This is a genomic window from Pseudomonas sp. IT-232MI5, from assembly GCF_949767845.1.
Lineage (GTDB): Bacteria > Pseudomonadota > Gammaproteobacteria > Pseudomonadales > Pseudomonadaceae > Aquipseudomonas.
Map to the genome: position 1 here is coordinate 57,524 of NZ_CATKQE010000033.1, position 115,343 is coordinate 172,866.

General features: G+C 55.4%; 99 protein-coding genes and 6 pseudogenes (2 of these 105 running past the window's edge). 45 read left to right on the forward strand and 60 right to left on the reverse strand.

Annotated features, from left to right (window positions below; all coding sequences use genetic code 11):
- The 6 genes from ACM6JQ_RS16265 to ACM6JQ_RS16290 all read left to right on the forward strand — a co-directional run.
- Positions 1-9, forward strand: the 3' end of a protein-coding gene (locus ACM6JQ_RS16265) for a helix-turn-helix domain-containing protein (protein WP_414894197.1). The gene continues 891 nt to the left of window position 1, outside the view; the window shows 9 of its 900 coding nt (coding positions 892-900); its start codon lies off the left edge, out of view; it ends in the stop codon at positions 7-9.
- Between the two features lie 90 nt (positions 10-99).
- Entirely contained in the window at positions 100-609 is a 510-nt protein-coding gene (locus tag ACM6JQ_RS16270) for a sigma-70 family RNA polymerase sigma factor (RefSeq protein WP_038361341.1), read from the forward strand.
- Positions 609-1,556 carry a FecR domain-containing protein gene (locus tag ACM6JQ_RS16275; RefSeq protein WP_414894198.1) on the forward strand — a complete coding sequence of 316 codons (948 nt, stop codon included), beginning with the start codon at positions 609-611 and terminating at the stop codon, positions 1,554-1,556. The genes ACM6JQ_RS16270 and ACM6JQ_RS16275 overlap by 1 nt, the downstream gene beginning before the upstream one ends.
- Positions 1,557-1,623: 67 nt before the next feature.
- Positions 1,624-4,026, forward strand: coding sequence for a TonB-dependent receptor (locus tag ACM6JQ_RS16280; RefSeq protein ID WP_414894199.1), 2,403 nt, complete (start codon positions 1,624-1,626; stop codon positions 4,024-4,026).
- Positions 4,027-4,129: 103 nt separating this feature from the next.
- Positions 4,130-4,378: a CsbD family protein gene (locus ACM6JQ_RS16285; protein WP_414894200.1), complete on the forward strand. Its 249-nt coding sequence runs from the start codon at positions 4,130-4,132 to the stop codon at positions 4,376-4,378.
- A gap of 187 nt (positions 4,379-4,565) precedes the next feature.
- Positions 4,566-5,501 carry a LysR family transcriptional regulator gene (locus ACM6JQ_RS16290; RefSeq protein WP_007910232.1) on the forward strand — a complete coding sequence of 312 codons (936 nt, stop codon included), beginning with the start codon at positions 4,566-4,568 and terminating at the stop codon, positions 5,499-5,501.
- Here ACM6JQ_RS16290 and ACM6JQ_RS16295 read toward each other — a convergent pair.
- From ACM6JQ_RS16295 to ACM6JQ_RS16310, 4 genes and pseudogenes are all read right to left on the reverse strand, one after another.
- The gene (locus ACM6JQ_RS16295; RefSeq protein WP_007910234.1) at positions 5,486-5,932 is read right to left on the reverse strand and encodes a GlcG/HbpS family heme-binding protein; all 447 of its coding nucleotides are present in this window, start codon (positions 5,930-5,932) and stop codon (positions 5,486-5,488) included. The genes ACM6JQ_RS16290 and ACM6JQ_RS16295 overlap by 16 nt on opposite strands.
- Before the next feature lie 11 nt (positions 5,933-5,943).
- Positions 5,944-7,293 (reverse strand): amidohydrolase family protein, encoded by a 1,350-nt coding sequence (locus ACM6JQ_RS16300; protein ID WP_414894201.1) that lies wholly within the window; start codon positions 7,291-7,293, stop codon positions 5,944-5,946.
- A gap of 189 nt (positions 7,294-7,482) precedes the next feature.
- Complete coding sequence (locus ACM6JQ_RS16305; RefSeq protein ID WP_414894202.1) at positions 7,483-8,640, reverse strand: alpha/beta hydrolase family protein; 1,158 nt, start codon at positions 8,638-8,640, stop codon at positions 7,483-7,485.
- A gap of 59 nt (positions 8,641-8,699) precedes the next feature.
- Positions 8,700-9,554: pseudogene (locus ACM6JQ_RS16310) on the reverse strand (LysR substrate-binding domain-containing protein); the annotation flags it as partial.
- On the opposite strand from ACM6JQ_RS16310, the gene ACM6JQ_RS16315 reads away from it, so the two are divergent.
- Positions 9,498-9,944 carry a MarR family winged helix-turn-helix transcriptional regulator gene (locus tag ACM6JQ_RS16315; RefSeq protein WP_414894443.1) on the forward strand — a complete coding sequence of 149 codons (447 nt, stop codon included), beginning with the start codon at positions 9,498-9,500 and terminating at the stop codon, positions 9,942-9,944. The pseudogene ACM6JQ_RS16310 and the gene ACM6JQ_RS16315 overlap by 57 nt on opposite strands.
- A gap of 182 nt (positions 9,945-10,126) precedes the next feature.
- Here ACM6JQ_RS16315 and ACM6JQ_RS16320 read toward each other — a convergent pair whose 3' ends face one another.
- The gene (locus tag ACM6JQ_RS16320; protein WP_414894203.1) at positions 10,127-10,519 is read right to left on the reverse strand and encodes a MerR family transcriptional regulator; all 393 of its coding nucleotides are present in this window, start codon (positions 10,517-10,519) and stop codon (positions 10,127-10,129) included.
- A gap of 74 nt (positions 10,520-10,593) precedes the next feature.
- On the opposite strand from ACM6JQ_RS16320, the gene ACM6JQ_RS16325 reads away from it, so the two are divergent.
- The 10 genes and pseudogenes from ACM6JQ_RS16325 to ACM6JQ_RS16370 all read left to right on the forward strand — a co-directional run bounded on the left by ACM6JQ_RS16325 (position 10,594) and on the right by ACM6JQ_RS16370 (position 19,123).
- Positions 10,594-11,673 carry an SDR family oxidoreductase gene (locus ACM6JQ_RS16325; RefSeq protein WP_414894204.1) on the forward strand — a complete coding sequence of 360 codons (1,080 nt, stop codon included), beginning with the start codon at positions 10,594-10,596 and terminating at the stop codon, positions 11,671-11,673.
- 128 nt (positions 11,674-11,801) lie between these two features.
- Complete coding sequence (locus ACM6JQ_RS16330) at positions 11,802-12,701, forward strand: DMT family transporter (protein ID WP_414894205.1); 900 nt, start codon at positions 11,802-11,804, stop codon at positions 12,699-12,701.
- Between the two features lie 179 nt (positions 12,702-12,880).
- On the forward strand, positions 12,881-13,366 hold the full coding sequence (locus tag ACM6JQ_RS16335; RefSeq protein ID WP_095048959.1) for an AAA family ATPase: 486 nt from the start codon (positions 12,881-12,883) through the stop codon (positions 13,364-13,366).
- Between the two features lie 82 nt (positions 13,367-13,448).
- Positions 13,449-14,165: an SDR family oxidoreductase gene (locus ACM6JQ_RS16340; protein ID WP_095049093.1), complete on the forward strand. Its 717-nt coding sequence runs from the start codon at positions 13,449-13,451 to the stop codon at positions 14,163-14,165.
- A 170-nt stretch (positions 14,166-14,335) separates the two neighbouring features.
- A pseudogene (locus ACM6JQ_RS16345) lies at positions 14,336-14,461 on the forward strand (helix-turn-helix domain-containing protein); the annotation flags it as partial.
- A 13-nt stretch (positions 14,462-14,474) separates the two neighbouring features.
- The gene (locus ACM6JQ_RS16350; protein ID WP_414894206.1) at positions 14,475-14,861 is read left to right on the forward strand and encodes a putative quinol monooxygenase; all 387 of its coding nucleotides are present in this window, start codon (positions 14,475-14,477) and stop codon (positions 14,859-14,861) included.
- Positions 14,862-14,988: 127 nt separating this feature from the next.
- Complete coding sequence (locus ACM6JQ_RS16355) at positions 14,989-15,522, forward strand: cupin domain-containing protein (protein ID WP_414894207.1); 534 nt, start codon at positions 14,989-14,991, stop codon at positions 15,520-15,522.
- Between the two features lie 313 nt (positions 15,523-15,835).
- Complete coding sequence (locus ACM6JQ_RS16360) at positions 15,836-17,104, forward strand: site-specific integrase (RefSeq protein WP_414894208.1); 1,269 nt, start codon at positions 15,836-15,838, stop codon at positions 17,102-17,104.
- Between the two features lie 198 nt (positions 17,105-17,302).
- Entirely contained in the window at positions 17,303-18,601 is a 1,299-nt protein-coding gene (locus ACM6JQ_RS16365; protein WP_414894444.1) for a tyrosine-type recombinase/integrase, read from the forward strand.
- A gap of 126 nt (positions 18,602-18,727) precedes the next feature.
- Positions 18,728-19,123, forward strand: coding sequence for an aldo/keto reductase (locus ACM6JQ_RS16370; protein ID WP_414894209.1), 396 nt, complete (start codon positions 18,728-18,730; stop codon positions 19,121-19,123).
- Between the two features lie 150 nt (positions 19,124-19,273).
- Here the strand turns inward: ACM6JQ_RS16370 and ACM6JQ_RS16375 are convergent, their stop codons facing one another.
- From ACM6JQ_RS16375 to ACM6JQ_RS16390, 4 genes are all read right to left on the reverse strand, one after another.
- The gene (locus ACM6JQ_RS16375) at positions 19,274-19,825 is read right to left on the reverse strand and encodes an exonuclease domain-containing protein (protein WP_414894210.1); all 552 of its coding nucleotides are present in this window, start codon (positions 19,823-19,825) and stop codon (positions 19,274-19,276) included.
- A gap of 96 nt (positions 19,826-19,921) precedes the next feature.
- Positions 19,922-20,818: an AAA family ATPase gene (locus ACM6JQ_RS16380; protein ID WP_150710427.1), complete on the reverse strand. Its 897-nt coding sequence runs from the start codon at positions 20,816-20,818 to the stop codon at positions 19,922-19,924.
- A complete protein-coding gene (locus ACM6JQ_RS16385; protein WP_150710428.1) occupies positions 20,815-21,312 on the reverse strand; it encodes a hypothetical protein in 498 nt (165 codons plus the stop codon). Before ACM6JQ_RS16385 ends, ACM6JQ_RS16380 begins: the two co-directional genes overlap by 4 nt.
- Entirely contained in the window at positions 21,309-22,256 is a 948-nt protein-coding gene (locus ACM6JQ_RS16390) for a CBASS oligonucleotide cyclase (RefSeq protein ID WP_414894211.1), read from the reverse strand. Before ACM6JQ_RS16390 ends, ACM6JQ_RS16385 begins: the two co-directional genes overlap by 4 nt.
- Positions 22,257-22,493: 237 nt before the next feature.
- On the opposite strand from ACM6JQ_RS16390, the gene ACM6JQ_RS16395 reads away from it, so the two are divergent.
- From ACM6JQ_RS16395 to ACM6JQ_RS16415, 5 genes are all read left to right on the forward strand, one after another.
- On the forward strand, positions 22,494-23,402 hold the full coding sequence (locus tag ACM6JQ_RS16395) for a WYL domain-containing protein (protein WP_414894212.1): 909 nt from the start codon (positions 22,494-22,496) through the stop codon (positions 23,400-23,402).
- A gap of 52 nt (positions 23,403-23,454) precedes the next feature.
- The gene (locus ACM6JQ_RS16400; protein ID WP_414894213.1) at positions 23,455-24,978 is read left to right on the forward strand and encodes a purine phosphorylase; all 1,524 of its coding nucleotides are present in this window, start codon (positions 23,455-23,457) and stop codon (positions 24,976-24,978) included.
- Between the two features lie 140 nt (positions 24,979-25,118).
- Complete coding sequence (locus ACM6JQ_RS16405) at positions 25,119-26,894, forward strand: SIR2 family protein (protein ID WP_414894214.1); 1,776 nt, start codon at positions 25,119-25,121, stop codon at positions 26,892-26,894.
- 978 nt (positions 26,895-27,872) lie between these two features.
- On the forward strand, positions 27,873-28,841 hold the full coding sequence (locus ACM6JQ_RS16410) for a toll/interleukin-1 receptor domain-containing protein (RefSeq protein ID WP_414894215.1): 969 nt from the start codon (positions 27,873-27,875) through the stop codon (positions 28,839-28,841).
- Between the two features lie 99 nt (positions 28,842-28,940).
- Positions 28,941-29,318, forward strand: coding sequence for a hypothetical protein (locus ACM6JQ_RS16415; RefSeq protein ID WP_414894216.1), 378 nt, complete (start codon positions 28,941-28,943; stop codon positions 29,316-29,318).
- Between the two features lie 436 nt (positions 29,319-29,754).
- Here ACM6JQ_RS16415 and ACM6JQ_RS16420 read toward each other — a convergent pair whose 3' ends face one another.
- Positions 29,755-29,910 carry a hypothetical protein gene (locus tag ACM6JQ_RS16420; RefSeq protein WP_414894217.1) on the reverse strand — a complete coding sequence of 52 codons (156 nt, stop codon included), beginning with the start codon at positions 29,908-29,910 and terminating at the stop codon, positions 29,755-29,757.
- Positions 29,911-29,924: 14 nt separating this feature from the next.
- Positions 29,925-30,407 carry a toll/interleukin-1 receptor domain-containing protein gene (locus ACM6JQ_RS16425; RefSeq protein ID WP_414894218.1) on the reverse strand — a complete coding sequence of 161 codons (483 nt, stop codon included), beginning with the start codon at positions 30,405-30,407 and terminating at the stop codon, positions 29,925-29,927.
- 626 nt (positions 30,408-31,033) lie between these two features.
- On the opposite strand from ACM6JQ_RS16425, the pseudogene ACM6JQ_RS16430 reads away from it, so the two are divergent.
- The 3 genes and pseudogenes from ACM6JQ_RS16430 to ACM6JQ_RS16440 all read left to right on the forward strand — a co-directional run.
- Positions 31,034-31,326: pseudogene (locus ACM6JQ_RS16430) on the forward strand (integrase); the annotation flags it as partial.
- A gap of 494 nt (positions 31,327-31,820) precedes the next feature.
- Entirely contained in the window at positions 31,821-32,270 is a 450-nt protein-coding gene (locus tag ACM6JQ_RS16435; RefSeq protein ID WP_414894219.1) for a hypothetical protein, read from the forward strand.
- 243 nt (positions 32,271-32,513) lie between these two features.
- Positions 32,514-32,846, forward strand: coding sequence for a hypothetical protein (locus tag ACM6JQ_RS16440; RefSeq protein WP_414894220.1), 333 nt, complete (start codon positions 32,514-32,516; stop codon positions 32,844-32,846).
- Between the two features lie 481 nt (positions 32,847-33,327).
- On the opposite strand, the gene ACM6JQ_RS16445 is transcribed toward ACM6JQ_RS16440, so the two are convergent.
- Positions 33,328-34,335 carry a DNA-binding protein gene (locus ACM6JQ_RS16445; protein ID WP_414894221.1) on the reverse strand — a complete coding sequence of 336 codons (1,008 nt, stop codon included), beginning with the start codon at positions 34,333-34,335 and terminating at the stop codon, positions 33,328-33,330.
- Positions 34,336-34,515: 180 nt separating this feature from the next.
- Here ACM6JQ_RS16445 and ACM6JQ_RS16450 point away from each other — a divergent pair, with 180 nt between their 5' ends.
- Positions 34,516-35,508, forward strand: a complete 993-nt coding sequence (locus tag ACM6JQ_RS16450; RefSeq protein WP_414894222.1) for a site-specific integrase — start codon at positions 34,516-34,518, stop codon at positions 35,506-35,508.
- 363 nt (positions 35,509-35,871) lie between these two features.
- Here the strand turns inward: ACM6JQ_RS16450 and ACM6JQ_RS16455 are convergent, their stop codons facing one another.
- Positions 35,872-36,237: a histone-like nucleoid-structuring protein, MvaT/MvaU family gene (locus ACM6JQ_RS16455; protein WP_414894223.1), complete on the reverse strand. Its 366-nt coding sequence runs from the start codon at positions 36,235-36,237 to the stop codon at positions 35,872-35,874.
- Positions 36,238-36,727: 490 nt separating this feature from the next.
- The gene (locus ACM6JQ_RS16460) at positions 36,728-37,441 is read right to left on the reverse strand and encodes a winged helix-turn-helix domain-containing protein (protein WP_401205116.1); all 714 of its coding nucleotides are present in this window, start codon (positions 37,439-37,441) and stop codon (positions 36,728-36,730) included.
- Positions 37,442-37,816: 375 nt separating this feature from the next.
- Between ACM6JQ_RS16460 and ACM6JQ_RS16465 the strand changes: the two genes are divergently transcribed.
- The 5 genes from ACM6JQ_RS16465 to ACM6JQ_RS16485 all read left to right on the forward strand — a co-directional run bounded on the left by ACM6JQ_RS16465 (position 37,817) and on the right by ACM6JQ_RS16485 (position 42,164).
- Positions 37,817-38,650: a phytanoyl-CoA dioxygenase family protein gene (locus tag ACM6JQ_RS16465; RefSeq protein ID WP_414894224.1), complete on the forward strand. Its 834-nt coding sequence runs from the start codon at positions 37,817-37,819 to the stop codon at positions 38,648-38,650.
- A 13-nt stretch (positions 38,651-38,663) separates the two neighbouring features.
- Complete coding sequence (locus ACM6JQ_RS16470; RefSeq protein ID WP_401205122.1) at positions 38,664-39,080, forward strand: RidA family protein; 417 nt, start codon at positions 38,664-38,666, stop codon at positions 39,078-39,080.
- Between the two features lie 88 nt (positions 39,081-39,168).
- A complete protein-coding gene (locus tag ACM6JQ_RS16475) occupies positions 39,169-39,831 on the forward strand; it encodes a TetR/AcrR family transcriptional regulator (RefSeq protein ID WP_414894225.1) in 663 nt (220 codons plus the stop codon).
- A gap of 192 nt (positions 39,832-40,023) precedes the next feature.
- On the forward strand, positions 40,024-41,508 hold the full coding sequence (locus ACM6JQ_RS16480) for a flavin monoamine oxidase family protein (RefSeq protein WP_414894226.1): 1,485 nt from the start codon (positions 40,024-40,026) through the stop codon (positions 41,506-41,508).
- The gene (locus tag ACM6JQ_RS16485) at positions 41,508-42,164 is read left to right on the forward strand and encodes a c-type cytochrome (RefSeq protein WP_414894227.1); all 657 of its coding nucleotides are present in this window, start codon (positions 41,508-41,510) and stop codon (positions 42,162-42,164) included. Before ACM6JQ_RS16480 ends, ACM6JQ_RS16485 begins: the two co-directional genes overlap by 1 nt.
- A gap of 88 nt (positions 42,165-42,252) precedes the next feature.
- On the opposite strand, the gene ACM6JQ_RS16490 is transcribed toward ACM6JQ_RS16485, so the two are convergent.
- From ACM6JQ_RS16490 to ACM6JQ_RS16545, 12 genes are all read right to left on the reverse strand, one after another.
- Positions 42,253-42,915, reverse strand: coding sequence for a hypothetical protein (locus ACM6JQ_RS16490; RefSeq protein ID WP_414894228.1), 663 nt, complete (start codon positions 42,913-42,915; stop codon positions 42,253-42,255).
- A 39-nt stretch (positions 42,916-42,954) separates the two neighbouring features.
- A complete protein-coding gene (locus tag ACM6JQ_RS16495) occupies positions 42,955-43,611 on the reverse strand; it encodes a c-type cytochrome (RefSeq protein WP_414894229.1) in 657 nt (218 codons plus the stop codon).
- A 9-nt stretch (positions 43,612-43,620) separates the two neighbouring features.
- Positions 43,621-45,093: a flavin monoamine oxidase family protein gene (locus tag ACM6JQ_RS16500; RefSeq protein WP_414894230.1), complete on the reverse strand. Its 1,473-nt coding sequence runs from the start codon at positions 45,091-45,093 to the stop codon at positions 43,621-43,623.
- 191 nt (positions 45,094-45,284) lie between these two features.
- The gene (locus tag ACM6JQ_RS16505) at positions 45,285-46,652 is read right to left on the reverse strand and encodes an NAD(P)/FAD-dependent oxidoreductase (RefSeq protein WP_414894231.1); all 1,368 of its coding nucleotides are present in this window, start codon (positions 46,650-46,652) and stop codon (positions 45,285-45,287) included.
- Between the two features lie 11 nt (positions 46,653-46,663).
- Positions 46,664-47,902 carry a thiolase family protein gene (locus tag ACM6JQ_RS16510; protein ID WP_414894232.1) on the reverse strand — a complete coding sequence of 413 codons (1,239 nt, stop codon included), beginning with the start codon at positions 47,900-47,902 and terminating at the stop codon, positions 46,664-46,666.
- A gap of 13 nt (positions 47,903-47,915) precedes the next feature.
- Positions 47,916-49,475, reverse strand: a complete 1,560-nt coding sequence (locus ACM6JQ_RS16515; RefSeq protein ID WP_414894233.1) for an AMP-binding protein — start codon at positions 49,473-49,475, stop codon at positions 47,916-47,918.
- A 10-nt stretch (positions 49,476-49,485) separates the two neighbouring features.
- The gene (locus tag ACM6JQ_RS16520; protein WP_122607415.1) at positions 49,486-50,619 is read right to left on the reverse strand and encodes a saccharopine dehydrogenase family protein; all 1,134 of its coding nucleotides are present in this window, start codon (positions 50,617-50,619) and stop codon (positions 49,486-49,488) included.
- A gap of 54 nt (positions 50,620-50,673) precedes the next feature.
- Positions 50,674-51,957 (reverse strand): acyl-CoA dehydrogenase family protein, encoded by a 1,284-nt coding sequence (locus tag ACM6JQ_RS16525; protein WP_122843987.1) that lies wholly within the window; start codon positions 51,955-51,957, stop codon positions 50,674-50,676.
- Positions 51,958-52,200: 243 nt separating this feature from the next.
- Positions 52,201-53,145, reverse strand: coding sequence for a WD40/YVTN/BNR-like repeat-containing protein (locus tag ACM6JQ_RS16530; protein ID WP_414894234.1), 945 nt, complete (start codon positions 53,143-53,145; stop codon positions 52,201-52,203).
- Between the two features lie 10 nt (positions 53,146-53,155).
- The gene (locus tag ACM6JQ_RS16535) at positions 53,156-55,558 is read right to left on the reverse strand and encodes an efflux RND transporter permease subunit (RefSeq protein ID WP_414894235.1); all 2,403 of its coding nucleotides are present in this window, start codon (positions 55,556-55,558) and stop codon (positions 53,156-53,158) included.
- A gap of 8 nt (positions 55,559-55,566) precedes the next feature.
- Positions 55,567-57,210 carry a DUF1302 domain-containing protein gene (locus ACM6JQ_RS16540; RefSeq protein ID WP_414894236.1) on the reverse strand — a complete coding sequence of 548 codons (1,644 nt, stop codon included), beginning with the start codon at positions 57,208-57,210 and terminating at the stop codon, positions 55,567-55,569.
- 21 nt (positions 57,211-57,231) lie between these two features.
- Positions 57,232-58,656, reverse strand: coding sequence for a DUF1329 domain-containing protein (locus ACM6JQ_RS16545; RefSeq protein ID WP_122609292.1), 1,425 nt, complete (start codon positions 58,654-58,656; stop codon positions 57,232-57,234).
- Between the two features lie 405 nt (positions 58,657-59,061).
- Between ACM6JQ_RS16545 and ACM6JQ_RS16550 the strand changes: the two genes are divergently transcribed.
- Positions 59,062-59,643, forward strand: a complete 582-nt coding sequence (locus ACM6JQ_RS16550; RefSeq protein ID WP_205993942.1) for a TetR/AcrR family transcriptional regulator — start codon at positions 59,062-59,064, stop codon at positions 59,641-59,643.
- Between the two features lie 8 nt (positions 59,644-59,651).
- On the opposite strand, the gene ACM6JQ_RS16555 is transcribed toward ACM6JQ_RS16550, so the two are convergent.
- From ACM6JQ_RS16555 to ACM6JQ_RS16565, 3 genes are read right to left on the reverse strand one after another with little or no spacing between them, the layout of a single operon-like run.
- Positions 59,652-60,434 (reverse strand): SDR family NAD(P)-dependent oxidoreductase, encoded by a 783-nt coding sequence (locus ACM6JQ_RS16555; protein WP_414894237.1) that lies wholly within the window; start codon positions 60,432-60,434, stop codon positions 59,652-59,654.
- A complete protein-coding gene (locus tag ACM6JQ_RS16560) occupies positions 60,434-61,081 on the reverse strand; it encodes a 3-hydroxyacyl-CoA dehydrogenase family protein (RefSeq protein WP_414894238.1) in 648 nt (215 codons plus the stop codon). Before ACM6JQ_RS16560 ends, ACM6JQ_RS16555 begins: the two co-directional genes overlap by 1 nt.
- An 8-nt stretch (positions 61,082-61,089) precedes the next feature.
- A complete protein-coding gene (locus ACM6JQ_RS16565) occupies positions 61,090-61,272 on the reverse strand; it encodes a hypothetical protein (protein ID WP_401206412.1) in 183 nt (60 codons plus the stop codon).
- 267 nt (positions 61,273-61,539) lie between these two features.
- Between ACM6JQ_RS16565 and ACM6JQ_RS16570 the strand changes: the two genes are divergently transcribed.
- A complete protein-coding gene (locus ACM6JQ_RS16570; RefSeq protein WP_122609297.1) occupies positions 61,540-62,106 on the forward strand; it encodes a TetR/AcrR family transcriptional regulator in 567 nt (188 codons plus the stop codon).
- Positions 62,107-62,202: 96 nt separating this feature from the next.
- On the opposite strand, the gene ACM6JQ_RS16575 is transcribed toward ACM6JQ_RS16570, so the two are convergent.
- The 3 genes from ACM6JQ_RS16575 to ACM6JQ_RS16585 are packed head-to-tail and all read right to left on the reverse strand — an operon-like array spanning position 62,203 to position 67,932.
- The gene (locus tag ACM6JQ_RS16575; RefSeq protein WP_150370578.1) at positions 62,203-63,612 is read right to left on the reverse strand and encodes an efflux transporter outer membrane subunit; all 1,410 of its coding nucleotides are present in this window, start codon (positions 63,610-63,612) and stop codon (positions 62,203-62,205) included.
- A gap of 3 nt (positions 63,613-63,615) precedes the next feature.
- Positions 63,616-66,747: an efflux RND transporter permease subunit gene (locus ACM6JQ_RS16580; protein WP_122609299.1), complete on the reverse strand. Its 3,132-nt coding sequence runs from the start codon at positions 66,745-66,747 to the stop codon at positions 63,616-63,618.
- A gap of 27 nt (positions 66,748-66,774) precedes the next feature.
- Positions 66,775-67,932, reverse strand: coding sequence for a MexC family multidrug efflux RND transporter periplasmic adaptor subunit (locus tag ACM6JQ_RS16585; protein ID WP_414894239.1), 1,158 nt, complete (start codon positions 67,930-67,932; stop codon positions 66,775-66,777).
- A gap of 117 nt (positions 67,933-68,049) precedes the next feature.
- Here ACM6JQ_RS16585 and ACM6JQ_RS16590 point away from each other — a divergent pair, with 117 nt between their 5' ends.
- From ACM6JQ_RS16590 to ACM6JQ_RS16600, 3 genes are all read left to right on the forward strand, one after another.
- Entirely contained in the window at positions 68,050-68,646 is a 597-nt protein-coding gene (locus ACM6JQ_RS16590) for a TetR/AcrR family transcriptional regulator (protein WP_401206218.1), read from the forward strand.
- Positions 68,647-68,963: 317 nt separating this feature from the next.
- A complete protein-coding gene (locus ACM6JQ_RS16595; protein ID WP_414894240.1) occupies positions 68,964-69,962 on the forward strand; it encodes an AraC family transcriptional regulator in 999 nt (332 codons plus the stop codon).
- Positions 69,963-69,968: 6 nt separating this feature from the next.
- Positions 69,969-71,021, forward strand: coding sequence for an AraC family transcriptional regulator ligand-binding domain-containing protein (locus tag ACM6JQ_RS16600; RefSeq protein ID WP_414894241.1), 1,053 nt, complete (start codon positions 69,969-69,971; stop codon positions 71,019-71,021).
- Positions 71,022-71,269: 248 nt separating this feature from the next.
- Here the strand turns inward: ACM6JQ_RS16600 and ACM6JQ_RS16605 are convergent, their stop codons facing one another.
- On the reverse strand, positions 71,270-72,529 hold the full coding sequence (locus ACM6JQ_RS16605; protein WP_314534084.1) for a hypothetical protein: 1,260 nt from the start codon (positions 72,527-72,529) through the stop codon (positions 71,270-71,272).
- Positions 72,530-72,865: 336 nt separating this feature from the next.
- Here ACM6JQ_RS16605 and ACM6JQ_RS16610 point away from each other — a divergent pair, with 336 nt between their 5' ends.
- A complete protein-coding gene (locus tag ACM6JQ_RS16610; RefSeq protein WP_368969343.1) occupies positions 72,866-74,251 on the forward strand; it encodes an IS4 family transposase in 1,386 nt (461 codons plus the stop codon).
- Positions 74,252-74,401: 150 nt separating this feature from the next.
- Here the strand turns inward: ACM6JQ_RS16610 and dsr1 are convergent, their stop codons facing one another.
- Both dsr1 and ACM6JQ_RS16620 read right to left on the reverse strand, forming a co-directional pair.
- Positions 74,402-78,220, reverse strand: a complete 3,819-nt coding sequence (gene dsr1, locus ACM6JQ_RS16615; RefSeq protein ID WP_414894242.1) for an anti-phage defense-associated sirtuin Dsr1 — start codon at positions 78,218-78,220, stop codon at positions 74,402-74,404.
- A gap of 540 nt (positions 78,221-78,760) precedes the next feature.
- Positions 78,761-78,877: pseudogene (locus ACM6JQ_RS16620) on the reverse strand (IS5/IS1182 family transposase); the annotation flags it as partial.
- Between the two features lie 202 nt (positions 78,878-79,079).
- On the opposite strand from ACM6JQ_RS16620, the gene ACM6JQ_RS16625 reads away from it, so the two are divergent.
- The gene (locus ACM6JQ_RS16625) at positions 79,080-80,549 is read left to right on the forward strand and encodes a hypothetical protein (RefSeq protein WP_314534080.1); all 1,470 of its coding nucleotides are present in this window, start codon (positions 79,080-79,082) and stop codon (positions 80,547-80,549) included.
- Between the two features lie 654 nt (positions 80,550-81,203).
- Here the strand turns inward: ACM6JQ_RS16625 and ACM6JQ_RS16630 are convergent.
- From ACM6JQ_RS16630 to ACM6JQ_RS16675, 10 genes are all read right to left on the reverse strand, one after another.
- On the reverse strand, positions 81,204-82,010 hold the full coding sequence (locus tag ACM6JQ_RS16630; protein WP_414894243.1) for a hypothetical protein: 807 nt from the start codon (positions 82,008-82,010) through the stop codon (positions 81,204-81,206).
- Positions 82,011-82,101: 91 nt separating this feature from the next.
- Positions 82,102-82,635: a fimbrial protein gene (locus ACM6JQ_RS16635; protein ID WP_257354862.1), complete on the reverse strand. Its 534-nt coding sequence runs from the start codon at positions 82,633-82,635 to the stop codon at positions 82,102-82,104.
- 8 nt (positions 82,636-82,643) lie between these two features.
- On the reverse strand, positions 82,644-83,138 hold the full coding sequence (locus tag ACM6JQ_RS16640) for a fimbrial protein (protein WP_414894244.1): 495 nt from the start codon (positions 83,136-83,138) through the stop codon (positions 82,644-82,646).
- The gene (locus ACM6JQ_RS16645; RefSeq protein WP_414894245.1) at positions 83,135-83,638 is read right to left on the reverse strand and encodes a fimbrial protein; all 504 of its coding nucleotides are present in this window, start codon (positions 83,636-83,638) and stop codon (positions 83,135-83,137) included. Before ACM6JQ_RS16645 ends, ACM6JQ_RS16640 begins: the two co-directional genes overlap by 4 nt.
- The gene (locus ACM6JQ_RS16650) at positions 83,631-84,209 is read right to left on the reverse strand and encodes a fimbrial protein (protein ID WP_414894246.1); all 579 of its coding nucleotides are present in this window, start codon (positions 84,207-84,209) and stop codon (positions 83,631-83,633) included. Before ACM6JQ_RS16650 ends, ACM6JQ_RS16645 begins: the two co-directional genes overlap by 8 nt.
- A gap of 35 nt (positions 84,210-84,244) precedes the next feature.
- Positions 84,245-85,000 (reverse strand): fimbria/pilus periplasmic chaperone, encoded by a 756-nt coding sequence (locus ACM6JQ_RS16655; RefSeq protein WP_306674107.1) that lies wholly within the window; start codon positions 84,998-85,000, stop codon positions 84,245-84,247.
- Between the two features lie 21 nt (positions 85,001-85,021).
- Entirely contained in the window at positions 85,022-87,508 is a 2,487-nt protein-coding gene (locus ACM6JQ_RS16660; protein ID WP_257354857.1) for an outer membrane usher protein, read from the reverse strand.
- A 45-nt stretch (positions 87,509-87,553) separates the two neighbouring features.
- On the reverse strand, positions 87,554-88,108 hold the full coding sequence (locus ACM6JQ_RS16665; RefSeq protein WP_257354855.1) for a fimbrial protein: 555 nt from the start codon (positions 88,106-88,108) through the stop codon (positions 87,554-87,556).
- A 71-nt stretch (positions 88,109-88,179) separates the two neighbouring features.
- A complete protein-coding gene (locus ACM6JQ_RS16670) occupies positions 88,180-88,734 on the reverse strand; it encodes a fimbrial protein (protein ID WP_257354854.1) in 555 nt (184 codons plus the stop codon).
- A gap of 169 nt (positions 88,735-88,903) precedes the next feature.
- Complete coding sequence (locus ACM6JQ_RS16675) at positions 88,904-89,530, reverse strand: response regulator transcription factor (protein WP_257354852.1); 627 nt, start codon at positions 89,528-89,530, stop codon at positions 88,904-88,906.
- Positions 89,531-89,732: 202 nt separating this feature from the next.
- Between ACM6JQ_RS16675 and ACM6JQ_RS16680 the strand changes: the two genes are divergently transcribed.
- Both ACM6JQ_RS16680 and ACM6JQ_RS16685 read left to right on the forward strand, forming a co-directional pair.
- Positions 89,733-90,959 carry an EAL domain-containing protein gene (locus tag ACM6JQ_RS16680; RefSeq protein ID WP_414894445.1) on the forward strand — a complete coding sequence of 409 codons (1,227 nt, stop codon included), beginning with the start codon at positions 89,733-89,735 and terminating at the stop codon, positions 90,957-90,959.
- Positions 90,960-91,062: 103 nt separating this feature from the next.
- A complete protein-coding gene (locus ACM6JQ_RS16685; protein WP_414894247.1) occupies positions 91,063-94,686 on the forward strand; it encodes a transporter substrate-binding domain-containing protein in 3,624 nt (1,207 codons plus the stop codon).
- A gap of 108 nt (positions 94,687-94,794) precedes the next feature.
- Here ACM6JQ_RS16685 and ACM6JQ_RS16690 read toward each other — a convergent pair whose 3' ends face one another.
- The 3 genes from ACM6JQ_RS16690 to ACM6JQ_RS16700 all read right to left on the reverse strand — a co-directional run bounded on the left by ACM6JQ_RS16690 (position 94,795) and on the right by ACM6JQ_RS16700 (position 96,430).
- Positions 94,795-95,397: a terminase small subunit gene (locus ACM6JQ_RS16690; RefSeq protein WP_414894248.1), complete on the reverse strand. Its 603-nt coding sequence runs from the start codon at positions 95,395-95,397 to the stop codon at positions 94,795-94,797.
- 129 nt (positions 95,398-95,526) lie between these two features.
- Positions 95,527-95,832 (reverse strand): hypothetical protein, encoded by a 306-nt coding sequence (locus ACM6JQ_RS16695; protein ID WP_414894249.1) that lies wholly within the window; start codon positions 95,830-95,832, stop codon positions 95,527-95,529.
- A 295-nt stretch (positions 95,833-96,127) separates the two neighbouring features.
- The gene (locus ACM6JQ_RS16700) at positions 96,128-96,430 is read right to left on the reverse strand and encodes a phage holin family protein (protein ID WP_414894250.1); all 303 of its coding nucleotides are present in this window, start codon (positions 96,428-96,430) and stop codon (positions 96,128-96,130) included.
- On the opposite strand from ACM6JQ_RS16700, the gene ACM6JQ_RS16705 reads away from it, so the two are divergent.
- The gene (locus ACM6JQ_RS16705; protein WP_414894457.1) at positions 96,360-96,707 is read left to right on the forward strand and encodes a hypothetical protein; all 348 of its coding nucleotides are present in this window, start codon (positions 96,360-96,362) and stop codon (positions 96,705-96,707) included. The two genes, ACM6JQ_RS16700 and ACM6JQ_RS16705, sit on opposite strands and share 71 nt — an antisense overlap.
- Positions 96,708-96,967: 260 nt before the next feature.
- On the opposite strand, the pseudogene ACM6JQ_RS16710 reads toward ACM6JQ_RS16705, so the two are convergent.
- The 4 genes and pseudogenes from ACM6JQ_RS16710 to ACM6JQ_RS16725 all read right to left on the reverse strand — a co-directional run.
- A pseudogene (locus ACM6JQ_RS16710) lies at positions 96,968-97,282 on the reverse strand (hypothetical protein); the annotation flags it as partial.
- Between the two features lie 21 nt (positions 97,283-97,303).
- Complete coding sequence (locus tag ACM6JQ_RS16715; protein WP_414894251.1) at positions 97,304-97,546, reverse strand: hypothetical protein; 243 nt, start codon at positions 97,544-97,546, stop codon at positions 97,304-97,306.
- Between the two features lie 1,133 nt (positions 97,547-98,679).
- The gene (locus tag ACM6JQ_RS16720; RefSeq protein WP_256214295.1) at positions 98,680-98,808 is read right to left on the reverse strand and encodes a hypothetical protein; all 129 of its coding nucleotides are present in this window, start codon (positions 98,806-98,808) and stop codon (positions 98,680-98,682) included.
- A 104-nt stretch (positions 98,809-98,912) separates the two neighbouring features.
- The gene (locus ACM6JQ_RS16725) at positions 98,913-99,605 is read right to left on the reverse strand and encodes an ImmA/IrrE family metallo-endopeptidase (RefSeq protein WP_414894252.1); all 693 of its coding nucleotides are present in this window, start codon (positions 99,603-99,605) and stop codon (positions 98,913-98,915) included.
- A gap of 442 nt (positions 99,606-100,047) precedes the next feature.
- Between ACM6JQ_RS16725 and ACM6JQ_RS16730 the strand changes: the two genes are divergently transcribed.
- Positions 100,048-102,342: an AAA family ATPase gene (locus tag ACM6JQ_RS16730; RefSeq protein ID WP_414894253.1), complete on the forward strand. Its 2,295-nt coding sequence runs from the start codon at positions 100,048-100,050 to the stop codon at positions 102,340-102,342.
- A complete protein-coding gene (locus ACM6JQ_RS16735; protein WP_414894254.1) occupies positions 102,339-104,183 on the forward strand; it encodes a UvrD-helicase domain-containing protein in 1,845 nt (614 codons plus the stop codon). The genes ACM6JQ_RS16730 and ACM6JQ_RS16735 overlap by 4 nt, the downstream gene beginning before the upstream one ends.
- A 178-nt stretch (positions 104,184-104,361) precedes the next feature.
- On the opposite strand, the gene ACM6JQ_RS16740 is transcribed toward ACM6JQ_RS16735, so the two are convergent.
- The 4 genes and pseudogenes from ACM6JQ_RS16740 to ACM6JQ_RS16755 all read right to left on the reverse strand — a co-directional run bounded on the left by ACM6JQ_RS16740 (position 104,362) and on the right by ACM6JQ_RS16755 (position 108,196).
- A complete protein-coding gene (locus ACM6JQ_RS16740; RefSeq protein ID WP_414894255.1) occupies positions 104,362-104,580 on the reverse strand; it encodes a hypothetical protein in 219 nt (72 codons plus the stop codon).
- 95 nt (positions 104,581-104,675) lie between these two features.
- Positions 104,676-105,547, reverse strand: a pseudogene (locus ACM6JQ_RS16745) (DNA-binding protein).
- 455 nt (positions 105,548-106,002) lie between these two features.
- A complete protein-coding gene (locus tag ACM6JQ_RS16750; RefSeq protein ID WP_414894256.1) occupies positions 106,003-107,196 on the reverse strand; it encodes an ATP-binding protein in 1,194 nt (397 codons plus the stop codon).
- A gap of 280 nt (positions 107,197-107,476) precedes the next feature.
- On the reverse strand, positions 107,477-108,196 hold the full coding sequence (locus ACM6JQ_RS16755; protein WP_414894257.1) for a hypothetical protein: 720 nt from the start codon (positions 108,194-108,196) through the stop codon (positions 107,477-107,479).
- A gap of 272 nt (positions 108,197-108,468) precedes the next feature.
- Between ACM6JQ_RS16755 and ACM6JQ_RS16760 the strand changes: the two genes are divergently transcribed.
- On the forward strand, positions 108,469-108,753 hold the full coding sequence (locus ACM6JQ_RS16760) for a helix-turn-helix domain-containing protein (protein WP_414894446.1): 285 nt from the start codon (positions 108,469-108,471) through the stop codon (positions 108,751-108,753).
- 686 nt (positions 108,754-109,439) lie between these two features.
- Complete coding sequence (locus ACM6JQ_RS16765) at positions 109,440-109,640, forward strand: AbrB/MazE/SpoVT family DNA-binding domain-containing protein (protein ID WP_414894447.1); 201 nt, start codon at positions 109,440-109,442, stop codon at positions 109,638-109,640.
- Between the two features lie 449 nt (positions 109,641-110,089).
- Here ACM6JQ_RS16765 and ACM6JQ_RS16770 read toward each other — a convergent pair whose 3' ends face one another.
- The 4 genes from ACM6JQ_RS16770 to ACM6JQ_RS16785 all read right to left on the reverse strand — a co-directional run.
- Positions 110,090-111,166: a hypothetical protein gene (locus ACM6JQ_RS16770; RefSeq protein ID WP_414894258.1), complete on the reverse strand. Its 1,077-nt coding sequence runs from the start codon at positions 111,164-111,166 to the stop codon at positions 110,090-110,092.
- On the reverse strand, positions 111,166-112,026 hold the full coding sequence (locus ACM6JQ_RS16775) for a TniB family NTP-binding protein (RefSeq protein WP_414894259.1): 861 nt from the start codon (positions 112,024-112,026) through the stop codon (positions 111,166-111,168). The genes ACM6JQ_RS16770 and ACM6JQ_RS16775 overlap by 1 nt, the downstream gene beginning before the upstream one ends.
- A gap of 4 nt (positions 112,027-112,030) precedes the next feature.
- Positions 112,031-113,839: a transposase gene (locus ACM6JQ_RS16780; RefSeq protein WP_414894260.1), complete on the reverse strand. Its 1,809-nt coding sequence runs from the start codon at positions 113,837-113,839 to the stop codon at positions 112,031-112,033.
- An 895-nt stretch (positions 113,840-114,734) separates the two neighbouring features.
- Positions 114,735-115,343 carry the 3' portion of an SDR family NAD(P)-dependent oxidoreductase gene (locus ACM6JQ_RS16785; protein ID WP_102899789.1) on the reverse strand. Its footprint extends 135 nt past the window's final position, so 609 of the gene's 744 nt are visible here — the last part of the coding sequence; the start codon falls outside the window, past its right edge; it ends in the stop codon at positions 114,735-114,737.

The following is a 115,343-nucleotide window of genomic DNA, read 5'->3' on the forward strand; positions in this document are numbered from 1 at the left end:
CGCTCATGAAAGCCGTCTTGGATAAAAAGGCTTTGTCTCGGCGCGCAAGTTAAATAGAATCACTCTCATTTGAAACTGACTTCGCGCAGGACTCTTGAGATGACTGAAGCAGCGACGCCATCGCCGCAGCACCTGCACGAACTGTATCGCGACCATCGAGGCTGGCTGGAAACCTGGCTGCGGCGGCGCATGGGCAACGCGTGGGATGCGGCGGACCTGAGTCAGGACACCTTCCTGCGTGTACTCTGCAGTGCGCAACCGATCGCCGACATGCGCGAGCCGCGCGCGTATTTGCTGACGGTGGGCAAACGCCTGCTGAGCAATTTCTACACTCGCCGCAGTCTGGAAAAGGCCTATCTCGAAGCCCTCGCGCAGTTGCCCGAAGAATGCGTGCCGTCGCCCGAGCAGCGTTGGCTGCTGCTGGAAACCTTGCAAGCGCTGGACGAGTTACTCGATGGTTTGCCGCGAGCGGTGCGTCGGGCCTTTCTCCTGAGTCAGCTCGAAGGCCTCGGTTACCGTGAAATCGCCGAACGTTTGCAGGTTTCTGAACGCAGTATAAAACGTTACATGGCAATGGCTTACGAGCATTGTTTGATGTTGGATCTATGATGCGCGTCGCACCCAACACCGAAGCGCGTGAAGTGGCGCGAGCCGCCGCACAGTGGTTGGCATTGCTCGAATCCGGCGAGGCCAGTGAAGCCGATCACGTGCGACTGAAGCACTGGCGCGACAGCGATAGCCGCCATGAAAACGCCTGGCAGAAGATTCAATTGCTGCGCCAGCGCTTTTCCAGTCTGCCGACAGAATTGGCCATGGCCACACTCGATCGCCCGGATCTGGCGCGGCGTGCAGCATTGAAAAGGGCGCTGGGGCTGGCGGCTTTGGTGCCTGCGGCGTGGCTGATCAGTCGCCAGTTGCCGCTCGACGTCTGGCGCGCGGATTTGCAGACTTCCACCGGAGAGCACACGCGAACACGGCTAGCCGACGGCAGCACCTTGCAGCTGAACACCGCCAGCGCGGTGAACGTCGTTCTGGCCAGCCGTCAGTTGACGTTGGTGCGCGGCGAAATGGCGCTCAACGTTCCGGGTAGCACGGCATTGACGGTCAACGCGCCGTACGGTCGGATCATTGTCAGCCGCAGCGAAGTCTGCGTGCGCCTCAACGAACGTGATTGCACCGTGTCGGTGGTCAGTGGTTCGGTGCAATTGCAGCCGTTGCACGGGCCGGCGCTGCAGTTGAACGTCGGGCAACTGGTCAATTTGCAGACCTCCGGCGCCGGACCGGTCACGTTGTTCGACGCCAAAATGCCGGGTTGGCGTGACGGTGTGTTGATGGCGCAAAACCAGCCGTTGGGGGATTTCCTGCGCGAGTTGAGCCGATATCGCTCGGGGCTTCTGCGCTGGGAGCCAGCACTTGAAAGTCTGCGTGTCACCGGCAGTTTCCGTCTCGACGACACCGATAAAGTGCTGGCGCTGCTGGCGGCGAGCCTGCCATTGGAGGTCCATTCGCGCACGCGTTTCTGGGTAACGCTGGCGCCGCGAAAAAATATCGTCTGAAGCCTGTCCCTTTTTTTCGCCTCACCGGTCATTGCAGGTAAGTGAACAAAATCGAGAGCTTCTTCCAATGCCCGCAGTATTCCCAAGTCGTTTGCGTCCGTTGTTGCAGTTGAGCCTCCTGCTGAGCCTGAGTGCCAGCCCTGTGTTGATCCAGTCCAGTTGGGCCGAAGACTCCGCTCGGCGCAGTTATCAGGTGCCGGCCGGCAGCCTCAGTGCCGCGTTGACAAGATTTGCCGGTTTGGCCGGGGTCAATCTGTCGGTCGATCCGGCGTTGGTCAGCGGGCGCAACAGCAATGGTTTGTCCGGCGAATTTGGCGTGGAGGAGGGGTTCGCTCGTTTGTTACTGGGTTCCGGTCTGCAACTGCAACCGCTGGGCGAGCAGGCCTACACACTGATTCCAGCCGCCGAGGGCAGCAGCCTGCAACTGGCGCCGACGTCGATTCTCGGTGCCACTGGTTCCAGCGATGCCGATGTGTTTGCCGGCGGCCAGGTCGCGCGACGTGGCTCGCAGGGTTTGCTGGGGTCGAAAGACTTCATGGAAACCCCGTTCAGCATGACCACCTACACCAGCGAAGCCGTGAAAAACCAGCAGGCACGCACGCTGGGCGATCTGATCGCCAGCGACCCTTCGGTGCGTGCAACCAACCCGGCCGGTGGCCGCTACGAGCAGTTCACCATCCGTGGTTTCAGCCTGTTCAACAGCGACGTGGCGTACAACGGGCTCTATGGCGTGCTGCCGACGTACACCATTGACATGGAAATGGCCGATCGCGTCGACATCCTCAAAGGCCCGAGCCAACTCATTAACGGCATCTCGCCACGGGGTAGCGTGGGCGGAGGCATCAATGTGGTGCCTAAGCGTGCCACCGACAAACCGATCACTTCGCTGACGGCCAATTACGCGTCGAACAATCAGGTCGGCGGCGCAGTGGATGTCGGCCGGCGGTTTGGCGAGGACAATCAGTTCGGCCTGCGTTTCAACGGCGTCAAACAGTCCGGTGATACCGAGTGGGATCATCAAAGTGTCGACCGTGACATGGCCGTGCTCGGCCTGGATTTTCGCGGTGAGCGCTTGCGACTGTCGACCGATATCGGCCATACCGAGCGCGATACCGACGCGCCGCAGGAGCGCGTGCAGGTCGCGGCGAATGCCAAGGTTCCGAGCGCGAATAGCGTGCATCGCAATTACGCGCAACCGTGGACTCAGGCGAAAACCGAGGACACCTTCGGCACGCTCAACGCCGAGTTCGACGTCAATGATTCGGTGATGCTGTACGGCGGCGTCGGCGCGCGCAAAAGTAATCATGACTTCTTGCGCCACGCCGTTTCCGTCACCAACGATGCCGGTGATTTCAGCGTACTGCCGCGCGACTTCACCCGCGACGAAAACGTGCGCACGGCCACCGCCGGCGTGCGCAACTGGTTCCATACCGGGCCGGTGAGCCATGAGGTCAACCTCGCGGCCAGCTACTTCTACATGGATTTCGAGAACGGCGGCGCGCGTTACGCGGCAGGGCGCAGCAACCTGTATGACCCGGTGGAAACCGCCAAACCCGGTACGCCGACACGTAATGACGCCAAGGTCTACACGGAAAACCGCTTCAGCGGCGTAGCGCTGTCCGACACCCTGGGCTTTTTCGACGATCGATTGCTGCTGACCCTCGGCGCTCGCTGGCAGCGGGTGAAAGTTGATGACTGGAGCGATGACGTCAAAGGCGACACCGCTTACGACGAGGAAAAAGTTTCGCCATCGGGCGGTATTCTGTTCAAGGCGACCGACAAACTGTCGTTGTACGCCAATTACATGGAAGGCTTGAGTCAGGGCAAGATCGCGCCTTCGACATCAGTGAACGAGGATGAGATCTTCCCGCCATTTATCAGCCGTCAGGTTGAAGTCGGTGCCAAGTACGACGCCGGCGCATACGCGTTGACCGCTGCGGTGTTTCGCATCAAGCAACCGGCCTACGAAACCAACGCCACCACGCGAGTCTTCGGGCCCAATGGCAAGCGCGAGAACAATGGCGTGGAGCTGAGCGTGTTCGGCGAACCGCTCAAAGGCTTCCGTTTGCTCGGCGGGGTGATGTACATCGACAGCGAGTTGACCAAGACCACCAATGGCACCTTCGATGGCAACCGGGCGCCGGCGACGCCGAAATACAACGTCAATCTGGGCGCAGAGTGGGACGTGCCGACGGTGCAGGGGCTGACGCTGACAACGCGGGGCATCTATTCGAGTTCGCAGTATCTGGATCAGTCTAACGAGAAGGAAATCGATTCCTGGGAGCGCTTCGATGTCGGCACGCGGTACGCGTTTAAAGTCGATGAGAAAACCATCACCCTGCGCGCCAACGTCGAGAACGTGCTGGATAAGCGTTATTGGAGTTCGGCAGGGGCGTCCGATGACAGTGAGCCGGGTTTGACGTTGTCGACGCCGAGGACTTATCTGCTGTCGGCCACGGTGGATTTCTGACTGAATGGGTTCATCATCTTTGAACTAATCATCAGGCGCGCGCCCCTAAAGTCTTGCTGATAGCCAGACGGCATTTCCCACTCATGCACGCAGGGTTTCAATCATGAAGAGCGAACAGGTAGAAGGTGTAGCAGAAAAGCTGGCCGGCAAGGCGCAAAGCGCAGTCGGCAGACTGATGGGTGACTCGGCAATGGAGGTTGAAGGTGCAGGTCGTCAGGCGGCTGGCCAACTAACCAAAACCTACGGCGATACACTCGACAGCGTCTCGACCTTCGTCAAAGAGAAACCCGTCGCCGCACTTGCCATTGGCGCGGCCGTCCTGCTCCTGGTCAATCGACTGCTGCGCCGCTGAGCCAGGGTGTAGGGAGTTCCCAACCTGAGTCACTTTGCGCTGGTGCCAAGTATCGTTGTTGACGATACCTGGCAGCGACGCATGCGATTGGTGCATTGATAAGCCGCTGGTTAAGGTCAGGATGTGTTGTGGACCATGCCCGTCATCTCGGGAAAAAATCTGACCCACGCCCTCCAGCGGAACCGACATGCGATATCGACGCCTCGACCTTAATCTATTGGTTGCGCTCGACGCTTTACTGAGCGAATGCAGTGTCAGCAGGGCGGCCGAGCGTCTGTGTTTGGGGCAGTCAGCGGCCAGTTCGGCATTGGGCCGCTTGCGTGAACATTTCAACGACCCGTTACTGGTACAAGTCGGGCGCCGCCTGGAACCCACTGCGCTGGGTCTGGAGTTGCTGCCAAAGGTACGTGCTGCGCTGGCACTGACCCGGGAGATCGTCGACGCGCCGCTGAATTTTGACCCGGCGAACTGCGACCGACACATCACTCTGGTAGCCTCCGATTACGTCGCCGATGTGCTGCTCCCTGCGGTCAGCCATGCATTGGCGCGTATCGCTCCGGGTATTCGCTTGAGCCTGCGCGACATGCCTGTCCCGCGCGACGGTGATGTCGTCAGCGAAGCGCTCGATTATCGGCGCAGTGATTGCGTAATCGTGCCGCAGCGACGGTTGAACCCGGCCTATCCCCATGTGCCGCTCATGACGGACCAGCTCTGTTGTATCGTCTGCGCCCAGCAGCCAGAGTTTACCGAGCAACTGAGCATGGCCGACTATCGCGCCGCAGCGCATGTGGTGCGCGAGTTTGCCGACGGGCACAACCTGGCGATGGATGCCATGCACCTGCATGAACTCGGCATTGAGCGACAAGTGGCCGTGACCGTTGAAAGCTTTGTGCTGATGCCGCAATTCATTGTCGGTACCGCACGCATTGCCACGGTGTTTCGACGACAGGCGCAACGCTTCGCTCAGCGTTATCCGTTGCGCGTCCACCCGGCGCCGTTGGCTTTTCCCGAGGCCGTTCAAGTCTTGCAATGGCATCCCTATCAAGAGCATGACCCGGCAATGCAATGGTTTCGCGGCCTGCTGCTGGAACAGGCCGCGTTACTCGATCAACCCTCTGCCTGATCGCCGCTGTCGGCGACCAATCCGGCCTTGGCGATGGCCAGCAATGCGCAGCGCTCGTCGTTGTCCGAGGTATCGCCGCTGATGCCGATGGCCCCGAGCACCATGCCCTCGGCATTTCGAATCAGCACGCCGCCCGCTACGGGAATCACCTCGCCGCCGGTCAAACTATTGATCGCGTCGAAAAACGCCGGCATGGCTTGCGCGCGCCGCGCCAGCTCACGTCCGCCAAAACCCATGCCCAGGCAGCCACGCGCCTTGCCGGTGGCGATTTGCGTGCGCAGGAAAGTGGCGTGTTCGTCGCGCAAAATCGCCAAGGGATGGGCGGCGGCATCCAGTACTGCGACGCCCAAGGGCTTGATCCCGGTTTCCCGAGCGATGCGGATGGCATCGCTCGCCATGTTCGTGGCGGTCAGCAAGTCGAGTCGTTGCATGATCTCAGTCCTCATACAGCCCACTTGCCCAGTTGGGCCACGCGGTCGCGGGTGTAAAGATCGGTCCATTTCAGCGAGTTGAAATCGGACACTTGCTTGGGGTTGTAGGGGCTGCGATCCATGCGTACCGGTTGGCCGGCCTTGTACACCGCTTTGAGGCGCGAACGATCTTGGAGGATGCGAATGTCGTCCAGCGGTGAACCGTCGAGCAGCAGAAAATCCGCCTGCTTGCCCACTTGCAGCGAGCCGAGTGTTTCCCCGCGCGGCATACAGCGCGCACCAACAGCGGTCGCGGCGTATAACGCTTCGGCCGGTGTGAATCCAAGCCGAGTCACCAGCAACTCCAGCTCACGAGCATGCCACTCTCCGTAAGGCGTCACCGCGAAGCCGCTGTCACTGCCGCAGGCAAAGGGTACGCCAGCCGCTTTGGCCCGTTTGAGTACCGCCGAACCGACCTCCAATGTGCGAGCACAATAACCGGCATAACCTGTGCTGATCGCCGGGTCATGGGGCTGACAGAAATCCACGGTGTTCTGCGGGAATGTCATGGTCGGGGCAAGGATGCTGCCGGCCTCAAGCAACGCTTCGATGCACGCGTCGTCCATGTAAAAGGCATGGAAAACCAGATCAACCCCCGCGCGCGCCGCGTACATCACGGCTTCGCGACCGTAGGCATGCGTGGCGACTTTGCAGCCCAGACGATGCGCTTCCTCAACCATTTCGAAGGTTTCGTCAGCGGTAAAGGCCGCAATGATTTCGCCGTTGGGACGGCGGTGCGTGCCGTCCATGGCGATCTTGATCAGGTCGACGCCGTCCTTGGCCTGCTTGCGGATCTCCGCGAGGGCGTCGCTACGGCTGGTGACCAACTGCGCGGTGAAGTATTCCGGGGCGCCGACCCGACTCGGGAACCAGTCATTCAGACTCTGGCGGTTGGTGATGACGCGGCTGCTGGCCGCGATCCTCGGGCCTTCGAACAAACCAGCGGTCACCGCATTGCGCACGGCGATGCTGAGCTGGCCGCTGTCGCCGGGGCAGACCATGCTGGTGACGCCGGCAGCCAGCACGTGTTGCGCGAAGAACATCCCGCGCAACGCGCGAAATTCGTCGCTGGTCCATAGATCAATGTCTTCTTCGCTTTGCGCGTTGCCGAAGGCCAGATGCGTGTGCACATCCACCAGCCCCGGCATGACGAAATCATCCCCCGCATCCACCTGTGTATCGCCTGGCTGGGGAGCGGGTGCCAACGCGGTAGCGCCGACGTAACTGAGCAGGCCGTTTTCGACGATCAATGTCTGTTGTCGGCGGGTCTCCAGTCCAGTGCCGTCGAACAGGGTCTGGCATTTCAGGTGCAGGGCAGTCATGGCGTCTTCACTGTGTGATTGTTATGCAAAGAGAGGCTAGAGAGCAGGCGAGGGGACGACCAGCAGATTGCATCGATGGCTGCGTATTGACGGCATCAATAGCTGCGCCAGCGCTTGAATCCGTTAATGCAAAACGCCGGAAAATCGAAAGATTAACCGGCGTTTTTCATGGCGTGTTTTTTCAGTGGATCAAGCGGTGTGGCCACCCAGTGTTTCGGCAACCCAGTCGGCAATGTACTGCCCGGCGTTGATGCTGTTGTCGAAGCTCGAATGCTGCACGCCGCCTTCACGCTCGGTGAAGATTTTCAGTTCACACTTAGGACTGTTGACCAGTTGTTCGTAGGTGCGATGCGCCCACTTCAACGGAATCTGCGAATCCTGTTCACCATGGGTCACGAGGAACGGCACCTTGATCCGGTCGAGCACGCCATCGAGGTGGACGTCTTCGGCGATGGTCATGAACTCTTCGACGTCCTTGGCGCCCCACACCCAGCAGACATGCGCCCAGTAGTGCGGTACCGGGAAGCTGCCTTCTTTTTCCAGTCGACGCTTTTGCACATCACGCCAGTCGTGGTTGGCGCCCCACACGACGCCGCAGGCGAAGCGCGGTTCGAATGCAACCGCACGCGGGCAGTAATAGCCGCCCAACGAGACACCTTCGAGTCCAATGCGTGCAGCATCAACGTCGCTTCGGGTTTCCAGCCAATCCACCACGCGACTGGCCCAGTGTTCACTGTCGAATCGTGCGGTCAGGCCATGCAGACGCAGCGCTTCGCCGGTGCCGGGCTGGTCGATGATCAGCGAAGAGATGCCGCGTTTCGCCAGCCAGGCTGGCAGGCCCACGCGGTATTTCATTTCCTTGGTCGAGTCCAGACCGTTGACTTGCACCAGTATCGGCGCAGGCCCCTCGACGCCTTCGGCGCGCACGAGCAAACCGGAAAGATGTTTGCCCTCGTAAGGGATTTCCACCCGCTCACAGTTTTCACGCGACAGTTCGACGCCGCGCTTGAAGGTTTGCAGGAAGCGTTGATACAGCTCGGTACGCCCCGGAGCACCGTGGGCTTGCAGACGCTCGCAGGTCAAATAATAAGTGGCGGCGCGATTGTATTTTTCGCCAGCCGAGAGCATCCGGCCATTGCCTTCGTCTTCCTCGGCCAGACCGCAAAGCTTGTCAGCCATTTTCGCCCAGGTTTCGCGAAAGGCGCGGGTGCCGGCCGCGTCTGGCTGTTTCGCAGCCTCTTGCAGCGGGGCGCACATCTCTTCGATTTCATCCATGCGGGCGCCCATTTCAATGGCCAGGTCGACAGAGAGATTCCAAACGTAGTTGGTCGGGAAATAGCGAAACATGATTATTGTTGTCCTTATGGTTGCCTTGGCATTCCCAAGGCACGTTAAGGATCACCCGACTAATTGGCCAATCGTGACGGCGGATACGAGGTATCGCGAGATACGATGGGCACGTGTTGCAGATGCTGGATGGATTCGCTGATGCGTTCGCGCAGCCAGCGGTGCATCGGGTCGCCGTCAACGCTGCGGTGCCACAACATGTACTCGCGCATGACCGGAATTTTCACCGGCGGCGGCAGGATGCGCAGCGGCAGATAGTGCGCGTAGAGGTTCGCCAGACGTTGGTGCATCGTGGCGATGCGCTGCGTGCCGACAATCAGTTGCGGCAGGGTATTGAAGTCGCTGGTGATCACTTCAATGCGCCGATTGAAGCCGTATTGATTCATGAACCATTCTTCGATGCTCATGTGCCGGGTACGGCCAAATCCCACCGAGACATGGCCCATCTCCATGTATTGCTCAAGGGTCAGGGTGTCGCCGACTTGCGTATTGCCTTGCCAGACCACGCACACGTGATCTTCTTCGAACAGCAGGCGTGAAGGGTGGCCTTCGATGATGTAGCGCTCGGGAACAATCATCAGATCGACCTCACCACGTACCAGCAACTCGCCGGAATTGTCGCTGGGGCCAAGCATTTCGAAGGTGATGTTGGGCGCTTGCTGATGAATGGTCTGGATCACTTGGGCGAACAGCACGCTGATCAGATAGTCCGAGGTCACCAAGCGAAAATGACGTTTGCTGGTGGCCGGGTCGAACACCGGTTTGGCGGTGATCGAGGACTGGATCGTCAGCAGGACTTCACGCACCGGTTTGGCCAGTTCCGTGGCATAGGGCGTGGGCTGCATCTTGCGTCCCACCTGCACCAGCAACTCATCCTCAAAGTAGGTGCGCAAACGCGCGAGCACGCCACCGGTGCCTCCCAGTGCTATCGCAAACACTTCGGCATCGGCGTGGTTGAATGGCGGATGCTTTCAATGCTGGCCGTTGAATCCGACATCACCGCCAATCGAATCTGTCAGGCGATCGGTCTCGACAAAAGCGCTGTCAGTCGTTCGTTGCAAACGCTGGAAGCAGCGGGGCGGATCACCAGTCAGCTGGATCCCAAGGATGCACGACGTTACACCGTGCGATTGACGGCCAGCGGCAAAGAACTGCATGACCGTGTACTCAAAGTTGCATTGGAGCGAGAGTCGCGCCTGCTCAGCGGACTGACCCCAGCTGAGGTCGACACGTTGGTTGACTTGCTTGGGCGCCTGCATCTGCAAGTGCCCAATGTGAACAGTTACGACCCGAGTGAGGAGTGAGTCTCGGCAGACTGCAGCGTGGAATTGGCGTTGAAAGCTGCTGCGCGGTGCGAGTTGCCGGACTGCTGATATCTGCTGTGCATGGGGGTACACGTCTAGCCGAACGCCTGAATTCCGCCCATCGTGACTGAAAGAAACCGGCCAGGAATGATCACCATGATGCGCCGGGAAAACGTGCTGGTTCAATGATTGGAAGAGTTGCTCAGTTGCTGAAGCTCAAGTTGCCTGGCGGCACTGGCTTCCAGGGTTGCACGCTCTTCATCCAGATACCGATAAATGCTTTGGAGGTTGCCGATTTTCTGTTTGATGTCTGCCATCTTCTTTTCAATCAGCTTCGCACCTTCAGCACAATCGATCAGCTTGTTCCGCTGCGCATCCAGAATCTCGCCTATTTCCCCTAGAGAAAACCCCATGCTTTGCGCGCGCTGGATAAAGTCCAGATCCTGCAGAGTTTGTTCGTTGTAAACGCGATAGTTGTTGGTTTGCCGCAGCGGTGAGATCAGGCCGATTTGCTCGTAGTAACGCAACGTATGGCGGCTGGCGCCACTGCGCGCTTCGAGTTCGCCGATTTTCATGAAAACACCGCTTGACTGTAGAGTGGGGTCGATACTTTACGCTTGATTTCTCACCTTCAACAAGGAACAGGGAAATGAGCGTGGAGTGCTTTGTCACAGGAGGGACTGGTTTCATCGGTCAACATTTAGTGGCGAACCTGAGTGCGAAAGGTCACACCATTCGGGTGTTGATGCGTCGCCCGGAGCGACTGGCTGCCTTGCGCGAGCAAGTCGATCATTTGGGCGGGTGCGCAACCCGGGTATTCGCCGTATCTGGCGATCTGGAACAAGACAACCTCGGGCTGAGTGTTGCTGACCGAGAAGTGCTGAGGCGCGCCAGCGTCATGTTCCATTTGGGCGCGCACTTCGCATGGGGGCTTTCAGTGGAACACTCTCGTGCGGTGAACGTAGAAGGGGCAAAGCGCGTGGCGCTGTTGGCGGCTGAGCAAAAAAGCCGTTTAGTGATGATCGGCGGCTACATGCTGAAAAATCATGAACATCTACAACGCATTGGCATTGACCCTTGCTATCCGCAACGGACGAATTGGCCTGCCGTCTACCGGCGTGTCGGTGGTTACGAAGGAAGCAAGCTGGAGGCGCATTTTGCGACCCTGGAGGTCATGGCAGCCAAGGGTGGGGAGTTTACTGTTGTCCACCCTGCGACGGTCTGTGGCCACAGCCGCACAGGGCATATCCTTGACGGTCAGCCGCTGGTGGAGTTGATACGCAACCTTGTGCAGGGCAAGTTGGCTGCGGTGCCTGGCACCGCCAGGCACTGGCTGCCACTGGTCACCGTGGATTACCTGGTTGAACTGGTGGCAGTTTGTGCGTTTGATCGTGCCATGGTGGGTCAGGAACTGCTGGCGCTTGATGACCAGACGCCAAACCTGCGAGAACTCCTGAAACAGGTTGCACAACCTTTGGGATTAAAGTCTCCCAAGCATCACATTTCACTTCGATTGCTGAAGCTGCTACTGAGTATTCCCCCCGTCGCGTGGTTCTTGAATACAAAACCCGAAGCTTTGGACTTTATCCAGACCACTCGCTTTAATACGGCGGCGGTTGAGCAATTTGCCAACAGGCATGGAATAGCCAAACCGGATATACGTCAGTCTCTGCAGCACACTGCCATGTTCGTCAACTCGTATTGCATCGCCAAAGGCCAGGCCCTCTGACCGTTGGCGACATGACGGCGAATAGCACTCTATCGGTATTAGTCGGCTGTTCGTGTCCTCAAACTTTGCGCCGTCGATACAGGGCGGCTTTCTATCGAACCACCATTCAGCGACAGGGATCGTCATCCATGCAATCGACTTTCAGGAAAGGCGTCATATTTGCACTCTCCGCTGCGGCACTGAACGCAACGATCGGGGTACTCAGCAAAATACTCATGAGTAATGGTTTCACCTCTACCAGTGTTGCTGTCATCAAGACCGTACTGGGTTGCGTGCTTCTCTCGATTCTGTTGTTTTTCCTCAAGCGCCCGGCGACATCGACCAAATGGACGCAGGCGGCTGTCTGCGCGTTTCTTGGCATCTTTGTGCTGTTCCATTTCGAAACGTCCGCCTATCGACACTACGCTGCGGCAGGTGTGGTGGTGGTGCTGATGGCCAGCGCCTCAATTTCCTCGATCATTCTGGGGCGCATTTTCCTCAAGGACGCGATCACCGCGAACGCTACTGTTGGCGCCACACTGGCTATCGCCGGAATCTCGGTAATCTTCGGCGGCGACCTGCAGCAGGGCTTTACACTGCAAGGTGCTGCGCTCGCCGCCGTGGCCGGTTCCGGCTATGGAGCCTTTTCGGTGGCCATGAAGCGTATGGGGGTGTCGGGAGGACTGCACTTCACCCGCCAATTGCTGTTCTTTGGCAGCCTGTACTTGCTGATGCCGGCTGCCGCCGATGGTTTTGTAATAGGCGAGTTGTCGCCGACGGCGATCGCCGCGCTGCTGGCGTTGGCCACGCTGCCGACAATCCTGGGCTTCTTCTGCACGACCAAGGCCATCGAGTATCTCAAGCCATCCCAAGTACAAGCGCTGGAATTGACCGAGCCACTGTTTGCCGCGCTGCTGGCGTTTGTGGCGCTCAATGAAGTACCGCGCGAAAGCCTCTACGCGGGAGCGGTGCTGATCATAGTCGGCCTGTGTTTCTCCAATGAACTCATACGCTTGGGCAGCAAAGCTTCCGTCCCTTCGACCGAGTGAGGCTATTTCGGATCCTTATTACGTGCGGTCCAAGAAGAATACGATGAAGAGAAAAGCAAGAAAGGCTGAAGTTCTGGCTGGAAAAACCGGGCCCAGTCCAAAGCTGACAGTGGAGGGTATGCGGTTGCTTCGATGCTTTTCAATGAAGATCATCAGAACTCGACAAGGAGACGTCCCCCATGACCAAACCAATGCTTCATTTGATGTCAGGCAAGATTGCATCCGGTAAATCGACGTTGGCCAAGGCCTTGGCGTCTGAACGGTCGGCTATTTTGATGAGTGAGGATTATTGGCTCTCAAGGCTTTACCCTGATCAGATCCAATCAGTGGCCGATTACGTGAGGCTTGCGCGTCAGATTCGGGCACTGGTGGGCCCGCTTGTCATCGATGTGCTGAAGGCTGGCGTGACTGTGGTTCTGGATTTCCCGGCCAACACGCCAGAGGATCGGCTGTGGTTACGCGGTCTGGCTGACGCTGCCGAAATTCCCCACTGTTTCCACTACATCGAAGTGGATGATGAGACCTGTCGGGGCAGGCTACATCGGCGCAATGGCCGCGCCGAGCATGAGTTTACAGCAAGCGACGCTGAGTTTGATTTGATAACGAGCTACTTTCGTGCTCCAGATACGAATGAGGGGATACGGATTGAAATTCACCGTTACTGAAGGGCGGTCATATTGCTTGGAGTGAGTTATCTGGAACGTCTACTTCTGGCGGCGCAGGTGATCGTTGATGAGAGGGGTAACCATGAACAACAGCCGAACTGCACTGGTCACTGGTGCAACCAAAGGAATCGGTTTCGCACTCAGTACTCAGTTGAATCAGGCAGGCTGGAATGTGGTCGGCATCGCCAGGCATCCGGTTGATGATTTTCCCGGGAAGCTGTTGCTCTGTGATTTAAGCGATGCTCAGCAAACGAGGAAAATGCTTGAGAAACTCCTGGAACGGACCTCTATTGATGCCGTCGTCAATAACGCAGGTGTTGCGTCTGCGCAAAGCCTGGAAACGCTTGAACTCGAAACACTCCAAAACGTTTTTGACCTGAATGTCAGAGCCTCGGTACAAATCACCCAGGCTTGCCTGCCGTCTCTGAAGCGATCGTCTGCGGGGCGCATCGTGAATGTGTGCAGCCGTGCCATTTTTGGCGCCCGTGACAGAACCGCTTACGCTGCCGCAAAAAGCGCATTGGTGGGTGTCACTCGTACGTGGGCTCTTGAGTTGGCGCCCATTGGCATTACGGTCAATGCAGTCGCACCGGGCCCTATAGACACCGAGCTTTTCCGAAAAAACCGTCCCGTGGGAAGTGAGGGTGAGCGTCAGATACTCTCCACCATTCCGATGCAAAGACTGGGCACGCCATCAGAAGTGGCCTCGCTGATTACCTTCCTGCTGAGCGAGGGAGCATCCTTCGTTACCGGCCAGGTGATCAGCGTCGATGGGGGAGGGAGTCTCGGTGGCAAATAGCGATACGAAGAAGATTTCCGGCCTTCGTTCCCGATCATGGAATTTAACTGATGAGTCGGATGCGACAGTTTAATGAGGGAAACTCATCAAAATACGCTTACGTGATCCGTAGAATCATCTGACGTGGTCGCTCGTCCGGCTTCCATCCCGGTTTCAAGTTGTGAGGCCTCATGAATGTAAGCCGCGCCAACGTCGCAGACTTTGTCTACTTTCTCGCCATTACCCGCCATCAAAGCTTTAATCGCGCAGGCAAAGAGGTGGGCATCAGCGCCTCCGCCTTGAGCCACACAATGAAGAGGGGGAAACCTGATGGGTAAACGTTTATTAGGAGTGGTGGCATTGGCTGGATTACTGGCAGGACAAGCGCTGGCCGCCGAGGAAAATGGCTTGGTGGTGCGCATCGCGCAACTCGAAATCGATCCTGCACAGGTTGCGGCCTATCAAGCCGCAGTCAAGGAAGAGATCACAGAGTCGACTCGAACAGAGCCGGGCGTCATATCAATCTACGCCGTCGCCGAAGTCGACCGCCCGAACTGGTTTCATTTCTTCGAAATCTACGCCAGCGATTCGGCATACCGAAGCCATATCGAATCGCCGCACTTCAAAAAGTACGCAGCCACAACCAAGTCGATGATTGTGTCGAAGCGCTTGATTGAAACCGCGCCAATCGAGCTAAGCCCCCGGCCTGGCCCGTAATTCAAAAGCAGTGGCGCGAGCGTGGCCCTATATTTACTAGAAAGCTTGCAGTTCATGTTTAACTACACTAAATGGTCGTTTAGTCGAGTTAACGTAAATTAGCAGCATATTCGGCGGAAAAGAGCCCATGATCAAGCGCGAAGCCAAAGCTGGAGACATCATTAGAACATTGGATCTGCAGCCTCACCTCGAAGGTGGCTATTTCCGAAGAACCTATCAGGCCGATCATCGCGACCCACTCGAAACCACCAGCGGCCAACGGTATCTGATGACCTCGATTTACTATCTGCTGGATCAGCAATCACCGGTGGGCCAGTTTCATTTCAATCGATCCGACATCCTGCATTATTTTCACCTGGGCGACGCCATTGAGTACAGCCTGATTCATGCTGATGGCTCGTTGCAAACATTGGTGATGGGCACCGACATTCAGGCAGGACAGCTTTTGCAATTAAACGTACCGGGTGGACTATGGAAGGCTTCGCGGTTGCTCGAAGGCGAAAACGGATTCAAGAAATCGCTGTGGATCGGATTCAGGGCGATTCTGAAGGTTGAAATCCACTGTGCAACCGGGCTGATCTCGAAACATCTTGTTACGTGTAATGTATATTATGTTAAATCAATGTCAATTGATTCATACAACGACAGTTGTCACCAGTAAAATGTGTGACTGTTAGCTAAAAATGATAAATCCCTGCTTAAAAATGATACTGACTTTTCAACAGGTTAGACTTTTCGTAGTAGGTGTTTATCTATGATTGATACTAATTGCGGATAGTTTATCCCGACGCTCTTCCAACGTTATGACGCTAATAGAGGATAATGTCCTCTGCGTTTTCACGAGTCACTTAACGAAATTCAGATTTTTCTTTAAGATGTCGTCGACATATGCTTATTATCAAGCTTAGCTTTGCATCGTGTGGAGTCTAGTACTACGGAAATTTCACGACCAACGTTGAAGCGAGTCATTGCCAATGAACCAAAAAAAAATGCAACCTCACCCACTTTTTGCGGATGCAGAATCTGTCGCTATTCCCATAGATATTTACTTTGGAGCGTATTCGGTCGTATCTCAGTATCTTGCTAAATTCAGCGCTCATCTCAATGTACTTAATGATTTTGAATGGGCGCGCGCTTTTCTGGCTGTCCATAGCGGAACTCCAACTACGTATGGTAACTATCGAGCATTTGTTGAGCGGTTGTTGCTTTGGAGCTGGATTTATTGCGGCAAATCAGCCATTACTCTCACAACTAAAGAATTTGGAGAGTTTATCTCGTTTAATGAAAACCCTCCTGAAACCTGGATTGGAGATGCAGCACGGCGTCGGTTTTTTTTTAAGAAAGGAGAATGGGGGTTTAATGAAGCGTGGCGCCCAATCGATTCTCGAAAAACAAAAGCTAAGCGAAGAGTTGCGCAAGAGTTGCAAGAGAAGTTTATACCTGAACCGCGCGGGATATCTGCAAGTAATGCTGGTCAACTTTTAAAAATTTGCTGCTCATTTTATAGGTTTTTAATTCTTAAAGATATAGTCATTGGTAATCCTGCGATGGCGGCAAGAGATAAGCTGGTGCCGGCTAGGAAGGTCTCAATCGGAACGGGCAGAGAGCTGACATCGGAGCAATGGGGGTATGTTATCGATGTCGCGGAAAAAATGGCCAACAACGACAGCAGATACGAACGTGACCTGTTCATAATAGTGACTATTTATTCCATGTATTTGAGGGGCGCTGAGCTTTCTGGTAATGACTATTGGACGCCCACAATGGGGGCGTTTACCATACTTCAAGGCACTTGGTGGTTTGAAATCGTCGGTAGAAATAATGAGATTTCAAGAGTGTCTGTTAGGCCAGACTTCATGCCGTACCTTGTGCGATACCGTCAAAGCCGGAGCTTGCCGCCACTTCCTTCTCATGGAGAGACGACCCCTTTATTGACGACTCTTACGGGGCGCCCCGGCCTTACAGATCGCCAGATTAGAGGTATCATTCAAAGAGTATTTGATAATGCTCACGCTCAGATGAAGAGTGATGGATTTGATGAGCGAAATCGCATAGCATTACTTTCAGCCTCTGCTACGTGGCTTAGAAACACTAGTGCAGCCAGCGATGCGCCTAAAAGAAATCCTGTGCAGCTGAGAAAGGACTTACGCCAAAGAGATCTTTTAGTAACGATTGATCGCTTCTATAGCGGAGATACTGAAGATACATCAAATCGTGGTCATGGATCTAAAATCAGATCGTAGCGGGCCAATTCATGCGAAAGTTAATTGATTATCACAAAGTCGATAGCAATACTGCAGGTGTCACTATTCTCTTTTGTAGACAACACTGCGGAATGGACATATGCAATATCCGATAACGCGCAGACCCGGTTGTTGCAGATTGCTAGGGCGTTGCTTAACATCACATCAAGCCGTTTCACTCTCTACCCTGGTTATCACATGCCTGCGTCTCCGATTCCTTTGTTTGACACCTACAATCGTTTTAGAGACCTGAATTTCAGTCGTGTGTCTGATGAGCAGCCTGTTGTCACTCAGTACCTTTTCTCCTTTCCGTCAGAGATGAAGGCTCAAGAGGGTTACTTGGCGGTTCGCGGATTCCTAAAGTCCTATTCAAACAACGAAGCCACGTTCAATTCATACCGTACCCATGTTGAGCGTCTTCTGCTTTGGTCTCTCCTGGTAGCCAAGAAACCAATTCTCGAGCTCAGACGCCACGATTGTGAGAGTTTCCTGGAATTTTGCTTACAACCTAGCCCTGAGTGGATCGGTCCTATCGTTAAATCGAGATTTTCCCGGGTTGGTGGTCGTAAGGCCGCTGAAACTGACACCTACGTTATCAACGACAAATGGCGGCCTTTTAACGTCAAGATCGATAAGCAGATTCGCAAGGTAGCTGCGGAGAACAGTAAAGATGTAGAAGACACAGCGTATAAAATGTCTGCTGGGTCGATGGGCCAGGTGTTTGCCGTTTGTGGCAGTTTTTTTCAGTACACCATCGACGAAGGTCTTACCTCAGAAGCCAATCCAATTCGGTCAGTCAAACAAAAATCCAACTATAAACAGCGCAACACGGTGATGAGTTCCGGAAAGGCGCTGACTCCGCTACAGTGGAATTATGTTATTGAAACCGCAGAAGTCATGGCCGCAGAGGATCCTAGGCACGAGCGAACGTTATTTATTGTGGCCACCCTCTTCTCTCTCTATCTCCGAATTTCTGATCTCGTCGGTCGGGACAATTGGAAACCTACAATGGGTTCGTTCGAATTCGACGGTGAGAATTGGTGGTTCAACGTCGTGGGTAAGGGTAATAAGTCCGCGAAAGTTAGCGTACGTGACGAATACATCGAAGACTACTTGAAGCGATATCGGACCACCCTCTCCCTTCCGCCGCTGCCGTCTTACAAGGAAAGTACACCACTGGTCACAACGGTCAGAGGTCGGGCTGGCCTGTCAGATCGTTACATTCGTGCCCTCATTCAAATGGTGTTTGATAAATCACTTCAGCGCATGAAGGATGAGGGTCAAACTGACTTAGAAATGGATAAACTTCGTTCTGCGTCCCTGCATTGGCTTCGCCACACTGCGGCTACATTTGACGCGCCGTTCCGCGATATCAAAGATCTTCAAGCAGACTTGCGCCACGAGAGTATGTCAACAACGCAGAACACGTATTACAACGCGCTGGATCAGAATCGTGCCAAATCGGTCAAGGGCCTCGGAATCAAAGACAGGGGTTAGGATTCAGGGATAGTACAAATTACGTTTCTAGGTCTCTCTCCATCTGCAGCTGAGTTTCTTGGATATAGGCCTCCTGCAGCCGTTGACGCTTTTTGAGACGTTTGTTCCCTTCTGGCGTCAAGACCCATGAGCAACCGCTGCGATGGCCAAGCCCCGGGCCAATGGACACCTTGCGGAGTACCAGCCTACCTGCGCCGGTGCGTTGAACTTAGCCTGCGCCGACGTGGCGTCGATGCCATCGACATTTACCACCTGCACCGAATTGACCCAAACGTCCCGCTCGACGATCAGGTCGGAGAGCTGGAGCAAATGCGCACGGAGGCTAAAATCAAAGCGCTTGGACTGTCCAAGGCGACCATCGCGCAAGCGGTGGAAGTATCGAAAATTGCTCCAATAGCTGCCATCCAGAATTCTTTCAGTTTGATCAATACCGACTCGGATGACGTTGTGCGATGGTGCGAGAGCAACCACGTTGCCTTCGTGCCCTATGCCCCTTGGGAACTGGTCGATGCTTGGCAGTAGAAGGCTCCAGGCAACCAGCGAGCCCGGCTCTAGCGCAGGACGCCCTCCGGTGGCGACTGGATTACTCGCCCGCAATGTTCCCCCTCCCAGGGACATCAAACGCCTCGGTCCTGCTGGAGAACATGAGGGCCGCGGACGCAGACTAGACGACTAGTCACTCATCAACTGGGCTTGGATCAGCCTGAAAAGTTCGGCCTGGTAAACCGCGTCATGGAGAGCGTCATGGTCACCTTTCTTGCGAGGGTTGACGATTTTGGCGATTTCACTGGAGCGGGTCTGCTCCCAGGTGCTGCGCGCGGCGCCGAAGTACATCGATTTGATATCCAGAGCCGCGATACCGAAAGGGTTTTCCCCCAGGAAGTAATGGAAGTAATGGTTCACAAATGCCCAGTCGAACGAGGCGTTGAAGCCGACAAATACGGCCCGCGTGCCCTCAGGTGCCACCTGTTCAACCCAAGCCTTGAATTGCTGCATGGCTTCGCGGGGATCTAGCCCTTCTGAATGAAGCTTCTCCAAAGACAACCCTGTAACCTCCAGCGCCTCCGGGACATATCGGTCACTGGTAGGTTTGAGGTAACAGGAGAACGTCTGGGTGTCATCAGATGCAAGGCACGCCCCGATCGACAGCATGCTGTATTCCCCGGGGATAGGCCCTGACGCCTCGACATCCACGGAAATGAAAACTTCTGGTGTTGCAGTCATTAGCTACTCCTCGGCAATCAGTCATCGAGTCAGCCCGTTCGCAACTCGATTGCGGTGCGCGGCCGAGGTACATCAGCCGCGCAGGTGCAACAGCACTTACTTGTCTTCCATAACAGGCGAAGGACGCAGTGACTCAATGGAGTCCTTCAAATCCTTGAACGTCAGCGCGCGATCCGGATAAGCCAGTGCGAGCGCTGCCGGATAGAGACGGGTGCGAAGGTCAGAGTACGTCCATGCCGGCCGCTCGCTACGCTCTCCGGTCAGCGCAGCCAGCTCTTGGAACTGCTTGTCCGTCAAGCGCAACCCCTGCAGATCCATCTCGAACAGGGCTTTGCGCTCATCAGCGTCGGGCCTGCGGAACTCTTCGACGATCGCTGCACGGCGCTGGAGCGCGGCGTCGACCACCGACAGTCGATTGGTACAGAGGAACACGACCACTCGCCCCTTGTACTTACGCATCTCGTCCACGCCTTGGATAAGCGTGTTCACCGCAACCTTGTCTTCATGATGGCTCTGGCTTTGAGAGCGGGATGCAGCGATGGAGTCACCCTCATCAATCAGCAGAATCGCTCGCCGGTTTTTACCGGCCGCGTCCGCGACCTCCGCCCAAACTTGAGTCAGCAACGTGCCCATTTCACCCACACGCCCGCTACCGCGGACACGGTTGCTCAGTTTGAGCAGCATCGAATCTTCCGCCCCGGATTCGCGCACGATGCGATTGGCGATGCACTCGGCCATGGCCGTTTTGCCCGTACCAACGTCACCGTGGAAGATGACCAGTGGGTACTGATCTGCAACCAGGCTGCAGATCGGCAAAACACTTTGGTGGTAATCCTTGCTCCAAGCCCCTAGTTGGCCGACATCGAGTAACAGCCGGAGCTGGTTATAAACCCGGTCGTATCGCTTGGCGAATCCCAGAAGGCCTGCCTCACGCGCAGACAGTTCACCATCGGGCAGCATCGTTTCGGTATCAAAAACACTCACCTTGCTCATTGGCCAAAATCCTTGCGCTGCACGCCATAACCGTTGCTGGAATATTCGCGGCCTGGCTTAGAGGCCAGCGAGGCATGGCTGATGTCAGCCGTGGAGGGTGACCAGGTGCGCTTGAATTTTGGGGTCAGCTTCTCCTCAGCTGCAGAGTCGTAATGGCGGGTGTAGGACAACACAATACGCAGCCTTCCTTCTGGGCACCTTGGCCACAGGCTGTCACCAGGCCGCTCATTGCTCAACGTTCCCGACTCCGCGTCGATGGTGAAGCATGTTGCCTTCAACTCCTTTTTGTCGCTGGAGAGAATGGTAACGTCCACCGATTTCAAGTAGCCGCCTTTGGCCAGCAAGTCGATATCGTGAGCCCACTCCTTCGCGCGCTCCTCAGTGACGGCGCCAGTGCTGGATGCGATCATCATCAAATCCATCTTCACCCGCCGCATCACGGTCTCGATGTCTGCTACCGAGTAAGTTTCTGTCCGAGTAGCTGTCTGACTCATGCCGCATCCTCCACACTGAAGTTTTTGCCGAAAAGCTCTTTCCATACGTCAAAGTCATCGTCTACAGATGCCAGGTAGGCGGTTTCCCACGACGACTTAGCGAGCGCGACGATTTCCTGACGTTCCGCCTCGGTGATACGGCTGGCAACATTGTTGGCGTTGCACACCGGATCTAGGATGACGACCGCGTCATCGAAAGCAGGGATTACCCCAACGTTTTCGGGGAACTTGATCACCTCCTTCAGCTCGGACTGAGCGATGTAAAGGAGGAAAGCGCGGAACCTTTCTTCCAGCGACCCCTCCTTCCCGTTGACCTCCAGCACGTGAGCCATGATGAGCTCGATGGCGAACGATTTGAGGGTGCACTCCGTGTAGTTGCGCCACCGTTTGGCCAGGCGCACTAAGGTGCGGAAATCGGCGTCCTCGTTCTTACGATCAGCGACGAACTTGATCTGGCAGTAGGCGCATGTCTCAACCTTCGAGCCATCCACACGATCAAACTGCCAGCCGTAACCTTCTTTGTTCGGATTGGCGATTACCGGGACGATGTCTACATCAAGCCCCGTGCCCTTGAAGGTCACCGTCGCTGCCTTACGCTGGATGACAAAATCGTCAACCGCCTTGTTTGGGTACATCTCGATCAGCGCGGCGTGGATCAAGTCGCTCAGGCTTTTGTAGGTCTCCTGGCTAACGCTTTTACCCGAGATGTAGAAGACCACATCCACATCGACGGGGTTGTCGCTGCTTTTGCGCAAGATGGTGTGCTTAGCGAAGGAGCCAGCCTTGACCACCCGTTCGATGGTGATCTTGTGCTGTTCGCGAATCTTGCTCCGCAGCGCTTTGATCAGCCTGTCGACCTGGGCGTTGTAGATCTCCCGTTTATCCTTGGGCAAGCGCAGCACGTTACTGTCGTAGCGTCGAATCTCAGCGTTATTCAATGGCATGACACTTAGCCTCGATGATTTGAGCCAGCCACCACCTACCGCACGCCTCCCCATGAGCCGGCCAGCCAGGTGACAGCAGGTGCCAGGGCACCTATTTAACGGCGGCGCATGCGTGGAATTGGAGCCGGAGCCTCTAGGTTTCCGGAAGACCGATTGCCATCTACAGGTTGCTCGCGTAGCCTAACTATACGACTACTTTTTAGATGTAGTCTAGTTTTTATACGTACAGAGGCAACCATGATGACTGATGAACCCAATTCGCCGGGCAACAGCCCAGCTTCACCCGCACGCCCAGGCGCGCGCTGGGGTCAAGAGCGTCGTTTAGAATTTATTGATTACCGACTCAGGTGGGACGGGCAGATCAACCGAAGCGATCTGACTGATTTTTTTGGAATTTCCGTACCGCAGGCATCTATCGATCTCTCCGAGTACGCGCGCTTGGCGTCGCATAATCTTGAGTACGACAACCGCACTCGTGTTTACCGATCCACCGCAGCCTTCTCACCGGTTTTCGCCTCAAGTGCATTGGATCGCTACCTGGACGACCTGCTCAGAATCGCGATCCAGCCTGACATCCCATACGGAAGCTTTCTGGGTTGGCACGCGCCTGTAGCGACAGTGCCCCGCCTTGGACGACGACTGGATGCAGATACTGTGGGTCTGGTGCTGAGAGCGATTCGTCAGCACCATGCCCTTTTCGTGACGTATAGCTCGCTATCGACTCCGGAACCGACTGATAGGAAGTTGACGCCTCATGCGCTTGTTCAGGATGGCGCGCGTTGGCATTTCCGAGCGTTCTGCCACACCAAGCATGAGTTTCGAGATTTCTCGCTGTCCCGAGTGATCACTGCCCGCGACGCTGGCCCTGATGAGGATCGAGCTGCTGGGGATACTCAGTGGCACACCATCGTTGATCTCGTTATCGGCGCCAATCCTCGCTTAAAGCCGCATCAGAAAAGGGTCATCGAGTGGGACTATGCCATGGAAAACGGCGAGATCACCTTACAGTGCCGGCAAGCTCTGACGTTCTACTTGCTTTACCAGTTGAACCTACAAGAGGAGAAGCCTGAGAACTCTCCCCTGCGGCAGCAGCTGACCCTTAAAAACCGCAAAAAAATAGAGCATCTGCTACCGCCGCTGAGCTGACTCAACGAGCAAGATGCCTGCCCCAACACTTATCAGCACTAGGAGCCTCTGGATGGCCAGCTTAGAAAAACAGTGCTTCCTGATCGCAGGGAGCATTTCGAAATCAACGGATCGAGCACAGGTCGGACGGGCGCATCAGCTGGTTCGCCGCCTGACGAAAGCAGCGCTGGCTGAAAAGGCTTCACTGGTTGTCTATCTCAGCGGCGAGCCGAAGAATGAGCACGGCGACTCCATGGTGTTCGATTGGACGATTGCCCGTGAAGTGGAGCAGTTGAGCACCCAGTTGGACGTTAAGGGCAGGCTGCACATCGTCACATCCCAGCGCTCCTTGTACAGCAAGATGGATGACGAAGGTCGTGAGTTGGTCAGCCGCCTGGTTGGCCAAGACATCGCCCAGATCGAATACGTAGATGACGACGTCGTCACGGGTGGAAATATTCGCGACGCGCAGCTGGATCTGGCGACAGCCATGATTGCCATCAGTGGAGGCAAAGGCGTTCTCGACCGTGCCCAACGCGCGCTCAAGCTTAAGCTTCCAGTTTTTCCTTTTGACATTGATGTCGGGGCATTCTGCGATGATGGCCCGGGTGCCCCCCTGCTCCACCGGCAGTTCACCCAAAATCCAGCCGCCTACCTGCCTCATACCGGGGAGAGCGTTCGTCGCAAGATGCTTGGGCTATCAGCTCAACATACCCTGGGTGACCTCCAGCCACTGGCCGACAAAACCATTCAGCTCTACGTTGATGAATTTGCGGCGAAGGACGCGGCAGCGTCCCCGGATGTCCTGGTGCTGACCGCGTTGCCTGTCGAACTGGCCGCAGCTAAGCATGCCCTTGGCATCGATGAAGACGATTACGGTTTTCAGAGCGAGCACGGCATCCATGTCTGGCGAGTCAAGGTTGAAGGCCGGAACGGCCCTCTCACCTGTGTTGTAGCGTCGTTCAACGGTGCCGGGAATACCCAGGCATCAGCAGTGACATCAATGCTCATTTCCGAATTCCGACCCCATGCGGTGTTCATGATGGGCATCGCTGCCGGGATGCGATCGAAATTGAAGCTCGGCGATGTGATCTTGTCCGAGCGCGTAGTTGCTTATGAAGGTGCTGCCGCGCTTTCGGGCGGTGTCATGGTTGCGAGGCCAGACATGTCCAAGCCCGAGTTCAGAACCCAACAAGACATGGGGGCTTACCTTGCCAGCGGTTCCCGCTTAGCACGCCTAGCACGACACGCTGAGTCCGTGGGACTGGTGTTCCCGCTTTCATCAGCCGCCGGCGAAGTGTCAACGGCCCTGAACCCAACACTCACCACGATTGCGGCAGGCGAAAAGCTCGTACGCGATGAGCAGCTCTTCAAGAAAATGCAGGAGCTGCATGGCAAGGTGTGTGTCGCTGAGATGGAGGCCCACGGTGTATTTGAAGCCTGCTCTAGACATGAAATCCCCGCTCTTGTGATTCGAGGGATCAGTGACCATGGTGACCACATCAAGGACGATGCATTTCATGATGTGGCATCGATGGCCGCGGCAGTCGTGACTGCTGACTACATCGCTCATGGGCTTATCTTGCACCGCAAATAGGTCGATTTGCGATTGGCTGGAGATGCAGCAAGTCGTCACCAGCCACCTCGCTGCCACCGACCGACACGGACCTGACTACTCTTAGATAAGCCGATGTTCGCGCAGAAACCTCACCTCCCCGCTGAAATTTAGGAATGTGCATGACCGCTGCTATCAGTGATTCAACAGCCCAAATCGCGTTTTCAATGTTTGAGAACAAAGGCGTCTACGCAGTGCTTCTTGGCTCGGGCGTATCACGCTCGGCGGGCATACCGACCGGCTGGGAAATCACCATGGAGCTGGTGAAACGATGGGGCATAGCGTCTGGTGCCGGCGAACAGGCAGATTGGCTCGCGTGGTACGTAGGTCAAACAGGAGAGCAGCCCAATTACTCCACGTTGCTCGAACGCCTGGCGACAACCCAGACTGAACGGCGAGCGATCATTCAAGGCTTTCTGGAACCTAACGAAAACGAGTTAGAGGATGGCCTTAAACTGCCTACCCCCGCACATCGAGCGATCGCTGCGATGGTCAAAGCGGGTCATGTGCGCGTTATCATCACGACGAACTTCGACCGACTCATGGAAAATGCGTTGCGCGATGTCGGCGTTGAGCCAACTGTCGTTGGCTCAGAAGACACCCTCGCAGGAGCGGAGCCACTCACTCATGCGTCCTGCTACATCCTGAAGATCCATGGTGATTACAAGGATGCCAGGATCCTCAATACCGATGGGGAGCTGGGCAAGTACCCGCCAGCGTTCAATACGTTGCTTGACCGCATCATCGATGAGTTTGGGCTGATCGTCGCGGGCTGGTCAGGTGAGTGGGATCATGCGCTGAGGGCGGCGTTTTTGAGGGCACCCTCCCGTCGCTACCCTACCTACTGGCTTTCGCGAGGAAAATTGAGCGAGCGTGGCCAAGAGCTCATCACTCAGCGGCGCGCCAACGTCGTGACGGGCCTGGATGCCGATACCTTCTTCGATGGGCTGAACCTCAAACTGGAAACCATCCAGCAATCCCGCCTGCAGAACCCAGCCGGCATCGAGCTGACTCTCGCTATGGCCAAACGCTTTATGGCCAGACCCGAACACAGGATTCAGCTCGATGATTTAGTGACCAGCCAGGCTTATCAAGCGATCAGCCATCTGGCTCCTCTCTTCGCAGAACGACCTCAGGGCAGCACGCCCAAGGATTTTACCGACCTAGTTGAGATCTACGAAGCGGCCATCGAGCCACTAGCACGCCTTTGTGCAGTGTTAGGACGATGGGGTGCAGGTGCTGAGCATATGATCGTTTTGGATGCGATCAAGGGCCTGCACGCTGCGTCTCAGGTCGAGCAGTCAGGGTGGGTAGCTGGACTTGCATTGAAGAGTTACCCGATAGCACTTGTTACTTATGCATATGGCATGGGACTTGTGCGGGCCAATCGCCTGAGCGAGCTAAACGAGCTGTTTAACACGACACTTATCAACCGGCGCGAAATGCCTTTCCCTGTGGGGCTTGATCTATCACCGTTCTACGTTGAGGGAGCCAATGGCCTGTTTGAATTATGGAAGAGCTTCGAAGACCAAAGTGGAGCTCTTACCCCCTTTTGCAACCGACTCCATGACCGTCTTACACCTCGGTGGGCGCCTGACTTCGCAGGTCTGCAGGATCACGGGCTGCTTTACGAACGGTTTGAGTTTTTCAGTTTCCTGTTCTTCTGCGAGCAACGCGGAGTCAGTGAAGAATCGCTCGCGGATGCGGTGAAAAACCACGGTTTCAAGAAAATCGCATTAGGCCGGGTTTCCTGGCATTCAGAGACCATCAACCGCTTCGCTCACGAATATGCGACCGAAGAGTACAGGGCCCCGTTGCTGGCAGCAGGGTTCGCACTTGGGTCGCAAAGCTACCTGGCGCAAATGCTTGAAGGACTGAAGCGGCTGTCCAGGTACTGACGCCTCACGCATTCCAATTAATGCAAATACGATTCAAATGGGGTGCATGCGTTTGCTGGTGAAAACCCAGGACAAGTTTGGATTCTGGCAGCGGACATAGAGGGAGGTGATTTATGCGTTCTTCATCGGGTCACTGCTACTCCTGACCACCACCTCACCAGAAGCGGTGAGCGTTTTGGTGACCGCGCTACTGACCGCACCCGAGCTCATGGCCAGCACAGATGCCTGGCGCGCGGTCATCACGTGGGTTAACCCAACGACAGACTGAGAAGCTCTGATGACCAAAAACCTCTGTCCCTGCAAGCCCGAGTTTTCGGCCAATGGCTACTGTTTGGCCTGCGACGGAACCAAAATCAAAAATGCTAACAGAGAGAAAACGCTGAATAGCAATCTGCTCCGGCGCATTCCTAGCTGGGAGGAATACCTGAGCTTTGATGGCGCCCATTGCCACCGGCTATGGGCGAAGCTTGATGATCATTGGCGATGCCCGTGCTGCGAACGGACACGATACCAATTGCTACGTTGGACGATGCTTTATCCGAACAAACCGCATAGGCGAGAAGGCTGGGCTGTAGGTCTCCATATTCACCATGACCATGGAACCGACCCTTACGTACGAAAACCGCTTCCTGGAGAACCTCATCGGATCGCCACATTTGCTCCCGTCATCATCTGCGAGCAATGCAACAGTGCTGACGGCACGGTTAAGAGACGCCTATGCCTTCCACCGTCCTTTACATTTGCGCCACTTGAGATCCGTCAGTTTGTGTGGCCAACGCCTCACGGCAAGCACATCATTCATTACGAGCGAGCCCGAATGATCTACCACCATGCCACGACTCGAGCATCGTTGTTTTTTGGCTGACAGGTTGAACTGAAGGGCATCCAATCAGCAGTCAAGCCAAGCCCACGTCTGTACTTCGCAGCCAAGCTGCCCATAAGATCGACATCGCACCTATCCGAGTAGGAGTGACCCTTTTGCCGAACGTGTTCTTTTCTTATTGCCATGCTGACGAGGCGCTGCGCGACCAGTTGGAAAAGCAGCTTTCGATGCTCAAGCGCCAAGGCGTCATAGAGACTTGGCACGACCGCAGGATCGGAGCAGGCCAAGAGATCGATGCTGCCATTGATGATCACATCAACAGCGACGAAATTATCCTGTTGCTGGTAAGCCCCGATTTCATCGCTTCCGACTATTGCTACAACATCGAGATGGCTCGCGCGATGGAGCGCCATGCCGCTAAAGAAGCGACTGTCATTCCTGTCATTCTTCGCCCATGCGATTGGCATCATGCCCCCTTCGGCAAGCTGCTTGGCATGCCCCAAGATGGTAAGCCAGTGACCCTTTGGCCTGATCGGGACGAAGCATTCTTGCAGGTTGCGAAGGAGGTTCGGAAGGCTGCCGAGCGACGCAGCCGTGGCCAACCGAACACTGCTCCGCGAGCTGAATGCAACGATTTCAATGGAGGTTCAGCGCCCTCCCTTATCGCCCCGGCTGGCCCTAGGTCGAGTAACCTTCGAATGGCTAAGAGCTTCACCCAGCTGGACAAAGACCGCTTCTTGCTCGACAGCTTCGAGTACATCGCCCGCTATTTCGAGAACTCGTTGCTGGAGCTCCAAGCGCGCAACTCAGGGTATGAAGGGGTGTTCCGTCGGATAGATGCAAATCGCTTTTCTGCGATTATCTATAAGGACGGCCACGACGTTGCAAAAGCGGCAGTGTTCACCAGCGGCCAGATGGGCGCCGGTATCTACTACAGCCATGGAGACTCGTTTGGCGGCGGCTCGTACAACGAGGCGCTCACCGTAAATACGGACGACCAGTCCATGTACCTGAAAACCTTCGGCATGGCGTTCCACACTCGCCAAGACCAGAGGCTTTCTCAAGAAGGCGGTGCCGAGACGCTTTGGGGCCTTCTCATCGCACCGCTACAACGCAATCGGTAAATCATTGCTGGGTGCGAATTAGCTAGAACCTAGGGGGGGCCTGGCCTTGACGCTGCCCCTTACTACAAAGAAGTAAGACTCACATAGAAGGTTCAGACCATGGAAGTAGTCCTGCTTGCCCACATCACATTTAACCGAATAGGCTCGGCCAGTGGTGGCGGAGGCTTTCAAAGCCAACGCCAGGTCAAGTTTTCCGCTGAGCTACCAGACACCGACCAATCGGCCTTAAGGGAGTTGGTGATCGAGATCGCCGAGGCACATGGTGAAGCGGTGGGAGCCTTGAGAGAATTGAGGTACGAGCGAAGCTACGGAGGGGAATTGGTACTCAACATCCAAGGCCCGAGCACCTCATACAGCACCGCTTATGCCCAATGTCGCATCATCCATGCGCTGAAAGCCAAAGGGCAGTACTTCGAGCTTCAGGCGGTAGAAGACAGAGACGTCACACCATATGTCTCATCTCGGCAGGCTAAGTAGTTCGCATAAAGGGCACAGCTGCGGCGCTAGTAGAGTATCGGCGTAACTCCCCCAGCGTGATGAGGATGCGCTCAAACCATTGGGCTGTGATCTCCTGCACCACCTGCGCTTGCAGGTCAGTTTCTTCGCCGTATTCCGCGTACGCTTGTATTGGGCCAAGCGACGGCCATTTGATAAACCTCTACCTGACCGCGTCCGCCTGCATACATGACCAGCCCACCAGCAAGGTATTCGACATCTAGCTTCGGTGTTATTGAGGTACCCCTAACCAACGCGCGCACGGTGGCGCTGCTCTCGATCCAATACTCGCTGGATCGCGGCTCGATGACCAGCAGAATGCGCGACGGCGTACCGTTGATGAACTGGAGCTCCTGACTGTCAGCATGAGTTGATTCTGATAGAGAACGCTCGAGAAAAGCACACATCAGCGACTAATTCAGGCCTTCACTGCTGCGACGACGATGAGCTCCAGACGAATGTCTGCCTCATCAAATGTCACTTGAGATGTCGCTCGAGCTGGGGTTTCACCGGGCGTGAACCACTGACTCCAGACCTCGTTCATGCGCTCAAAATCGGCCACCATGTCTTTCATTCATATCTGGGCGCTTACGGGGCGACCAACTCGGCAAGCTTGGCCGCGATATCTGCAAACGTATCTTCAGCAGTGCTCAGGCCGCTTCTCGAACCGAGTAGAGGACTGACTTCGCGCAGCGATTCGTATGTGGTGTCGTGAATGATGGGAACCAGCAGATCCCTTGCGAGGAGCGCGGAAAGCTCTTTGTCAGCGATGCCTTCAGCTGCTAGGCGACGCAACAAAGCAGGTGTCACCAGCACAATTCCTACTCGAGACTTCGCCAATCCCTTATCAATTTCACGCAGTAAGGAAGAGCCTAGAAGGACATCTTTCTCGCTGAACCAAACGGAAACACCGATCGACTCGAGTGCATCATGCAGCTCCTTCGCGGATCCTTTCCGGTCGTCCCAGGCGTGACAAAGAAAGACGTCACGTAGGTCAGGTACTGTCGCACGCCTCTCGACATTTTCGCGTACCGGTGTGAGCGTTCTTACCTCGGCGGAGGTGTAGGCCACAGAGGATTCGGGCTTCGACCAGCGCGGCTTTGCGCTGCTGGATGAACCGCCGCTACTGCGACCACCCTCGCCATGAGACGGGGGCGAATAGGATGGTGCGTAGGACGAGGATGAATACGATCGCGATCCGTAACCGCTATATCCGCTGCCACATGCGGGACACGCTGCTCTTGCGCTTGCCGAACGATGACCATGTACCGGTGCTGTACATCTAGACATGTCGTAAACCTTCCGTTTGTAGCTGCTCGCCCAAGAGATGATTAAGCAGCGGCTGTACGAGCCATCAGCTTTTGAAAACACCGCAGCCCATCCTTATTGGCTCGAAATCAACCTGCACTTCAGATCGTGATTCCAATATGCTGGCACGAACAATAGCCCATAGCGCGAATTCCGCTACCAGGCGTAGCGTGAATGTTTGCTAGTGGCTTCCGATACAAATGCCTCCCTAGTCTAGAGCTATCTATCATAGCGGGTAGCTCTAGACCCAGGTTTCAGGTCTTTGACGTTCAATGGCTCCGCCATCGATGCCGTTGTTCAATCGACGAACGTCGCCTATGGGTCGATTAGCGACTACTACGCATTGCGACTGATCCACCCTTGCCTTCCCTCAACCTGAAGGACAAGCCATGAACACTATTGCTTTACGTCGCCATCAGCCTTGGAACAAGGGAAAGCTTGTAGGCAGAAAGCCCCGCTCTGAGTCGGAGATATCTGGGCCATTCGGATCAGGCTTCAGCTTGCTGATAAGACACGGGATCTGGCTCTCTTCAACTTGGCCATCGACAGCAAACTGCGTGCCTATGACTTAACCAAGCTGCGAGTACGAGACATTGCGCATGGGGAGCATGTTTCGTCACGGGCCATGGTGATGCGGCAGAAAACTCAGCATCCAGTGCAGTTTGAAATCACTTATCAAACAGGACACTCCGTTGCTGTCACAGAAGCCAAATTCAGTGACAGCTACCTGTAATCGCCCTAATCGTCACTGCCTCACATTAGAGGCCCATCTGCCGCTCGACCAGGTGAATGCATCTGGCTAAAAATCCAAAGCAGCACCTCTGGATGGAGCAATCCGGCGACAAATATTGAGTACCAGGTGTTCTTACCTCGATACAGATCGTCGAGTAACGCGAGCTCGTCCTCGAGAGTCAGCTTAAGCGCCTGTGCGCTCTGTGGATTGCGCTTAAGTGCCCGTACTATGAGACTTGGCTTGCGACAGAATTCAATCCAACGGTCTCGAAGGAAATTCACAATGGACGTTCGCTGCACTATAGAGCGTACGTGGAAATCGATGGCTGCATAATCGGGATGGGTGCTATCTACGCATAACTGCAGCCCTACGTCCGGTATCGCCCCCAGCTTCTCAAACTTGGCCGCGATCAGTCGTTCAGCCAAACAGTCGTCGAAATATGGGTGCAAGATACGCTCGCCGGGATTGGGCCCCTTCAACAGCTCTTTGCGCTTGCTGTTACATTTGCACGCTGGCACGAGATTAAGCGAGAAAACCGCGAACGCAGGGTAGTTTCCTTTCCGCAACAAATGATCGAGCGTTCCTCGGTGAGACGAACCGCACATAGGACACGCAAGATGCTCGGTTTTCTACCCGAGGACGAGCATGGTTCGAGATGTGCAAAGCCGGAAATTAAGCACGTCTCTACAGTGATGCACGGTATGAATGACACCAACAACGAACTCAAGCATCTCATCGCCCCTTTGGCTTTTTTTGTTCAATGCCCTATCGATGACATTACCAACCACGAAGAATTGCCGTTGGCAGTGGCAGTACCTAGATACTTTAATCATAAGCCAGCGATCTGGACGCAGGTACGCTCACGAGGCATGAACTCGTGCCTGTTGATGTGACGTTATTTACGTACGTGAACCAGGATTAGCGGCCCTGCCGTTCACCTCTTTTATCTACCCGCAGCGATAGATTTTTAAAAACAATTCGAGCATTGCTCTCCCTCTCCAGCGACTTCTCACTACGTTCACACAATTCGCCTTTACCCAATTGGATCTGAGGAGGCGGGACTAACGACTGAGTAAACTTGCCATGCTGATAGAATTGCACTCGCTGCTCATAACCTTCCCCTCTTGAGAATTGGCATGAATTCAGATTTAACTGAAGAAGAAATGCGCCGGGCGCTGTTCGGTGGTAGCGAGCATGCTCCGCAATGCTGTGAATCCCCAGCGCAGAAGCCCGTCTCGGATATCGTGATCATGCAACCAGCAAAAGTGGCTGAGAAAAAGAAAGTCGCGAAAACATTTACACCCAGGCTGAGAGTCACGCTTCGAGTGGGCAATGAATTTGAAGGCGAGACGCACGAGATGGTCCATGAGGCCGATACGCTAAGTACCCTCCTAGCCGAGCAAGAAGCTACTAGGGCGGCCAAGAAAAAATTCCGATTTGTGAAAGTGGTTTCGATCAAGTCGATGTAAGAGAGTTTTCACGAGGCTTGCGGGCTGGGCGTGGAACGCCTTTCATTTGGTGGCCGACCCGAACGATCTCTCTAGGATGGGGGATCCAGGCCTGACGTCACTGGCGGAAATCGCCCCAGTACGGCCTGTCGCCGTCGCAATTTATGCCCAATTGCCATCGCTGATATGTGATGGTCGCTTACAGTTACAGCGCTGTGCAAGCGAACGCGGAATGTGTACTTAGTATGCAACTCAAAACGATACCTAGAAATTCACAGCGGCGTTTCTTTACCCTTATACGCATCAAGACTCCCCCTGCTCATTTTGGGCGCCACCTTCTTCGCTTGAAACTTGAGTCGCCCGGCGCGCTTCAGTGGCCCCGAACAATCGTCCGAAAAAACCATCTGACTTAGGCGCTCATGCGCATATTTGAGGTCAAGAGTGTTGCAAGCGAACCGCGGCACACCGCGTCAAATGTGATCAATTTAACTCTCCTCTGGCCTTATCTCGTGGAGCTTTCATTGTCAGTGTGCGGATGACCCGCGGCTTGTCGTAGCTGAGTGAGCTCCGCTGAATAGTGCAACGACAACCTCGTGGCTTCGACCAATTGCGCACTTGCCCGTGAAAGGCCCTCCTCTAACCGCTTGGATTCCGCGCGCGACATACCGAGCTGTTCCTGAAGCGCTTCTTTCGCACCGTCAGCCTTGGCGACTGCTGTCTTCATGGTGGCAATCTCACCGCTCAAACGAAGCGCCGCGTTTTCATGCGTCGCCGCCGCCTTGGCCTGCTGTCGCGCCTCACTTAATAAGCGTTCGTTATCTCTGTTGAGTCGAGTCAGTTCATCTTGCTTGAGCATCAACGTTTGCTGCAGCTGTCGCAGCTCAACCTGAACTTGCTGCACCTGCCCTTCGTGTCGCTGTTGCTCCTGCTCCCGTTGTTCCTTGACCGCGTTACGGTAATGTTCCAGCGCATCGCGTGAATGCAGGTGCTTTTCCTCCAGGGAGCGGATCTGCTCGTCCTTTTCTTGAACACGGAGTTCCAAGTCACTGCAGTTTTGGCTAAGGCGTGCATTGCGGGTGAGTTCGGCCTGCAGGCTTGCCTGACAAATCTGTAACTCATCCGCTTGAAGCCCAAACGCCCCTTTCTGACTATCAAATTCCCGCTGCAAAGAGGCGAGTTCGGCACTCAAGCCGTCGAGTTTTTGCTCCAGCTCGATGCGCTGCTCGTCAAGACGCGCCTGGGCATGCGCAAGAGCTTCGCCGCCCTCCTTTGTCATTCGCTCTAAGAGGCCGGCCACAAGCTCGGTCAGTTCATCGCTCAATCGCTCTCTAGAGGCCCGCGGCCTCGGATCAAAATCTTCGATTTCCTTCAAATATCGGTGAATAGTCGTCTTTGAGCCGGTATTGCCCAGTTCGATGCGCACGGCGTCGATGCTCGGATTCTCTCCCCGAGCCAGCAGCGCTTCCCGGGCTTTTTGGACAATCGCCTTGTTAATTCCGCCGCGCGCCATTTTTTGCTCCTACGATTTCGTACTGGTTTACATACCACGTATATACATAACACTTTACAGCTAGAAAAAGAACAACACGAAAGGATTTCTTTGGTAAAATAATCGAGCGTTATCGCATCATAGGGCCGTTTTTGCCGCCTCCGATGCTGGATCAGGTACGTTTGAAGTGGATGGGTTGATATGGGCAAGGCAGATCAATACCTGCAGGCTGGCACCCGGGACAACACCCGGCGCAGCTACCGTGCGGCGGTGGAGCATTTCGAAGTAACTTGGGGCGGGTTTTTGCCGGCGACCGGGGATGGCATCGTGCGTTACCTCGCCGAGTACGCGGACAAGCACACCATCAGCACGCTGAAGCAGCGCCTGGCCGCCCTCGCCCAATGGCACATTACCCAAGGCTTCCCCGACCCCACCAAAACACCCACCGTGCGGCAAATGATCAAGGGCATCCGTGCGTTGCATCCTGCCCAGGAGAAACAAGCGACTCCCCTGCTCCTGCAGCACCTTGAACAAGCTCTTCAGTGGTTGGAGCAGGACGCGGAGCAAGCCGCCGCTCGCCAGGACCTGGCAGCCCTGCTACGCAGCCGGCGTGACATGGCCTTAGTGCTGATCGGGTTCTGGCGCGGTTTTCGCGGGGATGAGTTGTCGCGGCTGCAGGTTGAAAACACCCATGCGCAAGTCGGAGTCGGCATCACTTTCTACCTACCGCGCAGCAAGGGCGATCGCCAGCACCGCGGCACGACGTTCCGTACCCCCGCCTTGAAGAAGCTTTGTCCAGTGCAAGCGTATGTGAACTGGATCACCGTCGCCGGCATTGCGCACGGCCCAGTCTTTAGAAAGCTCGATCGCTGGGGGCATCTGGCTGAAGACGGCTTGAATGCCAACAGCCTAATTCCACTGTTGCGGCGAATATTTAATCGCGCGGGTGTGTATGGCGATCTGTACACCAGTCACTCGCTGCGTCGCGGCTTCGCCACTTGGGCCGCGGCCAATGGCTGGGATATCAAAGCGCTGATGACTTACGTCGGTTGGAAGGACATGAAGTCAGCCATGCGCTACATCGACCCGGCAGATTCCTTTGGGGAGTTGGCGATAGGTCAGCGACTTCCCTCGTCAGCTATTCCCCAGGCGCAAGCGTTGAAGGCCAATGAAAATCGTTTAGGGTCTGATTAGGTATCGTAACTAAATTTATTTCGTGAGAACGTGCCGAATAAAAAACTGACCTGCGTGGTGTCAGTAGCCAACTCAAATAAACATCTATTTAGTTGAGTTAGATTTTAAATTGACGTTAATTGCACTCGGCGATCATATTAAAGGCAACGCCCTGCTCCGCAAATCTTCGAGTCGTAAAACACGTTTTCCATAGTCTAACGCGGCAGATCCCTGAGTATGTTCTACTGCCCTTGTTTTCCTTACGAAACGCTTGGATAGGGCCCATGCGGTCGGTACTGCATTTAGATCTACAAAATACTCTCTCGAGTTGCTAAAAATCGATACCAAAAAGGGCCGTACGGGCCCTTTTGTTTCCAAAAAAAATCACTTGGTCAGCCAAGACTCAACGATCGCAGAGCCATGCTCTGCTTTCCAATCCTTAAGCGTTTTGTGATTACCGCCCTTAGTTTCAACGAATTCTCCAGTGTGCGGATTTTTATATACCTTCAACTGGCGAGGCTTGCGACTACCGGTTTTGGATTCAGCCGTTGGTGCACGACGACCGGCTTGCGGATCAAGCAGGTTGACCACGTCCTTTAAGCTGTAATCGTATTTTTCGAGCAAATCGCGCAGCTTGGTTTCGAACTCAATTTCTTTCTTGAGACCCGCGTCACCTTTTAAGGCTTCGAGCGCTTGCAACTGTTCGGCGAGGTGTTTTTCAAGCTGGCGAAATTCTGCTAGTTTGGACATGACAGGTCTCGAGCAGATAGGTTACTAAGAGTGTATTGCAGATCTATGATTTGCGCGCGCTTTATGATTTAGCGACTACCGAAATATCCCCCCTTGACCACCTCCATCAGGACCCATCCAGGCACATCCACAAGTGGGATACGCGAGCCATAAAGCGCGGTTCCCTGCACTATGAGTTCGACCACCCACTGCCGGCGTTCAATCCGTTCGCGATAATGAACAGTTTTTGGTAAGCCTGGCCTGCTGCATTTTATTTATCCCGTTCTTCTATGCCATGTGGCAATTTGCTGATCGTGCACAAGAAAGTCGCTGAATCATGAACACTCGTTTTGTTACTTGTTGACTGGTACGTGATAGCCGGCGCCGTCGTTGACCGATAGACATCGACGATCTGTTTTCCCTGTGTCTGATGCCAGCCATAAACCGAATACAGCGACGCCGGAATCCAGACAAAAAACAGCAAAATCAGCACGTCCTTTTTCATACTTATCTATGCTTCCCAAGCAAACGGATTAAAAAGGTAACCCCTGCCCCAAATCGTCTTGATGAGCTCTGGATTTCGAGGGTTGTCATTGAGCTTTCCGCGCAATTTACTGATGTGAACATCGACGCTGCGGTTGATCCCGTCGAAAGGAATGCCGCGGATACGGTTGAGGATTTCGTCACGAGAAAAAAGTGTGCCCGCCGCACTGGCCAACAAGGACAGCAGTTCGAACTCCATAGTTGTCAGATCGATCCTTTGATCGGCTAGGCTCACTACCCGGCCGCTGCGATCGATCGACAACTGACCGAATTCAAGGATGTCCAACGCTGTCGGTTGCTGCGTGGGGATATGGCGTCGCAGCAGAGCGCGTAATCGAGCCAGGAATACCAATGGTTTGACAGGTTTGATTACATAGTCGTCGGCACCGGATTCCAGGCCGAGAACTTGATCCCTGTCATCTCCCTTGGCAGTCAAAATGATGATGGGGATATCGGAAACATCACGAATCCGACGGCACAGGTGCAGTCCGTTCTGATCCGGCAGCAGAAGCTCAAGTACGACGATTTGTGGCTTGAGTTCAACGACGGCCGCCAATGCCTCGTCGCCCCGGCGGACAACCTGCACTGCAAAACCATGCCGGGCTAGGAATTTAGTGATGAGTTTCGCCAGCCTCTGATCGTCCTCTACTAGCAGTGTTTTAACGAAACCTGGGTTTTCCATAGAAGCTCAGCATTAAGACCTTGAGTAAGTGTGTGCCGCCTCAGACCCACGGCACGGTTGAACGACCCATCATCAGCAAGGTGATCACCGGGTGCCTTGCCGAAGGGCGTCTGCATAGGCATTCAATAATAATAACACACGTTATGTTAACAATCTCGAACTGTCGCACTCCCAACGTTGCTGGGGCCGAGTGAGCAAATACGGGCTGAAACCCTCGCATATCTGATTCTGACGGCGCCGTTGCTGGTGTGTGATCGTCTTCCAAAACCAGCAACCGCAATCGGTACGCAATATTAAAATAACGGTCGTTGTGTTTAATCTGGTCGCCTGCTAGCATCGAAATCGCCAAGTGGCATTTTCGAGGAGAAAGCTCTCATGCAACTCTCTATGCGGAAGGCGTTCCTGGAAGACGGGGCCGTCCTGATCAAAGGTTTTCTGAACAAAGATCAATTGGCCGAGTGCCGGGCGGCCTATGACTGGGCTGTCGAGAATCACGGCCCTCATGCGACTCGCATGTTCGACGGAACGGAGCAACAGTCGCACGTCGACAATGCCAACCCCGTCGCCAAGGCCCGTCTCGAAGAACTGGTGACCTCCCTGCCCTTTGGCCAGCTGTTTGCGCAGCTCTGGGGCTCGGAGAACGTGTGGTACTTCGCCGAAGAGGTGTTTCTCAAAGCTGGTGGGCGTGGATCTCGCACGCTTTGGCATCAGGACACGTCTTATCTGCCGTGGGCCGGAAACCACTGGGCCAATGCTTGGATCAGTTTTGAATCAGTGCCGAAGAAAAACGCTTTGGAAATCGTTCGAGGTTCGCACAAAGGACCACGCTACGACGGCACCACGTTTCGAGATCCGAATGATCCGACTCAGCCGCTGCATGGCGGCGATGCATTGCCACGCCTGCCGGACATTGAGGCTTTGCGGCAAAACGATTCCGAGGCATTCGAGATCATTTCGTGGGCCACCGAGCCTGGCGACATCCTCCTGCTGCATCCGGGTTCGCTGCATGGCGGCGCTCCGGTGGATGACGCCTTCCCGGACCGTCACACCTTCGTTTTCCGTTTCTTTGGCGACGACGCCACCTTCCATCCCTTGCCAGAATACAGCGCCGGCGGTTATCCGCAGCAAGGCGTGCTTTTCACTGAAGAGCTGTCGACGCTGAAAGCGGGAGACGCCTTCCGCCACCCAACCTTCCGCCAATTGATATAAGAGGAGCACCGCGATGAGCACTCAAGAACTGCAGCGTCAATCCTTCAACCCTGGCCACACCCAGGCGATCTACGACAACTTCCACTTTTCCCAGGCAACACGCGTCGGCAACATGATCTGGGTGTCCGGCCAGGTCGGTATCGACGAGACCATGGTTCCCGCCGAGGGCATCCAGGCGCAATCCCATCTGGCGTTTCAGTCTTTGCGTACCATCCTCGAAGCTGCGGGCGCGAGTCTGGCCGATGTGGTCGAGCTGATGACGTTTCATACCGATCTGCAGGCCGAAGTGCACGCCTTTGGACAGGTAAAGGACGAATATTTCCCTGAACGTTATCCAGCCTGGACCGCTGTCGGCATTTCCCAGCTGGCAATGCCGGACTTGCGCGTGGAAGTCCGGGCCGTCGCGGTGATTGGCAGCGGTCGACTCTGAACGATTGCATGATCGCGACGTGCCAAGCCAAAATGGCGTTCGCAGCCACTGTCGGCTCAACGCTCAACCAATGGAATCACTTTCTCTCATGCATGATGCTCAAGCGCCTTCCACGGATAGTCAGCACTCCATTGACAGTGATTCCGCGCCCGCTCCACGTCGCGGTCGTCCCGTAGGTAATCGTCTGGAAAAACGCGGTGAACTGTTGACCGCAGCCATCGAAGTCATTGCTCAGGAAGGTTATGCCGGAACGTCTCTGCGCAAGGTTGCCAGTCATGCCGGCTGCACCACCGGCGCCGTGACCTATTACTTTGCCAATAAAGAAGAAATGATCACGGCGGCGGCGCAGAGTCTGTTCGACGAGTTTGACCATTTGCTGGATGCCGATCAGGAGAAAGTCGACGTCAGGGCGATGATCGAGCAATGGTTGAACCTGACTCAAGCCAACGACTCGGCGCGTTGGCTGGCCTTGTTTCAGATGCTTGCCCACGCCCGACACGAACCGGTATTTGCCGACGTTATCCAGAAACGTTATTCGCGCTTCCGCGAGGATCTCGCAAGCATTCTGCGTAAGGGACAAACCCAAGGCATCATTCGCAATGACATTGCTGCCGATCTGCTTGCCGATCAGCTCAGTGCGCTGAGTGACGGCTGGATGATGATGTTGCCAATCGAGCCTGAGCGATTTGAAGCCAAACGCAGCAAGGCCTTGATGGATGCGGTCATCACACTGATTAGCCCCGCTCGCTAAACCCTGCCCTGCCCTGCCCTTCGGCATCAACAAGTTTCGCTTCATTTGCGCAGCGAACCCTGCTTTGTCGCGCCCGCATTTCACTCAAAACCCACGGTTAATCGACATCGCGCCGATTTCACTTTGCTGAATCCCTGTTCCGTCATATATTCGCATAACATCTGTGATTATAATTAAAAGACGGAGGTGAAGATGAATGCGCATCTCGATGAGCTGTCGACGCAATCACGACAGCGACGATTGTTATTGCAAGCGATCGGAGGCGCAGCCCTCGCCGGAGGACTCGGTGTCACCGGTCGTGCGATGGCGCAAACCGAAGCTGTAGATACCTCGATACTGGATGTGGTGATCATTGGCGCCGGGCTTTCCGGGCTCACCTCCGCCAGGGACCTCCAGGCCGCTGGCTGCGAGTCGTTTGCCGTGCTTGAAGCACGCGACCGCGTCGGTGGTCGCACGCTTAACCATGATCTGGGCAATGGCGTGATTTCCGAGGCCGGTGGCCAATGGATCGGCCCGGGGCAAACGTCGATCGCCGACCTGGCCAGACAGCTCGATGTCGCCACCTTCCCCACCTACTACAAGGGCAAGGCGGTGTATCTGATCGACGAGGTCAACATCCAGGAAGATCTCAGCGACGGGCCGAATTCCAATACAGAAGTCGTCGCAAAACTGAACAAGCTCGCCGAAGGCGTCCCCAGCAAAGCGCCGTGGAAAGCCAAGGACGCGGCTGAGCTGGACAAACTGTCGATTGGCCAGTGGCTGGCCGGACAAGGCATCAGCAAAGTCGACAAGATCGGCTTCAACATGTCCGTGAGCCTCACCTTCGGTACCACGCCGGCCGGCATGGGACTCCTGCATTACTTGGCGATGATGAACTCGTCGGACTGCCGCCTTGAAAAGCTCGAAGGGGTCCAGGGCGGTGCGCAGGAATCTCGCCTGGCTGGCGGCTCGCAAATTCTCAGTTTGAAGATGGCTCAGGCGCTGGGAGATAAAGTCCGGTTGGCGTGCCCGGTGCGCAAGATTGTCGGTTGGGATCGTGATGTCGTCGAGTTGCACACCGATCAGGGCATCATCCGCACGCGGCAGGTAATTGCTGCGCTGAGTCCGGCGCTGTGCAATCAGATCGTCTTTGATCCGCCCCTGCCATCCGGGCGTGCCGAGCTGCAGCGGCATTGGCCGGCCCATGCACCGATGCGCAAGACCGTGCACGTCTATGAGCGCCCGTTCTGGCGCGACCAAGACCTCAACGGGCAGATTGTGCCAGTGGACGGTCCGCTGATCTGGGCCTTTGACAACTCCCCGGCGGACGGCAGCCTGGGTGTGCTCAGCGGCTTCGTCAGGACCGGCCAATTACCCCATGACCCGAAAACGGCGCAGGACACCCTGTCGGCGATTTACGCCAGCGCCATGGGCGAACAAGCCCTGCACCCGATTCAGTTTCATGATCTGGACTGGGGCAAGATCGACCCGTGGAGTTTGAGTTGTATTTCCCCCATGCCCCCCGGTTTCTGGACGCAATGGGGCGAGTACCTGACGCCGGCGGTCGGTCGCCTGATCTGGTCCGGTACCGAGACTGCGGAGATCTGGGCCGGGGCAATGGACGGTGCGGTCCGCGCTGGACACCGCGCGGCAATGGAAGCGCTGCAGGCATTGCTTCAACCACGGAGGAACGCCTGATGAAGCGGACTATGGTGTTTGGAGCCATCACCGTGAGCGCAGCGTTGGCCGGATCAATAGCGATTTACGGGCCGGAACTGTGGGCGGGCTATCGTTTCATGCAGGCCGTGGATCAGCGCGACGCTACATACCAGGCCAATGGCGGAGCGTGGCCACAGTTGCAGGACACCTGCGCACTTTGCCATGGCGCCAACGGTCAACCCCGCGACGCTCAATACGCAGCGCTTGCAGGGCAGCCCGCGGCATACATCGAAAACCAGTTGCGCGCGTTTTCCGAAGGGCGTCGCCACAATGCCCAGATGCAGCCGCTGGCGGCCAATCTGACCGACGAGCAGATCAAGCGCCTGGCCAGTTATTTTGCCGAACAGCAACCAGGCGTGACTGAAGTCCCGGCGAAGGATGATGCACTGGACCAGCGCGGTCAGCGTGTGGTCGCCGCCAATGGTTGTGCAGCCTGCCACGGCGAAAAACTCTCTGGCGGCCCCTTGGCTCCGCCTATCGCCGGACAAGGGCAGCTTTATCTGAGCGATCAACTGAGCGCTTTCAAACGTGGCCAACGCAACGATCCGACGCAGGCCATGAATGCCATGGCGGGCACCCTGTCCGATGAGGACATCAAGGCCGTGGCGCATTATCTGGCCAAGCTGAACCCTTGATCCTGCCCGGGCAAGGATGCCCACCGCCCTACTCCGCATCACGCAAAAAAGCCGCCAGAACGGCGGCTTCGAGCACTTCAACTCCCCCTCAGCGCGTTTGCAGAACTGTCATTGCGCCCTTCGCGCGCTCCAGCGCGCAATACGCGTAATACAGGTGCACCAGCAGATAAGCCCAGGTCGTCAGTGCAAGCACGTAGAAGTTGAGCAGCACATTGCTGTCGTCGCCGGGGATCTTGTAGAAGTCGTAGATGCAGGCAATGGTCAGTGAGGCGAGCATGCCAAACATCACACCGATCGCATGCAATGACTCTCCGGCATTTGCCAGGCGTACCGCGAAATATACCAGGTAGACCGAAAACATCACCCACATCAGCACGTAGAAATACGGCAGGAGCGTGACCAGGACCTTGGTAGAGATCAACGCGAGCGTGCCCAACAGAGCGCCGGCAAACATCATGAGCTCCTTGCTCACGGAGGGCTTGTACGCATGCGTTACCGCCATCAGCCCGAGCACGGTAATCAGTGGAATCCCGAAGGCTCTGGAGAACGCGTCGCAGAAGTATGAAATCAGGTACGCATGCTCCGATTCTGTCAGGAAGAAGATCAAGAAGTTTGTCGCGGAAAAGGCAACCACAAACCACTCCAGAGCCAGTAGCAGGTTTCTCTTCTTCAGAAACCTGATGCCAAAGGTCAGACCATTGGCAAGCAGCAAGAAACAGGCAAGGCACAGCACAATATTTCTCGGTTCCATAACGATAGCCTCGGTACAGCTGACAGAAAATTTGATGGGTTAGCGGGATTGAGGAACCAGTGCAGCCAGGTAAGCCGCAATCGCCTGGCGCTCCTGCGCTGACAGCGCCGCTGCCATGGCTTGCATCGCGCCAGTGGGCTCAATGCGCTCGCCGCTGGCAAAAGCGTTGAGCTGGGCCAAAAGGTAGTCCTGGCCTTGTGCAGCCAGGCGCGGGAAGGCGTCGTGGCCCATCAGCTCGGCACCATGACAGGCGGTGCAACCTCGGGTTTTCACCAGTTGTTTGCCCTGATCCTTCAGCCCCTCGTCAGGGCTGACAGCCGCATGAGCAACGACCGATTGCCGGGCGTAAAACTTCGCCAGCAGATCAACTTCATCCGGGCTGAGGGTCATCGCCAGCGGCCCCATGTTGGGCGCAAGCCGTTGCCCGCTCGCGAAGTTGCGCAACTGGGCAGACAGATACGCGGCGGGTTGCCCGGCCAGGCTCGGATACGTCGGGTTCAGCGAGTTACCGTGGCTGCCATGGCAACCGGTGCAGGCATCGGTCAGGTGTGGCCAGTTTCCGCGGTCGGCCTGATAGGCCTCCGTGGAGGTCGTGATGTAAGTCTGCAGCCGATACAGGTCGAGCAGATCACGGCCGAAAACCGCCACCAGCACCGTAATGACCGCGATGACGCCAAGCGCTATGATTTTTTTCATTGCCGCCTCCTATGCCCGACGTAACGCGTTGAGCACCTGCAAGGCGCTGTGGCGTCCGGCGCGCACGGCGCCGTCCATGTAACCTGCCCAGATGTCAGCGGTTTCGGTGCCCGACCAGAACAGGTTGCCGCACGGCGGACGCAGTGCCTCGCCATGTGTCGACCAGAAACCAGGGGGAATCGGCGACACGCATGTGATGGTCCACGGGTCGAAATGCGCCCAGTCGTGATCGTGGTAGGAAACCGGCTCAAGCGCTGCATCCCCCAGGGCGCGTGCATAGATTTCGGTCTGCACACGCTTCGCGGCTTCGGGGTCGGTGGGGGCTGCGGCATTCAGAATGAATGCGTTGATCACGCCGATTTCGCCGTTTGGCGGTGAGTTGTCGTAAGCCCAGATGACTGGCCCGCCGACCTGAATGATGTGACCGTTCAAACCCTTGTCGCGCCAGAAAGGCCGCGGGTAAACCATTGCGGTCTTGCGTGCCGGCGAGTGCGCTGGCCAGGCCCGTTGCAGGGCGGCGCGAGCTTCGGGCAGCGGTGGATCGAATTGCAGGCGTTGGCACAGCGCGGGATGAATCGCCATGATCACCCGGCGCGCGCGGATCTCGCCCTGATCCGTTTGCAGTCTGACGATGTCGCGGTTCCAGTCAGCAATTTTGCGCACCGGGCACGACAAGCGAACCTTGTCGCCCAGCAATTGCGCCATTTTGCTGCTGAGAACCTGTGAACCGCCGACGATCCGCGTGCCTTGCGCGCTGTCCTTGATCGAGTCGAGCCGCATGTATTCGCTGCCGGCCGAATTGATCATCGACAGAAAGTGCAAGAAGCCCATCTTCGCCGGCGTGACACCGCAGGTCAGGAGGAAGCTGGCATTCCACCCTGCGCGGTCTTCCGGCTTGATGTTTTGCTGAGCGAGCCAGTCGCCCGCCGAGAGCTTGTCCAGTTCGGCCACCCTGGGGGATTTCCATGGCGCACCGCACGGCACATCACGCGACAGCTCGCTGAGTTTTGCCGAGACTCTTTCGTCGGTACCGAAGGTGCCTTTCAAATCTACGGCGACACGTCCATCGCCCCCGAGGATCACGGTTTCCCCGTCATAGAAACTGGGAAAGGTGCCGACCTCAAGCTCACGGGCCAGATCCGCTACGGCGGTTTGTCCGGGGCCGATCCACTGACCGCCGGCTTCGGAGATATAGCCGGAACCCAAGTCATGATTGAGGGTGCGGCCGCCGACACGATCACGCGCTTCAAGCACCAGCAGCGACTCACAACCTGCCAGATGCAGATCACGGGCGGCGGTCAAACCAGCCAGGCCGGCACCGATGATCACCACATCAAACACATCGTCCGGACTGTCTTTTTGCAGCGCATCGGCGGCATTGGCCAGGCCAAGGTTCAAACCGATCGATCCCACGGCGGCGGTGGCACCGGCCAGTTTGAGCAATTGTCTTCGCTTCAGATCGGGAGGGGCGTCAGTGCTCATGTTCGATGCCTCACATCACGTTATTGTTGGATTGAACGCCCGTGGCCGAGCGTGGGTGTGGCAGTAAAAAAGTGGCGACGAAAACGCAAACATTCGTTTGTCTTTCTGCAGGCGAATGCCTGCCGGCCCCAGGACTTCAAGGTCAGCGTCACCACGGAAAATCAGCGTGTTGGTTCTATAAGCCTCAACCGTCAGGCATGAGGGCGCGCAACTTTGCGGTTGGTGTATTCGTCCAGCAGATGTGCTCCCCCCAGCGCCACATTCATGGCGCACCACTGCAGCGGTTCGGGCAGGGTTTTCGGGGTTTTATGCCGCAGCGCGCCGAGCAGCGGATGCTCGATACCGCCGATTCTTTCCGCCAGCAGATGGCCGATCAGTGACTGCGAGGCGACGCCGTGTCCGGAGCAACCCGCGGTGTAGAGAATGTTGTGGTGCGACCCGGTTTCGCCCACCACCGGCAACGCGTCGTAGGCCATGCTGACGTAACCACTCCAGCACGCTTGAATGCCGACACCGCGCAACGTCGGGAAACGCACGCCCAGGTTGTCTTGCAACGCTCGGTAGGTCACCTCATCAGGAATGTTCGGGGTTTTCGAGCCGTAGGCATAACCCAGCCGTTTGGTGGTCATCAGCAGCGTATTGCGTGCGGTCAGGCGATGGCTTTCCATCACCAGGTGCGGCGTGGTCAACCCTTCCCGCCCTGCCCAGCCCAGCGATGCCAACTGCTGTGGTGTCAATGGCTCGGTTTCGACCGCCGACACCCGAAACGGTACGACTTTGTCGCGCAGAAGTCCGAGCTGCGGCGTATAGGCATTGGTGGCCAGCACTACTATTGGCGCGCTCGCCCGCCCGCGTGGCGTCCGGCAGGTGATCGTCGGCCCGTCGGAGAACGACTCAAGCGTGGTGTTTTCATACAGCCTTACCCCCGCCTGGAGTGCAGAGCGGCGCAGGCCCATCACGTATTTGCCAGGGTCCAGGGTACCGCCGTGGCGTTGCAGGCAGCCAAACAGAAAGGCCGGTGGAATCCCCCGCGCGCGCATTTGTGCCTGATCCAGAAACTCGGTTAGCGAACCCAATTCGTGGCCCACGGCCATACTTTTGCGCAGCCTTTTCTCCTGCGACGGATGGATGCCCGCCCTGATGATGCCCGAGGCGTTGTAGTCGCAGTCGATCCCCAGTTCGCGCAATCGACCTTCGACGTAGGCGACAGCTTCGTCATAGAACCTGACGATGTTTTGCGCTTTTTCCTTGCCGACACGTTTCAAGAACAGCTCGAACTCAATGCCGATGCTGCCACCCAGATAGCCGGCGTTCCGCCCGCTGGCGCCGAAACCGGCAAACGCCTGCTCTAGCACCACAACCTTGGCCCCCAACGCCGTCAGTTCCAGGGCGGTGGACAGCCCGGCGAAACCGGCACCGATCACGATGACGTCCGCGCTGACATCGCCCTCGAGCTCGGGTTGCAGATCCGCCGGGGTTTCGACCCAGCCACCCAGCCGACGAAAATGCCCGCCGGCGAAGTGGCTTTCCAGCTCTCGTGATTGGTAGGTCATGGACATGTGATGTGCTCCTATCGACTCAGGATGTGAATAGCGACGGCGGCTTCCTCGACACCTTGCAGACCGCCACCGTTTTCCTGGATGGCATGCCGCGCACCGGGTACCTGGCGTGCACCGGCCTCCCCGCGCAACTGCGTGGTCAGCTCGTACAACTGGCCGATCCCCGTCGCACCCAGCGGGTGGCCCTTGGATTCCAGGCCACCAGAGGGATTGATCGGCAGGCGGCCACCCAAGGTGAAATCGCCGCGTTCGGCACACACCCCACCCTCCCCCAGCGGCGCAAGCCCGAGGTTTTCCGCCTGGATGATTTCGCCCATGGCCGAGGCGTCGTGCACTTCGGCCACGTGCATGTCCTGCGGGCCGAGGCCGGCGATTTCGTAGGCTTCACGCGCTGCCAATAGGCTGACGTGCTTGTGCGGCTCGTCGAGCCCGCGCAGGCTGAAGCTGCGGATCACGCTGGCGGCGATCCGCACACAACGTTTCGGGTCGGCACCGATGCGTTTCAATCCCGCCTCGGTACAGAGAATCGCGGCGGCCGCGCCGTCGGATAACGGCGCACACATCGGCAGCGTGATCGGATAGGTGATCGGCGGCGCGGCGAGCACTTCTTCGATGGTGAAGGTCTTGCGAAATTGGGAATACGGGTTGTGCACCGAGTGTTGATGGTTCTTGGCGCATACCGCCGCAATCTGTCGTTGAGTGGTGCCGTAGGTCTTCATGTGCCAGCGACACATCGCGGCATAGATGGCCATGAACTTGCTGTACGGACGATCGGACTCCGAGCCCGGCGGCACCACGATGCCCTCGCCCATTTTCACCAGAGTCGCGTAGTTTTCCTCGGCGGTGGAAACATCCCAACCGGTTTCGAACAATGCCAGTGCCCGCGACTTGTCCGGCACGTTCATTTTTTCGGCCCCCAACGCCAACACCACGTCGGTAGCCCCTGAGCGCAAGCTCTGCACTGCCAAATGAACCGCTGTACTACCCGAGGCGCAGGCGTTTTCAACGTTGTAGATTGGTACACCTTCGATGCCTATCTTGCTGCAAATTACCTGCCCCGGAATCGACAGTTGTCCTTGAAGATGACCATTGGTGATGCCTGCATAGAATACAGCGCGAATATCGGCGCGCAGGGCGCCGGAATCCGCGAGTGCACCTTGCAAGGCCTCCAGTGCCAGATCCTGAAGGCTTCGGTTCAGGTGACGACCAAACTCAGTCATGGCAATGCCGGCGATGTAAATAGGTTCCATCAGATCATTCCCCTCAGATACGTCGCTCAACGTTTTGCCAGTAATGGGCGCGCAGATCTTTCTTCAGCACCTTGCCGACCGGGCTGCGCGGCAATGCATCAATGAAATCCACGGTTTTCGGCGACTTGACCGAGCCGAGCCGGCTCTTGCACAGCTCGATCAACTCCTCGGCGGTGACGGTATGCCCGACGCTCAACTCGACCACGGCTTTCACGCCCTCGCCCCATTGCTCATCCGGCACACCGATGACCGCGCAGTCCTGCACCGCCGGATGACTCCACAGCACTTGCTCGACTTCACTGGGATAAACGTTGAATCCGCCGGAGATGATCATGTCTTTCTTGCGGTCGGTAATGTGCAGGTAGCCGTGCGCATCAACGTGGCCGATGTCGCCGGTGTGCAGCCAGCCATCGATGATGGTTTCTGCGGTTTTCTGCGGGTCCTTGTAATACCCCTTCATCACCAGATCGCCGCGTACACAGATTTCGCCGGTTTGCCCCTGACCGAGGATGTCCCCGGCGTCGCTGAGGATTTCCACGCGCACCAGCGGATTGGGCCGGCCCACCGAAGAAAGGCGTTCGTCCGATGCCAGACGTCCACCGTGCAAATGCTCGGCGGGCGGCAGGTTGGAGATCGAGGCCGGGGCTTCAGTCTGGCCGTAACCGCCGGCCATCACCGGGCCGAAGGTCTCGATGGCTTGCTTGAGTTTGTCCACCGACATCGGCGCCGCGCCGTACAGGAAATACTTCAGCGAGCTGAAATCGACCTTCTGCGTCAGATCCGGCACATCCAGCAGTCGATAGATCACGGTCGGCGGCAAAAAGGTTTCGGTGACCTTATACTTCGGGATCATTGCCAGCATCAGCGCCGGATCCGGTTTGGTAATGATCACCACGGTGCCGCCCCGCGAGGTGCACGGCAGCGACAGCGTGCCAGCGGTGTGGGTCATCGGCGCCGCCGCCAGGTTGACTGGCGGATGGTCATCCCCGTAAGGGAAATTGATCATGAAGTGCGCGCAGAACGTCTGGATGCTGCGATGAGTGTTCATCACCCCCTTCGGCAGCCCGGTGGTGCCGCCGGTTGGCGAGAGTGCCACCACATCGTCGAGTTGATACTCGACCTCCGGTGCCGTGACCGGCTGATCATCAATCCAGGACTTGAGCGACGGCGCCCCCGGCAGGTGCTCGTCGATGCAGATCCACAAACGGATTTTCGGCAGGCTCGGACGCAATGCGTCGATGATCGGCGCGAACTCTCGCTGAAAAAACATCACCTCGCAGTCGAAGGCATCGAGCACGTGACGGTTCTCTTCGGCGCTGTTGCGTGCGCCGACGGGAATCCAGCACAGATTGGCGCGCCAGAGTCCCAGGGTGCAGGTCCAGGCCACCGCGTCGTTGGCGGACCAGACCGCACCTTTCGTGCCGCTGGGTAAACCGGCCGCCAACAATGCGTTGGCGATCCGGCAGGACAGATGGCGGACTTCGGTGAAGGTGAACACCCGATCGTCCTGGATGTACGCCGCGCCGTGCGGATTGATCCGCCAGCCACGGTCGAAGAAATCGATAATCGCCATGTCGGTCACTTCACAGTTGAGTAACGGTTGCGCGGGCCAGGCCACGCTGTTCAAGGAAGCCCAGCAGGTAGCGATGACCGAAGGCTTTCGAGGACGAGGCGAAACCGGTCCTGGCGGTGTCGTTATTCAACAGCTTGACCACGGCTGCGGCGTGCAAGGCGCCGGTGGCGATGTACGGCGTGATGCCATGCACGGTGGCACGCACCGCTGTCAGTTGACCGCGGCCGATCGCGAAGTCGACGGTGCGTTGCAGGGTGCTGCGCTCACGCGGTGGCATGCTCGGGGTGGTCGATTGCACGAGGCTCTGAATCACCGCGTCCTGCTGTTCTTTGGGCAGGTGCTTGTATTCGGCTTCCCACTTCTCGCCCAGGCCGTGGACCATTTTCATCACCGGGTTGTCGTAGAAGCCGACGCAGGACATGCAGCTTCGCACCCGGCCATCATCTTCGAAGAACACCGGCAGCGAGGTGCCGCCCCAAGGCAGGCAGAACACCGCTTCCAGTAGATCGGGGCAGACCACGTTGAAGCTGGCGTTCGGTGCATAAGGCACCAGTTCCTTCTCCCACAGGTAGGCACCGGGGTAACGCACGCCTTCGAAAATGGTCGCCGTAGAACCGACAGTCACCCCGGCAGCACCGGTGCGCGGGCCACGGGTCAGGGTCGCGGTTTCCAGCGAATCGACACCCGGCGTTTCCAGGGCCAGTTCGGCGGCGATTTCGGCGTAGGTGTACATGTACGCCAACGATGGCGACAGCAGCAGCCCGGCCTGGCGATACAGCTCACCGAACTGATCGCGCAAGGCCCGGATGTGCGCCTGCTCACCGGCCGGATCCAGATAATGGCAGCCAGCTTTCAAGGCCGCTTCCACGGCAGTCAGGCCAAAATTGATGAACGGGCCGACTGTGTTGCACACCACGCGCGCACCTTTGAACACCGAGACCAGCGCGTCGACCTCGTGGGCGCATTCAATGATTTCGTAAGTGGCCGACTCCAGTCCGACGACGCGTTGCGCCATCATTTCCTGAGCCCGCGCGGCGTTGCGTGCAACGGCGGTGAACGGGATGTGCTGGTCGATCAACCAGTCCATGATCAGCATACCGGTGTAACCACTGGCGCCGTAGACAACGACAGGATATTTGGCCATCGGGATTTACCTCATTTGTTGTTTTTGGATGAGTGATGTCGGTGGAATGCAGAATCAGTTGTTGGCCCAACCTTCGGCGTACAGCTGCTGGGCAAGCAGCCCCAGGCGCATGGTCAGGACGCGGTTTTCGCCGTCCTCGATCAATGACGACTGGGTGTCACGCAAGAGTTTTTCGATCGGGTATTCACGGGTAGTGCCATTGCCGCCGAACAGACGGAAAGCTTCCTGCACAACAGCCATTGCCTCTTCGGTCACCGTGACCTTGGCGGAGGCGGTAGCGTACGGATGGGTTTGCGGTGAAAGGCGCGCGAAACTCAGCGAACGGCGGGCGACCGCGCGGGCCGTTTCGACCCGACGCAACATGTCGCCCAGACGCAGGCGGGTCATCTGGTGGTCGATCAACGGATGCCCGCCCTGACGCCGTTCATGGCAGTACTGCAGAGCCATTTCGAAGGCGGCACGTGCGACGCCGGTGAACACCTGCCCCATGTGGGTGCCGGCGAACGACCAGGAAGAACTGACGGCGCCGTAGTAGTTGTCGCGCTCGGCGATAGCAAAGCGCCGGGGCACTCGTACGCTGTCGAAGTAGATTTCGCCTTGAGGCAAGGAGCGCTGGCCGATCTTGTCCAGCGGCTTGCCCTTGGACACGCCCTTGAGATCGAGCGGAATAATCAGCGCAATCCCGTGCGGCCGGCCGTTCTCATCGTAAAAACCGTCACCGTAATCGGCACAGATCAAACCCAGTGCCACTTGGGCGATGACGCCGTTGGAGACCCACGCCGAGCTTTGGCCGTTGAGGATGACTTCATCGCCAACCACTTTGGCGGTCAAGTTGCCGATATTGCCGGGCTTGCCCGCTGGCCAGTCTCGCGCCATGTCGAAGATCTGGTTGTCGCTGCCACGGTCGGGTTGGGTGGCCATCCAGCAGCCGATCCGGCCCTGGCAGAGTTCGACCAACTCGGCATTGCCGGCGGCAACGGCCATTTGCAGCGGGAAACCGGCGCAGCCCAAAGAGATCGCCAGCCCGGCATCACCCCAGCCGAGTTCTTCACCGATCAGCGATTCGATCCGCACCGCCATGTCCGGCGGCAGCTGCGCCAACAGCGCCGGGTCGAGTCCGAGTTTGGCGAATTCGGCAAACAGCGAGTAGTAAGGCGAGCCGGGGGCAACCACCTCTTCGGCGGTCATGCGATCCAGCTCGCGACCCAATGGTCGCAACACTTCTTTGGCGAAGCGGTGCACGGAGGCCTGAATCGCAGCCTCCTCTTCTGTCAGCGGGGTTTCGAAACCGGTGAGTCCGGCGGCTGGCAGGGTGAGTGTCGACTTGAGCGAGATCATCAAAGTACCTCCATCGAGAGTGGCAACCGCTGCGCTTGCAACGTGCTGCGTCTTGTTATTTGTCATCGACTCTAACAAGCAAAATTATTTAACGCAACATGCGTTATGTTTATTATTTCGAGCTTGCAAAGACTTCTTCAGGCACGGGAAAACCGGCCGGAAATCAGCAGTTTGTTTGAGAAAAATCGCGCTGAACTGCCGGGAAACCGGCATGGCGCCCGCCTCCCGACATCCACCCGGGTATCAGCGCCGAGAAACGACGCCTCTACGGGAAAACACGATCGGCGAGCCATCCCCGTTCAGCCGTGTCGCCGTGAGCGAAACCCCGTCGCCGCTGGGTTGCTCATGGAAACTTTGGCCACCGTCGTCACTGTGCACGAGCAAGCCGTCGAGCCCTACCGCAATGACTGTCTGCCCGGAAACATCGATGGCGGTGACCGAGCTTTTGCTCTGCAGCGGTACGCGCTGCCAGCGTGCGCCGTCGGCGGAGCCGTGCAGCAACGTGCCGCGTTGCCCGCCCACCAGCAGCGAGCCGTCGCCCAGCACCGCCCCCGTCCACAAAGTGCCGCTGTAACCGGTATCCATGTAGCGCCAGTGCTTGCCCTGATCGTCCGAGTGCAATAACTGGCCGCGTTCGGCGGTGGCGTACAAGCGCCCTTCTTGATCGGCAAACAGCCCCATCAGGTTCAGATCGGCGTGCTTCGATCCTGGCGGAGCTTCAAGTTGCTGCTCGGTCCAGGTCTTGCCGCCGTCATCGGTGGTCAGTACCAGCGACCACAGCCCCACCGCCACCCCTTGCTGCGGATTGAAAAAGTGCACGGCAAACAGCGGCCGATCTTCCGCACTGGACAGGCGTTGCACCTGCCAGGTATCGCCGCCGTCAGTAGTGGCCAGAATCGCCCCCCAGTGACCCACGGCCCAACCCTGACGGGCGTCGACGAAGGACACCCCGGTCAGAGGCGTGGACAACGGCACGGACGCAGCCTGACGGAAACGCCCGCCGTGATCGTCCGACAGCAGCACCACACCGTGATCGCCGACGGCAACGGTTCGCTCCCCGGCGCGGGCAACGCTCAACAGCGTCGCGGCTGTGGCGCTGGCCGTCACGGTCGCCGGAACCGCCGGCAAGGATGACGCCTGCAACAGCGTCGGCAACATCAGAACCAGTAAAGGCATCAGGTTTCGCATGGCTATGTCCTCAATGCACCAGTGAGCCGATCAGACGCACTGGGCGCCGCCGCGGAAATGTCCGCTCCAGCCATACGGCGAAGGCTGGGAGAACGGTCATGGCCATGATCATGTTGACCAGAAACATGAAAGCCAGCAGCTTGCCCATGTCTGCCTGGAACTTCAGATCGGAAAACGCCCAGGTGGCGACGCCCACCGCCAGGGTGATGGCGGTAAAAATCGTGGCGACGCCGACCTCCAGCAACGCGTGCTCGACAGCTTTGGTGATCGGCTGGCCGAGGGCCTGATGCAACTGCAAACGGTTGTAGATGTAGAACGCGTAATCCACGCCGATGCCGACGGCGAGCACCATGACCGGCAAGGTGGCGATGGTCAGGCCGATCTGCAGTTCTTTCATGAACCAGTAGCCGATGAAGGTGCCCAGGGTCAGCGGCAGGCAGCAGACCAGCACGGCGCGCCAGTCGCGATAAACGACAAACACCAGCAGCGCGATTGCGCCGTAGACGTAAAGCATCATCGGCAGCTCGCTGCGTTCCACCTCTTCGTTGATCGCCGCAATCACGCCGGCATTACCGGACGCCAGACGTACGCTCACTCCGGGCTGAGTGAACTGGCTGCGGAACGCCTTGGCCGCGGCGATCACCCGGTGAATTGTGGTCGCCTTGTGATCGGCGAGAAACAGATGCACCGCGGTCATACTGCAATCGGGCCGCATCATGCCGGGCACGCGAGCCACCTCGGCGGCCATCGACGAGTAGTTGGTCGGGTCGATGGGCACCGCGTTCATTTTCGGATTGCCCTCGTTATAACCCTCGTTGAACTGGCGTAGGCTGTTGGAAAACGAGGTCACCGAGACCACACCAGGCACCCCTTGCATGGCCCAGACGAAGCGGTCCTGATACTGGCCGAGCGCAACGTTTTCGCAGTCGTTTGCCCCGCCCTCGACCTTGACCTCGAACACCACACTGAGCCAGTCCAGACCGATGTCGTAATGGCTGGCGATCGACAGCGCATCCCTATTGAATCGCGCATCCTCGCGCAGTTCCGGGGCGCCGGCCTGCAAAGAACCGACGACTCGATCATGGCTTTGCCAGGCGGCCGTGACAAAGATCAGCACCGCCATGCCCAGCACCCAGCGCACGTTGTGCCATTCGCTCAAACGCGCAAGACCGTGCAACCAACGAGCGCGGCGCTGGCGAGAAACTTCCTCGGCGGCAGCGTAACCATCCTGCACGCGGAGCATCGAGGCCACCACCGGCAGCATCGCCAGATTGGTGACGATCTTAAACGCGACTCCTAGTGACGCCGTGATTGCCAGTTCCCGCACCATGGGGATCGGGATCAACAGCAACGTCACGAACGATACAAATGCGGTGACCAACGCCAGCGTGCCGGGAATCAGCAACCCACTGAAACTGGCCCGCGCTGCGCCCTCCACCGATTTGCCGCAGGCGATCTCGCGAATGATGAAGTTGATCTGCTGCACGCCATGGGACACGCCGATGGCAAACACCAGAAACGGCACCAGCACCGCCAGCGGATCCAGGCCGTAACCGAGCAGACGCAAGGCGCCGAACTGCCAGATCAGCGACACCAACGAGCACCCCACCGCCAGCAAGGTGAAGCGCAGCGAATGGCAGTACCAGTACACCGCAGCCGCCGTCAGCAACAAGGCCAGCAGACAGAACTCGAGAACCGCTGACGCACCCACAGCAATGTCCCCGATCTGCTTGGCGAAGCCGATGATCTGGATCTCGAAATCCGTGTCCTCGAACTGACGGCGAATCTGCTGCTCCAGCACCTGGTTGTACGCCACATAATCCAGGCGCTGGCCGTTGGCATCGAATTCGTTGAGATCGACCGTGATCATCGCGCTGCTCTGGTCGCGAGCCACCAACGTCCCGATAAAACCGCCCTGCGCTGTCGAGTTGGCGATCATGGCAATGCTCGCCTCATCGAGACTTTCCGGGGTTACCGTCCCCGGTACCAGCGGGTCCGCACGAAAGCCCTCCTCGGTGATTTCATTGACGAACGCGTTGGGCGTCCACAACGAACGCACGCTGCTGCGCGACACGTTGGGCAGAAATATCAGCGCCTGGGTGACGTCATAAAGACGCTTGAGCCCTGCCTGGCTCCAGATCGTCCCTTGGCGCGCCTTGACCACCACCGTCAACCGGTTCGCGCCGAGCAAGTCATTGCGATAGGTCTCAAAGGTTTCGATGTATTCGTGGCCGATGGGTAACTGCTTTTCAAACCCGGCTTCCATGCGCAACTGCACCGCAAACCAGGCCATGCCCAGGGTGAACAGCGCCAGACCCGCCAACGTCAGCAGGCGGTGCGAGAACAGCCATTGTTCGATGCGCGGCAGGACGCCGCGCACAGGGTTTTGCTTGAGGTTCAGGGAACTGTTCACGGCGCGCCTCACAGGGTTCGGGAAACCACAAGGCCGACGTAATCGCGATCACGCAGCAGTTGATCGTAAGGGGTCTTGCCACCCATGAATTTTGCGTAGTTGGCCGAGATCTGCCAGCTCGCCGGGTTGCGCACGAAATTGAGGTAAAGGTTCATGCTGCTTGCATCTTCGGTGAAGGTGGCCGACAGGTTCGGGGTGCGTCCGTTGATCGAGCGCGAATAGAACACGCCCGGCGTGACCTGCCAGCCGGGAATCAGCGTGTTGTCGTAGGTCAGGCTCAAATCGAGGCTGATGCCGGAGGAGGTTTTGTTGCCCTTGGCGCTTGGCGCAATGGCCGGATCCAGTTGCCAGGTATTGAGGCCGGCGGCGATCGGCTCCCCGGCGTAGTCGTTATGCAGGCCGGAGTATTTCACGACCACCAGTTCGCTCAACAAGGTGCCGGTGCTGGCACCGGTGAGTTCAAGCAAGGTCGGAGAGTTGGACGGCGTCATGCTGTAGATGCCGGTCAGGTGCCATTGCAATTTCTTTGCGTCTTTCCAGCATTTGCCACCGTTAGCGGCACAAGCGTCGATGACCGGGTTGAGTGGTACCGCATCCTTGGGACGGTAGGACAACTCGGTGCCCAGTGCCCAGTCGCCGACCGGCATGTTGGCGCTGATGCCGTACATCATTCGGTCTTCCGGATATTCCCAGGTCGGCGACACGGCGAAGGTTTGCGGATCCACCTGCACGCTCAGTGACGGCAGTTTGTCGTGATAACGCATCACGTACAGACCCAGGTTGAGATCGGTGTTGTCAGGCTGCCAGCGCAGCGACACGCCCCATTGGCCGCCGTTGCGCGCCTCTTTTTCATCGTACCCGTAGGCACCCCTGCCCTCGCCCAGCGCATGGGTCGTGGACCAATAGCTGCCCACTGGCGGCAATTCGCTTTTGTTCCAGTTGAACTGCCAGTACGCCTCGATATTCACCCCGGCGCCAAGCCCCGACGCGAGGCTGAGCATCGGCGCCGGCAGCAAGGCTTCCTTGAGCTGGGTACCGGGGCGCGACAAGGCCATGACATCGTAGGCGTTGGTGTTGTTGATGCCGCCGGCCGCGAACAGACTCTCGCCCCAGTTGATCACCTGATTACCCAGGCGAGCGCGGACCCGCTGGTCACCGACATCAAAGCTCTTGCTCACCCACAGATCCAGCAGCCGCGCCTTGAACTCCAGATCGTCGCGGGCGCTGCTGGTCAAGCCGTCGCTGCCGACGCCTGCAGGGCGGTCGGCCGACAACGCGCCGCTGGTGTCGGTCGCGGCAAAGTCGCGGATCCAGCTGCCGCGCGCCATGAACGTGTAGTCCTCGGGAAATTTCAGCACCAGCTCATGGGTGCCTTTTATGTAATTGGTGAACAGGTCGCCCCGGTCGTAATTCAAGTCGCCCTGATCACCAATCCCGGCGCTGGGCGCCAGACAGCCACTGGGTGGATTGTGCCCGCCGGGGCTGCTGGTAATGAGGTTGCAGCCACGGGATTCAGTGCGCAGTCCCATGCCCACAGCGAGGGTGGAATCGAATGAGCCGCGAATGTTTTCGGTTTCAAAGGTGAACGCCATGGCAAATGGGGTTGCACACGCGATGACAAGACCTGAGGTTCTACTGATTATTTTTTTCATGTCTGTTCCCGAAAGCCGCTGTCAGCGTTCGCTGGTGGCGCGCAGGTTGTCTGAGGTGTAGAAGTCACGTTTCAGGCGCGGATTGCTCGCCCCGTCGGTCAGCCAGCGATGGTCATTCTTGCCGGTGCCGATGGAGGTCATGTCGTACAGGTAGCGACCGTCAACCAGGTTGTATTGCGCCTGGGCTTCCATGTCGCAGGTGCCGGTCTCGTACACCGGGATTGTGTAGCCCTCGCGGACTTTCCAGATTTGCCCCTGCTTGTCGTAGTCCACCGCCATCAGCGCGTTCCAGCTGTCTTCGTCGATGTAGAACAGACGCTTCGGCGCCTGATGACGCATGCCTTGGCGAACAGTGGCCTCGACCACCCACACGCGGTGCAGCTCATAGCGACGCGACTCGGGAGCGATGAAGTCGCGCTTGGCCACGTCCTCAATCTTCGCCGAGTTGTCGTAGGCCCCGAACGAGTTGTAGGGCACGAGCATTTCCTGCTTGCCCAGCAGCTTCCAGTCGAAGCGGTCCATGGGGCCGAAGAACACATTGGATTCATCGATGGTGTATTGATTGTCCAGACCGATTTGCGGCGCGTCGTAGGAATACGCCGGCATGCGCCGCACGCGGCGCTGGCCCGGGAAGTAATAGAACGTGGTGGCTTGCTCGCCAGCCTTGGTCGTGACCACTCCGGCTTGTCCGGCCAGTGCGGCGGGGTCGGTGTAGCTGAAGTAGGTGGCGACTTCCAGACGATCGAATGACGAGAACAGCGCGCTGCCCTTCACGCCCCATGGCGTGTACATGAACCAGTCGGTGGAGGTTCGCAGCCAGTCCTCACTGCCCTTGCGTGGCGAAATGCCGGACACGGTCTTCGACATATCGAAACCCACGCCGCGATAGCGCATTTTCATGTTCCACATGACCTCGGCGCCCGAGGCTGGAAATGGAAACGGAATGCCCGGCACGTAGGCTTCCTGCAACGCTAGGCCGTCGCCGTCGAGCTTGGCGAAACCGACGTTCTTCTTGGTGTTGTCCGCGACGAAATCCGGCACGCCGCAGCTACGTCGCGTCGGGTACACGTCCATGCGGTAGCCCGGAATCTTCTTGAACATTTCCACCTGCCCAGGTGAAAGCTTGCTTGCGTACTTCGCGACGTTGCCCGAGTCGATACTGAACAGTGGTTTGTCATCCTTGAATTTCCATTGCTGGCCGCGCACCTGGCCGTGGCTCCAACTGCCACCTTGGGGACCGGGCGCCGTCCAGGCGGGAATCACCCCATCGGCGCTGGCCGCGGCCTCGCCTCCCAGCGGGGTCAGTTTGCTGCCGAGCAATGCAGGATCCTTGTCTGCCGCCTGTGCCGTACAGAAAAACGCCGAGGCGGCTACGGCTGCGACCAGGTGCCGGATTACGACGCCGGTAGAAAAATTATTATGGGGGCGCTCAATCACTGTGTTCATGGGAGGGATCCTCGTGGGCCTTGGTCAGCAACGGGGCCGTCTTGACGGTGGCAACCCGTTGCCTGCGCTAACCTAATCAACTGACTTGATCAGTTGACCAAGTCGTGTGATCAAAGCAAGCCCGGTGCCAAGATTCGCGGGGCCGGAATTAGTCTTTTCTTATCAATCGATTGCGCGCTCTTCGGAGCGACGGTGCGGGGAAACTGCCGGAGAATGTTCCCGTTTGTTTCGTCGGAACGCACCAATACGGGAAATAACGAAACAGTTGTTACCATTATTGGTGCAACCGTTTCACGTACCGTTTTCATTCATGACGTCGTGCGATTTGTTGATGTAGGATCCGCAAGCGTCGACATCGCCCTCTTCGTTTTCGGGGGCGCCAGGAATAAGGGAGATTGCTGAAGCATGGCCAGAATGGGCGCTGAATTACGCCGGCAGGATTTCGTCGAAGCAACGATCAGAGTGATCGCCGAGCACGGCGTAGCCAATGCCACGACCCGCCGTATCGCGGCGCAGGCCGGCTGTCCGTTGGCCTCGTTGCACTATGTGTTCCATACCAAGAACGACCTGTTTTATGCCGTCTACGAATCGCTGTTCAGCCTGCCCCCGCAAGCGCTGGAACGGGTACCGGCCGGCACCACTGCTGCGGCAACGGCTGCCGAAGTTCTGCGCCAGTTAATCACTTGGTTCATCGATCATCCGGATGCGGCCAGGGCGCAGACCGAGTTGTTCTTCTGGGCAATGCGCAATGACCCGCAAATGGCCAGCAAGATTTACTCGGTGGCGATTGAAGCCACCGAGCAGGCGCTGCAGCGGGCCATGGGAACTGAATTGGACGAAGCTTTTTTAAAGGCGACCAGTCGCTTGCTGATCCAACTGGTAGACGGGCTGACCATTGCCTGGTCGGCCCACGGTGATCTGGATCGATTGCGAACCGAAACCGAGACCGCTTGCACGGCACTGGCCTTGCTGGTGGCCAGTCACTGAGTCGATCCTCACACGCTGCTGACCAGATGGCCGCCATCCACCGCCAATACGCTGCCGGTCATGAAGGCCCCGGCATCGCTGGCCAACAGCAAAAACGGTCCGGCCAGTTCATGCAACTGGCCCAGGCGTCGCATCGGGATCAGGTCGCGGATGTAGTTGTTGCCCTTCTCGCCTTCAAAAAAAGCCTGGTTCATCTCGGTCTTGAAGTAGCCCGGCGCAATGGCATTGACCCGGATGTTGTACCGCGCCAGTTCCAGCGCCAGGGATTTGGTCAGTTGGACAACCCCGGCTTTCGCGGCGCTGTAATGGCTGTAACCGGTGCCGACGCGTAATCCGAGAATCGACGCCACGTTGACGATGCTGCCGCTGCGCCCGGCCTTGGCCAGCCGTTGAGCGGCAACCTGGGCCACACGCCAGACGCCGTCCAGATTGGTCGACAGCATTGCGCGCCACTGTTCTTCGCTGATCTCCAGCGGGCGCTGACCGTTACCGATTCCGGCGTTGTTGAGCACCACGTCGACCACGCCGAAATGCGCTTGGGCCGTATCGAACGCGGCTTCGACACTGCTGCGATCGGTCACGTCGAGTTCAACCGACAGCGCCTGCCCGCAATCCCACTCAATGTCCTTGGCCACTTGCGCAAGCTTTTCCACGCGCCGCGCAGTCAGCACCACCCGGGCGCCGGCATGCGCAGCGACCCGCGCCAGATGCGCACCAATGCCGCTGGAGGCGCCGGTGATCAATACCGTTTGGCCGGCGAGGGAAAAGTTCTGGGCGAAATCGTGAGTCATCAGTGCACCTCGATAAAATTGGACTCGGCAGCGTTGCCGCACAAAACCGGCCGTTTTCCGATACGCCAAACGATCTCCACGACCGCCGTTACCGCATCCGCCGCCGTGGCGTGGCAAGGCACAATTTCCACTTGGCGCATGTCGGAGGCCGGGCTGAAGAAACGCAGCCCGACCACAGCCTGTGGCCGCGAAACCGTATTCGCCAGCGCTTCGATATCCAGCGACGACGTATGGGTCGCGAAAATGGCGCCCGCTTTGCAGATCTGATCCAGCGCGAGGAACACCTGGTGTTTGCTCTCCAGCTTTTCGCACGTCGCCTCGATGATCAGGTCGGCATCCGAAAGATCTGCGTAGTCGATCGTGGTGAATAACAGCTCCATCCGCGGCTGTACTTGTGCGGCGACGAGTTGCCCGCGCTGGACGTGGAGCTGATAATTTTCGTGGATGCGTCGAAGGCCACGGTTCAGCGTGCGCCTGTCCACATCCTTCAGCGCCACGGCAATGCCGACATCGGCAAAGCACATCGCGATGCCGCCACCCAGCGTGCCAGCACCGATCACCGCAACCTTATTGATCTTGCACGGCGCACGGTTCAGAGCGGACAGCGCAAGGCCGTCTTCGAAACGGTAATAGACCTGGTCAGACATGGCGTATCTCAAAACTTGCGGAATACGTCGCCGATGCTGGCAACCGGCAAACCAGGCTGCGCGCGCGCCGGCAGCGTGGAACTCACCGCGCTGAACGCGCCGTACGAGCTGGTCGAGTAGAAGCTATAAATCGAGTAAATGGCGAGTGAGACGAGAGTCACGGTCATGCAGGAAAAAACAATTGGGCGCATCACTAACCTCCATCATTTGACTGGGGCCAAATGCAGTGTCTTTTGTTATTGAAGGTTTTGATTCTGGGTAGCGCGCGCCGCAAAAGCTTGGCAGATCGCGTCAGGTTTTTTGCAGTTCATGACAGTCGAACGCTCTGTAATTCGACCTGCGCGATGAATAAAAAATGTCTCAGATGAACTCATTTGCTCTATTTCGGTGGTTTTCGTTGCAGTAATGAGCTTTTCCTGCACAATTCAGCGTATTGAAATTCGATTCGAGACTGACTGATGTCCCTGACTCCTCAAGATGAACGACTCATCAAGGCGCTGGCCTTGGCCATCGTTGATCGCCCCCGGGCGACGCTCAAGGAACTGGCTGAAGCGGCTGGCGTCAGCAAGGCTACCCTGCATCGCTTTTGCGGCACCCGTGACAATCTGGTTCAGATGATGGAAAGCCATGGTGAGACGGTGCTGAACCAGATCACCACCACCACTGACCTGTTGCACGGCGAGCCGGTGCAGGCGTTGCGCAGTCTGATCAACGAGCATCTGGCGCATCGGGAAATGCTGGTTTTCCTACTCTTTCAGTACCGCCCCGACACGTTTGCGGTAAATGGTGAGGGCGACCGCTGGCAGACTTATGCCGATGCACTCGATGCCTTCTTCCTGCGTGGCCAGCAATTGGGCGCGTTCCGCATCGATGTCACCGCAGCGGTGTTCACCGAACTGTTCCTGACCATGATCTTCGGCATGGTCGATGCCGAGCGCCGTGGACGCGCGGCCAGTGCCAACTCGGCCAACGTGCTGGAGCAGATGTTTCTGCACGGCGCCGCCACCGCCACGCCCGCCCCCTGATCCTCATTTTTTCCCGCAAAAAAAGCCCCGTGACCTATCGGTTCACGGGGCAAAAAAAGGTTGGATGCGCCAACCCAAAGGAGCTCCGGTAGGGCGTTATCTGACGGTTGTCGGCGTGGACCATCCTCCGCCCAGCGAACGGAACAGATCGACCAAAGCGATCTGCCGTTGCGTGCTGATCTCAATAAACGCTGTCTCGTTGACGAAGCTGGTGCGCTGCGCATCGAGATAACGCAGGTGGCTGTCGATACCGCCTTCATATCGAGCCCTGGCCAGACTCAGGGTTTCAGTGCTGGTGTTGGCCAGTGCTCGGCGCGCGGCCTCCTCCCGGCGCAAGGTGTCGGTGGCAGCCAATGCATCGGCGACCTCGCGGAACGCCGTCTGAATCGTGCCTTCATAGGCCGCCACAGCTGAATCCTTGCGGGCTTCGGCCAGACTCAGCCCGGCACTGTTGCGACCGGCATCAAACAACGGCAGCGAAAGGTTCGGCACGAAACTCCAGGAGCGCGAGCCACCGTCGAACAGACCGGACATTTGCGCGCTGGAAGTACCAAAGCTGCCGGTCAGGCTGATACGCGGAAAGAACGCTGCCCGTGCCGCGCCGATATCGGCATTGCGCGCTTGCAGTCGATGCTCGGCCGCAAGAATGTCCGGCCGGCGCTCGATCAGCGTCGACGTGGTATCCGGGGCGATGTCCTGAACCAGCATCGGCTGCGTCGTCAGGCGCTCGGGAATCACTTTTCCTGCGTCCTTTGTCCCCAGCAGCAAAACCAGCGCGTTGAACGCCTGCTGCTTCTCGCGCAGATTGCGTTCCTGCTCGGCCCGCGCCTGCTCCACCAGCCCAAGCGCTTCCTGATAATCCAGCGCAGTCGCCGTACCGCTGGAGCGGCGCTGGCTGATCAGCGCGAACGAGTATTCGCGGCTGCTCAGGGTTTGTTGAGTCAAATCCAGACGACGCTGGGCGCCGTCATGAACCAGATAGGCCTGACTGACTTCGGCGATCAGCGCGATCTGCGCGGCGCGGGCGGCTTCTTCGGTGGCCAGATATTCCTGCAGCGCAGAGTCGCTGAGGCTTTTTACCCGGCCAAACAGATCCAGCTCGTATTCGGGCAGCGACAGGCCGACCTGATACTGGCTGGCCACCCCTGCCCGGCCGTCGCTGGCCAGGTCCGAGGGCAAGCGCTGGCGATTGCCGGACGCGCTTGCATTCAGCCCGGGAACCCGATCGGCCCGCTGAATGCGGTACTGCGCCCGAGCCTGCTCGATGTCCAGAAGGGTCTGGCGCAATGAGCGATTGTTATCCAGCGCAACCTCCACCAGACGGCGCAGGTCGGGATCGACGATGAACGCCTGCCACGCTAATTGGTTGATCGGAACGCCTTGTTTCAGCGACTCGCCCGCCCAGTTGTCCGCGACCGGTGCAACGGGCCGATCATAGGTCGGCGCCAACGAGCAACCGGCCAGCAGCATGGCGATCACCAGCGCAGAAAATCCTGAAATACGCATGTGTCACTCCTGAGTCAAAGCGGGTTGTTCAATGGGCGCTGGTTTACTGCGCAACATCGACAGCACCCAGACAAAACAGATCGGTACAAACAACACCCCCAGCAGCGTCGCGCTGAGCATGCCGCCGATCACCCCGGTACCGATCGCCCGCTGACTCGCGGCCCCTGCCCCGGTCGCCAGTGCCAGCGGCACCACGCCGAGAATGAACGCCATGGACGTCATCACGATTGGTCGAAAGCGCAGCCGTGCGGCCTCGATCGCGGCGTCGCGCAGGCTGTAACCTTTCTCCCAAAGCTCCTTGGCGAACTCGACGATCAGAATCGCGTTTTTCGCTGCCAGACCGATGATGGTGATCAAGCCAACCTTGAAGTACACGTCGTTGGGCATGCCGGCGACCATCACCGCAAGTACCGCACCGATGGCGCCGATCGGCACAATCAGCATCACGGTCAGCGGAATCGCCCAGCTCTCGTACAGCGCCACTAACAGCAGAAACACCACCAGAATGGCCAGCGCGAAGAGTTGCGTGGCCTGACCGCTGGAGACCTTCTCCTGATAGGACAGACCGGTCCACTCGTAGCTGAAGCCGGCCGGCAATTGCGCGGCGATACGCTCCATTTCCGCCATTGCTTCACCGGTGCTATAGCCCGGCCCCGCATCACCGACGATGCGCACCGACGGATAACCGTTGTAGCGCACTACCTGCACCGGACCTTCCTCCCAATGCGTGGTGACGAAGGCACTGAACGGCACCAGATCGCCTGCGGTGTTGTGTACATACAGCTTGAGCACGCTTTCCGGAGTCATCCGGTCGCCCTGCTCGGCCTGCACCACCACGCGCTGCTGGCGGCCAGCGTTGGTGAAGTCGTTGATCACCTCCGAACCGAACGCGGCAGACAACGCACTGCTGATCGATTCAAAACTCACCCCCAGGGTGCGCGCCTTGTCACGGTCGATCACCACGCGCAATTGCGGCGACTCGGCCAGCCCTTCCATCATCGCGTAGAGAATTTTCGGGTTGCCGTTGGCCTGGCCAAGCACCTGATCACGGGCAGCGAGCAATGCTTCACGGCCCAGACCGGCACGATCCTGCAGGCGCAAGGCGAAACCGCCGGAGTTGCCCAGCCCGTCAATCGGCGGCGGTGGCACGGCCATCACCGCACCGTCGTTGGCCACGGCAAATTGCTCGTTCAGCGCATTGACTTCTGCCATGGCCGATTGATCTTCGCCACGCTCCGACCAGTCCTTGAACACCGGGAACGCCAGCGCTGCGTTATCGCCCATCCCGGAGAAGCTGAAGCCGGACACCAGAAACGTCGACTGAACCCCGTCGCGGGTAGCCAAGTAGCGCTCCAGTTGTTCGCCGGTCGCTTCGGTACGGGTGCGGGTCGCACCCGGCGGCAGCTGGACGTCGACGATCATGTAGCCCTGATCCTCCACCGGCACGAACGATTCCGGCAGGCGCAGGTAGAAGAAACCGAGCATTGCGATAATGCCCAGGTACACCAACATCATCCGGCCGGCACGCGCCACCAGTCCGTTGTTCAGCACCGAGTAACGTTCGGTGAGATTGGCAAAACCACGGTTGAAGGCGCCGAAGAAGCCGCGCTTTTCATGGTGCCCTTGTGGAATCGGCTTGAGCAGCGTGGCGCATAGCGCCGGTGTGAACGTCAGTGCGAGGAAACCGGAGAACAGAATCGACACCGCCAGTGATACCGAGAACTGCTGGTAGATCACACCGACCGAGCCGGACATGAATGCCAGCGGCATGAACACCGCCGACAGCACCAGGGTGATACCGATGATCGCGCCCGATACCTGCCCCATGGCTTTCACCGTGGCGTCGACCGGCGACAAGCCCTCTTCGGCCATGATCCGCTCGACGTTCTCCACCACGACGATTGCATCGTCCACCAGAATGCCGATGGCGAGCACCATGCCGAACATGGTCATCATGTTCACCGAGAAGCCCAGCACGTACATCATCAGCAGCGTGCCGAGCAGACACACCGGCACCACAATCGACGGAATCAGGGTGTAGCGGATGTTCTGTAGGAACAGGAACATCACCAGAAATACCAGAACCATCGCTTCGATCAGGGTATGAATCACCTTCTCGATCGCGACATCGACGAAACGCGAGGTGTCGTAAGGAACGGAATATTCCACGTCATCCGGGAAGTAGGCCGACAGTTCGGCCAGGCGCTGCTTGACCGCGGTTGCGGTCTGGATCGCGTTGGCGCCGGGCGATAACTGGATCGCCGCTGCCACGGCGGGTCTGCCATTCAGACGCGAGTTGAAGTTGTAACTTTCCTGACCGATTTCCACGCGGGCGACGTCGCCCAGTTTGACTGTGGAACCGTCTTCGTTGGCACGCAGGACAATGCGTGAGAATTCTTCCGGATTGTCCAGCGTACCTTTCACCGCCAGGGTGGCGGTCAGTTCCTGCTGGCTGCTGGTCGGCGTACTGCCGAAGCTGCCGGCCGGTACTTGCACGTTCTGGCCACGGATGGCCGCGCTGACATCGTCGATAGACAGCCCGTAGCCCACCAGTTTCTGCGGGTCGAGCCAGACGCGCATCGCCGCTTCGGAGGAGAAGAACTGCAGCTTGCCGACACCCGGAACCCGGCGCAGCTCGTTGTTGATATTGCGCGCGGCGTAGTCGCCGAGTGCGGTGGTGTCGCTGTGCTGGGTGCCTTCCTTATAGTTCAGCGCATAGATCAGCAGGAACCCGGCACTGGTCTGCTCCACCTCCAGACCCTGGGTGAGCACGGCTTGCGGCATCCGCGCTTCGGCTTTTTTCAGACGGTTTTGCACGTCAACCTGAGCGAGCTGTGGGTCGGTACCCGGCTGGAACGTCACTGCGATCTCGGCGATACCGTTGGAGTTGTTGGTCGACTCGAAATACAGCAGGTTCTTCGCACCGTTGAGCGACTCTTCGATCACGCTAGTGACCGAGTCCACCAGCACCTTCGCAGAGGCACCGGGATAGGTCGCCGTCACCTTGATTTGCGGCGGCGCGACGTTGGGGTACTGCGCCACCGGCAGCATCGGAATGACCAGCAGACCGGCCAGAGAGATGAACAACGCCACCACCCAGGCGAAGTTCGGGCGTTTGATGAAAAACTGAGACATCGGAATATCCTCGCGGCGACGGCGCCCTTACTGTTTCGACTCAGGCGCCTGCGCCTGGGCTTGGGGCTGACCCGGCACGACCTTGGCGCCTGCCTGCAGGCCACTCAGGCCGCTGACAATCACCTGATCGCCAGCCTTCAGGCCTTCACTGATCTGCCAGCGCGAACCCTGCATGGAACCGGTCACCACATTGCGCGCTTCGGCGCGGCCGTCGGTGCCGACCAGCATGACCTGCGCGCCGCCATCGCTGCCGCGCTGCACCGAGCGCTGCGGCACGAGAATGGCCTGGTTGTCGGTGCCTTGAGGTGTGCGCACGCGCACGAACATGCCCGGCAGCAACACACCGTCGCTGTTGGCGAACTTGCCACGCAACGAGACTTGGCCGGTGCCGCGGTCAACGGCGACATCGGTAAACACCAGTGCTCCCTGACGCTCGTAAGCAGTGCCGTCGACACGAATCGACAACGCCTTGTTGTCGTCGGCGGAGAGTTTTCCGCCTTTGAGCGATTCGCGCAGACGCAGCGCGTCAGCGGCCGATTGGGTGAAGTCGACATACACCGGATCCAGCTGCTGAATCCGCGCCATCAACGTTGCGTCACCCTGACCGACCAAGGCACCCTCGGTGACCAGGGCGCGGCCGACACGCCCGGAAATCGGCGCTGTTACCGAGGCATAACCCAGGTTCAACCGGGCGCTTTGCAGATCGGCCTGGGCCGAACGCGTGGCCGCCTGTGCACTGCGCAACTCAGCCATGGCGCTGTCGTAGTCCTGCTGGCTGACCGCCTCGATCTTCACCAGCGGTTCATAACGCTTGACCCGTGCCTGAGCCTCGAGTGCAACGGATTGCGCACGGGCCAGTTCACTCTCGGCGCGAGCCAGGGCTGCTTTCAGTGGTGCCGGGTCGATCTGGAACAGCAGGTCGCCGGCTTTGACATCAGCGCCCTCTTCAAAACGCTTCTGCATCACGATACCCGGCACCCGAGCACGCACTTCCGCAACGCGCATCGGTTCCACCCGGCCCGGCAGCTCCGACGTCAATGCCAGAGGTTCGGTCTTCACTGCCAACACTTCTACCGGACGCGCCACTTCGGCCACATCCGCCTGTTCATTCGCCGGCCCACACCCGGCCAGCGTGATGGCGATTGCCAACGACCCCGCCATTCTTACTGCACGCAAATTGCCCATAACTCACCCGAGGCTTGATTGAATTTGGTGCGAATGCTACTTTCAAAACCCTAATGAGTCAATATTGTCTCATATGAGAAATGTGTGAATCGCGCGACGATCGCTTGAGGCTTGGTGATGAACCTGATTTCCCATGAAGAACATCTGCTCAAATCGTTGACCGTGGCGGTCGTCAACCGGCCGCGGGCAACCATGAAGGAGCTGGCGCAACTGGCAGGCGTGAGCAAGGCCACCCTGCACCGCTATTGCGGAACACGGGAAAACCTGGTGCAAAGACTGGAAGAACACGCCGAAGCAACGCTCAATCTGATTATCCGCCGCGCCAGTTTGCAGCACTTGCAGCCGCTGGACGCGTTACGTCGATTGATCCGCGAGCACCTCGCCCACCGCGAGCTGCTGGCCTTTCTGATGGCGCATTACCGCCCCGACTTTCTCGATTTCGAACGGGGCGACACACGCTGGCAGTTTTACCTAGAGGCGCTGGACGGTTTTTTCCTGAGGGGGCAGCAACAAGGGTTGTTTCGCATCGACATCACCGCCGCGATTTTCACCGAGCTGTTCATCACGCTGGTGTATGGCCTGGTGGATGCCGAACAGCGCGGGCGTGCCGCCAACGCCGATTCGGCACGGATCCTTGAGCAAATGTTCCTGCATGGCGCGCTGGCCGGTGGTGAATTGCGCGAGCACGCCTGCGTTCCGGAAAAAATGCTCTAACGCTCAAAAATGTGTGAAGGCATCGCTGATGCTGGCGACCGGAGGGTGACTGGAATGATGGACAACTGTGTGGCCTGCGGGCCGGGACTGAAAATACAGCGCACCCGAAACCAGTGCGATCGCAAGCAAAGCAAACAGGAACCGACGCATCGAACACCTCCACCGTCCAGCCGCGGGCCGAACGCAGTTTTATTGTTATTGGTGCTTCGAGTCTGGTCCTTGGAGCGAGGTGAAAGCTTGGCAGATCACGCCAGTGATTTTGCAAATCGTGCCAGTTCTTTTCCGGCCAGCGGTCGGTCATTCTGAGGGTTGAGCGGATGTCTACGGTTCGGGGTATAGCGCTGCTGGGGTTTAAGGCATTTTGTGCCAGTCAGGGCATCGACCCGACTTCGGCGCTGGCCGCGGTGGAGCTGCCTGAAGACCTTCTGGATGCTCGACTCTCCGGCGCGCAGTTCAATGCTTTGATCGAATTGTGCGCACAGCGTTCGAACAACCCGCTATTCGGCGTGCAGTTCGGCTTGCGCCAAGGTACGCAGAGTCTCGGCACCCTGCTCTTTGCCATGCGCAGCTCAGCCACTGTCGGCGAGGCGCTGAACTTGCTGACACGTTATTTTCATATCCATAGCGACGGCGCGCTCGTGCAGCTTGAGCGGCAGGCCGGCAGCGCCCTGCTGCTTTACGACGTGACGGATGGCACCTTGATCTCGGTACGTCAGACCGTGGAACTGGCGATGAGCATTGCCAGTTGCCTGTTGCGCGAACTGCTCGGACACGCCTGGCAACCGAAAGCGCTGCTGTTGCGCCACAGTGCTTCGACCAACCGCCTGGCCTATCGCGCGTTACTCGGCGTGGCGCCGCGTTTCGACAGCCCGGTCAACGCCTGGGTGTTTGATGAGTCATTACTGGCGCTACCGCTGGGCGCGACCGACGCCCGATACCAACAATTGGCCCTGCAACATATCGACGAACTGGCCCGCGTGACGCTGGAGGAGGTGCCGTCTTACCTGCAAAAAAGGCTGCGCAATGAACTGACCCACGGCCCGGTCACGCTGCGTGACATGGCCGAGTACATGATGATCAGTCCACGCACCCTGCAGCGCTATCTTCGAGCGCAGGGCACGGGATTTCAGGAGCTGCTGGACCAGACGCGCCGGGCGATGGCCGCACGCTACCTCTGCGATTCGTCGCTCAATCTGACGCAAGTGGCCGGTCTGTTGGGTTACGCCGACCTGAGCGCGTTTTCCCGGGCATTCGCGCGCTGGAACGGGGTCAGCCCGCAGCAGTGGAAACAACGCATGCAACACTTACCTCGGTAAATCGACATGACTTGCAACCCGTTCATTCGCGCCATCAGCCTGACAGGCTTCGATCCGTTCGCCCGGCGTCAAGGACTGGAGCCGAACCGGATGCTACGCCAGGCGTGTCTGCCTGTCGCGTCACTGCAGCGCCCGGAAGATATCCTGTCCTTTCGCAATTACTGTCGCTTGTTGGCTCAATGTCGGCAGCGCTCGAACAACGCATTGTTCGGTCTGGAGTTCGGCCTCCATCAGGGAGTCGACGTCTTCGGTGACATGTTTTTCCTGATTCACAACACCCGTACCGTCGGCGACGCGCTGCTCGAACTGCGCGCCAATTTCGCCCTGTACAACGGCGCTGCGCATCTCTATCTGGAGATTGCAGACGGTATCGCATTGCTGGGTTATCGAGCCGATGAGCAGGAGATCGACGGCCTGGCTCAGGCCGAAGAACTGGCGTGCGGGATCGGTTTACGCCTGATGCAAAACCTGGCCGGCGAACAATGGCAACCCGAGGCAATCATGCTCCGCCATGCCCCGCTGGCGGATGAAGGCCTCTATCGGCAGGCACTAAGCATCACGCCGACGTTTTCAGCCGCCCACACGGGATTGCTCTTCAACGCCAGTGCGCTGGCGCAGCCGCTAGATTGCGCCAGTGAAGCCTTGCATCAGCTCATCGCTGAACATTTGGCAGGGATTGAACGCCTGTCGACCGACGCGATGCCGGGCTACGTCAGGCAATTGCTGCGCAATCTTTTGCCCAGCGGACGTGCGACGATCGACAGAGTGGCCGATTGCATGTCCGTCAACCCAAGATCCTTGCAGCGCCACCTAGCTGAGGAAAATACTTCATTTCAGCAGTTGCTGGACGAGACGCGCCAGCAATTGGTGCGCAAATACCTGCAGGTCCCAACGATTAGTCTGCCGCAAGTAGCGCACCTACTTGGCTACGCCGACGTCAGTACATTTTCGCGGGCTTTTCATCGATGGTTTGGTGTCTCGGTGCTGGAGTGGTGTAGACAGTCCGGAGTGAACAGGCAGCCCTTGTTGCTTCGGAATCGAGTGAAAGAGCGACCTTGAGCGTATTTGCACTGAACTGTTTTGTATTGGATGTCAGCACTTACAGCAAACGGGATGTAGTTAAGGGGAGTAACGGCAAAAAACGGACGCTCGTGACAGGAAGTCATTGCACGAGCTGTCGCTGACAACGTACCGCATCCGGCCAGCAGTCACCCCTTCTCTTGGGGGCCGCTATCGGCCAAAAGGAGACAGTCAGTTCAGCAATTATTTTTCGCTCCAAATGCCTTTCCTATAGATAGCTGGCCTCATTACTGGGCAGGGTCATCAGCACTGGTTTTTGAGTTCGAATCATTTGTACTATTGAAAACCTCAGATCTTTTGGCGATCTGGCCCGTACTAAAGAATAACTCTGGTGAGTTTGTAATCTCAGTTACCAGTTGTTGAGGATCTAGATCACTAAAAATCATTCCCCCGTCGATGACTATTGCTTCAAAACTTCCCCTTCCAAAAATTTCTGCAAGGGCGTCAAAATCTGCAATCTTTGATTCAAGCAGAATATATAGCTCGCCCTCCAACTCCTTGATGACAGCCAACTGCCGATCCAACCCCCTCTGGGCGGACTCCAGCGTCCAGTTAGGAACATCATATCCTTCTTTAAAAGATTTAACCTTATCGCGAAAAAAATCGGCACCTCTCTGATGCCTCTCCATTCTTTCATCAAAAATTTTTCGAATTGAGTCTCGAACCCGTTCCAATGCTCGTTTGTGACGGCCAATATTAGACAAAGAATAATTTCCGCTAAGCAGAACTTGACAAGCCCTACCTGCAACATACCTTTCGAAGGCAGAAAAAATACTATGCTGCATGAGCGTACGCATTGCTTGCGTCGGATTAGCAAGTTTTCTATGATCATACCAATGTACGCCCGAGTACTCATCGCAGCTCTCGAAATCCATTGCTTCCGCTTTGTGCTGAGTTTCTAAGTCATCCAGAAATACACTTAGAATTTCAAAACAGTCATCAGTATTGGTAGTCACACGGCGGAGGTTCTCTGCATTGAGTATTTCATCTCCTTCGCTCAGACTATCGAAGCAGTCAGCGATCACTTCGGAGATTCGTTCAAGCTTGGCTTTGTCACCAGATATCTGCCGATTTCTTATGGTGACACAAATATCTGTAATGTAATTCAGGCGAGCATGAAAAGAATTTAAAGCTCCTAAGGTAAGAAACATAGGCATGAAGCTATTAGCTAGCTGACCGTCGACCTTTTCTAAGGCCGCCATGGAGGTGATTTTACCACCCTCAACAACACTGGTTGTTTGAAGCCCAGCTAATGGCCCTTTTTGAATAGTCATCAATTCACCGGACGCTCCTGGTCTGAAAACGACCCGATAAAAATCTCCTTCGCCAGATGTAGGAAATTGAGATTGGAGGTGTTGGCTTACGAGTTGAGTCCAGGGCGAATGCAAGGAATGAGTTGGTCTTTTCACCAGCTTTGGCAATAATGGGTACTTGTCAAACTGAACCTTAATTGCTAATTGCAAATCTTTATTGCGACTTCGATTCATAAATATCAACTCTTAGTTAACTTAGGCACGCTTAATTTCGTGCATGCTAATTGGAGAATCCGGCTTGCAGTTCGATCACTCGATCATTCTTGGCGCAAATAGGTGAATCTATTTTCAGTGAATAGCAGCGTTGGGGCAAGACCAAAAAATGCGAAAAATGTACGAAAAGTGGGGACTGATTTATTTTCGGAAAATAAATGGAAAAGAAATCAGTCCCGAATGGCACTTACTTAACAGCTAACCACCTGATCTGAAAGCAAAAAATGAAGAAGGGCTGGTCTTGGTCTACGGTGATAGTTGCGAACACACCCCGACAAACCAAGGACACAGCCCCAAATGGATCGTAGACGTGAAATTCTTCAGCATCAACAGCAACGTTTTCATCGACACGCTTCGGACTGCGATGCCTATGCGTTTTTCAATCTCCTCACGTCTCCCGATCTCTTACAACGCGTCGAGTCTGAACTGCCAGAACATCGGGAACGCCTGTTTCCGCCAATTGAAACGTTGTCTATGTTTCTGGCTCAAGCAATGAGCGCCGACCGCTCCTGCCAGAATGCTGTGAACGACCTGTCGATTAAACGGTCATGTGGCGGCATGAAACCCAATAGCACTCGCACGGGCGCCTACTGCAAAGCCAGAAAACGCCTGCCTGTGGAAATGGTTTCCACGCTGGTCAGGCAAACCGGTGCTTCGATAAGTGATAACGCACCCTCGTCGTGGCGCTGGATGGGACGACCTGTGCGGCTGGTGGATGGCACGACGGTCAGCATGCCCGACACAGCGGCCAATCAGGGCGCCTATCCGCAATCTCGCGGCCAGAAAATCGGTCTTGGTTTTCCGTTGTGTCGAGTGGTGGGCATCGTCTGCCTCTCCAGCGGCGCCGTTTTAGATGCTGCCCTTGGGCGTTTCCGAGGCAAGGGCGGCGATGAACAGACACTGCTCAGATCAATGCTAGACACGTTGAAAACAGGTGACATTTTGTTGGGCGATGCTTACTACGCTACCTATTTCCTGCTGTGCGAGTTGCAACGAAGAGGTGTCGATGGCGTGTTCGAACAATATGGCGCTCGACGGCGCAGCACGGACTTTCGCTTGGGTCAAAGTCTCGGTTCGGAAGATCATCTGATCGAGTTAAAAAAGCCCGAAAGAAGGCCGCCCTGGATGAGTCAGACACATTACGAACAGGCGCCTGAAAGGCTGACAGTGCGAGAGCTGAAGGCTGGCGGAAAGACGTTGGTGACCACGTTGCATTGCCCAAAGCAGACACCTAAAACAGCCCTCAAATCGCTGTACAAGGGGCGATGGCATGTCGAGTTAGATTTGCGAAATCTCAAAGCTACGCTGGGACTTGGAAAGTTAAGCTGCAAAACTCCAGGCATGGCAGTCAAGGAGTTATGGGTCTATCTGTTGGCACACAATCTGATCCGAATGCTCATGGCACAATCGGCTCTATTAGCGGACTGTTTACCTCGCGAACTGAGCTTCAAGCACAGCCTTCAGCTATGGCTGGCGCTGAGACAATATGGCAGCCCCGAAGACGAGGATGGCCTGTCAAACTTATTGACGCTGATCGCTCAAAGGCGCGTTGGAAACCGACCTGGTCGTATCGAGCCGCGAGCCATAAAACGAAGACCTCAAGCCTACCCCTTACTGACCAAATCACGTCGGTCAGCAAGGGCAGAGGTCAGAAAAAACGGGCACCCAAAACATGTTAAGTAAGTGCCATTCAAATCAGTCCCCTTTATCTGTATTGTATTCAAACCCTCGAACGAGCGCGTTTACCGCCCCCTCTGCAACGGCATGATCAATTTCTCCGCATTCCTCTTTCTTGTACAAAATCAATTAAGCGCTGCACCAGAGTTTTCCGCACTAGGGCTCGCCACGCCGATGCATGTATTCCATCAAGCGACGGTAATCAGGACGTTCCGTAAGGTTTGCCTGCCTCTCTGCAATCGCTTCCAGGCAAGGACGAAGATCAGAAGACGGCCACTCCTGTTCGTTCACTACCGCTACCAGCAGGCGTAACGCTGATTCAGGGAAAACTGCGCACAGACCTGACTCGCGAAGCTGGTGAATTGCGTAGTGCATATACTCGATGGGCACTAGCCAGTCGAAAACGGCATTCAGAACGTCAGGAAATTTTGTTCCGGCGGCAATGGACATCCGGACCAGTGATTCGGCGATTTCGGGTGTAACTAGATCTCTGGATTTTGGCCAGATATGTTGCCAGAAGGGCAGGATCCGATTCTGCCAATACTCTTCCCGCTGCTCACCGGCGCCCTCCATCGCTTGTGATAGGGCTTGAGCAGCCTCTTGCAAGGCTTTCAATGGAAACGTAGCAAAGGCCTCACGGAACTCATCCGCGCTATACCCCTCGAGTGGACCTAATGCCGCATAAGTGAAAATTGCAACGAACTGCTCATCGTGCTCACCTAGGTCCTCATAATGGCTAGCAGTGTCGAGAAAGTCAGATTTGAAGGCTAAAAGAAGTGGACGGTACAGGCGCGGTGACCACAAGAATCCCTCCCAAACCCTTCTAGCTTCGACAGGGTCGATAGTCCAGCTGAAATGAGGAAGCAGATTAGCCCTAGTCCAAGCCTCATCAACCCGGAAAAGTGCAATGAGTCTGGAAGCAAGTAAAACTCTGCCATGACGGTATCGTTCCACTTTAGAGTCGCAGATCTCGGTGAAAAGCTGCCCCATCCAATCTGGCAGACGATCACCGTCACTAAGTTCTGATCCTTCCCAAATATTTAACAGCGATTGGGTTACGTGCCCAATGGGGTGATTGATTGCTTCAGTAACTGGCTGATTGATCGGTTCGCCATTGCTGGTCATCCCCGTATCCGCATCTAGCGGCAGATGCATCACCCTACGGATGAGCCTCAAGAACAATGGAATATCTTGAAGATTTGATTTAGATACTTCATCAAGCCAGCGAGTTACATAATGAATTACTTGCGCAAGCACCTCATCTGGCATCGCATTGATCCACGGAACAACATAACGCCATGATTTTTGAGCGATACCTGATTCGCTCCAAACTTGGAAAGCCTCCTGCCAGCGCCTCACGAGCCATTGCCCTTCTCGTGCTAGATCACCCAAGGCACACAGGCTGTTGAGAAGGTGCTTTCTGCACACATCTCTCCAAGTGTCTTCATCGAAATACTCATCATCTGTCGGGGGATTTCGAAGCCATTGGACCAATGCTTCACGCTTGTAAGGTGCAACCCTGATGACACGCTCTTGTTGATAATCAGGGTCCCCGGTCCCACTCATCCAATGAGAAAATTCGTCGCTCTCGTTTTCTGCCAACCGGAGATGCGGGTAAGCTGCGGATAACTCATCAAGCCTCCGCTGAGCCGGATCACCCAAACCAAGCCCACCGGACTGAAGCTTTGCTAAGGCCCTCCAAACGGCACGGTCTACATATTCCTGGTAGCGCTCATCCGTGATTTCTGCCTTAAAATTTACTCTCGGAGGCCCGAGCAAAATCTCCGCCTCCAGCCTTTCTTGAGCAGCTAGTGGCAGCCCTCGCCCTTTCAACACAAGTAGGCGGAAAACCTCGCGCTTAGTGGAGGTAGACCACAACCATCGGCCATTCTCTACGAGTAGCCACTCAGCCCACTCATCCGCAGAAATAGCACCATCCTGACTGGCTGCAAAGAACGCCAAACGTTTGAAGGTTGGATACGGAATCTCAAACCACCTGCGCGCGATCTTTGCCGCAGCTTCAGGATTTTCTTCGAAATTAGCCAGCCACGAATCACGCAGCAGCTCAACGAGTACGACCCATTCTCTGAAACCACGATTCTGCCAGTGAGGGCTAACCGACGGCAGATCCCAGAATGAACGATCCTCAGAGAAATTGGCGCTTCCCAATTCTTGTAAAAGATCCAAAGCATCACAAAGCAACGCCTGGAAATCCTCAATTAGCAATGGCAAAGCCGACGCCCACGCCGAATGAGACGGCTCGGAGAGAGTGGATCGCACATGGTCGGAGACTAATACCAACTCCCAATTCACCAGATTGCGCAGGTCTTTGGACGAGACATCCAGATCGTCTGAAAATCGAAATGGTTTGGATATTGACACCACTGGAGAAAGCAGTGTTCTTAGTTGGAGTCGAAGACTGGCAGTCAGACCATCTCGCTTTAACCGCTCCGCCCAACTATAGAGGTTCAGCCCTCTCCAGGGCGACTTGATCCGTTCGGCCAGGAATAGCCCCCAGAGCTTGCGCATGTGAGGCCCTGGTATCGCCTTTGATGAGCTTTTGCGAAGCGCATCCAGCTCGGCAGTTTTCCCTTCATTCTGAAGCTTGGCAGTAAGCCCAAGCTGATCCTGGATTAAAAATGCAAGCCGCTCGTGGATGCATCCACCCCGCGCAGAAAGCCAAAGTAGAAGGTCTGGATCATCAAGGTGCCTCATAAGCCATCGAGCTATCTGGAACATCACATTATCCCAGTTGCCCGCACGCCCGCTGACAAGCGTCATCGGCGCTGCCAAATGATAAGGGGAAGGCCTTTGAACCAGACTGAAGCTGAGTTTAGGATCAGGTTCCGAGTGAGCAGGAATACCGAAGCGTGCGAGATCTGAGTGGCAGTAGCGGGGATCGCTGAAGGCATCAAGCAGCCACTCCAAGGAAGGGGCAGGGTTGAAATCTGCAAACTGGCGTGCAGGTAGCCCTGACTTGTCAGAAAGCGCCCAAAGCATACGCCCCACGAAATCATCTTGCCGGGTACTGGCCGAAGGCTTGGAGAGAGCGTGGGTGGTCACGATCCGCTCCTTGCCAGTTGTTCCGTCACTGTATGTCTCTGCCCAAGCTTGCAGTGTCTGGTGCAGCCCCCTATGCGAGTTCAGCCCAGACTGAGTGTGGTACAGGATGGGAGAGACTCCCTTTGCCTTCCATTCAGCGGTCTTTTGGCTTTCCTCTCCTGGCGCGCATGATCCAAATGCCCATGCCTGTGGAGTAATTTCTCCCAGCATTCTGTCAGCAGCTAGTGCGTCCATCATGTATCGCAGAACCGGATCGCTGACACTGTACCCGACGAAACATACGACGTAGTTGCGGAACAATTCGCTTACGAAACGGGCTGCCCAACGCTCTGTCAGGTATGCAAGGCCGAAGTCACCACTTGTAATGACCAGTCGGTTGAGTTCATAAAGGGTTGGTTTATCCGGCAGCAGGCCGTGCAGGTAAACCACTCCATCCCAGCGACTATTTTTAGGCAGCGGAAGCATCGGGGCGGCGTAAGTATTGAATCGCTGTTTTGTGCGTCGCCCTGCCGCATCGAACACCCGGTCGAAATTCGTCGTAACGAGCCGTACTGCGCCGCTCCGGCTCTTTCCCAGACTCAGCAATGCGGCGTGCGTGTCAGTCGCACCTTTGCGTCGAAGATTGGGCTTGAGAGCCCTCGCTAAAGCCTCTCTAACAGCGCCGCGCCCGTTCGGCAAGCGACGCTCCAGTAGGTCAAGCGTGGCATCGTACTGATAGCTATCAAAAGCTTTCTGTTCTGCGCTATCAAGTGTGGTCGACGCCTCCTGGTAGATGAGCTTCACCAAGCCTTTGAAATCCAGGAGCCCAGCTGGATAGGAAATGCCGGCCCCGCAAAAGAAGATGACCCGACCCTCCTCATGGGCTTGGAGCAGTTCATCTGGAATATCTGGACCGTTCGTTACAAATTGCATCCCTGCACCGCCTCGCAATTGATGGCAACAAGCCATCTTTTTGCTCGTTATGTAGCACGGGTGAAGCTTTTACGCCATCAATACTACCGGAAGCGGTCCGTCGCCAAGGACTGCTTTTGGCCGATTCTGTTGAAACAGTCGGCTTCGAATTCCACGGTAGAAAAGTACGCGCTTGAGATTGAAATCTGAGTTTTGGGCAGAAGATTTAGGAGTCGGATTTCACGTAACCGCGTGCAAAAGAGGTGTTTTCATCCATCAATATTCGCGCGTTTTGGGCAAGCCGACTTTTTCAACAGAATCGGCCGGTTCCGGTCTTTCGCGACCGGCTACAATCGACCGAGGCTGTGTAAAAACGTTTTTGAGCACGGCAGGTACTCAAAACTGGACTGAAAAATTCGCTTCTACGCGAAATCCACATCTGCTGACGTGCCGATAAATTTCAGATTTAACGTGGACGCGCACATTTCAATTTTGGCGAAGCGTTTTTACACACTCTGGACCCAAAGCGGCCCTTCGGTAGCAACTGTTTTCAGCCACTCACTAGGCCCTGTAAGGAAATGGATGTCGCAGACATCGTATGGAGCAAGCCAGCGAGACCATTGCGGCATAACCTTTCGCGAGCTTGTCGAAGCGCGCCACGATTCGGCGGATCTCCTTCGGGTGTGAGCAAATTGACTATGCGTAATGCATATTAGAGATTGTATGGAAAGTCGCCGAATAGCGATAAAGTATGGCAAAAATAGGTGATGAAGCGGAGTTCACTATTTGTAAATAACCGCCGAACCTGTTTAATCACAGCATGATCACCGTACGGACACTTTTCTTAAAAAGTCTAACACCAGGAGCATGAGACAGAGCAATGAAGCACATCGATATTCATTACCACGAGCCCGCCCTCGAAAATAATTACATCCTGATACTCACATCCAACGACAAGGAAAAGGATGCGCTTAACAACATTCTAAAGCACAAGGCAGAGCTGAGGCTTCAGATACCCAACCGAGGCTGCACCATCGGTACATTGGATAGAAGGCTAATAGTGCATTTGAGCGGCGCGAGTGGCGCATCGAAAGAGGGCTCTATCGCCAACGCCGCAGTCCGATTCATCGACGCTTACTCGAAGCCGAGCCTGATCATTCTGACCGGCATCTGTTGGGGTGCCCCCAATTTCACATCCATTGGTCAGACACTGGTATGCACCCATGTCTTGTCACTGAATGATATGGAAGTCACGCCTACTGGCACTCGTTACAGAAAGAGATCCTTCAATAGCAATACGGTGTTGGACGAAGATCAACTCGCCAGCGTGCCTTGTACCACCGCGACCATGGCGAGCCTGGAAACTCTGTACAAAAGCGATGCGGCCCGCGACGACTTGCTCGCACAGTACCCGGAGGTGAAAGCCGGAGAAATGGAGGCCTTCGGTTTTGTGCAAAGCGTCGGCCAAGTGCCGTGGGTCGTTGTCAAGACTGTGTCGGATTACGGCGGCGACAGCTTCTCGGATATCGGGCAGAAAGAAATTGCTACTACGACAGCCCAGCGTCTGCCTATCATTATCGATTCGTTGTGCCAATCGAATGGCTACAGCTTTGAAACTGTGTCTCCCGCTTACCTTCATCTGTTCGACGCGATGATTGGCGACACCATTTCTCTACACGAACGAGATGTGAAAAAACTAGGCCTAAATGACATTCTCAACAACGAGTATGGCCCTCTACTGCTACGTAAACTGCACAACTACTGTTCTGAAATCGAATATGACAGTGAATTCCCTTATTTGATATGTGACGTTCTTCTCGAACTTGCCCAAAATGCCTTCAAGCACAATGGTTCTAAGACGCTGAGCATCTGCCTGAATGCCACATCGATTACGGTGGTGACCGACAACGACGTGTTCGATATGAACCAGCTAACTACAGGACGCGGAGGGGCGGAGGCCTGGAAAGATTTCTCCGGACGTTACATGGAAAATGGTGAAATCTCCTATCGGGCCAAGAAAAATCAACACAGATTCTCGCTCCACCGAGTCGATAAGAACCTTCGAAAAGCCAAGGAAAACTGTGCTGTGACCATCAGACGCGACACGATTGGCAGCGGATTCCGCGCGCCCAATGGCATTCTGGTATTTGAAACCACCTGCTCATCCATCTTCATCAGTACCGACGGTATCTTCATGCGCTCACGTGCATTTTCGATCATCGAAGACATCAAAAAACACCTTTCACAAGGTCTGGTTATCTACCTGTGCTGCCGTAATTCGGATGAAGCCCAGCGCTACAAAAGCGCAATTGAAGATAACACGGGGCAACTGAGAGTATTTACCGCCTAGATGATGGCAGTGGTTATTTCGCCAAACCCGGGGTTGGCACAACCATGCCGTGGTAGCCAAGAGTCTGCTTTTGGCCGATTGCTGCCAGTGGCGAACATAACTTCTGGCCGGTAGCTCCCTCCTCCAAACGGCAGCTATCGGTTCATTGCATCGATAATCGTACTGAATAGCGACTCGCCCCCCCGCCTGAGTCCGCACAGACCGCTTCACGCCACTCAATCAGACCAATACCCCTTAGCCAACGGCATATCGCGGCCTACTCCGCCTCCGATACGCCCTAAATTTGCCCTAAAGCAATTGCCCCTTGGAAACCGACCAATATGCACGGCCCGAGCTCGGCGAACAACCGTGAACGCCCTTGCCGATCACAGTTCGTGCTCCTGGCGCCGCGCCGTAGCCGCCGCAAAGGCTTTATACATGCCTTCAATGCTGGCGGCGTTCAGCACTTTGTCCGTCTCAAGGCGCAGGACAAAACCCTCAGCGCGGTCACTGGCACGAAACAGATCGTCCGCCGTGTGCGCTTGGGTAATTTGTTAGATTGATGTCCACAACCCCCTCTTGCCCAAGCGAATTATCAGAGCTGTACTTCCTTAATTTTAAATTTATGCATATAAGAGAACGACAAAACACCATACGCAGCCAAACAAATATCCTTCAATTTGGCGATACTGTTATCACTGTCGACCCTGAGAACTTCCCCGAAACCACAGTACCTCTAGCCCTTAAGGTCGATGTAACATTGATTGCAGCGCTACCATTGCTTGAAGTCACAACACCAATACCATTAGTGGCATCCTTTTGGTTGATTTTGATTTCGGAATACAGACTATTGTCGTTCCTCAACCGCACGCCGTAAGAATTAGTCCGGGTTGCTTTTACAGTTACACTTGCTGAACCCGAGCAAGAAAGATTAAGCCTGGTAGACGCTTGCGCCCCTTCTAAAACGTTGTCAGACAAAGTTCCGTGATCGATGCTGGTTTTTCCGTAAAGGTCGCATTTTACCGGCGGTGCTTTCAATGGCGCGCATGCTGTAAAAGGTTCAGTTATCGAACCGGTCGCAATTTGTAACTTTATACATACCGGATTATAACTATAACCGTCGACGAGCACCGAGGTACGCCAAGGTATATTGAATACACCTTGAGCATTAAGCCTGAGGAGTATATCCCCCATCGTTACAGTATCACCTGTTTGAAACGGGATTCTCCATGCTCCCATATTCGCGGTTGACTGAGGCACAGAATCAAACATTACTGTTTCTATAACAACGCATGCATTACCCCAGTCTCTGTTTCCGCAGTATGTTCGCTCAGGGTCTTGAACCGTCCAGTTATTGACTGTATAGAAATACCGTACACCCACCCCCTCATTTTGACTTGAGGTAACGACAAGCGTTGGGGTTGAGTGTGCCCGAGTTGAAAATCCCAAGAACAATACCGCAAAAACAATTAAATATTTCATATTAACAGCCTGATACTGCAATGCCCGCAAGCCATTGCACCAAATTTAAAAACATCATGGATATTTGAACCACGACGACAATCTTACAACGCTACTCATAAGAGACCGTGAAACTCATAATCGAGTAAAACACACCTAAACCAATACTTTTGTTCTGCATTGCTTTAGTCTCCCCTTGGAGGTAAGCGTTGAAGGATATCAGGTTGTCGCCTTTGATCAGGGCTCCCATGTCGTGAATTTTATTCAATACCAAGGGTTTGCCACCCGGCGTTTCCAGGCCCACTAGCAAGCCATGAACGTCAGCGCTTTGAATCATTAACAATCCCGGAGTTTCAGTGCTTTCCGGGCCGTTAAACGATAATTTCACCTTGCTTTTACCGGTGCCCAATTGGCAATTTTGCAAATGCAAGGTAATGGGCCGTCCACGCGTACGACCATTCAGGTAAAGCTCTTTTTCAATAACATTTTTGAAATCCAGTTCAAGCAACTCGTCTTCCATAGCAAGCACACAAGGTTCGTTCACCAGCGTACCCGAGAAGTACAAGTTGTCTTCTGCTGACGCAGTCGATGGAAACCACACAATGACGACAAACCAAAAGCTCAGATATACAGTCCGCATGAGCATAGGGAGTCCTAGTAAAACTCGGCCAACAACAGCGCCGAAGCATAGAAATCGATGCTGGGTAGATCACTGCCAGCAAGCTTGATAGGAACCGCTTCGAGCAGGGGCAAGGCAGTCGGGATGACCTGAATGTATCGAGGCTGGTTAGGGATGAGTTCGGTCCCCCCCAGCATCAGCTTGATGCCAAGGTCCGACACCGAAGACTGCAGTGCCTTGGGCTCGAATACGGCAGGAACGCCCTTTAGCGTCAGGCGCATGCGCCAGGATGCGCCGATGACGGCCCCGGGACAGCTGATCTGATACGGGATTGGCTTGAGGTATCGCTCGCCATCAATTCGGCTGACGGCAAGATTGCCAAAGCTGACATCGATACGCCGACCCTTGTCGCTCACCGCACAGACAGGTCTCGCCAATAAAGTGCCAGTGAATTGCATGTTGTCGGCGACGCACGCCAGGGAGAATATGGCGAACGATAGCCCCAACAGAACTTGAAAAAGAGCGTTCATCGATACTCCACCACCATGGTTGCACTGGCAGAGAAAGCGCCATTGACGATCTCACTGCTTTGTGACCTTTTCGCCAGCACCGCTTGCAACAGCGGTTTTTTGCCGGCATCAAAGTTGGCCCAGGTATTCAACGCAAGCGCAGCACCCTCTTTTTTAAAGGCAATTCCGAGCTCGTTATTGCCCGGTACCGCCAACAAGGCCGGGGAAAACCAGGTTTCGGTGCCCCGCACCTGCATGCGCACTTCGTTCTTCACCGCCTTGGCGCAATCGAGGGTGTAATCAAGGGTGATGGTTTTATACGCGCCATCAATATCGGCGATTTGCACATCCCCAAAAGCCGCCACGATAGGCTTCTCGTTGTTGATCACGCAGGGAATGCTCGCCAAGACAGTGCCGCTGATTGTGACGGTCGCTTCATACGCATCGGCGGACATGGCAGCACCCAACGCCAACGCCAGCATTGCAACCCTAAAAATCACCATGATGCGATCGTCAGTCATAGCTCAGATTCACATTGAGGCTGGCGCGAAACATGCCCGGCCGCAGTGGCGCGGCGGTGCGCTCAGGACGGATGTAATACGTCAGTTGGCTCTCGCCGGGAGAAACAAACCACACGGGAGCGGTACGCCCCAAAACCAAGTTGTTCCCCTGTAAGTCCTGCATACGCAGACCGAAACCACCCGCGCCCCATACTTTGATCAGTTCCGGGGTGTCGGGGTCGGTTACCGCGCTGAAGCTCAACGTGGCCACCGGCTCACTGGCACTCCAGAGCAACGTACCGAGTCGCTCATCGCGCCGCCCTCCTTCACTGCGCACGCAACCGCGCAGCTTCAGCTGTAACGTCACAGGTTTGCCCTGGTCGCCGATTCGGGCGAGATGGGCAGTGTTCAAGTCGCCCAGATCCAGCGTCTGATGACGAGAGCTCGTATCCAGATAACAAGCGCTTTCCAGCAAGCTGCCGACCACCTGGAACTCAGCCGTCTGCACATCATTGCCAGCAGCCAGCGCCGGGATTGAAAGGTTTGCACAGCAGAACGATGCCGCCAGACAGCCGCGGATTGCAGAGATCATGGTGTCGACTCAAGTGAAAAGAACATGGCTCGAGGTTACTTTTTGTTAACGACGGGGCTGGCCGTACAGGCTCCCGCCACACAGCTGAACTGCAATCGCGGACGACCGCCGTAGTCATTGACGTAAGTCAGCACCGGTTTTTCACCCAGTGCCCGGGTGCCTAGACCAAGGTCTTGCTGAGACTTGGGCGCGATCATGAAGGGCTTGAATTGCGCCGGGCTTTCAGTCTTGAGGTCAGGCGCTGCTTCGATCACAGTGATGTAGAAAGGCGTCGGGTTGTTGACCTGATAGCTGTCCCCGCGACGAGTCAAGGTCAGTTTTTCCTGCCAGGGTACTTCGCTCACTCCCACCTTGGGCGCAATCGCCAAAGGCCGATAAAACAGCTTCACTCGAGTCTGCAAAGCGATTTGCAAAGTGTTCGGTTTATCGCTGCGTGGCGGAATTTCACGCAAATTGAAATAGAACAGCGATTCACGGTCTTGAGGCAGCTTGCTCAACTCCGGCAAGCCCTGAATCTTCACCTGACTACTGGCGCCAGGCTCCAGGCGCTGGACGGGTGGCAACACGACCATCGGACTGGTGATTTTTTCCGCTTGTTCGTTTTCGATCCAGCCCTGCGCCAGATAAGGCAACTGGGTGTTCTGGTTACTGATGCTCAGGCTTACGGATTTTTCGCTGCCGGCAAATATCACTCTGGTGCGGTCCAGTGATACGGCGGCCTGGCTCATTTGGGCTGAACCCGCACAAAGCAGAGCGAACACCACCAGGTTGTAGCGTTTGAAGATCATCATGGATTTTTCCCGTGGCAAAAACTAAGTGGCCGCTTTGTCGGAGTCGCCAAGAGGCAGACACAGCAGTTCCAGTTGTGATGTGAGTGAGTCGAGCTTTTGGGGCAGGGTGAAACGGCATTGCGCGCTTCCGCCCCAATTCAACGACATGGTTTCGCCGGGCTTCATGCCGCTCAGGTAAGTCGAACCCTCTTCACCGATAATTCCGGTGTCCTGACCTCGGCTATTCTTGGCTGTCGCGCCAAACGGCGGTGCATCCCGGTCGGCCATCAGAATGGTGACCATGGCTTTGTGGCCGGCAATAACGTCGAAGCGGCGATAACCGATCGCACCTTCTGTGAGCGTGGCCTGAATGACCGACTGAGTCGCTTCCACATCGTCTGGCAAAGCATCCAGGTCAATGCTGGTCTGATTGCGGTAATAGCTGTTGACGTCGGTGACCACCGCCTTACCGAAACTATTGGTGTGCGTGAGGCCTCCATTCCCACGGACCGGCACGCCTGCCACGCCCTGGGTGTCGACGAGCAAACGAGTGCCGCCCATCACACTGTTGCGATGCAGAGCGGCGCCCTGGCCGGTGATCGTCGCACCGCCTTGCACCGACAAACCGGCCGAGGTGTATTCGCCCGTCTGGTAACTGCCACTGGCAACCACTTGGGCCAGATCCCCTTGATGGGAGAGAAAACCACTCGCGGTTTCGCCGTTTGATGTCTTGCCCGCGCTGAGCATGTATTGATTACGCTCGTCGAGACTGTCGTAGTAACTCATGGTGTGTGTATTCTCGCCGCCGCTGACCGATGCGCTATAGCTCACGGATCCGGTACCGCCCCAGGGGATATTGATCGAGAGGTAGGCGCCATCGTCGGAGGCGCGATTCGACTTGTTTTTGTAGGCGGTCATCGACACGCTGAGATTTTTCAAACCACCCACGTCGAAATAACGCGACATTGACAAGCTGAAGCGATCGCTCGCCCGACTGTCCCAGTAGGTTTGATGGTTGTAATTGAAATAGACACTAAGGTCGGCATCGCGAAACTGTTTGCTGACTGTCGTGGTGTACATATTCTTGCTCCGGTTCAGCGGCTGATCGCCGCGCCGGGCTTCAATGAACTCATTCATGCTCATATATTTTTCTTCGGAAAAACGATAGCCCGCGAAGGTCACCTGACTGTCGTATTCATCGAAACGCTTGGAATAGCTGATTCGGTAAGATTTGCCGGTCAACGCACTGCTGCTGACCGGCACGCTGGCACGGGACTGAGTTACGTCCACCGACAACGCACCAAAGCTCATCAGGTCACGACCGACACCCAGCGCAAGGGAGCCATAATCCTTGGCGCCGAGACCGCCGCCATAAAGCGACCAGCCATTGCTCACCCCCCAGGAAAACTCACCGGTTGTGAACACCGGGCCGTCCAGCTGATGCTCCCAGTCGGAAGGTTTGCCACTGGCCAATTTGTAACGAACGGAGCCTGGGCGCGTCAGGTAGGGAATGCTGGCGGTATCCACCTTGAAATCCTGAACGCCGCCGTCCTGTTCTTCCACGTGTACATCCAATTGGCCACTGACCGCATCGTTGAGGTCCTGAATACGGAAGGGTCCAGGCGGTACCTGAGTGTTGTAGAGCACCCTTCCCTGTTGGCTGATGACCACCCGAGCATTTGTCCGGGCCACGCCGGCGATCTCCGGGGCGTATCCGCGAAGATTGGGCGGCAGCATGTTGTCGTTGCTGCTCAGATTGGCTCCGGTATAGCGAAAGCTGCCGAACAGGTTTGAGTCCAGATAGTCTTCGCCGACGATCAGGCTTGAGCCCAGCGACGGTATCGGACGCAACGCATAAAAGCGGCTCCAGGCAAATTGCTGCTGTGATGATTGACCCGCGCTGCGCTGCATTTGCGATTGCCAGTCGCCGCGCAGGCGCCAGGCATCCAGGTTCAAACCAACCGTACCGTTGCCCGTCAAGCTGTCGCTGCGACCGTCTTTGCGGTCGGTGGTCTGGGCATTCACGTTGTAATCAAACATCGCCCCGCTGATACCGTTGTCCCAGCGTGAAGGTGGGTCCCAATTCGCGGCGGTATATTCCAGCTGATCTTGCGGCACACTCAGGTAAAGCCCGGAAGACCCCAGATCACCACGGGCCTGCATGCCGGGAATACTGCTGAGTTGCAGACACGAACCCTCACGCCACCACGTCAGATTTTTCAGCGTCTGGGCTTTGAGGCCCAACTCAGCCACAAGCGCGGGAGAAAGGCAGGCAAGACTGGTTTTCGGATCGTCATCGGCAGTAACAAAGGTAACCGGAAATTCAACTAGCGTATCGCGATTGAGATGAACCATCAGTGTATATTCCCCCGGCATGATGAAGTTCGCCGAAGCGAATACTCCAAGATCCAGGTTTTGACGATCCTTGAGATCCAGTACGTCAGTATTGAACTGAAACTCCGGGGCCGCACTTGTCCAAGTCGACAAACAATACAAAATAGTGGCGGTCAATACCTTACGGTGATCCACGCGAATACAATCCTTGATCGGTTAAGCTGCAGTCGCCTCAGCCAATTAAAAGTGTTGAATACTCAGCTTTATCGTGGCGTGATAATTACCCGCCTGCAGTGAACTTCCGTTACCCACAAGCTCAAGGAAATAATTAAGCTCGATTGCGTCGACAGCGCGAGTTGCACTATCAAGCGGCATGCCTGGCGTGATCACTTTTCCGTGACTATCTTTTATTTGCAATGCCACGCCTTGGGCCACACCGTGGATATCGAAGTAATGTCCGCGGGTGTCGCCTTCGAATGTTAACTTCAAAGCTCGCAATGAACTGGCATGACCCTGGTCATCCAAAGCGCTGCAGCCGCTGAGCAGAATATTCAATGGCCGCTGAAACGAGGCATCGCCATGGATCAGACCGTGCAACGCAGCGGGTTGAAAGACGACTGTCTGCCCTTCGTTGCCCACACTCATGACACAGCCGGTATCCACGATACTCCCTGACAACTGCACACGCCCTTTCAGTGCGCCGCCAACAGCCATCTCGTCGGCATGAAGCGACGCTGCGAAAAGACCGCAAAACAGCAACGGCGGCGACAGCAAAAGCATACTCGAACGAATCATCAATACCTCCGCCAGCGTCCCTGGAGTGCCTACCTGCCAGGCACTCCAGGGCCTCTCAGTAACGGAGCGAGTTATTGATAAGCGAGGGTGAAGTTTGCGAATGTTTCGAAGTCGCCCGGAGTGATTTCAGACGCGGTACCAGGCTCCTCGCCCACACCGGCCAGCGTGTCGCCCTGCAGGTAAGCGCTATAGGACAGGAAGGTGTCACCGTTGGACAGCGTTTGCGCAGGCGACGCGCTGCCCAGCTTGATCAACTGGCCATTGTGGTCGGCAATCGCCAGACTTGCGCCACGGGCAGTACCTTTGATCGCCAGCAAGTCAGGGTTGCTTGCCGGAGAACCGGTGAATGTCGCGGTTGCGGACTTCAGCGAACCCATGTCGCAACCACGTAGTTCGATTTTGAACGGCGTCGGACTGGATTTGCCACCGTTCTTCAGCGCGACGTTGGCGACCTGGTTCATTTCAATGGTCTGATATTGCGATTCTTGAGCGATAGAGCACGGCGCATCAATAATCGAGCCTTTGAAAGTGATAACACCTTTACCTTGATCCACAGCCATGGCAACGACAGACGTTGCAGCAACAGTAATAGCCATCATTGCGCTGGCCAGAGTTTTAACTTTCATTTCATACTCCTAAAATTGATGTTGTCCTTGAGGGGCTCACCGGAGCTCTCTCGAAGCTCGGTATCGATACACCGTTGAGCTGCAACAACTTTAGAAGGATGAGATGTAAAAATGAGTAGGACGTTTCCGACATCACCCTCGGAAGATTCCTACATTATTCACCATATTGTTAAGAGATCAGGGCATTACGCTTCGCGAGCTCGGCCAGATCCACCAGTGACGCCGCACTGAGTTTTTGCAGCAGACGCGTCTTGTAAGTACTGATGGTTTTATTGCTGAGAAACAACTTTTCGCTGATCTGTTTATTGGAATAACCCTGAGCCAGATGTTGTAGCACTGTCAGCTCGCGATCTGTCAGTGATTGAATTCGCTTGAGCTCAGTCCGTTGATCTTCGGTACTGACACTGTCCGAGGCCAGTGAAGGAAAAAAGGTATACCCCGCGTCAACTGCCTTGATGGCCGTGACCAGTTTGTCCAGCCCTTCTTCCTTATTCACAAAACCGCGGGCTCCGAGCTGGATGCAGCGTCGGCATACCGCATCGGCGGGTTTAGAGGTCAGAATCAGGATCTCGCTACGCACATTCAATGCCTTGATCCGGGTAATCACGCTAAAACCGTCGAGCCTGGGAATGCCAATATCGAGAATCACTACTTGCGGTGTCAGCTCACGCACCATCTGAACTGCATCGACCCCGTTGTTTGCCTCTCCCACCACGCGCATGCCGTGCTTCTCTAACAGGATCCTGACGGCAAGGAGGATCACCGGGTGATCGTCAACTACGAGAACGCTATGCATTGTTGAACCTCTTGAACGCGCTTGCGACTGAACAGTGAAGCAGGGAACAGGAAGGCTAACACTTTTAGTCAACAGGACCGATCTGTAAGACTTGAAGAAGATGATCTTGGGAAATTTCCCAAGAAGTATCGGAAATTTCCCATTTGGACACCGAAAACTCGCCAGCACACTCGTTGCCCCCTCCCCTCGGTGTAGATGTGCGATGCGAGACTTGACAGTTCTGGTGCTGGAGGACGAGCCGTTCCAGCGGCTGGTTACCGTGACCGCGCTTGAAAAGCTGTTGCCGGGGACGGTTCTGCAAGCCGCTGACGGCAAAGAGGCAGTCGCGACCCTGGAGGGCTGCGAACAGGTGGATATTCTGCTGTGCGACCTCAAGATGGCCGGCATGGATGGCCTGGCCTTCCTGCGACATGCCACCAGCAGTGGGAAGGTGCGTGCGGTGGTCCTTTGCAGTGGGCTGGATCCCGTCCTGCGCCAGGCTACGGTACTGATGATCCATTGCCTTGGTTTGACCTTTCTCGGGGACCTCGGCAAACCTTTCAACATTGGCGGGTTCAGCCAACTGGTCAACCGTTACCAGATGCTATGCAAAGTCGAGCCAAAGTTGTTGTCATCGACTGAAATGCCGTCCTTGAACGCAGTGCTGCAAGGCCTGGACAACGGCGAATTCGAAGCCTATTACCAACCCAAGGTGACCTTGCAGGGCGAAGTACTTGTTGGTGCAGAAGTACTCGCGCGCTGGGTGCACCCAGAATGGGGCGTCCTGGCGCCGGCACATTTTTTACCGGTGCTGGAACAGCACAACCTGATCGACAGGATGTTTTGGCACTTGTTCGAACAGGGCTTGGCCCTGCATCAGCGAATGAGCGCGCAAGGCATGATAATCAGCCTGGCGTTCAATCTGCATCCAGCCCAATTAGCGTGCAGCACTCTGACTGAACGTATCCCCAGAATGCTCAAGCGCGCGCGCGTGCCCGCCACTTGCATCATCTTCGAGATCACCGAATCGGGACTGCTCAGTGCGCCAGCCAACAGCCTGGAAAACCTTGTCCGGTTGCGTATCCTCGGCTGCGGCTTGGCCATGGATGATTTTGGCGCGGGCTATTCATCGCTGGATCGGCTCAGCGAGTTGCCGTTCAGCGAGATAAAACTGGATCGCGCGTTCGTCAGCAAGATGCAAAGCCAGCCCAGGAGTGCGGCGATCATCAGTTGTTCGGTTGCACTGGCGCAGGCACTGGACATCTCGCTGGTCATAGAGGGCGTTGAAACCACCGAGCAACGCAATCGCCTGATCGGGCTGGGTTGTACCACTGCGCAAGGATATCTGTTTGCCCGCCCCATGCCGCAAAATCACTTCATCGACTACTGTCGGACCCTTCTGATCGCTAATGCAGAAGCACTGAATAAAGGCAAAGGCTTTGAACTATAATCCAGTCAGCCATGACGGCTCTGCTGTATCGCGAAGCGCGCACACAGGCCCCTCCTGCATACGACTGGCTCCAGTCCCCTCAGATTCACTCGGCCGCTTCCCAATGTACTTACGCCTTCTCTGGCTGATCTTGTGCACGTTGTCATCAAACACGCTCGCACAGGCTGCACTACCGTCGTTCGCGCCCCATCTGCTGACCAGCCAGACGCACATTGATCGTCAAGACATCGGCATTTCCACTCAGGACTGGCGTTGGCTGCGCCACAAAGCCGAGCTCAAGATCGGTGTATCGCCTGACGAACCGGCGCCGTTTTCGGTCAATGCCGAGAGCAATCAATATGAAGGTATAAGCGCTGACGTCGCGGCATTAGTGGCACAACTGCTGGTGCTCAAAATCAAAATTGTACCCTTCGCCAGTGCTCTAGCCGCTGAGCAGGCACTGGAAGCAGGCAGCATCGATGTCATAACCCGTCATGGCAGCTACGAGTCGAACCGCAATCTTGTTTTCAGCAATCCCTACGCGCGTGACCGGCTAGCGGTGTTCAAGCGCAACGGAGAATTACGCGAATTGCCAACCGACCTGGTCGGCATGCAGGTGGCGGTCACCGGCGAGCATCTGCAAGCGTTGCAACATCGCTACCCGAAAGCTGAATTGCAGGTGTATACCAGTCATGAACAGGCCATCGCGGCGACCGCGTTCGGTCAGGCCGATGTCTATGTCGGCAACCTGTTCAGCGCCTACTACCAGATCAACCGGTCGTTCTATGGCTACATACGTTTTGAACGCTTCAGCGATCTTTCTTTCAGCGGCTACAGCTATGCCATGCGCGCGGACAATACACGATTGCAGCGCCTGCTCAATGTCGCCATTGACACCATCGGCAGCGATCGACTGAACACGTTGGCCAAGCGCTGGGTCGGCAACAGTTTCATTCCCGACGAAGAACCCATCGGCCTGACAATGCAACAAATGCGCTGGATCGAGCGTCATCCGGTGGTTCGACTGGTCATCAATGACGACATGGCCCCAGGTGCTTATTTCGATGCCAACGGTGTATTTTCCGGGGGTGTGGCTGATCTGCTTGACGTGATAACCCTCAGTACCGGACTGCAGTTTCAAGTGATTTCGCGTAGCGGCGGCTACCCACAGATCATTCAAGCCTTGCACAAGGGCGAAGCCGATCTGGCGTTGATGACGGCCAGCCCTGAACGAGAAGAGTATCTGCGCTTTTCCACACCGGTGATCAACGGTCCCTTCGTGTTGCTGAGCAAAGATGATCAACGAGGTAAACTGGAAAACCTGGCTGGCAAGCGCGTCGCCATCCCTAGCGGGCATGTCGCAATACCGCAATTGCGCAAAAAATTCCCCAAGGCCATCGTGATCGAAGCCGGTGGCACGCTGGACTCAATGAACCTGCTCTACGAAGACAAGGCCGATGCCGCCGTCATTGCATTGCCCGCAGCGCGGTACTACATCGAACGACTGTTCCGCGACGAATTGATCATCAACCATGTACTTGATTTAGGCCCCAGCACCGTCAACTTCACCTTGCGTCGCGATGATGCAGAACTCCAATCCATCATTGACCAGGTGCTGCTAAACCTGGCTCCGGATGAACTCAGTGCGATCGCTAACCGTTGGCGCTCTCCCCCCGGAATGAGCGGTCAAACGTGGATAGATTACGAACGGGTGATCCGCCAGGTCGTCCTGGGGGCGGCGTTGCTTTTGTTGTTGGCGTTATTGTGGGTGTTTTTTTTGCACCGCCAGATCAAGGGCAGACTCAGGGCTGAACGCATGCTCAATGACCAACTGCAGTTCGTCGAAGCGTTGACCGACTGCATGCCGCCACCGCTGCATGTTTGTGGTATCGATGGTTTCATCCTGTCGTGTAACCGCAGTTTCCTGAGAAGTGTCGGCTTGGACAAAAAACAAGTGTTGGGCAAGACACTGAACGAGTTGCCTGCCGCCAACTTCAAAAGCCCGTCCCAGCTCCTCGACAATTACCAGCAAGCGCTGCTCGACGGTCAGACCATCGAGTCGACCCAGATCATTGAGCTGCAAGGCAGGGCGATATCCATCAGCCATTGGGTACAGCCTTTCCATGACTCCCAAGGTGCAATCAAAGGCATTATTTGTGGTTGGCTGGATATCACTGAACACCACCAAATGGTGCTGCAATTGCAGGAAGCCAAGAGTCAGGCTGATTGCGCCAGCAGGGCAAAAACCCGTTTCCTGGCCACTATGAGCCATGAAATCCGCACGCCGATGAATGCGGTGATCGGCATTCTGGAATTGGCACTCAAACGCGCCAACAACCATCCCATCGACCGCGCCAGTATTGAAATAGCGCACACGTCGGCAAAAAGCTTGTTGGGTTTGATCGGCGATATCCTCGACATTGCCCGCATCGAATCGGGGCGCTTGAGTCTGTCACCGAATCGCGCCAATTTGCGCGAGCTGATCGAATCAGTGGTGCGTGTGTTCGAAGGGCTGGCCCGACAGAAACGCCTGCGTTTGATTCTGGAGATCGATGCGAGTCTGAACTGCGATGTGCTGGTCGATGCCCTGCGCTTCAAGCAGATCCTCTCCAACCTGATCAGCAATGCGATCAAATTTACCGAGGAAGGGACGGTCACGATCAGCATCGTGGGCGCTTTCATCGATAGCAATAGGCTGCACATCAGTCTTAGCGTTGAAGACACCGGCGTTGGTATCAGTACTGCCGATCAGCAGCAATTGTTTCGCCCTTTCGCGCAAGTGCAACGCAATATGCCGCACACCGAAGGCACCGGGCTTGGTCTGTTTATCTGTCGCTCGCTATGCGAAATGATGGGCGGCCAATTGCACATGAGCAGCACGTTGGGCCGCGGTACGCAGATCAACATCGAGTTACGTGTACAAGTCCTTGAATCGCTCATGCCCCCCTTGCTGGTGCCACCGCAGCCGAAGCAGCGTTACAGCTTGCAGGTATTGGTAGTCGACGATCATCAAGTCAATCGCCAGGTGTTGTCTCAACAGCTGCAGTATCTAGGCCATGAAGTGACCGAGGCCGAGAATGGTCAGCAGGCCTATGAGTACTGGAGTTCGCTCCCGTTCGATATCGTCATCACCGATTGCCAGATGCCAGTCATGAACGGCGCAGAACTAGCCAGAACCATTCGGCGAGAGGAACTGCAAAACGCACTGGACGCTACTGTGATCATCGGCCTTACCGCTGATGCCCAGCCCGAAGAAATTGAACTGTGCATTCGCGCAGGTATGACCGACTGCCTGATCAAGCCAATGGGTATCGATGAACTCGATTCGCACTTGCTGATGCACCATCAGGCCGACGACTTCGATCTACCCACGGAGGCGCAACTGCCCGAAGCTTCGGACTCGGTGCAACTGGTTGATCTTGGCCCACTGGAGTTGCTGATCAGCAGCGACCCCCTCAAGGTCCGGTTGATCCTCGATGAGTTGATCAAGAGCAATCGCAAGGACTGCCAACTGATGCTTGCGTTGCTGCAAGAGGGCGAGATCGAAAAACTTGCGGAACTCGCTCATCGCATCAATGGCGCAGCGCGAGTAGTAAAAGGCGAGCACCTGGCTCAATGTTGCCGCAGGCTTGAAGTGGCGTGCATTGATCCAAACGTTTCCTTGGCCCATCTTAGCGAGCTGGTTAACCAGCTGGGGGCGGCCATTGATACGCTTGAGCAAGCGTTGCTGGGTCTCAACATAGGTTGACTTGCATCAGCCGAGTAAGTCCAGCGTCGCCTTAACTAAAAAATCTACCCATTCTTTAACCTCATCATCGCAGACCTTTAATGTTTGCCGGTGCTCAGCGCGTATGATTCAGCACTGCTGCAGCGTAACGCCATAGTCGTCACTGGAAACTTGAGCCGCTTCGTTAAGCCGCTCACGCAATGCGGCAGTGAGCTGCCGCTCCACCTCCCATGGATCCGACAGGGCTGCGAGCTGCGGTGCTAATTGCGGCGACAAGCTCATCAGCGAATGATTGAGAGACCGAGCCGTTTCATACGCGGCCTTCTGCACAAAGCTGATTTCCACCAGCTCACCCTGTGCCTTGCGAAACTCCATCTCTGCCATGCGCGCCAGGTAATGCTCTCGATGCGCTCGTGCTTTCTGAAAGTCTGGAGTCTGCCCATGAGCAGGATCAGCGGGTGGCGGCGCAGCCATGTTAGTCGGCTCGGATTGGGCTGCGACGTGGCTGTAAACATCACGCTGAAGCCGCTCCTGTTGGTGGCGAGCGGCGACGGCCGCCTTGCTCGGGTCGGCGGTGTCGCGGATCAACGCTTCGGTGGCCAATACGTCGACCTGCTTGCCATTGGGCGACAGCACCAGTCGACCGTTCTCCTTGAGCCAGGTGATGTAACTCGGTGACCGGCCGATGTGCGCGGCGAAGGCGCTCTTGGACAGGTACGTGGCTGCGGTCATAAGCCCTCCTTTTCAGCGGCTTTTCAATGAATCCTTTCAAGATTTCAGTGGATTGAAATTTCAGTAAGCTGGCGGGCTTCCCACTAACAAGATCCCGCGGGTTTCCGACCCCGTGTCCTTTGAAAGTCCTCAGGGTCCCCGACGTTTTTTGGCAGTCCCAGCGAAAGCAGAGGACGCTGTCGGCAAGTGTTTCGTTGGCCAAAAGGCTGTCTTATCGAAAATTGCCGCATAACGTTGAATCGTTAAGTCTTTGGACAGTTCGTAAAGCATTGCAGCCTCATGTTGTAGCAAGCCGATAATTTCGACGACGCTGTTGGCCTCAGCAGCGGTGAGTTTGCGGAGGATGCTCAACAGGTCAGCAGCGCAGTTTTCATTTACCGACGCGGACTCAACCAGTCTCAGCTGTAAATTCTGAATGTCACGCAGAGGCTTCATATGCTTGTCCTTCGTCATGCGAGTTAGCGATCGCTTAACCCCCGACTTTCATGGAAGGCAGAAATTCTTCCTATCAGACTGTTCCTAAAATCATGTGGGAAACTTCTCCTACTCACCTCACTTACGTCGGCCAGTCAGCCAGCTCTGCATCCGACTGTGAAGCCCATGCCACTTCGAAAGACGGACATCCCTGCGTACGTTTCAGCTAGAGAGAATCCGCGAGTTCGATAACCCGTGTAGGGGGCGGCCCTCGGGGAGGACCCGTGAAATCTGCGCCCTGCCCGGCCTGCCCGACTCATACCTTCGGCTCGGCCTCGCTCAGGTCCAGCCGCTTGGCCACCCAGCGCTCGTACAAGCCGATGGCGACATCCGCGCCGGCCATCGCGGTCAGGCAACCCAGCGCACCCGCTGTCCAGATCGACAGGCCCGCGCCGAACAACAACATCATCGCCGACACGCCGCAAACGATGCAGGCACCGGACCGAAGTGCTAGCCGGCGCAGTAACGACCAGCCTCGCGCCCCATCCTTGTCAGCGCGCCACATCTCGCCGGACACACCACCAACCAGGGACAGCGCAATCACCAACCAGATCGGCATCTATGCCAGTGCCTGTTGCTCGTTCGTCATCGCCCTGCCCCTTAAACAAAAAGACCCGGCGCAATGGCCGGGTCAGGTGGTGGGTGGCCTGCCGCGCTTTGCGGTCGCACCCATCGAAGATAGCCCCTTTTTACAGGTCGATTCTGGTGGCAGCAAGACCGTTTTAATGCCTTCCGGTGAACGGCTGGCGAATGTCGGTGAATATCTATCCCGGCTGTCTTTTGCTTTTCTGGCGTCCCATACGTCCCACCTTTCTAAAACAAGGTGGGACGTCTGAAAGCCCCGCAGATTGGGGCTTTGCCCCACCGTCCTACTTTTATCTCTCTTTTCTCGTGTATAGAGAGAATATTTAAAAACACGCGTGCGCGTGAACACGCGCATTGATGCCCGCTACGCATACACGGGCGGGAGGCATGAAAAAGGTGGGACGGTGGGACAGCCCAAGAACGACGGGGCCTGCGCCCGTCCTACCACCGCAAAAAGCAGTGGGACGGAGGCAGGCCAGTGGGACGGCGTGAGCCAGAGTAATGCCCACGATCAAGCCGCTTCCATCAGGAGGAAGTGCTCAACCACGATGTGAGCGTCATGCAGGCGCTGGTAGTAGAGGTTGCGTGTGCAGCCACTCTCAGCCAGACGCGCAGTCAGAGGCGCATCAGGCTGGAAGTAATGCACCTGGACCACCGTCATCAACTCGGGATCAAGGCGTTTCTTGACGATGCGCTCGATGTCCAGGGAGGCCTCCAGCGGCACCCTGCTCCCGCGCCTGCCGCGCAAGAGCTGAGCACCGCTCTCCATCATCATCGCGACCATGTTGCCGCCCGAGTAACCGGCGGCGACCTCATCGCTGTTGGGTTTAGTTGCATAGGTCCGGGATCAGAAAACAGATGTGATCTCGATGACCGCAAACTTCTGACCATCCTCAACTGGGACTGCACACATGGTGCGACGACCTTCGTCGTCCGAGTCTATTTCGACGCTGACTGAAGAGACTTCAGTGACTTCAAAGGGGCGCACGAAATAGCCCGGTACTACCACGCCTTCATCCTCACAAGCAGCAAGGACCTGCAGATTCGGATCCAGCTTTTGTAACTGCTCTATGAGATCCTTCACCTTCATTGTTGATGCTCCTTATGTCTGCCGGCCACTGCCGAGAAGCCCTCTACGTAACAGCCCGAACACAGAGGCACTAGCGCCAGAGGCAAAAAACCCAGCACGGGGATGGGTTTGTACGGGCTAACTAACCAATCTGCTTCAGTACATAGGTCTGGTCATTCTGACCATGGTTAACTATCCATTCCACTGTCCGGAATGGTGCGAGCGGTCCCCTCACCCCTTGCGGGTCTACCAGATGATCGCCCGCCAACCTGAAAATCGGCCCTCCTGGAGCGATAGGCACCCCCGTTCCATCGATCAAAATCCCAATAGGCTCTTGCGCTGCAGGGTTCTTGAATACCCCCCAGCGCCCCTGCAAATAGGTTTGGTTCATATCAATTTCCCATTAAAAACATCAGTGGCAGAAGAGTGCTTCAAGATGTCCGAACGGGCAAGAGTCTGTGGTGCGCTCCGCGAGGATCTATGACTGGCATATTAAAAAAGCCCTGCGCGGGGCTGGACTATTTCTGAGGCAGCTTTCGGCCAAAAGCGGCCGTCCGTGAGCCGCAGCTTTCGGCTAGAAATAGACGTTCAACGCTAGAATTAAGCGGATGGTAAGCCGTCCAACTGGATGAATGATTAGGGCGCATTCCAGTCAATTGTGATGTCACCTGTGTTAACGAAGAGAGCGACCTCCGCAATCGAAAACTGGATGCCTCCCATTGCGGTCACTGCATGCCAGTAGCTGTATTGCCAAATTTCTGGCGATACGTGGACGCAGCTTCCATGAGCACACACAAAATATTTTCCCGTCTGAATATATCCGTTGAGCGCATCGCCCCCAAAGATACTGGCTGACCGCTACGAAGGTGAAAAAGTTGAGCAAGGCAAGCACTAGCGTTGGGTACAAAACCCACCGTGCTCGATTCGACAAACTCTTGAAAGTGAGATGCGATTTCATGAGCCCGAATTACTGAACACACGAACCCTTGGGTCCGGTTATACGACCCTGATTGCGTCCAAAAACCTAGACGCCCCCTATTCTGGTTGGGACTTATCTTCTCTTGAGACTGGGGACTGCTTTTTTCTGAGAAATAAATAAGTCTCCTTTTTCAATGACAAAAGCTACCGTTACAGTAGCTTCTGCCAGCGACAACTTATTTTTTTGAAGATTTGCTAGGTTTCAAGTCGGGATTGTTTCCTTGCGTGTCTTTATTATCACGACGACGCTTGTCAACTTCACCGGTGGATTTAGCGATTGGTTTTGGGCCTGGTTTAAGCGCCATAAGCTTTCTCCTAAACGTTGATATTGATTGTGGTTTTTGCACTTATCAATTTCTCATAAAGTAAATTTCCCCTTTGCCCTCCTACCAAGGTTGGTTTCTTAATTCTATGGCCAGCGCACCAAATTCAATTCCTTGATTCGAACCGCCATGGCACTGTCAGATACTCTGAATTGCTGAGCCAAAGAATTGATTGCCTTGCCGTTGAATCTGGTACAGCGAGCCAAAGCTATTTCTCGGTCGAGTGAATTTTGCGAGGCATAAAGAAGGGAATTTGGATCGTTAGCGTTCAGGTGAAAACAACTGACGTCGTTAAAATGAAACTGCCCCTTGCATCCAAATTGGGTTTCAAACCGAGCAATCACAAGCTTAGGGGGCATAAGGAAACACGCTGCGAAATAATCCGCTTCGCGCTCAATCAGAGGTTTGGTCGATAGTGAGTGATAGCCGCCTATCGGCCGGTCCCTATGCATAATTTCTTGCTCATGAAGCAGGAAATGGCCTATCTCATGAGCTGCTGTGAAACGGCGTTCATGTAATGGGAATTCGGTAGAGACTGCGATTTTTCCGGAGCGCCGATCAAATATCCCAGCTGCTTGGAATTTCTGACCTTGTGGAGCAAATCTTGTGGAACCAAGGGTCGGGAGCTCCAGATACGTCAGTCCCAACAGTGAAGCCGCAACTGCGGGATCGAGCATGCTTAATAGTGGAGGTTGTCCGCCAGGCCACAGAGCTTCCTTGTGTGCCCAAAGGCCTTCGTGAACCCAATGCGCTGCTTCTTGGATGTATTCTCGATCCATTTCGCCACCACCACATATTGTGCTAGAAGCAAAAATAACCACAATATGTAGGACATTCAACCATCTCGCCGTCAGATTTGGATCCAGCTGACGAACGGCGTTGAGTAGGTCAAGCTCATGAGCAAACCACCATGCAGACGGTTTCAGGGATCGAGCCTTCCGGAAATAATCAAAATGGACACGAATTTATTTTTTCGCTGATTTTGGTATTGGGAGTGGATTGGTTGAGTGGGTGGATGGAGCCGGGGCCGGTGAGTTAAAGCGTAGGTTGGGAAGCCTCTGAAACTGGATACGGGCAAGTTTCCACAAGTCCGCTTTCGGCCAATATCAGTCGTTTCTGGGCTGCAAAAATGAATCTGTCTCCGTTTTCTCTCTTGATTGTTTTAGGCACCTAGCTACATTGATAGCAAATTGATATTCCTCAGGCTTTCAAGGACGACCCATGCGCATCCAGCACGTAGAGATATCGAACTTCCGAAAGCTGCTTTCTGTGCGAATTGACTTCGCTAACGAGACCACACTGCTCGTAGGTGCAAACAACAGCGGAAAATCCTCCGCCATGCTGGCACTACGGAGATTTTTGGTTTCGAAGGCTTCTGCTTTTCGGCTCCAGGATCTGACTCTTTGTCATCTCGCCAAGCTGGACGAGATGGGGAAGGAGTGGGAAAACCCGCCAGCAGACTTTGAAATTCCTGCAGCCAAGGACTGGGCCGACTGGCTCCCCAGTCTGGATATCTGGGTCTCGGCAGATCAAGGAGAGTTCCACTTCATCCGCGATCTCATTCCCAGCTTTGAGTGGCGCGGGGGGCTTGTGGGAATGCGCTTTCTGCTTGAACCAGATGATATGAATACGTTGTACACGGACTATCGCAAGGAGCGCGCGAGGGTTGCAGAGCTTGAGGACGCTCTAGGGAAGGAAGACCCGCCTGGTAGCCCGCTGACACTATGGCCGCAGAGCCTTCATGATTATTTGAACCGTCGACTGGGAGATAAATTCAAGATTCGGTGGTACCGCCTAGATCCAAAACAACTTGAGAAACCTGACAAGTCGACTCGAATGGCGCAAATGCAGCAACTGAGCCCTACTGCCCTGCCCTTGGAAAGTAATCCTCTCAGCGGATTAATTCGAGTCCATGAAATTAATGCACAGCGGGGATTCGGCGACCATTCGGACGACAATCAAGGCGATAGCACTAGACCCAGTGGCGCTCGAAAACTCTCGGAACAGCTCAGATCCTATTACTCCCGACACCTTGATCCAGGTGACAGCCCCGATATCTCAGATCTCGAAGCTTTGCGGGCGATAGAAGCAGCCCAGTCGGCATTCGATACGAAACTAGGTAGCAGCTTCGAACCCGCTATTAGAGAGGTCGAGGGATTGGGCTACCCAGGCCGAAATGACCCACGTATCAAAGTCGCAAGTCGCTTGGCAACAACTGACGGCATGAACCATGAAGCGGCCGTCCTGTTTGAGTTGGATTCAATCCAGGGCGCCCCTGGAGCACCTCCTCTTCACTTGCCAGAGACCGCTAACGGGTTGGGATATCAAAACCTGATATCCATGATTTTCCGGCTGATGAGCTTCAGGGACGAATGGCTGAGAAAAACCAGGGCCGCCAGCACGGAAGTAATAGACCGCGTCGAGCCCATCCACCTCGTACTTATTGAAGAGCCTGAAGCCCATCTTCATGTTCAAGTGCAACAAGTGTTCGTGCGGCACGCCTACCAAGTTCTTTGTCGAGACGCTTTGCTTGAACGCTACCCAAATCTGAAAACTCAGCTTTTGGTGAGCACGCACTCCAGCCATGTAACACATGAAGTGGAGTACCAGAACCTTAGGTATTTCAGGCGACTCCCAGCTGGGATGTATGACATCGGTGTACCGGTGTCGACGGTTTCTAATCTCTCTAACGTGTTCGGCGAGGGAACAAAGACGAAGGAGTTCGTAACCAGATATCTGCGGGCACAGCATGCAGACATATTCTTCGCCGATGCCGTCATCTTGGTAGAGGGTTCAGCAGAGCGAATGATGCTGCCGCATTTTTTGCGAAATAAGTTTCCATTCCTTGACCGCTGCTACATCACAACCCTCGATATCGGTGGCAGCCACGCGCACCGGCTAAGGCCTTTAATTGACGCCCTGGGCATCCTCACACTGGTTATTACAGACCTCGATGCAGGGCTAAACAAAGCTGCAGTACCGGTGCAAAGAAACGCAGATCAGATTACGAACAATCCGACATTGCGGAGCTGGATGAAGCTGATGCATCTGGGCACCACAGTGGATGAACTTCTTGAGCTGCCAGCGAACAAAAAAGAGCACCAAATCGACGACCTGTACTCGGTACGCGTTGCCTATCAAACTCCTATTTCCACCCACCTTCCCGCTACTGGTGAAGCAATACAAGTTCTTCCAAATACCTTTGAAGACAGCTTTGTGCTTAGCAACGTCCGTCACTTTGCGGAAAAGACAGGGAGCACTGGTCTGATGAAGGCTTTCTTCAAAGTTTTAAATGAATCGCAAACATCTGAAGCCGTCGGGAAAGGGTTTTTCAACGAACTACGCGAAGGAAAGAAGGCAGAGTTTGTCCTGCTCGTGTTGGGGGATAAAAACTTTTCCAACCTCGAAATCCCTGTATACATCAGTGACGGCCTCAACTGGCTTGAGTCCAAATTGCGAAGCAAACAAAAAGAGCTGCTGGTAATTCCGCCCGAGGGCGCGGAGGTGACGCCATGAGCGAAGCAGCTGCTGCAGATGCCGACACCATTATGCAGGCTTGCCTGAATCTGGCAGACCCAAAGAGTTTTTTTCTTTACGCAGGTGCTGGCTCAGGAAAAACCCATTCACTCGTCGAGGCTATCCGCGAACTCAAAAGTCGCGAGCGAGAACGCCTGACGTTCGAAGGCCGGCGCATTGCGGTGATCACTTACACAAACGCAGCCTGCGACGAGATTCTTCGGAGGTTAGAGTTTGACCCACTAGTGGAAGTCTCGACTATTCACGCGTTCGCATGGTGCTTAATCCAAGGATTCGACAACGAGATCAGAGAGTGGCTAAGGATCAAACTTCCCCAAGACATCGAAAAGATCGAGGGTGAGCTAGCACGCTCGAGAGGCGACAACAAAACCTCTCGAGCAAACAGACGGAAGCTACAAAGCAAGATACGCAGACTTGAGAATCTCGACGAGATTACGAAGTTCATCTACAGCCCCACTGGCGACAACAGAGAGCGACAAGCACTCAATCACGATGAAGTCATCAAGTTAACTGCGGCATTCGTTTCTGAACGCCCGTTGCTGGATGTTCTCGTAGACCGTTACCCAGTTGTATTGATCGACGAAAGTCAGGATACCCACGCCCCAGTAATGGAGGCTTTTCTGAAAGTCCAGCAATTGGCGAAGACTCGCTTCTGCTTGGGGCTGCTGGGCGACACTATGCAACAGATTTACGGCCATGGAGTAACGCGCCTTGATAAAGCGATACCGGGTGACTGGCTGAAACCTGAAAAGGTCGTTAATCGCCGCTGCCCTCGTAGGGTTGTAGAACTTATCAACGTGATTCGAAGCACTGCAGACACCCATCAGCAGACCCCCATGCCTGATGCCATTGAAGGTTTAGTGCGCATGTACTGCATTAGCGAAAACCAACAGGCACCGAATCTTGAGGAAGGAATCGCTCATTCAATGGCTGCACTCACCGGCGACGGAGAATGGGCTACCGGCCCTGAAGGCCGGAAGACCTTGATCCTCGAACATAAGATGGCTGGACGGCGAATGGGGTTCGAGAAACTGTTCACGCCCTTACATGCGGTTGAGCACCTTCAAACAGGCTTGCTGGATGGAACCCTGCCTGCACTTCGCGTTTTCAGCGAAGGCGTTCTTCCCATCCTCAACGCTAAGAATGATCCCTTCCTCCTGCTTGAAGCCGTACGCTCTCGTTCTCCCTTGCTGAGCAAGGATGTTATGCAATCAACAGGAGATCAATCGGCCCACATACAGCGCGTAGAGAACGCGACACGAGCTCTGCTCTCTCTTTACGAAAGAAGCGATCCAACACTGAGCGAGGTCGCAACGCTTCTGCTGCAAACTCAACTGCTTGATGTCCCTGAAAACCTGGTTGGGGCAATGGTGTTAGGAGCTCCTGGTGAGGCTCCAGATCCTGAAGATACGAACGCGATGACCAACTACGCCTACCAGCAATTTCTGGAGCGTCCATTTTCGGAGCTGGCAGCCTTTGCGAGTTACGCGGATGGCCTTTCAGCCTACGGCACACATCAAGGGGTGAAGGGGCTGGAGTTTCCACGAGTCATGGTTGTCATCAACGATGAGGAGGCAGGCGGCTTCTTATTCAGCTACGACAAATTGCTGGGTGTAAAAGAACCAACAAAGACTGACCGGGACAACGAGCGTGACGGCAAGGACAACGCACTAGCACGTACGCGTAGGCTGCTTTACGTGACATGTAGTCGGGCTGAAAAGAGCCTGGCGATTGTCGTATACACACCCCAGCCTGCACTCGCCAAGCAAAACGTTGTTGCTGCTGGCTGGCTTAAGGAGAGCGAGGTCGAAATCCTGTGAGACCTGCTTCTTAGGATTGAATCGCCCGAGTTGCGTAGACGCTTCCGGGTCTCACAGTGAGTCTATATGAGCGAGCCACTTTGTCTGAGCGGGCCTTCCACCAAGGTCTGCTTTTGGCCGAAAACGGCCGTTTGAGAATGGCCGCATTTTGGCCGATTGATGACGGCCTCAACGATTCCTAGCATAGCCGTAATCGCATGATCGCATCTGTTATCGCTTTTGCGTTTGCATCCAGTGCCCCCAAAGCAGCGACGGCGTTATCAGCGGCAATGTCTGCGCCATCCCCTGAAATCCAATGAGTGATCTCTTCGATAGCCGCACCGAGCGCATGCTGGTTGTGCAGCAGCAGCGTCAGCGCATCGGCAGTGGCGATATTGGAATCCAAGTTACTTGGCATTTGTATCGTCCTTGAATGATAGGTCTGAAAGGTCAATTCCTGTTTACCAGAAGAGATTAGACCAAGCATCTTTGCTGGCATTAGCGGAAGTGTTATTAGTTTTTTGTAGTTGATACCGGTTTTTTTCGGGATCTTGGCTTACGCCTGGTCTCGGGAATCTGACGAGTCTGAGTCAATTGCTGGTCAAGGGTTTCAGCCCGGGCTAGCTGCGCCGCGGCATGCTGCTGTGCTTGGCTTAGTTCGCGCTGGGCCAACTCCAGCTTTCGTTGCAGGTCGTCATGCTTTCGGCTGGCGGCCTTCAACTGGTTTACTGCGGCCTTCCCCTCCTCTCGGGCGCGATCGATCTCGCGATGGGCGCGATCCTCAACCCCACGCAGATAACTGTCCTGAGCTGTTCGCTCCTGTTCATGCTTCTGTCGTAACGCCTCGAAATCCTGCTGAAGTGCCTGGTTTTGCCGTTGGGTATCAAGCCGCTCGCACAACAACACGTCACGCTGCTGTTGCAGCTCCTCAATCTGCGTCTGCCGCTGTACCAGCAGCAGATCCAGGTCAGCTAACCGCGATTCGGCCGCCTGACGCTTGGTCACGGCCTCTGTGACCTGTTGGCGCCCCTTTGCTAAATCCTGACGCACTTGATCCTCGACCGTCGCCAGTCGTTCACGCTCGGCCTCCAGTACTTCGCGCTGCTGAGCCAACGCTTGTTCGGTCATACTTGCGCTAAGTGAATCGCTTGCTGCCATACGGCAACGAAGGCTCGGGACACCTCACTAAATAACGCCGGCAGTCGCTTTTCTCCGTTCAGGCGTTCGGCCAAACGCGCCCACCAAACATCCAGCAACCCGCCAACTCGCGCCGGACTACCTCGACCCAATTCCAGACGCACGCGCTCCACCGTTGGCCGCTCACCACGGGCTAGCACCGTATCCGCCGCGGCAAACACCTCGTCTTCCGGTACTCCTACTGCCATCGCTGATCTCCGCGTATATTAGGTCTGATAATTGAATGTTATCCGAGTTTGTTTTTTGGATACTGCAAATACGATACGTTTAACGTATTAAGTCGTACGGTGCAGGCATCACTCCGGCAAACGCAATAACCTGGGTGTTCATCAGAAATGTGAGCTGTATCATTTGAATTGGGAGAAATCTCCACCAAGAGAAATTGAAGGTGGCGCTTACTCTTCAAGGAAATTGATTATGCAAACATGGATTCTCGCATTGCCAAAAGTGTTGACAAGGCAAGCCTCGAGCAATAACGTACGACTACTTGCTCTGGGATTCGCGGGCGTGAAGCCTCCACCCGGAGACCCAAGAAAAGCTCACTTTGATAGTGGGCTTTTTTACATTCGTAACACGGCGATTGGCCTATCAAATGCCCCAGCTCAGATGCTGGGTTGGGCGGTACTCGACACCGCATAGTGACTCAACGCCCTTCCTGTTGAGTACCCATTGATCGCTTTATAAATCCGTCAAAAAAAGGTATTGCGAAAACCGTATCACCATGACTTGGGCCAGAGATAAGCCCTTTCGCGATCAAGCTGCGGCGAACTGATGCGACCGCTTTGACTCTATTATTTCCCATTCGATCGGAAATCTTTCCCGTACGATTTTTTTCCGGGCAAATATCAGCCATGGCCTGAAGGTACTGTTTTTCCCTCGCATTAAGGAGGTCAAAGCAGATCCGAAAAAATCCTTCATCCAGGGATGCTAAAGTCGACCTCAATACGTTTTGTAAGACAGTAACCGTGATCGTGTCATCGCACGCCACACCCCATGCTTGCTTGCACCACTCCTGGATAATGTACGGATGCCCTCTGGTCTTTTCCACGATGAGGTCGACAGCTGCTGTCTCGAAGGTTATGCCCTCATTACCAGCGGGCTGAGTAATGGCTTGAGCAGCATCCTTCCCAGAGAGGAGTTCAATGCCCGGAAAATAAAACAATCGCTCGGCGTACGCCTTAGCATCGCCCGCAAGCTCACGAAGGGGGGCTAGGCCGGCGCCGACGAGCATCACTGGCAGGCGCGATAGTGAACATCGTTGCAAGGCCGAAATAAGCGTGCCCAATTGACTCTTCTCAAGATTATGAGCGTCGTCGATAAAGATCACTAATGCAGTTCCTCTCGACTTTGCTGCCAGCCCGGCGCACTCGAGGGTCGTGCTTAGATCCTCCAATCGCCCTCCATTGCTGGGAGGTTCCCCCTCTGCCTCAGAGCTGGAATCAACTTGTATGCTAGTAAGCGCTCCCTTGAGAGTCGATGCGGAATACGCAGTTTGGTGACAGACGCCTTGCTCGATGGCTGTCGGAGCGGAGATGCAACTGACGCACCGCAAGAACTCACGCAGCTGAATAGCCAATACGACGGGCGTTGATAATGTTTCATGGCTCGTAAGCTGAAGGGTGTAAACGCCTTCCCTTTCCGCGTCGAGCCGCATTTGCTGCAGCAATACAGTTTTACCCACGCCGCGCACGCCGACCATCAGCACGCTCTTCGCAGATCGCCCAACACGAAGTCGAGCGATCGCAACCCGCACCGTATTACGCAACGCGTCTCGTCCCGCCAGTATCGGAGGGGGCAAGCCAGCACCGGCAATGTAGGGATTGTGAGCGAGGTTCATCGGTGTATCAAAGCCATTTGGTCCCATACCTCGCGAGGGTTACTACACTAGCTGCAGAGTGAGGTCGCCCTTGGCCAGTCCACAGAGTCGTTAGAAAAAAGGGGGGCATGAAGCCATTGACCAAAGGAACGCTCTCCCCAAATTTCGAAATCTCATGTCCTTCTTAATTAGTGAGTTTATCCTTGTGCGATAAGCTCTTTAATTTCAAGGGGCAAAGAGCGGGAGCCATATGATCTGTACACTCACTTGACTGGGACGTGTCGACGGATTAAGCATGTTTCTATTTCAACCAGTTCTCTTGGGGGGGCTCGTTTTCGTCGCCGTAATAGCCCTCGCCTTTTGCACGCTCATTTTTCCAGTAGCTTATGATTTCATTGATACTTTCTACGTTGTGCGACTCTATCTCCCAAAAGTCAGATTGCCTCCAATCATCGAATATCTGCTCTTGCAGGATGGTCGCAGCTACCAGGGGATCCATATGAGGATCAATCAACTCCTGGTGGCTTTGGCCGCCATTCAGCCATTCACTAGCGCTATATCCGTCGGGCAGGTTGCAAAATCGCCACCATCCGCGGTATGTGCTTGAGGATCGAAGAGCGCAGTCGGTGCAAAAATCTATCTCATCCTTTTCTGTCCAAACGCCCTTTTTGATCATGAAATCGCGGTCTGCATCACGATCCAAAAAAAACATTTCGTGCATCAAAGGATCATTTTTCACCCAATCATAAAATTCACAGCCGATGTCCGATTTTCCCCAGCGCAGAACCGTTGATATGACCGCGGCTTTCGTCGGGCCAAACACCCAATCATACTCATTCAAAAATTTCGGTCTCTCTGAGCTTTTTCCCTCGCAAGCGAAAGCAAATTCGTCCTGATACGTGCTCCAAAATTCCTCCAACTCATCTAGCGTTCGCAAGCGGACAAAAAACGCTCCATGTTCAAGGAGCGTACGCTCTGGCAAGTCGATGCAGACGGGCGACCGTGGCGGTTTGATTTTCATAGAGGTGTCAATCTCAAAATGCGTCGTGCCTCCTCATTTGACGCCTTCCTTTTGTCAACACTATGGACGGCGTCCCGTCTCTGGCATTGATCCTCCCGCTGGGCGACGTTATCCGCGTCCGCAAGCGCCGTCATTGGAGGTGTGTTTGCCAATGGCCAATGAACGCCGTCATTTTCTTAATGCAGACACCAAATCGCCAGAAAATGAACACTATAGATTGTAGCTCTATAGAGTTCAAAAAGGCTTCATCGTTCCTTTTGTGGATAAGCAAAATGGAACTCAGGGAAGCATTTGCCATTGCGTTACGAAACTCGCGGATTCGCCACGGCTTGACCCAAGAAGATTTCGGAATCGTCAGCAGCAGGACGTATCTCAGTACGCTTGAGCGTGGCCTTAAGAACGTCACATTGGAAAAGGCATCGGAGCTTGCCCACAGAATGGGGGTTCATCCGCTTACCCTCCTTTTTGAAAGTTTTTTGATCCTAGATTCGGATACAGATTTTAACTCACTGCTTGAACGTATTCGGTGCGAGATCAACACGGATCCAAACTCATAGCTTGCAGCCGGTTATGCAGAATTAGCGCGGAGCGAAATCTGGTCTCTCGTACTTACTCAGATGTCTGGACCTTGCGCGCCTGACGACTCCGTAGGCGCTCCCTATAGGAAAATCTTCAGATTGCCCCGATGTCGAACCTGCCAGATGGACAAATCGTTCCGGAGCCACGGCAACTACCGCCGACCAGTCTCTCACCGCGGCGTATCTGCAATGTCCTGAAGCGCCGCAGCATCAGAATGCTAACCCTCGTGTTAACTGAACCAGTATCTTCTCGATCCAGCGGGTGCCTCGGATAGTGGAAAGAGTCGCGAATCGTCGCCCACGCACCTGCCTCGTTATGAAGCTTCGAGCGGAATTATCTGGTCGCGCTCCAACCGGATAATGTTGCCAAGATCCCACAGGCTCTGCCATTGTTAGCCGAGTGACCAGCTTTGATCATTCAGTGGATTTTCCGATCGGAAGCGTTCGAGAAGATATGAAGTCTTTTAGCCGCATACGATAGACAATAAAGGAATTCTTGCGCCAAGCTTCAGTAAACAAAGGGTCCCTCTTGATTCGCCATTCGCTTTGCACCTTTCGCGACCGGCAGCAATCACCATGACTACCAGTGCTTGCTATCCGTCCGTATAGAACTCAGCACGAGCGTAATGAAAACTATCCAACGACTGAATGAGAGTCATACGATCATGAGCGAAAGCGAACGCTGGACAGTCAAATGCCAAGAGGCTTCCGATGGATCTGGCGACGTAATCGTCGATCTGCCCCCAGAATTGCTTACCCGATTAGGTCTAGGCCTTGGGGACGAGTTGACCATCGAAGTGGTAAATGGCGCGATAGTCCTCAAGCCGAAGCGAAATACAGCGCCTTCCCCCTGTACTCAGCCCTAGCCCGCGGAGCATCCTTAGCTTCAGCAGGTTTACTCAGGCGCCAACGTCTTGAAACCAGCAAGCACGACAAGATTTGCGTCCGAGTTTGAACGTGCGAGTTCTGCGCAGGGGATTTTAGCCAGACAACTTGATCCCCGCCAAACTCACCTTTCGGTTAGAACACTATTGTCGATGGGCCGGATATGGACACTCCTGAGTGTCACGCCCCACTCAATCGCCTCCATTGTAGAACGAGAGTCAAGCTATGGTTACCCATTAGAGGCAGAGAGGGCTGAAAGTTAGGAGCTGCATTAGGAGTGCATACTAGCTCCCAGTGTTAATCTGATATTTCGCAACGCCTGGGGATACCACGAACCTCTTCCGTGCACGATACCAATTAAAATGTATCCTCACCTGAGCAATAAGAAAGCCCGTCGTACTTCAGATACTTTTAGCACATCCCTTCGGATTTAGCGGTCAAAAAGCTCGCTTTCAGGCCGCTCGCCTAATCTCATACCTGAGCAAACACCTGCCTGTCGGTATCGCGCTTCTTGCCGAGCGATGAACGCATCTAACTTGGGCCATTTCCCCCTAGGAAAGATACCTAAAAATTCATGTAAGTAAGCAAAATCCTCCCTGCTCAGATCTCCGAGATAAATAGTATTTTCAATTCCCGATGCTAGAGGAAAATAAACCTTAGCCACTCCACAATAGCGCTCGAAAGTCGAGAAATATCGCTGCGAAATAATCTCGAGCAGCATACCCAGCAGCAGCATACTTCCAAACCTACTACGAGGATCACTAAGTTGGCAGCAGATAAAAAGATTTTCTTTGAAGGTAAGTAGATCAGAGTGTTTTTTCACCCTTCCCTGGTGAAAAAAAGTTCTGGCGACACCTGCATCAGTACGCCCATTCGGTAGCTGCAAAAAAATGCAGTATAGGTGTCTAAACAGCTTACCGTCCACCTCTTGCATTTTGCCGCATTCGACTGCCAGATTCATCCATTTTTTAATTTTACTGAAACAAACATAACGCAGCCTTACAAACTTTTCGTTTTTCCAACTTGACTCAACTGTTTCTTCATTGCAAATCTGAACGTAAGCATCCCAAGCTTTGGAATAGGTTGCACGCCCTTTCAGCCTCAGCAATTCAGTTCTATGTATTCCACAGAAAACTGAGTACGAACTGCACCAATCCTGCCGCCACGCTGGAATCTTCCCCTCTCGCACATCATTACGGAGACAATCCGGGCAAAACCAATATCGATATTCCCAACTGACAAGTCCTTCATTTCGAAATCGGAAATAGACGGACATCAAATGCCGATCGACTTTCAAGATTTGACATGCTCGGACAAAAAATTCGGCATTAAAGTCAAAGTCAGGATCAGCGACATTGATAAGGTTTCCACTCCAAGTCCAACTAGGGCGAGCAAGTAACTCTGTGCGTTCAGGCATAATAGTCGCACGACTTTGACAGCACCGAAATAACCATGAACTGAAGGTTTCAGCATCACAGGGAGTTGGAATGCAGGAAAACAGATTCATTAATATCCCCATGGATTTTGGGCGGCCCATTTCAAGCACTGAATATCTATGCGTTCTATATTGCGTCGAATAGCATATGAAGCTGCGCACCTTAACAGCTCAATTGTTTTATCCATCCGACCTGAGGATATCGAGATTATGGCTCGAGTCATTTCCTCAGTATATAAATTTGAAGGGAGCTTGAGCGGCAGTAATTCTTCGATTTCAAAAAGAAACGACCTAAACGCCTCACTCTCTGTCCAATCTTCTAAGGGAAATTCGAAAAATCGTCTTTTGAACTCATCGTTTGACGACAAAGCTAGTCGGGCGGACGAAGTTCCAAATCCAAACATCTTTAATCCGTATACAGGCCCTACGAGCTTCTTTAAGATAGACATATTTGTCCGCTGCTCCTGCTTAGGTCGAAGCAGCGCATCTTGAAGCTCATCAATCACGACCCCCCATATTTTCCGTAATTTTATGGCTTCTCCCAATTCGTTGGGGATATCTATCTTAGAGTCTAATCTTGCCGAAAATTCAAATGGTAGTTGGAGTGACTTTGCCAATTCGACTCGCAGACTTTTCTTAACTGCAATTTGTGGATCTTCGGCCATATCAATAAACAACAAGCCCTTGCTATTAACTACTCGATGGCGAATTTGAGAAATAATGGCGCTTTTCCCCGAACCACCTGGCCCAATCACCAACAAGGATGGCGCCGTCTGTCTTTGGGGCACCCCCACCATATTGTTCATCATTCGGAATATTGTTTCACCAGGCTGATAGTCAACCCAGACATCTTCTTGAATAATTGAAATTCGACTTTCCGCATCCCTATCCACTAAGTGTCGACGATCCGCCCGAATGTGCTCTATATCCATGGAACTAATCCTCGGATTTAAATTTATTAGGAGTTTTCGAATAATTGGGTTTTGTCGTCGGCATCCTAGTTTTGCTGCCCACTTCAATTTCAGGAAATGCGACACCATAAACATCTGCAGCCGCCTGCTGTCGCCTAGCGCGTTTTGTTAGCCGTTCGCTGCTATTTTCAATATTCTGCTTTTCCCTGTAATGCGAAGTTGCCTCAGGGAAATCTAAAGATCCAGCACGCACCGCCGCAACATGGAAGCGACTAGCTCGGTGTTCCTCGAGAGTTAAATCTGACAGCGTCAGGTCCGATGTATTGATAGGATAAAAAACCCCTTCTATTTTCACCCAGATCTGCCGCATTGAGAATGGATCATATTTTATGAGAACTTTTTTCGTACCTACAAATGGACCAAGAATAGGATCCCAGTAAAAACGACCTTTAAATTCGATACCATTTGGCTTGATGACCCGCGTTTCTTCAGGCATAAAATGCAATCTGAATTGGTGGGAGTCTGTCACCTGCGGGGGATAAGGAATGCCTCCGCTTGGAGAAAAATAATTTAACCAAACCTTCCTAGGTGAACTCTTCAAGGCTGAGTGAACTGTAGAGTGGTAGAGGGCAACCTCCCTAGCAAACCAGGCGCAGAAATCGGAAAACGTCATCGTTGCTTTTTTTTCGCTATTCAAATTCCGCCTAGCTACTGCATTAGACATAGTAGTGCCTTTTAAGAAATGCACTTTACTCGTCATCATTGTTCCAATAAATCGCTCGACATGGCCTCCATAGTGCTTTCTTCCGATAGGACGATACATTGCATCAATGCCGAATAGATGGCACCCTGCCTGGAGCTTCACGCTTCTGAACTCGGCAGCATTATCCATATAGATAACAGCAGGCACGCCATAGAAAGGGTAGTCATCAACTTGCATCCCCAAACCTTTTACAAAATCGTCTTTTCGTAGAACTGCATGACTTAAGGCGCACGCGACTGAAACTGCAGATGGGGCGTGCAAGCTCAAATAATAACCGAGCAAGACTCTGCTATGCACATCGATGACAACAGTGAGCCAAGGCCTTCCGATTATGTGAATTCGATCGTTGGCCAAAATCAGAATATCTACTAAGGTATGATCAATCTCAACCCAACCTAGAGGTCGTGATGTTGTTAGTTTGCCGGGACGAGGTTGGTGTTTTTGATTCGCAGCATCAGTTCCAAGCTTGATTTTACTTCGTTCATACTCTGTTAGTATAGACTTTATTCTTTTTGTCACCACCTGCCGCGAGGGCGCCGCCAATCCCAATTCAATGCATTGTACTTCCACCTCCTTCCAAACCTTACTGAATGTAACTCCGCGGGTATTATAGATTCGCTTTATAGACTCTATAATTATTTTCTCAATATCGGGTTTTAATAGTGTCGATCCCGATTTTCTTCCTCGCTTATTGGTTAGCATCGAGAGCGATCCAATTGCGCTGTCGTGCATTCTCATCAATTTATACACGTGATTTTTTGTTATATTTAAGCGAGCGGCAGCATTAATGACAGTTAGCGAGCCGTGTTTTAATTGCTCGACTACTTCAAATCTCGTGGCAGCCTTCTCCAGCTCTTCTAGTGTTGCATTGGCCGCCAACCTATTTGACAAGGCAGCGCCCCCTACAGAGTCTGACTGCGTTATAAACTCTATTTCAGTGAGTTTTACTATAGCTAACTCACCACTACTGACAAATAGGACCTCAATAGTCGTCAGATCAATGGCTCTCCGTATGACTGAAAGCTTCCCCTTAGCCACTACACGCATTCCAGGCTCAATATTTACCGGCACTGGCGAGTCCTCTTATAGAGCGTCAATAACTCTATAGTCGAAATCACAGCACATTCAACACCATCGAGAACTATTCATGCATGTATGTAAATTAGCGAGTTTATCCCTTCGGGATAAACTCGCTAATTTACATACACATCTTAAGCAATGGATGAAACCGTACGAGCCGGAACCGGCTTTCGCTGCCCGGTTAGTTGGCAGATAAAACTGGGCGTTGCGAGAGGCAACAAGGGGTGTTTGAAAATGATAAAATCAGCAACTGCCCAGTCTTTTTTATCTTTTTTAAATATCAAACTGTGTAAGCTGTTGTTTGGATTGTATTTTAGTATTTATCTTTTTTTATCATCGGTCACAAAATGCGCTTACCGCATACGCATCCCCCTCTCAATGCCTTTAAAAATGACCAAGACTCTTGGCCTGAAAAGAAAAAGCCGATCATTGACTGAGCCAGCCGACAGTTGAAACCGGTGATTGCTCGCGGTTGCAACTGGCTCACAGTGCGCAAACATTCGAACCGGATACTGGCGATGCTCGTGAAGATCGGCGACTGCGCGAGGCACTGTTCGATCTGAGAGACGCCCTTTTATCGCATCTACAGAAGCAGACACACGAGGCAAACCATTCCTGATCCAAACAGAACCACTCAAGCGATAATTGGCGTCTAAATGAATCGGTCAGCCGACTCCATGTAGGTCGCCAGGTCGATTATTTGTCGAAGGGAAACTATGGTGCTACCGCTGCGCTTGCGGACGCCATTTCGTATCACGAGCTATGTTCGATCCCAATCGCAGTCTCAAGTATTCTGGCCCGGGCCAATACAAGGTCATCAGAATCAACTGTGGATCTTGCTGGGGACGAGTCACTTGAGCAATGGCAATCGTATTTGAGGTAACTGTTATCGAGCGCTATCGATGATTTGACCTCCGTCCGGGGTAAGGCTGTAACCGGTCAGGAATTGTGCATCCCTGCTGGCGAGGAACAGTACGACCGGCGCAATATCCTCCTCAGGTGATCCATAACGGTTAAGTGCGTTGGTTGGCGCGGGCGTACTGGCATCAACCCCCCAAGTGTCAGCGACCGGCATGACGTTGTTAACAGTAATGTTGTCAGCGCCCCACTCCCTTGCTGCCGAGCGAGTAAGAGCACGGACTGCCTCCTTCGCCATGTTGTACGGTGCATAACCTTGCAAGCCAATCACACCTGCCAGCGATGCAAAGTTAATGACACGCCCTTCCCCACTGGCTTTGAGATGTGGGTAGCAGGCTTGCATCGTCCGTAGATAGGCAATCGGCCCCATCTCCAAATTGCGTTGCAGCTGCTCGGTCGACAAGTCGAGAACGGAGGATGAGACCACTGAAGGGTCAAAGGCATTATTCACAAGAATATCGATGCGCCCATATTCAACCACGACCTTTTCCACGGCGACACTGATCTGACTCGGGTCGGACACATCGCAGACTACCCCGAGGGCGGTACCGCCCGCAGCCTGGATCTCAGCGACAAC

Excerpts from the sequence above, each read along its gene's own strand:
- ACM6JQ_RS16480 (WP_414894226.1), top strand. The coding sequence starts at position 40,024 with ATGAATGCGCATCTCGATGAGCTGTCGACGCAATCACGACAGCGACGA.
- ACM6JQ_RS16270 (WP_038361341.1), top strand. The coding sequence starts at position 100 with ATGACTGAAGCAGCGACGCCATCGCCGCAGCACCTGCACGAACTGTAT.
- ACM6JQ_RS16680 (WP_414894445.1), top strand. The coding sequence starts at position 89,733 with ATGCGAGACTTGACAGTTCTGGTGCTGGAGGACGAGCCGTTCCAGCGG.
- ACM6JQ_RS16560 (WP_414894238.1), bottom strand. The coding sequence starts at position 61,081 with ATGTCTGACCAGGTCTATTACCGTTTCGAAGACGGCCTTGCGCTGTCC.
- ACM6JQ_RS16510 (WP_414894232.1), bottom strand. The coding sequence starts at position 47,902 with ATGGAACCTATTTACATCGCCGGCATTGCCATGACTGAGTTTGGTCGT.
- ACM6JQ_RS16550 (WP_205993942.1), top strand. The coding sequence starts at position 59,062 with ATGGCCAGAATGGGCGCTGAATTACGCCGGCAGGATTTCGTCGAAGCA.
- ACM6JQ_RS16600 (WP_414894241.1), top strand. The coding sequence starts at position 69,969 with ATGACTTGCAACCCGTTCATTCGCGCCATCAGCCTGACAGGCTTCGAT.
- ACM6JQ_RS16505 (WP_414894231.1), bottom strand. The coding sequence starts at position 46,652 with ATGTCCATGACCTACCAATCACGAGAGCTGGAAAGCCACTTCGCCGGC.
- ACM6JQ_RS16405 (WP_414894214.1), top strand. The coding sequence starts at position 25,119 with ATGACCGCTGCTATCAGTGATTCAACAGCCCAAATCGCGTTTTCAATG.
- ACM6JQ_RS16380 (WP_150710427.1), bottom strand. The coding sequence starts at position 20,818 with ATGAGCAAGGTGAGTGTTTTTGATACCGAAACGATGCTGCCCGATGGT.
- ACM6JQ_RS16495 (WP_414894229.1), bottom strand. The coding sequence starts at position 43,611 with ATGAAAAAAATCATAGCGCTTGGCGTCATCGCGGTCATTACGGTGCTG.
- ACM6JQ_RS16685 (WP_414894247.1), top strand. The coding sequence starts at position 91,063 with ATGTACTTACGCCTTCTCTGGCTGATCTTGTGCACGTTGTCATCAAAC.
- ACM6JQ_RS16395 (WP_414894212.1), top strand. The coding sequence starts at position 22,494 with ATGATGACTGATGAACCCAATTCGCCGGGCAACAGCCCAGCTTCACCC.
- ACM6JQ_RS16440 (WP_414894220.1), top strand. The coding sequence starts at position 32,514 with ATGAATTCAGATTTAACTGAAGAAGAAATGCGCCGGGCGCTGTTCGGT.
- ACM6JQ_RS16360 (WP_414894208.1), top strand. The coding sequence starts at position 15,836 with ATGAACCAAAAAAAAATGCAACCTCACCCACTTTTTGCGGATGCAGAA.
- ACM6JQ_RS16460 (WP_401205116.1), bottom strand. The coding sequence starts at position 37,441 with ATGGAAAACCCAGGTTTCGTTAAAACACTGCTAGTAGAGGACGATCAG.
- ACM6JQ_RS16470 (WP_401205122.1), top strand. The coding sequence starts at position 38,664 with ATGAGCACTCAAGAACTGCAGCGTCAATCCTTCAACCCTGGCCACACC.
- ACM6JQ_RS16695 (WP_414894249.1), bottom strand. The coding sequence starts at position 95,832 with ATGAAGCCTCTGCGTGACATTCAGAATTTACAGCTGAGACTGGTTGAG.
- ACM6JQ_RS16275 (WP_414894198.1), top strand. The coding sequence starts at position 609 with ATGCGCGTCGCACCCAACACCGAAGCGCGTGAAGTGGCGCGAGCCGCC.
- ACM6JQ_RS16285 (WP_414894200.1), top strand. The coding sequence starts at position 4,130 with ATGAAGAGCGAACAGGTAGAAGGTGTAGCAGAAAAGCTGGCCGGCAAG.
- ACM6JQ_RS16335 (WP_095048959.1), top strand. The coding sequence starts at position 12,881 with ATGACCAAACCAATGCTTCATTTGATGTCAGGCAAGATTGCATCCGGT.
- ACM6JQ_RS16700 (WP_414894250.1), bottom strand. The coding sequence starts at position 96,430 with ATGCCGATCTGGTTGGTGATTGCGCTGTCCCTGGTTGGTGGTGTGTCC.
- ACM6JQ_RS16400 (WP_414894213.1), top strand. The coding sequence starts at position 23,455 with ATGGCCAGCTTAGAAAAACAGTGCTTCCTGATCGCAGGGAGCATTTCG.
- ACM6JQ_RS16770 (WP_414894258.1), bottom strand. The coding sequence starts at position 111,166 with ATGAATCTGTTTTCCTGCATTCCAACTCCCTGTGATGCTGAAACCTTC.
- ACM6JQ_RS16740 (WP_414894255.1), bottom strand. The coding sequence starts at position 104,580 with ATGCCAAGTAACTTGGATTCCAATATCGCCACTGCCGATGCGCTGACG.
- ACM6JQ_RS16755 (WP_414894257.1), bottom strand. The coding sequence starts at position 108,196 with ATGAAAATCAAACCGCCACGGTCGCCCGTCTGCATCGACTTGCCAGAG.
- ACM6JQ_RS16730 (WP_414894253.1), top strand. The coding sequence starts at position 100,048 with ATGCGCATCCAGCACGTAGAGATATCGAACTTCCGAAAGCTGCTTTCT.
- ACM6JQ_RS16595 (WP_414894240.1), top strand. The coding sequence starts at position 68,964 with ATGTCTACGGTTCGGGGTATAGCGCTGCTGGGGTTTAAGGCATTTTGT.
- ACM6JQ_RS16530 (WP_414894234.1), bottom strand. The coding sequence starts at position 53,145 with ATGCGAAACCTGATGCCTTTACTGGTTCTGATGTTGCCGACGCTGTTG.
- ACM6JQ_RS16465 (WP_414894224.1), top strand. The coding sequence starts at position 37,817 with ATGCAACTCTCTATGCGGAAGGCGTTCCTGGAAGACGGGGCCGTCCTG.
- ACM6JQ_RS16720 (WP_256214295.1), bottom strand. The coding sequence starts at position 98,808 with ATGGCGCTTAAACCAGGCCCAAAACCAATCGCTAAATCCACCGGTGAA.
- ACM6JQ_RS16515 (WP_414894233.1), bottom strand. The coding sequence starts at position 49,475 with ATGGCGATTATCGATTTCTTCGACCGTGGCTGGCGGATCAATCCGCAC.
- ACM6JQ_RS16350 (WP_414894206.1), top strand. The coding sequence starts at position 14,475 with ATGGGTAAACGTTTATTAGGAGTGGTGGCATTGGCTGGATTACTGGCA.
- ACM6JQ_RS16355 (WP_414894207.1), top strand. The coding sequence starts at position 14,989 with ATGATCAAGCGCGAAGCCAAAGCTGGAGACATCATTAGAACATTGGAT.
- ACM6JQ_RS16385 (WP_150710428.1), bottom strand. The coding sequence starts at position 21,312 with ATGAGTCAGACAGCTACTCGGACAGAAACTTACTCGGTAGCAGACATC.
- dsr1 (WP_414894242.1), bottom strand. The coding sequence starts at position 78,220 with ATGCAATTTGTAACGAACGGTCCAGATATTCCAGATGAACTGCTCCAA.
- ACM6JQ_RS16520 (WP_122607415.1), bottom strand. The coding sequence starts at position 50,619 with ATGGCCAAATATCCTGTCGTTGTCTACGGCGCCAGTGGTTACACCGGT.
- ACM6JQ_RS16665 (WP_257354855.1), bottom strand. The coding sequence starts at position 88,108 with ATGATTCGTTCGAGTATGCTTTTGCTGTCGCCGCCGTTGCTGTTTTGC.
- ACM6JQ_RS16645 (WP_414894245.1), bottom strand. The coding sequence starts at position 83,638 with ATGACTGACGATCGCATCATGGTGATTTTTAGGGTTGCAATGCTGGCG.
- ACM6JQ_RS16760 (WP_414894446.1), top strand. The coding sequence starts at position 108,469 with ATGGAACTCAGGGAAGCATTTGCCATTGCGTTACGAAACTCGCGGATT.
- ACM6JQ_RS16485 (WP_414894227.1), top strand. The coding sequence starts at position 41,508 with ATGAAGCGGACTATGGTGTTTGGAGCCATCACCGTGAGCGCAGCGTTG.
- ACM6JQ_RS16570 (WP_122609297.1), top strand. The coding sequence starts at position 61,540 with ATGTCCCTGACTCCTCAAGATGAACGACTCATCAAGGCGCTGGCCTTG.
- ACM6JQ_RS16765 (WP_414894447.1), top strand. The coding sequence starts at position 109,440 with ATGAGCGAAAGCGAACGCTGGACAGTCAAATGCCAAGAGGCTTCCGAT.
- ACM6JQ_RS16575 (WP_150370578.1), bottom strand. The coding sequence starts at position 63,612 with ATGCGTATTTCAGGATTTTCTGCGCTGGTGATCGCCATGCTGCTGGCC.
- ACM6JQ_RS16330 (WP_414894205.1), top strand. The coding sequence starts at position 11,802 with ATGCAATCGACTTTCAGGAAAGGCGTCATATTTGCACTCTCCGCTGCG.
- ACM6JQ_RS16500 (WP_414894230.1), bottom strand. The coding sequence starts at position 45,093 with ATGAGCACTGACGCCCCTCCCGATCTGAAGCGAAGACAATTGCTCAAA.
- ACM6JQ_RS16320 (WP_414894203.1), bottom strand. The coding sequence starts at position 10,519 with ATGAAAATCGGCGAACTCGAAGCGCGCAGTGGCGCCAGCCGCCATACG.
- ACM6JQ_RS16295 (WP_007910234.1), bottom strand. The coding sequence starts at position 5,932 with ATGCAACGACTCGACTTGCTGACCGCCACGAACATGGCGAGCGATGCC.
- ACM6JQ_RS16750 (WP_414894256.1), bottom strand. The coding sequence starts at position 107,196 with ATGAACCTCGCTCACAATCCCTACATTGCCGGTGCTGGCTTGCCCCCT.
- ACM6JQ_RS16670 (WP_257354854.1), bottom strand. The coding sequence starts at position 88,734 with ATGAAAGTTAAAACTCTGGCCAGCGCAATGATGGCTATTACTGTTGCT.
- ACM6JQ_RS16415 (WP_414894216.1), top strand. The coding sequence starts at position 28,941 with ATGGAAGTAGTCCTGCTTGCCCACATCACATTTAACCGAATAGGCTCG.
- ACM6JQ_RS16375 (WP_414894210.1), bottom strand. The coding sequence starts at position 19,825 with ATGACTGCAACACCAGAAGTTTTCATTTCCGTGGATGTCGAGGCGTCA.
- ACM6JQ_RS16650 (WP_414894246.1), bottom strand. The coding sequence starts at position 84,209 with ATGATCTCTGCAATCCGCGGCTGTCTGGCGGCATCGTTCTGCTGTGCA.
- ACM6JQ_RS16365 (WP_414894444.1), top strand. The coding sequence starts at position 17,303 with ATGCCTGCGTCTCCGATTCCTTTGTTTGACACCTACAATCGTTTTAGA.
- ACM6JQ_RS16545 (WP_122609292.1), bottom strand. The coding sequence starts at position 58,656 with ATGAACACAGTGATTGAGCGCCCCCATAATAATTTTTCTACCGGCGTC.
- ACM6JQ_RS16675 (WP_257354852.1), bottom strand. The coding sequence starts at position 89,530 with ATGCATAGCGTTCTCGTAGTTGACGATCACCCGGTGATCCTCCTTGCC.
- ACM6JQ_RS16775 (WP_414894259.1), bottom strand. The coding sequence starts at position 112,026 with ATGGATATAGAGCACATTCGGGCGGATCGTCGACACTTAGTGGATAGG.
- ACM6JQ_RS16340 (WP_095049093.1), top strand. The coding sequence starts at position 13,449 with ATGAACAACAGCCGAACTGCACTGGTCACTGGTGCAACCAAAGGAATC.
- ACM6JQ_RS16605 (WP_314534084.1), bottom strand. The coding sequence starts at position 72,529 with ATGAATCGAAGTCGCAATAAAGATTTGCAATTAGCAATTAAGGTTCAG.
- ACM6JQ_RS16290 (WP_007910232.1), top strand. The coding sequence starts at position 4,566 with ATGCGATATCGACGCCTCGACCTTAATCTATTGGTTGCGCTCGACGCT.
- ACM6JQ_RS16455 (WP_414894223.1), bottom strand. The coding sequence starts at position 36,237 with ATGTCCAAACTAGCAGAATTTCGCCAGCTTGAAAAACACCTCGCCGAA.
- ACM6JQ_RS16300 (WP_414894201.1), bottom strand. The coding sequence starts at position 7,293 with ATGACTGCCCTGCACCTGAAATGCCAGACCCTGTTCGACGGCACTGGA.
- ACM6JQ_RS16725 (WP_414894252.1), bottom strand. The coding sequence starts at position 99,605 with ATGGATCGAGAATACATCCAAGAAGCAGCGCATTGGGTTCACGAAGGC.
- ACM6JQ_RS16305 (WP_414894202.1), bottom strand. The coding sequence starts at position 8,640 with ATGTTTCGCTATTTCCCGACCAACTACGTTTGGAATCTCTCTGTCGAC.
- ACM6JQ_RS16475 (WP_414894225.1), top strand. The coding sequence starts at position 39,169 with ATGCATGATGCTCAAGCGCCTTCCACGGATAGTCAGCACTCCATTGAC.
- ACM6JQ_RS16525 (WP_122843987.1), bottom strand. The coding sequence starts at position 51,957 with ATGATCTCGCTCAAGTCGACACTCACCCTGCCAGCCGCCGGACTCACC.
- ACM6JQ_RS16490 (WP_414894228.1), bottom strand. The coding sequence starts at position 42,915 with ATGGAACCGAGAAATATTGTGCTGTGCCTTGCCTGTTTCTTGCTGCTT.
- ACM6JQ_RS16325 (WP_414894204.1), top strand. The coding sequence starts at position 10,594 with ATGAGCGTGGAGTGCTTTGTCACAGGAGGGACTGGTTTCATCGGTCAA.
- ACM6JQ_RS16370 (WP_414894209.1), top strand. The coding sequence starts at position 18,728 with ATGAGCAACCGCTGCGATGGCCAAGCCCCGGGCCAATGGACACCTTGC.
- ACM6JQ_RS16715 (WP_414894251.1), bottom strand. The coding sequence starts at position 97,546 with ATGAAGGTGAAGGATCTCATAGAGCAGTTACAAAAGCTGGATCCGAAT.
- ACM6JQ_RS16445 (WP_414894221.1), bottom strand. The coding sequence starts at position 34,335 with ATGGCGCGCGGCGGAATTAACAAGGCGATTGTCCAAAAAGCCCGGGAA.
- ACM6JQ_RS16450 (WP_414894222.1), top strand. The coding sequence starts at position 34,516 with ATGGGCAAGGCAGATCAATACCTGCAGGCTGGCACCCGGGACAACACC.
- ACM6JQ_RS16540 (WP_414894236.1), bottom strand. The coding sequence starts at position 57,210 with ATGAAAAAAATAATCAGTAGAACCTCAGGTCTTGTCATCGCGTGTGCA.
- ACM6JQ_RS16555 (WP_414894237.1), bottom strand. The coding sequence starts at position 60,434 with ATGACTCACGATTTCGCCCAGAACTTTTCCCTCGCCGGCCAAACGGTA.
- ACM6JQ_RS16655 (WP_306674107.1), bottom strand. The coding sequence starts at position 85,000 with ATGATGATCTTCAAACGCTACAACCTGGTGGTGTTCGCTCTGCTTTGT.
- ACM6JQ_RS16690 (WP_414894248.1), bottom strand. The coding sequence starts at position 95,397 with ATGACCGCAGCCACGTACCTGTCCAAGAGCGCCTTCGCCGCGCACATC.
- ACM6JQ_RS16640 (WP_414894244.1), bottom strand. The coding sequence starts at position 83,138 with ATGAACGCTCTTTTTCAAGTTCTGTTGGGGCTATCGTTCGCCATATTC.
- ACM6JQ_RS16565 (WP_401206412.1), bottom strand. The coding sequence starts at position 61,272 with ATGCGCCCAATTGTTTTTTCCTGCATGACCGTGACTCTCGTCTCACTC.
- ACM6JQ_RS16610 (WP_368969343.1), top strand. The coding sequence starts at position 72,866 with ATGGATCGTAGACGTGAAATTCTTCAGCATCAACAGCAACGTTTTCAT.
- ACM6JQ_RS16390 (WP_414894211.1), bottom strand. The coding sequence starts at position 22,256 with ATGCCATTGAATAACGCTGAGATTCGACGCTACGACAGTAACGTGCTG.
- ACM6JQ_RS16735 (WP_414894254.1), top strand. The coding sequence starts at position 102,339 with ATGAGCGAAGCAGCTGCTGCAGATGCCGACACCATTATGCAGGCTTGC.
- ACM6JQ_RS16280 (WP_414894199.1), top strand. The coding sequence starts at position 1,624 with ATGCCCGCAGTATTCCCAAGTCGTTTGCGTCCGTTGTTGCAGTTGAGC.
- ACM6JQ_RS16630 (WP_414894243.1), bottom strand. The coding sequence starts at position 82,010 with ATGAAATATTTAATTGTTTTTGCGGTATTGTTCTTGGGATTTTCAACT.
- ACM6JQ_RS16625 (WP_314534080.1), top strand. The coding sequence starts at position 79,080 with ATGAAGCACATCGATATTCATTACCACGAGCCCGCCCTCGAAAATAAT.
- ACM6JQ_RS16590 (WP_401206218.1), top strand. The coding sequence starts at position 68,050 with ATGAACCTGATTTCCCATGAAGAACATCTGCTCAAATCGTTGACCGTG.
- ACM6JQ_RS16580 (WP_122609299.1), bottom strand. The coding sequence starts at position 66,747 with ATGTCTCAGTTTTTCATCAAACGCCCGAACTTCGCCTGGGTGGTGGCG.
- ACM6JQ_RS16585 (WP_414894239.1), bottom strand. The coding sequence starts at position 67,932 with ATGGGCAATTTGCGTGCAGTAAGAATGGCGGGGTCGTTGGCAATCGCC.
- ACM6JQ_RS16420 (WP_414894217.1), bottom strand. The coding sequence starts at position 29,910 with ATGAAAGACATGGTGGCCGATTTTGAGCGCATGAACGAGGTCTGGAGT.
- ACM6JQ_RS16635 (WP_257354862.1), bottom strand. The coding sequence starts at position 82,635 with ATGCTCATGCGGACTGTATATCTGAGCTTTTGGTTTGTCGTCATTGTG.